Source organism: Streptomyces sp. NPDC005728 (assembly GCF_040630895.1).
Taxonomy (GTDB): Bacteria; Actinomycetota; Actinomycetes; order Streptomycetales; family Streptomycetaceae; genus Streptomyces.
Genome location: NZ_JBEXYL010000023.1, coordinates 1 through 112,223, shown reverse-complemented (window position 1 = coordinate 112,223; position 112,223 = coordinate 1). Strand labels below are relative to the sequence as shown.

Sequence of the window (112,223 nt, the reverse complement as noted above, 5' to 3'; positions counted from 1 at the left end):
GGGCTGGATCCTCGGCGAGATGCACAAGGACAAGCACCTCTCCGATGCCGACTACCAGAAGGCCGTCGCGAAGTACCCCACGCCCCAGGGCCGCAAGGCGACCAAGGGCATGACCGGCCAGATCAGCTACCTGGCCGACACGGCGAAGAAGTACGTCCTCGCCCACTCCGACATCACGGAGGCGGAGTTCGACAAGGGCGGCTACCAGATCTACACGACCTTCAAGAAGGACAAGGTCAACGCGCTGAGCGCGGCCGTGAAGAAGATCCAGAAGGAGCGGCTCAACCCGAAGCGCGACCTCGACAAGTACGTTCAGTTCGGTGCGGCGTCGGTGGTACCCAGGGACGGTGCGATCGTCGCCCTCTACGGCGGTGACGGCTATGAGAACGGCCACTTCACCAACAACGCCGACACCTCGGGTGTCCCCGTCGGTTCGACGTGGAAGCCGTTCGTGCTGGCCGCGGCCATGGAGTACGGCACGTACAAGTCCGACGGGGTCGGCGTCTCGCAGCTGAGCAAGTACAACGGCAACGACCATCTCAAGGTCATGAAGCCGGACGGGACGTACTACCTCAACAAGGACAACTCGACGTTCTTCCAGAACAACGAGAGCCCTCACAAGTGGGGGTACATCTCCCTGCGGAAGGCGATGGAGCAGTCCATCAACACACCCTTCGTGCAGCTGGGCGTCGATGTCGGCATGTCGAAGGTCCGGGATGTCGCGCGATCGGCCGGCATTCTCGACCAGAGCATGTCGCAGGACCTCAACCCGTCGTTCGCCATCGGTACCTCGACTCCCAGCGCGATCCGCATGGCCGACGCCTACGCGACCTTCGCGTCGTCCGGCAGGCAGGCGGATCCGTACTCGGTGACGGCTGTCAAGAAGGACGGCGAGGACCAGCCCGGCTTCAGCAAGCCCAAGGTCAAGCAGGCGATGGACGCGAATATCGCCAACAACATCACGGATGTCCTGGAGAACGTCGTCCAGAACGGTACGGCTACGAACGCCAAGGCCCTGGGCCGCACCGTGGCGGGCAAGACGGGTACCACCGACAAGAACAAGTCGGCCTGGTTCGTCGGCTACACCCAGCAGTTGTCGACCTCGGTGGCGATGTTCCGTGAGAACCCCAAGGACCACGAGCTGCTCTCCATGAACGGCACGGCGGGCAAGGACTCCATCCACGGTGGTGACATCCCGACGCTGGTGTGGACCGAGTACATGGGGGCCGCGCTGAAGAACGCGAACGACCTCGGCTTCCCGGACGCCGAGAAGATCGGTGAGATCCAGGACGAGGCGGGGGCGCCTTCCCCGACCCCGTCGGTCACCATCACGCCGAGCCAGACGCCCAGCAACTCGCCGAGCCCGACGCCGAGCGTGACGGAAACGTCCCCGTCTCCGACGCCGAGCGAGTCCTGCCAGTTCGGCTGGGGCAACAGCTGCAACGGCAACGGCGGGACCGGCACCGGTGGTACGGGCGGAGGGACGACACCCACGCCGACCGTCACTGATACCACCGGCACGGGCAACAGCAGAGGTAACGGAAACGGAGGCATCTTCGCAGGTCAGAATGGCTAGCCAGGCAGTCTGACCGGTTGGCGGGCATATCGTCCGCCAAGGGTGTTTCACGTGAAACGAGGGCCGCCGCACCCACGAGGTGCGGCGGCCCTCGGCGTGTTCCTAGGCAGGTACGGCAGGATGTGGCCCATGCCCAGTGCAGAGATGACGCCCGCGAGCATGCACGAGCCCGAGCCTGTGCGGCCCGCCGGTGCGGAACAGGTGCGGCCGACCAGGGAGGACGAGGTCGCCGCGGCCGGGAGTGAGCTGATCGGGGGCCCCATCGGGCGCCGTGCCCTGCTCGGGACGTCCTGGTGGACACCCGTGCGGGTCATCACGATCGTCGCGATCGGCATGTTCGCGCTCGGCCTCGTCCAGAAGGCGCCCTGCTACGACAGCGGCTGGTTCTTCGGCGCCAGCTCGCAGTACACGCACGCCTGCTATTCGGACATCCCGCACCTCTACCAGGGGCGCGGTTTCGCCGACGGGCTGGTGCCGTACTTCGACAAGCTCCCCGGCGACATGGACTACCTCGAATACCCGGTGCTGACCGGTGTGTTCATGGAGGTGGCCGCCTGGCTCACACCGGGCAGCGGCACCATCCAGCACCAGGAGCAGTGGTACTGGTTCGCCAACGCCGGGATGCTGATGGTCTGTGCGGCCGTCATCGCCGTCTGCGTGACCCGCACCCACCGCCGTCGCCCCTGGGACGGCCTGCTGGTCGCTCTGGCGCCCGCAGCCGCCCTCACGGCCACCATCAACTGGGACCTGCTCGCGGTGGCCCTGACGGCCGCGGCGATGCTGATGTGGTCGCGGGGCCGTGCCCTGGCCTTCGGAGTCCTCCTGGGGCTCGCCACGGCCGCGAAGCTCTATCCGGTCTTTCTGCTCGGCCCGCTGCTCGTCCTGTGCTGGCGGGCCGGCAAGTGGCGGGAGTTCTTCCAGGCCACGGCCGGAGCCGTCGTCGCCTGGCTCGTCGTGAACGTGCCGGTGATGATCTTCGCTTTCCAGGGCTGGTCGAAGTTCTACTCGTTCAGCCATGACCGGGGCGTCGACTTCGGCTCCTTCTGGCTGATCTGGGCACAGAACTCCAGCCACCCGCCCACCACTGACTTCGTGAACACCGCTGCCACCGGGCTGGTGGTGCTGTGCTTCCTCGGTATCTCGGCGCTGACGCTCACCGCCCCGCGCCGGCCGCGCTTCGCCCAGCTCGCCTTCCTGATGGTCGCGGCGTTCATCCTCACCAACAAGGTCTACTCCCCGCAGTACGTCCTGTGGCTGGTGCCGCTGGCGGTCCTCGCCCGGCCCAAGTGGCGGGACTTCCTGATCTGGCAGGCGTGCGAGGTGGCGTACTTCCTGGGCATCTGGCTGTACCTCGCCTACACGACCAGCGGGGACGCTCACAAGGGTCTACCGACGCAGGGCTACCACTGGGCGATCGCGGTGCACCTGTTGGGCACGCTGTACCTGTGCGCCGTCGTCGTACGCGACATCCTCATGCCTGAGCGGGACGTGGTGCGCCGGTCCGGGGACGACGACCCCTCGGGTGGAGTCCTCGACGGCACGGAGGACGTCTTCGTGCTGGGCGCGGCGGCCCATCCCCCACGGCACGCCGCCTACTTCGACGCGCCTCAGGTGGACTGGGGAAGGCCGGAACTACCGCCCCACGAGGACCGTTCGCTCTGAGCGAACACCCCCTCGGCGGCTCCTCGGCAGCCTCTCGTCGGGCATGAAAAAGGCCGTACACGAGCGGTTCGTGTACGGCCTTTTCGTTTCGGCAGCCCGGACTAGCGGTCCATGATCCGGTCGAACTGCGTGGTGGTGTGCCGCAGATGGGCCACCAACTCGTCACCGACTTTCGGCTCGGGCGCGTCGGAGGGCACGAACAGGATCGACACCTGCATGTGCGGCGGCTCGGCGAACCAGCGCTGCTTGCCGCCCCAGACGAACGGAGAAAGGTTCCGGTTGACCGTGGCGAGGCCGGCCCGTGCGACGCCCTTGGCGCGCGGCATGACGCCGTGCAGGGCCTTCGGGGCCTCCAGGCCCACGCCGTGCGAGGTACCGCCCGCCACGACCACCAGGAAGCCGTCAGAGGCCGTCTTCTGCTGCCGGTAGCCGAATCGGTCGCCCTTGGCCACACGTGTGACGTCCAGGACCGCGCCTCGGTACTCGGTGGCCTCGTGGTCCCCCAGCCAGAGCCGGGTGCCGATGCGGGCGCGGAACCGGGTCTGCGGGAACTGCTGCTGGAGCCGGATGAGTTCCTCGGCCTTGAGGTGGCTGACGAACAGGGTGTGCAGCGGCAGCCGGGCCGCGCGCAGCCGGTCCATCCAGCCGATGACCTCCTCGACGGCGTCCGAGCTGTCGGTGCGGTCCAGCGGCAGGTGGATGGCGAAGCCCTCCAGCCGGACGTTCTCTATGGCGGCGTGCAGCTGCGGCAGGTCCTGCTCGCTGATGCCGTGCCGCTTCATCGAGGACATCACCTCGATGACGACACGGGCGCCCACGAGGCCGTACACGCCGTCGACCGACGACACCGACCGGATCACCCGGTCCGGCAGCGGGACGGGTTCCTCGCCGCGCCGGTACGGCGTGAGCACCAGCAGGTCACCGCCGAAGAAGTCCTTGATGCGCGCGGCCTCGTACGTGGTGCCGACGGCGAGGATGTCCGAGCCCAGCCGGGTGGCCTCCTCCGCGAGGCGTTCGTGCCCGAACCCGTAGCCGTTGCCCTTGCAGACCGGGACGAGGCCCGGGAACTGCTCCTGCACGTGCTTGTGGTGCGCCCGCCAGCGCGCGGTGTCGACGTAGAGCGTGAGCGCCATGGCCGGACCTGGAACCTTTCTCGTGGCTGCGGTGTGTCAGAGGTGTGACTGCTGTGAAGGCTAGGGGATCAGGCGCCCGTGGCTCAGCGGCGCGACATGTAGATGTCGAGCGCCTTGTGGAGCAGCTTGTTCAGCGGGAAGTCCCACTCGCCCAGGTACTCGGCGGCCTGGCCACCGGTGCCGACCTTGAACTGGATCAGGCCGAAGAGGTGATCCGTCTCGTCCAGCGAGTCGGAGATGCCGCGCAGGTCGTAGACGGTGCCGCCGAGCGCGTAGGCGTCGCGCAGCATCCGCCACTGCATGGCGTTCGAGGGCCGGACCTCGCGGCCGATGTTGTCGGAGGCGCCGTAGGAGTACCAGACGTGGCCGCCGACGATCAGCATGGTCGCGGCGGACAGGTTCACACCGTTGTGGCGCGCGAAGTACAGCCGCATGCGGTTGGGGTCCTCGGTGTTGAGGGCCGTCCACATGCGCTGGAAGTACGACAGCGGGCGGGGCCGGAAGTGGTCGCGCACGGCCGTGATCTCGTACAGCCGCTGCCACTCGGCGAGGTCCTGGTAGCCGCCCTGGACGACCTCGACGCCGGCCTTCTCGGCCTTCTTGATGTTGCGTCGCCAGAGCTGGTTGAAGTTCTTGTGGACCTCTTCGAGGGAGCGGTTGGCCAGTGGCACCTGGAAGACGTAGCGGGGCTGCACGTCGCCGAAGCCGGCGCCGCCGTCCTCCCCCTGCTGCCAGCCCATGCGGCGCAGCTTGTCGGCCACCTCGAAGGCGCGCGGCTCGATGAAGTCGGCCTCCATGTCGCGCAGGCGCTTCACATCCGGGCTCTGGATACCCCTCTTGATGGTCTCCGCGTTCCAGCGGCGGATGATCACCGGCGGGCCCATCTTCACGGAGAAGGCGCCCTGCTGCTTGAGGTGGGCCAGCATCGGCTGGATCCAGTCGTCCAGGTTCGGCGCGAACCAGTTGATGACCGGACCCTCGGGAAGATAGGCGAGGTAGCGCTTGATCTTGGGCAGCTGGCGGTAGAGGACCAGGCCCGCACCGACCATCTCGCCGGTGCGCTCGTCGAACCAGCCGAGGCTCTCCGAGCGCCACTCCGCCTTCACATCTGCCCAGGCCGGGACCTGCATGTGGCTCGCCGACGGCAGGCTCTGGATGTACGCCAGATGCTGCTCGCGGCTGATGGTCCTCAGGGTCAGGCTCATGTCGGGGCGCTCCTCGGGCTGGTGTGTCCCCATGGGTACAGGGGCTCCGGCTCTCGCGCCGAAGCCTACTGCGCCTTGCGAGCGCCCCGACTGGGGCATACGGCACCTTCGCCCCGGCGTCGGGTCGCGGGGGCGCTTCAGGGGTGTCGGGGAGGGGGCGGGGCGACGGTCCCGGCGGTCAGCCGATGAGCCCGCCGAACAGCCCTCCGTGCGCCATACCGATCATGAAGCCGACTCCCGAGGCACCGAGACCCAGGATCAGGCCGGTCCGCTGCCGCGTGGTCTCCGAGACCCACTGCCCGTACATGCCGGTGAGGATCCCCAGCAGGCCGGCCCAGGACGTGAGCAGATGAAGACCGCCGAAGAAAGACGTGGCGAAGGCCAGCACACCGAGGACCAGCGTCGCCACCATCAGCGTGTCCTGGAGCGGATGGGACTTGCCGTCGGTGGCGAAGAAGGAACCGGCGGTGTTGGGTCGCAATGCCTGTGCCATGAGGCACCTCCTGCGGATCGCGGCGCACTGTAGCGCCATACACACCCGATGTGTACAGATTGAAGGGCCCCCGCCGCCGGATTTCAACCGGAAGCGCGTGTGCGGGTACTCTGTAACGTCTGCACCGGTGTCTGCCCAGGCCGCTGCGGGGAATCCCGGCGGGAACCCCCGATTGTCAGTGGCGGCCGATACCGTTGCGTACGCATCACAACCCTCCTGCCACGGAACGACCGTGGCCGTTGAGTCCAAAGGAGGTGGGTTCCACATGCGTCACTACGAGGTGATGGTCATCCTCGACCCCGATCTGGAGGAGCGCGCTGTCGCCCCCCTGATCGAGAACTTCCTCTCCGTCGTCCGTGAGGGCAACGGCAAGGTGGAGAAGGTCGACACCTGGGGCCGTCGTCGTCTCTCGTACGAGATCAAGAAGAAGCCCGAGGGCATCTACTCGGTCATCGACCTGCAGGCCGAGCCTGCGGTCGTGAAGGAGCTCGACCGCCAGATGAACCTGAACGAGTCGGTCCTCCGGACCAAGGTCCTCCGCCCCGAGACCCACTGAGCTTTCCCGCTCAGCTGATCTCGGGATTCGAGTAGCAGCAAGCAGCCAGCAGCAAACCCGCCGAGAGGTTCCCCCATGGCAGGCGAGACCGTCATCACGGTCGTCGGCAATCTTGTCGACGACCCCGAGCTGCGCTTCACCCCGTCCGGTGCGGCGGTCGCGAAGTTCCGCGTCGCGTCCACTCCCCGCACCTTCGACCGCCAGACGAACGAGTGGAAGGACGGCGAGAGCCTCTTCCTGACCTGCTCGGTCTGGCGTCAGGCGGCGGAGAACGTCGCGGAGTCGCTCCAGCGAGGCATGCGCGTCATCGTGCAGGGCCGGCTGAAGCAGCGGTCCTACGAGGACCGTGAGGGCGTCAAGCGCACGGTCTACGAACTGGACGTCGAGGAAGTCGGCGCCAGCCTGCGCAACGCCACGGCCAAGGTCACCAAGACCGCCGGTGGCGCTCGCGGTGGCCAGGGCGGTTACAACGGCGGCGGCCAGCAGCAGGGCGGCGGCTGGGGCGGAGGCTCCGGCGGCGGCCAGCAGCAGGGCGGCGCTCCTGCCGACGACCCCTGGGCGACCGGCGCTCCCGCCGGTGGCAACCAGGGTGGCGGCGGCTGGGGCGGAGGCTCTGGCGGCAGCGGCGGCTACTCGGACGAGCCCCCCTTCTAGGTCCTCGGACCGAGGGCGGGTCGTACCCAAACTTCTTGATCACACAGGAGAAACACCATGGCGAAGCCGCCTGTGCGCAAGCCGAAGAAGAAGGTCTGCGCATTCTGCAAGGACAAGGTCACGTACGTGGACTACAAGGACACGAACATGCTGCGGAAGTTCATTTCCGACCGCGGCAAGATCCGTGCCCGCCGCGTGACCGGCAACTGCACGCAGCACCAGCGTGACGTCGCCACGGCCGTCAAGAACAGCCGTGAGATGGCGCTGCTGCCCTACACGTCCACCGCGCGATAAGGGAAGGGTGACCGACTCATGAAGATCATCCTCACCCACGAGGTCTCCGGCCTCGGTGCCGCGGGCGACGTCGTCGACGTCAAGGACGGTTACGCTCGCAACTACCTCATCCCGCGGAAGTTCGCTATCCGCTGGACCAAGGGTGGCGAGAAGGACGTCGCGCAGATCCGCCGCGCCCGCAAGATCCACGAGATCCAGACCATCGAGCAGGCCAACCAGGTCAAGGCCCAGCTCGAGGGCGTGAAGGTCCGTCTGGCCGTCCGCTCCGGCGACGCCGGCCGTCTCTTCGGTTCCGTCACCCCGGCCGACATCGCTTCCGCGATCAAGGCTTCCGGTGGCCCCGAGGTCGACAAGCGTCGCATCGAGCTGTCCTCCCCGATCAAGACCCTGGGCGCCCACGAGACGTCCGTGCGTCTGCACCCCGAGGTTGCCGCCAAGGTCAACATCGAGGTCGTCGCGGCCTGATCGCCGCGTGATCGCTGTGCTCGCTTGAGCCGGTGAAAGGGGCCGCACCCTTGACGGGGTGCGGCCCCTTTCTCATGTCGTGGGCCGCTACGGCATGCTCGTGTTTCACGTGAAACGGTCAGCGCGTCGCACCCGTCACGATCCAGCGGCCCGACCGGGTGCGCAGCCAGAGGGTCAGCATCCTGACCGTCATCATGAGCGTCATGGCCACCCACAGTGCAGTGAGTCCACCGCCCAGCGCGGGGACGAGCAAGGCCACCGGGGCGAACACCGCCAAGGTCATCACCATGGCCCAGGCGAGGTACGGCCCGTCCCCGGCACCCATCAGGACACCGTCCAGGACGAAGACGATCCCGCAGACGGGCTGGGAAAGAGCCACGACCAGCAGTGCGGGGAGTGCAGCGCCCTTGACCACGGAGTCGCTGGTGAACAGCGGGAGGAACAGCGGCCGCGCAGCCACCACGAGTACGCCGAGTAGGACACCGGTCGCGATGCCCCACTGAACCATGCGGCGGCAGGCCTGGCGGGCACCCTGGACATCGTTCGCGCCGAGGTAGCGGCCGATGATGGCCTGTCCCGCAATCGCGATCGCGTCGAGGACGAAGGCCAGCAGGCTCCATAGAGACAGGACGATCTGGTGGGCGGCGATGTCGGCGTCACCGAGGCGTGCCGCAATGGCCGTGGCGATCATGAGTATCGACCGCAGCGAGAGCGTGCGGACCAGCAGGGGCACTCCGGCCTGTGCCGAGGCCCGGATACCGGCGGTGTCCGGACGCAGGGAGGCTCCATGCCGCCGGGCCCCGCGTACGACCACGGTCAGATAGACGGCTGCCATCCCGCACTGTGCGATGACCGTGCCCCAGGCGGAACCTGCGATGCCGAGTCCCGCGCCGTAGACGAGTGCCGCGTTGAGGCCGGCGTTGGCGATGAAGCCCCCGACGGCGACATACAACGGGGTCTTGGTGTCCTGGAGGCCACGCAGCACACCGGTGGCCGCGAGGACGATCAGCATGGCCGGGATACCGAGGGCAGAGATACGCAGGTACGTCGTGGCGTAGGGCGCCGCGGTGGCCGAGGCGCCGAAGACATCCACGATGCCCGGGGCCAGAGGGAGGACGAGGGCGATGACCGCCATCCCGAGCAGCAGCGCGAGCCAGATGCCGTCCATGCCCTGCCGGATGGCCGCCTGGAGATCACCGGCGCCGACGCGGCGGGCAACGGCGGCCGTAGTGGCGTAGGCGAGGAAGACGAAGACGCTCACGGCGGTGGTGAGGAGGGCCGAGGCTACGGCGAGGCCTGCGAGCTGAGTGGTCCCGAGGTGGCCGACGATCGCACTGTCCGCCATGACGAACAGAGGCTCCGCGACAAGCGCACCGAAGGCCGGGACGGCCAGCGCGATGATCTCTCGGTCGTGCCGTCGTCGGGTGGCCAGAGGGATCGCTGGAGCCTGTGTCATGAGCACTAATCTAATCGTCCACAGGTAAGAGATGCAATGGAGTTGTGACCCTTACCTCCTTTCTCGATCCGTGCATATGCGCGCACCGTTCGAGGCGATCTTGGTCCGACTGGGGAAGTTTTTCTTCTGCACAGCCGGTGGACGGTAAAGGTGCAGGTCAGGGTGTTGTGTCTGGCGAGATCGAGGGCTTGTTCACAGGGCTGTCCACCGGGCTGTGCACAGGTTTCGGCGGGTTCTCCACAGCATCGGGGCCGTCGTCCACATGGCCTGTGGATAACCAGATTGGCTGACGGTGCCGACAGGCCTACCGTTGTCCGGCGCCTGCTCCTTCCCTCGACCCGGGAAACGTCACAAAACCGACGTGCCAGAACCGGAGTTGGGCCTCTTATTTGTCAGTGCCGTGCCGTACAACAGAGGGCACGGCGAGGTCCGCCGTGCGGACGGGAGGAGGTGGCTCGGTGAGCATTTCCGAGCCCTTGGACGATCCGTGGGCCGATAGCGGGCCCAGCGATCGTCTGCCCGCCTCCCGTCGGCGAAGCGACGGCGGGCGGGGTCGTGACGAACAGCACGACCGGGGCCGGGAAAACGGCGGCTGGGACGGCGGGGGCTCCTCTTTCGAGCGGGTCCCGCCGCAGGATCTGGACGCCGAGCAGTCCGTCCTGGGCGGCATGCTGCTGTCCAAGGACGCCATCGCCGACGTGGTCGAGATCCTCAAGGGCCATGACTTCTACAAGCCCGCGCACGAGACGATCTACCAGGCGATCCTCGACATCTACGCCAAGGGCGAGCCGGCCGACCCCATCACCATCGCCGCGGAACTCACCAAGCGTGGCGAGATCAACAAGGTCGGCGGGGCGTCGTATCTGCACACCCTCGTCCAGACCGTGCCGACGGCGGCGAACGCCGAGTACTACGCGGAGATCGTCCACGAGCGAGCGGTCCTGCGCCGTCTGGTCGAGGCAGGCACCCGTATCACGCAGATGGGATACGCGGCCGAGGACGACGTGGACGAGATCGTCAACCGCGCCCAGGCCGAGATCTATGCGGTCACCGAGCAGCGCACCAGCGAGGACTACCTCCCGCTCGGCGACATCATGGAGGGCGCCCTCGACGAGATCGAGGCGATCGGCTCGCGCAGCGGCGAGATGACCGGCGTGCCCACCGGCTTCACGGATCTCGACTCCCTGACCAACGGTCTGCACCCGGGCCAGATGATCGTCATCGCGGCCCGCCCCGCGATGGGTAAGTCCACGCTCGCGCTGGACTTCGCGCGCGCGGCGTCGATCAAGCACAACCTGGCCAGCGTCATCTTCTCCCTCGAAATGGGGCGCAACGAGATCGCGATGCGTCTGCTGTCGGCCGAGGCGCGCGTGGCCCTGCACCACATGCGCTCGGGCACCATGACGGACGAGGACTGGACCCGCCTGGCGCGCCGGATGCCCGAGGTGTCCTCCGCACCGCTCTACATCGACGACTCGCCGAACCTGTCGATGATGGAGATCCGTGCGAAGTGCCGGCGGCTGAAGCAGCGCAACGACATCAAGCTCGTGATCATCGACTATCTGCAGCTGATGCAGTCCGGTGGCTCCAAGCGTTCCGAGAGCCGGCAGCAGGAGGTCTCGGACATGTCCCGAAACCTCAAGCTCCTGGCCAAGGAGCTTGAGGTACCGGTGATCGCGCTCTCGCAGCTCAACCGTGGTCCCGAGCAGCGCACGGACAAGAAGCCCATGGTGTCCGACCTGCGTGAGTCCGGGTCCATCGAGCAGGACGCCGACATGGTGATCCTGCTGCATCGCGAGGACGCCTATGAGAAGGAGTCGCCACGGGCGGGCGAGGCGGACATCATCGTGGGCAAGCACCGTAACGGCCCGACGGCGACGATCACGGTCGCTTTCCAGGGCCACTATTCCCGCTTTGTGGACATGGCCCAGACCTGACCCAGAGCTGACCCGGTCCGATCTCCGGCGAAATGAACTCGACGCATGGCGCCCCAGCGGATGGACTGGGCCCATGACGACATCTCAGGAAGAACTGCTCCCGGGGACTCGGCGTGCGCTGCTGCACCGGATCGCTGTCGCTCAGGCCGAAGGCCGGGCGCCCTCGCTGGTCGCCACGGTTGTGCGCGACGGGCGGGCCGTCTGGCACGGGGCGCGGTCCTCCGTGGACGGACACGGACCGGACGAGAACGTGCAGTACCGGATCGGGTCGATCACCAAGACGTTCACCGCCGTCCTGGTGCTGCGCCTGCGTGACGAGGGCGTGCTCGATCTCGGTGATCCCCTGGAGAAGTATCTGCCGGGCACCGGGGCCGGCGAGGCGACGATCGCCGAACTGCTCGCACACACCGCCGGGTTGGCGGCCGAGTCACCCGCTCCCTGGTGGGAACGGACGCCGGGCTCGCTGCGCCCCGAGCTGAGCGATGTCCTCGGCGAGCAGCCCCTTCTGCACCCCGTCGGCCGTCGCCACCATTACTCCAATCCCGGCTACACGCTGCTCGGCGCCTTGGTGGAGGAGCTTCGGGGCGCACCCTGGGAGGAGGTGCTGCGCAGCGAGGTGCTCGAACCGCTCGGCCTCCATCGCACCAGCGCCCAGCCAGAGGCGCCGCATGCGGGTGGCTGGGCGGTGCATCCCTGGGCCGACGCACTGCTGCCCGAACCGCTGGAGGATCTCGGCCGGATGGCCCCCGCCGGCCAGCTGTGGTCCACCACCGGGGACCTTGCGCGGTTCGCCGCCTTCCTGGCCGGGGGAGACGACCGGGTGCTGAGCGCGGAGTCGGTGCGGGAGATGCGGACACCCGCGGCGCCTGCCGAGGCCGCGGACGTGGCGGACGGGGCGACCTACGGCCTCGGCCTGCAGATCCAGCAGCGAGACGGCAGGCTCCTCGTCGGGCACTCCGGCTCGCTTCCGGGCTTTCTCGCGAACCTCACCATCAGCGTGGAAGACGATGTCGCGGCGGTGGTCCTGGCCAACTGCACCAGTGGCCCGTTGCTGGGAGCGGTGGGGGCCGATCTCGTCCGTATCGTCGCCGAGACGGAACCACGTATCCCCGAGCCGTGGCGTCCGCTGCGTGAAGTGGACCGCGGCGTGCTGGAGTTGGCCGGGCAGTGGTACTGGGGGACGCATGCCTTCGGCCTGCGGGTCACGGCGGACGGGCTCCTCACGCTGGGACCGCTGACGGGCGGTGGTCGCCGGGCCCGCTTCCGTTCGAACGGAGACGGAACATGGACGGGCCTGGAGGGTTACTACGCCGGAGAGCTGCTGCGGGCCGTTCGCCGCCCGGACGGGTCCGTGAGCCATCTCGACCTCGGGTCGTTCGTGTTCACGCGGCAACCGTACGAGGAGGGGGCCGAGGTGCCCGGTGGGGTGGATCCCAAGGGCTGGCGGGGGATCGCGGAATAGTCGACGCATCGCACGAAGGGCGGGTGTTTCACGTGAAACACCCGCCCCTCTCCGTTTCAGAGCTGGAGCTTGAAACCCACGTGCGAGGCGGTGAAGCCGAGCCGTTCGTAGAAGCGGTGGGCATCGGTGCGGCTGGTGTCGGAGGTCAGCTGCACCAACTGGCAGTCCTGGCGTCGGGATTCCTCGACAGCCCATTCGATGAGGTGTGTGCCCAGGCCGCTGCCACGCTCGTCGGCGTGGATACGGACGCCCTCGATGATCGAGCGGGTCGCCCCCTTGCGGGAGAGCCCGGGGATGAAGGTCAGCTGGAGGGTGCCGATGACACGGCCATCACGCACGGCCACGACGAGGTGCTGGTTCGGGTCCGCGTTCAGCCGCTCCAGGGCCGGCAGGTAAGGCGTCAGGTCGTCGGGTGACTCACGCTGGGCGCCCAGGGGGTCGTCGGCGAGCAGGGCAACGATCGCGGGCAGGTCGTCCGCGGTCGCACGGCGTATTTCGAGATCTCCCATGGCCGCACCCTATGCGGGCACATTCAGGGACTCCACGACCCGTACCAGCGGGGCCAGCTCGGGGTTCCTGGCCGCATCGTCCAGGGCCTCGCGCAGGGCGACGTCATTGGTGGGCCGTGCCTCCTCCAGCAGTCGCAGGCCCGCCTCGGTGACGTTGGTGTAGATGCCGCGACGGTCGGTGGGGCACAGGTAGCGCTCCAGCAGGCCGCGGTCCTCCAGGCGGGTCACCAGGCGCGTGGTGGCGCTCTGGCTGAGCACGACGGCATCGGCGACCTGCTTCATCTGTAGATGGCCGCCCTCGCCCTCGTGCTGCCGGCTGAGCACGTCGAGCAGGGAGTACTCGCGGACGCTCAGGTCGTGCTTGGCCTGCAGGGCGCGCTCGATGTGCGCCTCGATCCTTCCGTGCAGCAGAGAGAGGGCGCACCAGCCCTGGGCGAGGGCGGTGAGCGCGGGGTCCGTCGCTGTCATTGGCGTTTTCCTCCGTCCCGGAGCGGCTGAATCCAGAGTAGAGCACTCCTGCAATAGTCCCCGCTTGCAAGTAGCCCGCGTCTGCAACTATTGTGAACAAAGGTAAAGCGCTCCTGCAATCTTCTGGGAAGGTGTACCCCCACATGCCTCTCGCGCTTCTGGCCCTCGCGATCGGGGCCTTCGGAATCGGAACGACCGAGTTCGTGATCATGGGCCTGCTGCCCGAGGTCGCGGGCGACTTCGGGGTTTCCATCCCCACGGCGGGCCTGCTGGTGAGCGGCTACGCCCTCGGCGTGGTGATCGGCGCTCCGCTGATGACCGTGCTCGGCACCAAGGTCTCCCGCAAGCGGATGCTGATGATGCTGATGATCCTGTTCATCGTCGGAAACCTGATCTCCGCCGTGGCGCCCACCTTCGGGATCATGCTGATCGGACGGGTGGTCGCGTCCCTCGCCCACGGCGCCTTCTTCGGCATCGGCTCGGTCGTGGCGGCCGAATTGGTGGCCCCCGACAAGAAGGCCGGCGCCATCGCGATGATGTTCACCGGCCTGACCGTCGCCAATGTCGTCGGCGTCCCGCTGGGCACGCTCATCGGGCAGAGCGTCGGCTGGCGTGTCACCTTCGGCATCGTCGCTGCTCTCGGTGTCGTCGGCCTGGCCGGTGTCGCCAGGCTGGTGCCCGAGATGCCCAGGCCGGAGGGCGTGCATCTGCGCCATGAACTGGCTGCCTTCAAGAACACCCAGGTCCTGCTCGCCATGGCGATGACCGTGCTCGGCTTCGGTGGTGTCTTCGCGGCCATCACCTACATCGCGCCGATGATGACCCACGTCGCCGGCTTCGCCGACGGGTCGGTCACCTGGCTGCTGGTCCTGTTCGGCCTCGGCATGGTCGGGGGCAACCTCATCGGCGGCAGGTCCGCCGACCGCGCGTTGATGCCGATGCTGTACGTCTCCCTGGGCGCGCTGGCCGTCGTCCTCGCGCTGTTCACGATCACCGCGCACAACAAGATCGCGGCCGCCGTGACCATCGCCCTGATCGGTGCCCTCGGCTTCGCGACCGTCCCGCCGCTGCAGAAGCGCGTGCTCGACCAGGCTCACGGCGCCCCGACGCTCGCGTCGGCCGTGAACATCGGCGCCTTCAACCTCGGCAACGCCCTCTCCGCCTGGCTCGGCGGCATGGTGATCGCGGCCGGCTTCGGCTACACAGCCCCCAACTGGGTCGGCGCCGCCCTCGCCGCGGCCGCCCTGGTCCTCGCCGTCCTCTCCGCCGCCCTCGAGCGCCGCGACAGCGTACGGAGCGCCGTGGTGGCCTCCGGAACGCCCGCCGCGCAGCGGACCGCCGTCCACCACTGAGCCAGCCGTCCCCGACCGCCGCCAAGGCGTACGCCGCCCCCGGCCGGTGCGGCACACCCCACGCACTACTGCACCGCACTACTGCACCAAGGAGAACGCTCCATGAGAACCACCACCGTCGCCCCGCTCACCATCGAGGACGCCGAACTGCTCGTCGCCACGGCCCGTCACGCGGCCGAGGAGGCCGGGGTCACCGTCAGCGTCACCGTCCTGGATGCCGGCGGACACCTGCTCGCCTTCCGCCGGGACGACCGGGCCGTGCTGATTTCCGGCGAGACCAGCACCCGCAAGGCCTACACCGCGCTACAGCTGAACGCGGCCACGGCCGACCTCGTCGATGCCGTTCAGCCCGGCGGCCTCTTCCACACGCTGCCCACGGCTCTGGACCGGCCCCTGCTCTTCATCGCAGGCGGTCTCCCCGTCCATCGGGACGGCCGTCTGATCGGCGCGATCGGCGTCGGCGGCGGCGCACCGGACCAGGACCACGGCATTGCCACTGTGGCCGTGCAGGGGCTCGCCTGACCACACGCCCTGAGACGTGACAACGCCGGCCCCGCCTTGAGAGCGGTGGGCCGGCGTTGTGTCGCCCGACGGCTCAGCCAGCGGCCACCGTCAGCGGCGCGAACCGGCGCTTCCAGTCCCCCGGCAGATCCGTGATGCCGTGGGTCATGACGGCGTTGAAGGCCACGGATGCCAGCCCCCGTGCCTTGGCCCAGGCCAGCAGATCCTCGTGGCGTACGTCGATGTCGGTGCGCAGAGGCCGGTCCGTGTGGGCCGCGAGTGAGGCGATGAGGGCCTGAGCCGTTGCGGTGTCCCGGGCGATCAACGGGCCGACGACATGGGTGTCCATGTTGGGCCACGCGGCCGTGTAGCCGACGATCCGGCCGTCCTCCTCGGCCACGCGCAGTTGGTCGGCGAAGGCGGGCAGGCGGGTGATGAGGGGGGTGCGGTCGGCGCCGAACACCTCCTCGTCGAGACGGAGGATCGAGGGCAGGTCCTCCGCGGTGGCAGCACGGGTCGCCACCCCGAGTTCCGGCCCACCAGGGCTGAAGTGCCCTCTCAGCATCTCCGCCCGGCCCGTGACCTTGAAGCCCAACTCTTCGTAGAGAGGACGTCCGTAGGGCGTGGCGTGCAGGGTCAGCGGTGTGGTGCCCATGGCGGCTACGACATGCCGCATCAGCCGGCGTCCGACACCTCGGCGGGCGTGACGGCCGGCGACCAGGACCATGCCGATGGCGCCGAGGTCGGACCGCTCCCAGGCGCCGTACTCCGTCACGACGCACGCGGCGACAAGCCCGCCATCGGGGTCGTCGATGCCATACCCCTTCCCAGCCGTGAGGAGGAAGCCCCACTTGTGTTCCTCGCGTGGCCACCCCCGATCCTCGGACAAGTCGGCGCAGGCGGTGAGATCGCGGAGCGTGAGACGACGGATGGGCAGAGCAGCGAGGGAAGGAGTCGGCACGCAGGTCAGGCTGTCCGACCGGCACCCCCGGCGTCCACCTGTTTCGATGCAGACGCAGGCGCTTTTGGCCATGTCGTGGCCAATCCCACAGGTCGTGAACAGGAGGGGGTGTTTCACGTGAAACATCGAAAGCCCACTAGCCTCAGGCTATGGCGAGACTCCATCTCTTCGATCTCGATGGCACATTGCTGCACGGCACCACCGCTCCCGTGGAGATCTCCCGCCAATTGGGCAGGGAGGCTGAGACGGTGGCGTTGGACCGGGCGATCGCGGAGGGGAGGATAGGGCCACCGCAGTATGCGACCCAGGTGTACGACCTCTGGGCGGATTTGACCGAGGCGCATGTGAGCGCGGCTTTTGAGGCGGCTCCCTGGCTGGCCCGGATCCGTGAGGTATGGGCGGCGATCAGAGGTGCGGGCGACTACTGCGCGGTGGTGTCCCTCTCACCGTCCTTCTTCGTGGAACGCCTCCTCGGCTGGGGCGCACACGCGGCCCATGGCTCGCGTTTTCCCGCCGTGCCGTTCGCCGAGCCCGTGGATCCGGCCGGGGTGCTCAGCGCTGCGGCCAAGGTGACCATCGCTGACCGGCTCTGCGAGGAGTTCGGTGTGAGCCGGGCGGACTGTGTCGCTTACGGCGATTCACTGTCCGACAAGGAGCTCTTTGCTGCTGTACCGGTTTCCGTCGCTGTCAATGCGGACGGCCACCTGGCTGGACTGGCCACCTACTCCTACATCGGGCGGGATCTGTGGGATGCCTACGAATTGGTGACACCCGTCCGGTAGTTGAGGGAGTTCATGGTTCGCCCCTTGCCCGTCCCATGGGGAAGCAAGGGGGGACTTGTGTGCATGGCGACGGCCGGTAGGGTCGACTCCGGTTCACGTCCGGGATGGAGTCCACGCATCCCGTGCGGGCCGAGAGCAGGGCAGGCAGCCTAACGGGACGAAGAGATCGAAGACCCGCGTTTCCGGGTATACGGCCGTGGCATCCGGTCAGGATGGGATGCTGCGGAGAGTGTGCTACGGCTGGCCGCCCGCCGGGGGAAAGCAGGCACCTCCCGAGGAGGAGGTGTGCAGACCGACCGAAAGATGTTCGAGGCGAGGGCACCATGGACGCTCCGACCACCACGTCGGGGGAGAACGGCATAGCGGGCGGAGGCGGCTGGTTCATGCCGCGGAAGTTGCCTTCGACCCCGCCCGACGGTGATGAGGAGACGACCGAGGGGCGCAGGCCCGCGGTGGTACGCCCGGTGGGCCGGCCGAACCGGGAGGGCACCGCAGGCCCCGCGCCGGACGCCCCGGTCGCACGCCCCGCGTCCGACACTCCCGCCGTGGGCCCCGCTCCTGGCACTTCCGCCGCCCGCCCGGCGTGGGACGCTCCCAGCGCACGACCCACCCCTGGCGCTCCCGCAGCAGTCCCACCCGGCCCCCCGAGCCCGCCGAGGCCCGAGCCCGCCCCGGCTTTTGATCCTTGGCTTCCTGCCGCCGCGACCACCGAGCCACAGCGCGTGCCCGCCCAGCGCGCGGCCCCGCCCACTGCTCCGTCTCCCGGTCCGACCGTCGAAGAGGGATCCCCGGACGCGGTTGTCATCCGCCGCACGATGGCCGAGATCGCCCCCGTCGCCGACAAGGTGACCTCCTATTTCTATGCGCTCCTCTTCGTCCGCCACCCCGAGCTGCGCCCGCTGTTCCCGGCCGCGATGGACACCCAGCGGGACCGACTGCTGAAGGCCCTCCTGACCGCCGCCGAGCACGTCGACAACACGCCTGTCCTCGTCGACTATCTGCAGAACCTGGGCCGTGGACACCGGAAGTACGGCACACGCGCCGAGCACTACCCGGCCGTGGGTGAATGCCTTATCGGCGCGTTGAGCAAGTACGCTGCCGCCCTCTGGAATCCGGAGACCGAGGCGGCCTGGGTACGGGTCTACACGACGATCTCCCAGGTGATGATCGACGCCGCGGCGGTGGACGAACTACGTGCGCCCGCCTGGTGGCACGCCGAGGTCGTCGCGCACGACCTCAGGACCTCCGACGTCGCGGTCGTCACCGTCCGCCCGGACCAGCCCTATCCCTTTCTCGCCGGGCAGTACACGAGCGTGGAGACGCCCTGGTGGCCCCGGGTCTGGCGGCACTACTCGTTCGCCTCGGCGCCCCGCTCGGACGGTCTGCTGACGTTCCACGTGAAAGCCGTTCCGGCCGGCTGGGTCTCCAACGCGCTGGTGCACCGCGCCCGGCCCGGAGACGTCATACGTCTGGGCCCGCCGGGCGGCTCGATGACCGTCGACCACACCAGCGACAGCGGGCTGCTCTGCCTGGGTGGCGGCACCGGCATAGCGCCCATCAAGGCCCTGGTCGAGGACGTGGCCGAGCACGGCCGCCGTCGTCCGGTCGAGGTGTTCTACGGCGCCCGCACCGACCAGGACCTGTACGACATCGACACCATGCTCAGGCTCCAGCAGAGCCATCCGTGGCTCTCCGTCCGGGCCATCATCGACCAGCAGGCCCATCTCCAGCTTCCCGACGCCATACGGGAGTACGGGCCCTGGAACGAGTTCGACGCCTATCTCTCGGGCCCGCCCGGGATGATCCGCAACGGAGTCGACGCCCTGCGGGACATCGGCATCCCCTCGGACCGCATACGGCACGACTCGGTCGAGGAGCTGATCGTCGTCGGGAACTGACCGGCTCTCCGGCTATCCGAGGTCGGGGGCGTGCATGGCGCGGACGCCCTCGATGTTGCCGTCCAGGTAGTGCCGCAGCGACAGCGGAACGAGGTGGACGGAGGCGATCCCGACGCGGGTGAACGGGACCCGGACGATCTCGTACTCGCCTGCCGGCTCCTCCACTTCGGGGCCGTGGCGCAGCGACGGGTCCATGGACTCCAGTCGGCAGACGAAGAAGTGCTGTACCTTCACGCCGGTCGCCCCGCCGTCCTCGCCGATGTGCTCCACGGTGTCCACGAAGCAGGGCACGACGTCGGTGATCTTGGCGCCGAGTTCCTCGTACACCTCGCGGTGCAGGGCGTCGACGACGGTCGGGTCCGCGGGTTCGACCCCGCCACCGGGCGTGACCCAGTAGGGATCGACACCGGGCTTGGTGCGCTTGATCAGGATCAGGTCGTCACCGTCCAGAAGAACGGCACGGGCGGTGCGCTTGACCACGGGTCGGACGGTCATGGGAGAAATGTGGCCCGGCTGGTTCCACGTGAAACATCGCACAGTGCCACGGTCTGAATGCGGCGAGTGAACCCCTGGAATGAGGGGCTCAACACCAGTGCGCGGCCGCCTGCTGGAGCCACTCGTGCGCCCGCGCGATGTGCGGCATGGCGAGCGTTCCGGTGCGCACTGCCAGGAAGTACGTACGCAGCGGCGGCACCGCGGGGTCGTGCAGCGCGATGATCTCGCCGCGGTCGAGGGCCGGGACACAGAGGTAGCGGGGCAGCACCGCCAGTCCGGCGCCCGCGATCGCACAGGCGAGCACCGCGCGCAGATCGGGGACGATGACCGCGCCCGAGCCCGCAGGGCGCGAGTCGAATACGGCGGCCCAGTAGCGCGAGACGAAGGGCAGCGACTCGTGGACCTCGACGACAGGCAGGTTCTCCAGCGCGGGCGCCCCCTTGAGCCGCAGCGTTCCAGGGCCGATCCGCTCGGCCCAGCGCGGGGCGGCGACCAGCGTGTGCTCCTCGTCGCACAGGGGGGTAGCGGTCAGGAGGGCGCCGCGGGGCCTGGCTGTACTGATGGCCAGGTCGTGGTGTCCGGCGGCCAGCCCCTCCAGCGTCTCCTCCGCGGTGCCGAACGAGGCGCGCAGCGCGAAGCCCTGGCCGTCGTCGCCGGTCAGCTTCGTCAGGGCGGGAAGAGCGCGTTCGGCGGTGAACTCCGGCGGGCCGGCGAGGTGCAGCGTCCGTAACGAGGACTCGTCGTCCAGACCGCTTTCGGCTATCTCCACCAGGGCGTCGAGATGCGGCGCCGCCTTGTGGGCGAGTTCGTCGCCGATGGTCGTGGGCGTCACCCCGCGGGCCTGCCGTAGGAACAGGGGACGGCCCAGCTGGCGCTCGAGGGTGCGGATCTGGGAGGTGACGGCCGGCTGGGAGAGGCCCAGCAGCGCGGCGGCGCGGGTGAAGGAACCAGCCCGGTGCACGGTGACGAAGGTGCGCAGCAAGGCCAGATCCATGACACGCCCTTCCCTTCCGCTGCTCTCCTCCGGCCCCCGGGCAGGCACCAACTATAAATAAGTCGATAGGCCTCTGTCGCTACCGTGATTGGACACTGACAGAGAGTCAACTAGCCTTGGTCGCGCGGTTCTTCGTGGGAGGAACCGGGGGCGGTCCGAGCCACGAGGGGGGAGGCTCGGACCGCCGGCGGGGTGGGACGGAAGCGCCTGAACCGGTCACTGTGCCGACTCGTCCAGAGCCCGTAGTACATCCGCCACCAGGTCCGCGGGATCCTCGGCGCCGACGGACATGCGGATGAAGCCCTCCGGGACCGGGTCTCCGCCCCAGCGGGCGCGGCGTTCGGCCGTGGAGCGCACGCCGCCGAAGCTCGTCGCGTCCTCGACCAGGTGCAGTGCCGCAAGGAAACGCTCGGCACGCGCGCGCGTGGGCAGCGTGAAGGAGACCACGCAGCCGTAGCGTCGCATCTGCTGTGAGGCGATCTTGTGCGCCGGATCGTCGGGCAGCCCGGGATAGCGCAGCCCGGAGACGTCGGGCCGCTGTCGCAGTGCCTCGGCGAGCACGAGGGCCGTCGCGTTCTGCCGGTCGATGCGCAACTGGAGCGTGGCGAGGGAGCGGTGCGCGAGCCAGGCCTCCATGGGCCCCGAGATCGCGCCGACGATCTTGCGCCAGCGGCGTACGGCGGCCATCGCCTCGGCGTCACGACCGGTGACATAGCCCAGCAGGACATCACCGTGCCCGGTCAGCTGCTTGGTGCCGCTGGCCACGGAGAAGTCGGCGCCCAGCTCCAGCGGGCGCTGCCCGAGCGGGGTGGCGAGGGTGTTGTCGACGGCCACCAGCGCGCCGCGCGCGTGCGCCGCCTCCGCCAGCCGCCGGATGTCGCACACGTCGAGCCCCGGGTTCGACGGCGACTCGATCCACAGCAGCCGCGCGCCGTCGAGGACCTCCAGCTGGGCGTCACCGCCGGTGGGCGCCGTGCGCACCTCGATGCCGTACGCCTCCAACTGGGCGCGGACCAGCGGCAGCACCTGGTAGCCGTCGGAGGGCAGGACCACCGCGTCGCCCGCACGCAGCTGGGAGAACAGCACCGCGGAGATCGCTGCCATCCCGGAGGGGAACACCAGTGTCTCGACGTCGTCCTGCCCGGGCGCCTCCAGCTCGCCGATGGCGCGCTGCAGGAGGGTCCAGGTCGGGTTGTCGTCACGGCCGTAGGCGTACGGTCCCGACACATCGCCCGGAAGGTGGTAGTGCGCGGCGAACACCGGTCCGGGCAGGGTCGGTTCGTTCTTGACCGGCTCGGGCAGCCCGGCCCGTACCACGCGCGTGCCGTCGCCGATGCGGTCCGCGTCCTTTTCGGCGTCGCTCATGCGGCCCGTCCCTCCAGTTGTTCCCGTACGGCGGCGACCAGGCCGGTGTTCGCCGCCTCCACCATCTCAAGGCACTCCTCGAAGCCGTCCAGACCCCCGTAGTACGGGTCCGGTACGTCGAGGTCGTCGCCGGCCGCCGGGTCGTACGCGCGCAGCAGCCGCACCTTGCGGGCGGCCTCCTCTGTGGGCGCGAGGCGGCGCAGGGCCTTGAGGTGGCCGGTGTCGAGGGCGATCACCAGGTCGAGGCGGGCGAACCAGGAGGACTGGAACTGGCGAGCTATGTGCTCGGTGCCGTAGCCGTGCTCATCGAGGACCGAGACGGTGCGCGGGTCGGCGGCATCCCCCTCGTGCCAGCCGCCGGTACCGGCGCTGTCGACCTCCACCAGGCTCTGGAGACCGGCCTCCTCGATGCGCGTGCGGAAGACGGATTCGGCCATCGGGGAGCGGCAGATGTTGCCGGTGCACACGAAACAGACGCGGTAGGTCATGGCGGGCTCAGTCCTCGTCGGGCAGGACGAGGTGCAGCGCCCACGAGACGATGGAGATGATCAGACCGCCGAGTACCGCGGTCCAGAATCCCTCCACGTGGAAGCTCAGGTCGAGCTTGCCGCACACCCAGGAGGTCAACAGCAGCATCAGTGCGTTGACCACCAGGGTGATCAGTCCGAGGGTCAGGATGAACAACGGGAAGGTGAGCACCTTCATGATCGGCTTGACCAGGAAGTTCACCAAGCCGAAGATCAGCGCGACAACGATCAGCGTGCCGACCTTCTTGCCCGTGTTGTCACCTGTGAGGGTGATCTTGTCGAGAAGCCATACGGCGACGGCGAGAGCGCCCGCGTTGGCGATCGTCTTGACTACGAAATTCTTCATGTGTCTGATCGTGGCAGACCAGATCGACGGCGAGCAGTGGGGCGAGGGCGGACAACAGCGATGAAGGCTTTCCGGCTGGACGAACTGGAGGCGGAGCGCGCCGCCAACGAGGGGGCCTACCTGCAGTTCCTGCGTGAGCGGAACATGTCGGTCGGCCTGTACGCCCTCAACGCGGGCGAGCACGATCCACAGAAGCCGCACAGCCAGGACGAGGTGTACTTCGTCGTCAGCGGCCGCGCATCGATCACGGTCGGTCTGGAGACCACCCAGGTGGCGCGCGGCAGCGTGGTGTACGTGCCGGCCGGCGTCGCCCACAAGTTCCACCACATCACCGAGGATCTGCGGGTTCTGGTCGTCTTCTCTCCGCCCGAGGCCTGACCCCGGGTCTCGGGGTTCCCTAGGGGGCGGGTCAGGGGACGACAAGGGGTGCGAGGCCCCCACGGGACCCTCTGGCGGCCCTAGCATCGAGTGCAGACATCGAGAACTGCGTCCACGACAGCGCGCAGTACGCCGTGAACGCACCGGAACGCAAAGGACGAGCGCAATGCGAGAGATTTTCGCGGGGCTGCCGTGGTGGGTGAAGTGGGTCGCGGTGCCGGTCATCGCCCTGGTCGTGTTCGGCAGCCTGATAGCGACCGTGGTCGGCTTCGTGATCGGCCTGCTCTTCAAGGCGCTGGTCTTCGTCGCCCTGGTCGGCGGACTGATCTACATCGTGCGCAAGTTCATGTCGAACTCCTCGTCGCGCAGCGACTGGTGAGGGACGAGGGAGCCGGTCAGCGGTAACGGGAGGCGCCGGTTCCCTCGGGGGAGGGAAGTTTCCCCGGCAGGCCGTCCGCATACGGTGGCGGGCGGTTAGAGTCCGGAACCCCACGCGGGGCCGGGCCCCGCGGGCGGCGTACACCCCCACCCGTGTTCTCTCCGCACGGGCTGCCCCCACCTCGCGCTTCGGGAGTGACCCTTGGCCACGGTTGACACCGCACCGGCAGAACCCCACGCAGCCCCCGCCTCGGCGCGCTCCTGCACACCTCCCGTGCAGCGGCCACCCACCGCGTCCGTACCGGGACAACCACACGCTGGCCCCGTCCCCGGACCATCGCACGCCAATGACACCCCGGGGCAACCGCCTGCCGCGACCCTCATCGGATCCGTCCAGCGCGCTATCCGCCTGCTGGAGACCGTTGCCGCACACGAGTACGGCGCCCCCGCCAAGCAACTCGCCCGCGAGACCGGCCTAGCCCTGCCCACGACCTATCACCTGTTGCGCACCCTCGTGCACGAGGGCTATTTGCGCCGCGAGAAAGGGCTGTTCTTCCTCGGCGACGCGGCCGAGCGGCTGAGCAGCAGCGGAGCACAGCAGAAACGTCGCAGCGCGGTGGCCGACACCCTCGCGCACTGGCGCGATTCCATCGGTGTGCCGCTGTACTACGCGATGTACCGGGACGGTGAGATCGAGGTCATGTGCGTCTCCGACTCGCCCGAGGCCCCCGCGGTCGAGGAGTGGGCCGACTTCCGCGAGACGGGCCACGCGCACGCGATCGGGCAGTGCCTGCTCTCCCAGCTGGACGAGGACGCCCGTCGGGACCACCTGGCCCGCTATCCGGCGCAGTCCATCACGCCGTACACCGTGCGGGACAACCACGCCCTGCTGCGCCGGCTGGCCCGGATGCCACGGATGGAGCCGGTGGTGGAGCGTCAGGAGTACGCGCTCGGCACGGTCTGCGCCGCGATTCCGATCACGGTCGGCACCACGGCGGCCACGATGGCCATTTCGCTGCCCGCCCACCATGCCGACCGCCTGCTGCCCGCCGCTCGCCGTCTACAGGCCGAGATCGGGCGACATCTGGGCTCGCTGGCGCTCTCTATCAGTATCTGAAAACTCACTCCTTGTGATCTCCTGTGTACGTTCAGCAAGATTTGACCACGGTCGAGGGGATCAATCCCGGCCAGTCGATGTCATGTGACGGGGTAGGCGATGCGTGGATCGGTACAGGCAGAAGTCATGATGAGTTTTCTCGTGTCGGAGGAGCTCTCCTTCCGCATTCCGGTGGAATTGCGCTACGAGACCTGTGATCCCTATGCCGTGCGGCTGACCTTCCATTTGCCCGGCGATGCACCGGTGACCTGGGCCTTCGGCCGCGAACTGCTGATCGACGGGGTCGGGCGGCCGTGCGGGGAGGGGGACGTGCACATCGCACCCGCCGACGCCGAGGTGCTGGGCGAGGTGCTCATCCGCCTTCAGGTCGGCTGCGACCAGGCACTGTTCCGCTCCTCGGCGCCGCCGCTCGTGGCCTTCCTCGACCGCACGGACAAGCTTGTGCCGCTCGGCCAGGAGAGTGCGCTGGCCGACTTCGACGCCCACCTCGACGAGGCCCTGGACCGCATCCTGGCCGAGGAGCAGAGCGCCGGCTGAAGCGTTACGGCAACGGAGGCGCCGGGCGCTCCGCCGTGCCGTGTGAGACTGCGCAGGAACGCTTCTTCAATGGGTTTCCGGCCGGCAGGGCCCGCTCACCGCTTCCGGCGGCGGCCTCTGCCGCCGCGCGCCGGAGCGGGCTGGGCACCAGCAGGGGCCGCCGTGTCCGGTGCCGGCCGGTCGGCCGACACCACCAGCGCGGCGAGGGCGGTGGTCACCGGGACCGAGGCGACCAGGCCGATCGAGCCCACCAGCGTGCGCACGATCTCCTCGGCCACCAGCTCGCTGTTGGCGACCGTGCCCACGCTGCTCTGCGCGATCGAGAACAGCAGCAGCAGCGGCAGCGCGGCACCGGCGTAGGCGAGCACGAGGGTGTTGACCACGGAGGCGATGTGGTCACGGCCGATCCGGATGCCCGCCCGGTACAGCCCGCGCCAGCCCATCGCCGGATTGGCCTCGTGCAGCTCCCAGACCGCCGACGTCTGCGTCACCGTCACATCGTCCAGGACACCCAGCGAGCCGATGATGACGCCGGCCAGCAGCAGACCGCTCATGTCGATCGACGGATACAGGCCGTGGATCAGACCGGTGTTGTCGTCCGTGTTGCCGGTGAGCGCGGCCCAGTCGATGAACTCCGAGCCGAGGAAGCCGATCAGCAGCAGGGAGACCAGCGTGCCGAGCACCGCGACCGACGTACGGGCCGACAGCCCATGGCACATGTAGAGCGCGATGAGCATGATCGCGCTCGACCCGACGACGGCCACCAGCAGTGGATTCGACCCCTGCAGGATCGCGGGCAGGATGAAGAGCGTCAGCACCATGAAGCTCACGGCCAGTGCGACCAGCGCCATGACACCGCGCATCCGGCCCACCACCACGACGGCGAGCGCGAAGATCCCCGCGAGCAGCGCCATCGGGAACTTACGGTTCACATCGGTCACGGAGTACTGCAGGTCCTTCGGCGCCGAGGGCTCGTAGGCGACCACGACCTCCTCGCCCTGGCGCAACTGCCGTGACTGGTCGGGCTGCACGATCTCGGTGAACGTACGGCCCTTGTCGTTTCCGGTGTCGACGCGGATCGTCGCCTTCTTGCAGGTGCCGTTCGCCTCCTGCTGCGCGGAATTGCCCTCGGCGGTGGAGGTGTCGCCCGTCGGGGTGTCCCCCGAGGCGTTCACCGACTTGCAGCTCACCTCGATGACCTTGGTGACCGTGGCCTGCTGCGTCTGGCGGTCGAAGCCCACGCCGGTGCGCTCGTGCGACGGGGCCCCTCCGGGCCACAGCAGGACCAGGCCGACCACGACCGCAGCCGTGAACGGGATCAGGATCGCCGCGATGACCTTGCGCAGATGCTTCGAGACGGGCGCGGCGGGTCCATGGCTGTGGCTGTGACCGTGCGTGTGGCCATGTCCATCGCCCGGGCCGGGGCCATGCGGATGCCCGTGGCTGCCGCCGGTACCCGACGCGTGGAGGTGCCCGTGCCCCTGAGCCTGCCCGGGGCTGTGGCCGGTTCTCTGGCCGGGCTGCAGGGGCCCGTGGCCGTCGGCGGCACCGCTGCTGCCGTGGGGAGCCCGGCCGGGCCCTTCACCGCCTCCGTGGCCGTCATGGCCGTGTCCGCCGCCCTGTCCGGAGCCGCCTCCGCGCGGCGGCTCGGGGGGCGGGTACGGGTACTGCTCCGTCGTGGTCACCGCCAGATCATCGCAAGAACGGTAGGGGCCCTCTGTTCACCGCGCCCGAATTGACGCTAGCGTGGAGCCACCTTTGCACACGCGGGAGCTCGGAGCACCGGGCTGAGAGGGCGCTGACCTCCGTATTCGCGATGTTTCACGTGGAACGTGGTTTCACGGGAAACATCGACAGACGGAAACCGCTGCGTCGACCGCCGAACCTGTTACCGGGTAATGCCGGCGTAGGGAGTAGGTCTCATGACCAACAAGGACGCACGCACGCCTGCCTCCGTCCAGGACGAGAAGTCCCAGGAGGCCGGGAAGTCCATCGGCTGGCACAAGGCGTACGTCGAGGGCACCCGCCCCGACCTGCGCGTGCCTGTCCGTCAGGTGCACCTCACCAACGGGCAGTCGGTCACGCTGTACGACACATCGGGCCCGTACACCGATCCGCTCGTCGATACCGATGTCCGCAGGGGCCTGCCGCCGCTGCGGGAGACTTGGATCATCGCCCGCGGCGACACCGAGGAGTACGCGGGCCGTCCCGTCCGCCCCGAGGACGACGGGATCAAGCACACCTCGCCGCGCGGCGGGCTGCGCAATCTGGACGCGGTCTTCCCCGGGCGCCCGCGTCAGCCGCGCCGGGGCCGTGACGGCAAGGCGGTCACGCAGCTCGCGTACGCGCGCCAGGGCGAGATCACGCCCGAGATGGAGTACGTGGCCATTCGGGAGAACGTCTCTCCCGAGGTGGTCCGCGAGGAGATCGCCGCGGGCCGTGCGGTGCTGCCGGCCAACGTCAACCACCCGGAGATCGAGCCGATGATCATCGGCAAGCGGTTCCTGGTGAAGGTCAACGCCAACATCGGCAACTCCGCGGTCACCTCCTCCATCGAGGAGGAGGTCGAGAAGATGACGTGGGCGACCCGCTGGGGCGCCGACACGGTCATGGACCTCTCCACCGGCCGCAACATCCACACGACCCGCGAGTGGGTGCTGCGCAACTCCCCCGTCCCCATCGGCACGGTGCCGCTCTACCAGGCGCTGGAGAAGGTCGACGGCAGGGCCGAGGAACTGACCTGGGAGATCTACAAGGACACCGTCATCGAGCAGGCCGAGCAGGGCGTGGACTACATGACCGTCCACGCGGGCGTGCGCCTGCCGTACGTGCCGCTCACGGCCAACCGCAAGACCGGCATCGTCTCGCGCGGCGGCTCGATCATGGCCGCGTGGTGCCTGGCGCACCACAGGGAATCGTTCCTGTACGAGAACTTCGAGGAGCTCTGCGAGATTCTCGCCGCCTACGACGTCACGTACTCGCTCGGCGACGGCCTCAGGCCGGGCTCGATCGCGGACGCCAACGACGAGGCGCAGTTCGCGGAGTTGCGGACGCTCGGGGAACTCAACACGATCGCCAAGCGTTTCAACGTACAGACCATGATCGAGGGCCCGGGCCACGTCCCGATGCACAAGATCAAGGAGAACATCGACCTTCAGCAGGAGATCTGCGATGAAGCTCCGTTCTATACGCTCGGCCCGCTGACGACAGACGTCGCGCCGGCGTACGACCACATCACCTCCGGCATCGGTGCCGCGATGATCGCCTGGTGGGGCACGGCGATGCTCTGCTACGTCACGCCCAAGGAGCACTTGGGTCTGCCCAACCGTGACGACGTCAAGACCGGTGTCATCACCTACAAGATCGCCGCCCACGCAGCCGACCTCGCCAAGGGACACCCCGGTGCGCAGGAGTGGGACGACGCGCTGTCCGACGCCCGCTTCGAGTTCCGGTGGGAGGACCAGTTCAACCTCGCCCTGGACCCCGACACGGCACGGGAGTTCCACGACGAGACGCTGCCGGCCGAGCCCGCCAAGACGGCCCACTTCTGCTCCATGTGCGGGCCGAAGTTCTGCAGCATGAAGATCTCGCAGGACATCCGCCGTGAACACGGCGGCACCAAGACCGAGATCGAGGAGGGCATGGCCCAGAAGTCGAAGGAGTTCGCGGCCGCGGGAAACCGGGTGTACCTGCCGTTGGCGGACTGACGCATCTGGATGGGCGCTGCTCCTCGGGATGCGAAGCCCGGGGAGCAGCCCCACCACTGATCGGTGGACAGGGGGCGTCTCGTCGCTGCCGAGAGCAGCGCGGTGGTCCGGTTGCCGGATCCCACGGCCTGAGCCCTGGTGGTCGGGTCCGGCGGTGAGGACGGCGACGACCCTGCTGGTCATGTCCTCGGCCGTATTCAGCGGAGTCGAGGTGTAGGACAGGAGGAATCGGGTGGTCAGGCCGCGAGTGGCGAACATACGGCTGCGGAAGCCGTAGTTCTCGCCGGTCTTGCCCCAGAAGGTCACGCCGTTCCCGCTGTCGGGGCTGGAGCGAGAAGACCTCCGGGATGTCCCCCACTGCAACCCGGGTGGAGCCCCGAGGGGGCTCTGGTGCGCGGTAGGCGTCAGGTCCGCTGCCGTGAGGCTGGGGCCCTGGCGCGGGCGGGGCCGGGTGTCCGGCCGCGCCCCCGGTGGGGGCGGGGCCGGGCTATTCCGGCTGGTGTTCCGGGCCACCGAAGTCGGGGCTCGTGTAGTCCGGGCTGGTGAAGCTCGGACGGTCGGAGGCGGAGCCGTCGTCGGGGCTGCTGAAGCCGGGCCGGTCGTAGCCGAGGCGCGGCATGCGGCCGGTCGGGGCCGGCGGGGCTGTGCGGTGCAGGGCTGCCGTGCCGGGCTGGGCGAGTGCGTCCCGCAGGAACGGCAGGATGCCGCGCTCCAACAGGGCCTCTCGCCAGGCGTCTCTGGCCCTGGCGACCTCCGCGCTCGCCGCGTCGTGGGCTCCGGCTTCCGCCGAGGCGCTGTTGCGCAGCGCGGTGAGCAGCAGCCCGACCGCGGCGACGAGGATCGCTGCCGCGGCCACGGCGCCGAACACCCACCCCGCGGTGAGCATGGTCTGGGCGAAGGCCTGGCCGGGAGCCAGCATCTTCAGGATGTAGCCGACGAGCAGGAAGATCGCCGCGGCGGTCCCGGCGAGGACGGGTGCCAGCACCGCGATCACGGCGATGGCACCCGCTCCGGTCGTCTCGGCTGCTTCGCTGAGGGTGGTGGCGAGCCCCATCGCGTCCGGCCCCGCCTCGGCGGAACCGGAATCGCCGGCGGACGAGGGGGTGGACGGCGCCGGGTGGCGCAGTTCCTCGCGGACCTTCACGTAGTGCTGATACTCGGCCGTCGCGGCCGCCGTGATGATTGCGGTGGCGTTGAGCGCCATGGTGCGCAGCTGTTCGGGGTTGAGTCGCTGCCCGACAGCGGCCAGTTCCGGTCGGTGTGGTGCGGAGCGCAGCGCCTCATCGAGGACCCGCTCGAATTCCTGGCGGTCCTCGCTCAGCAGGTGCTGCGGAACGCTGTTCATGTGCATCCCCCGATGCTCCGTAGGGCTTGGGGCTCGCACGCCGGCGAGCCGTCGGGCAGAAACGGAGGGGAGCCTGCTACGGATAAGCCGATGGTAGAGCCGTGACGGCACACGGTGACAGGGGATTGCCGGAAATTGCGTGCGACCTGCGCCCATACGCCAGGGGTTCGCCTGCCCCCTGATTGCTCAGATATCCAGGGGAAGTTGCTGGACCAGCAGCTTTCCGGCCATGGTCACACCGCCGTCCATGGCGATGGCGAGTCCCTCGGCGTAGACGTGCGGTCCCTCGACGACGGGTCCGTTGTCCTCCTCGCCGTCCTCGGAGCCGACTTCGCCGAGCAGATAGGGGATGGGGCTGTGGCCGTGAACGATGCGGGTGCCGCCGTACGTATCGAGCAGGGAGCGCACGGCGTCGGCGCCGCCCTCGTCGCGGAAGGAGAAGCGCTTGGTGAACTTGCGGAACAGATCCCAGCATTCGTCCGCGTCATTGCGCGTGAGCGTCTCGCGGACGGTGTCGTTGACCGCCTCGATCGAGTCGCCGTAGTCGAGATAGGCGGTGGTGTCGGAGTGGACGAGCAGATACCCGTCGACCTCCTCGATGGCATCGAGGCGGGCCATCCATTGCAGGTGGTGGTCCTGGAGGCGGTCCATGTCGGTCTTCTGGCCGCCGTTGAGCAGCCAGGCCGCCTGGAAGGTGGCGGTGCCCGCGCCGGAGTTGACGGGGGTGTCGCCGAACCGCTTGGCGCCGAGCAGCAGCAGCTCGTGGTTGCCCATGAGGGCCTTGCAGTAGCCGCCGGCCGCGGCCGCCTCGGCGGACAACCGCATCACCAGGTCGATGACGCCGATGCCGTCCGGCCCGCGGTCGGTGAAGTCGCCGAGGAACCACAGCCGGGCGGTGCCCGCGCACCACTGCCCGGAAGCGTCGATCAGGCCCTGCTCCTGCAGGGCGGCCATCAGTTCGTCGTGGTAGCCGTGGACGTCGCCGACGACGTACAGCGGGCCGGGGCCGGTCGAGGGCTCCGGGGCGGGGGCGGCGAGTACCGGTTCGACGGGGACCTGGAGGGTGTCGCCACGGTTGACGACGGGCAGGTCGCGCTGGGTGGGCGTGTAGCCCTCGTCCATGGGCGGGAGGGTGTCACCGGGGTGGGTGTGGGCGTACGGACCGGTCTCGTGGACGTACGCGGGTACCCGGAAGTCGCGCAACGTCGCCGTCCGCTCCACTTCGGGTCCCTGACCGGCCCCCTGAGTCATCAGACCCCTCCACCATCGCGCCGCAGCTGCACCGCTTCGGACTGCCTGGTCGCAGCGGCCCGCGGTGTCGTGGGCCCATCATAGGAATGCGCGTCGCGCCGTGTGATGACCCAGGGGTGGTGAATCGGAGCAAGACTCCAGTTCATCGCGGCTTTCGCCCCGTTTGGGCAGGGGTTCGGCCGCAGTCCGCCCTGTGTCGATCCCACGGCTGCGGGTCGGCTGACCCGTTTGGGGACGCGTCGAGCCGTGCGCCTTGACGGAGCCGAGCCCTCGTCGGCGGGCCGGCCAACCGGAAGGTGCGGTCGGGCCGCCGTGCGGTGGGCGATCGGGCGGTGCCCGGCAGGCGGCCGTAGTACGACCCCTGGGTGCCCCGCCCCGCGCCGGCTCCGCTATCCCTCTTCCGGGGTCCGCGGCGGGCTGACGGTCGTGCGCGGGGGACGCCGCTGGGACGAGGTGCGCACGATCAGCTCGGTCGGTATCACCTGCTCGACGGGCTGGTCCGACTCGACCCCCTCGATGGCGTCGATGAGGAGCTGGACCACCGCGGTGCCGATCCGGCGCGGCTTCAGGGAGAGCGTGGTGATGGGCGGCTCGGTGTTGGCGTACACCGTGGACTCGCTGCAGCACACCAGCAGCAGGTCGTCCGGGACGCGCAGGCCGTAGCGGCGGGCGGCGGCGAGCAGGTCGGTGCCGTTGGGGTCGAACAGGCCGTAGACGGCGTCCGGGCGGTCGGGGCGGGCGAGCAGCCGGTCGGCGGCGACGGCGCCCGCGCACGGGTCGTGCGCCGGGTAGGCCTCGTAGACCGGGTCCTGGCCGACGCGCTCGCACCAGCGCAGGTAGGCCGTCGTCGACAGATGGGTGTACGTGTCCGTCGTCGTGCCCGTGAGCAGGCCGATCCGGCGGGCGCCCGCGTCGGCGAGGTGGTCGAGGATGCCGAGGACGGCGGCCTCGTGGTCGTTGTCGACCCAGGCGGTGACCGGGAGCGCGCCCGCAGGGCGGCCGTCGGAGACGACCGGCAGGCCCTGCCGCACGAGTTCGCTGACGACCGGGTCCTGGTCGGAGGGATCGATGACGACCGTGCCGTCCAGGGCCACGTTGGACCACACGTCGTGGCGGGAGGTCGCGGGCAGGATGACCAGGGCGTAGCCGCGGGCGAGCGCGGCCGAGGTGGCGGCCCGTGCCATCTCGGCGAAGTACGCGAACTCCGTGAAGGTGAAGGGTTCATCCCCGTACGTCGTCACGGTCAGGCCGATCAGCCCCGACTTGCCGGTACGGAGGGTGCGGGCGGCGGCCGAGGGGCGATACCCCAGCCGGTCGGCGACCTCGCGGACATGGCGCCGGGTGGCATCCGGGAGCCGACCCTTGCCGTTGAGGGCATCGGAGACGGTCGTGATGGAGACCCCGGCGGCGGCGGCAACGTCTCTGATGCCCGCTCGGCCCGGCCGACTGCCTCGACGTGAGGTTTCCGCGCGGCTCACCTGGTGCTTCCCTGCTGCTGTCATGGCGAGCCGATAGTAGGGCTCATGCGGTGGGGTAGTGCGGACGCATATGCACGCGTTGACAGGCACGTTTCTGCATGGTCATAACGGGTCAACTACTTTAGAAAACAAGTCAGTTGAGCGTTCCCATGGCAAGACGTGTCTTGTCGACGCGCATGGGCCTGCCAAGTGTCCGATGTTTCGAAGAGGTCTCAACTCACCTTCACGGGTGATGCGCGCCACGGCGCGAGCCACCGGCGCATAGATATATGTGCGGCGCGCCCCCCGATACGTACGCCTTCGTCTGTTGGTGCCCCTGATGCCTGTGTGACGGATGAGGTTCGCGTCTTGCTGTCCCGCATCTGTTCGCAGGGGCGCCGAATCCTCATAAGGTGAGCAGTATTGGAAGCCGGCGGCGTCGACGGTCCGCCGGTGGTCGCGAGGAGGAATGCGGTGAGCGAGACGAGCCCCAAGCTGCGCGCCGAGCTGGAGGGTATCCCCACCTACAAGCCGGGCAAGCCCGCAGCGGCCGGCGGGCCGGTCGCCTACAAGCTGTCCTCCAACGAGAACCCGTATCCGCCGCTGCCCGGTGTGATGGAGAGCGTGACGGCGGCTGCCTCCAACTTCAACCGCTACCCGGACATGGCCTGTACGGGGCTGATGAACGAGCTGTCGGAGCGCTTCGGTGTCCCGCTCTCCCACCTGGCCACCGGCACCGGCTCGGTGGGTGTCGCCCAGCAGCTGATCCAGGCCACCAGCGGGCCCGGCGACGAGGTGATCTACGCCTGGCGCTCCTTCGAGGCGTACCCGATCATCACGCAGATCAGCGGCGCCCGGTCGGTTCGGGTGCCGCTCACGCCGGGCGATGTGCACGACCTGGACGCGATGGCGGATGCGATCACCGACCGGACTCGTCTGATTTTCGTCTGCAACCCCAACAACCCGACCGGCACGGTGGTGCGGCGCGCCGAGCTGGAGCGATTCCTCGACCGGGTGCCCGGCGATGTGCTGGTGGTGCTGGATGAGGCCTACCGCGAGTTCATCCGCGACCCCGAGGTGCCCGACGGGGTCGAGCTGTACCGGAAGCGGCCCAATGTCTGTGTCCTGCGCACGTTTTCCAAGGCGTACGGCCTCGCCGGGCTGCGTGTCGGCTTTGCGATCGGACATGAGCCGGTGGCGGCGGCCCTGCGCAAGACGGCGGTGCCCTTCGGTGTCAGCCAGCTCGCGCAGGAGGCGGCGATTGCCTCGCTGCGTGCCGAGGACGAACTGCTGGGCCGGGTCGGCTCGCTGGTGTGTGAGCGCACGCGTGTGGTCGACACGCTGCGCGCCCAGGGGTGGACGGTGCCGGAGTCCCAGGCCAACTTCGTGTGGCTGCGGCTGGGTGAGCGCACGGCCGCGTTCGCGGCGGCGTGCGAGGAGCACGGTGTGGTGGTCCGGCCGTTCCCGGGCGAGGGTGTGCGGGTGACGATCGGGGAAACCGAGGCGAACGACATCTTCCTGAAGGTGACGGAAGCGTTCCACAAGGAGATCTGAGAGGTCTCCGCACGAGTGCCGAAGCGGATACGAAGGGGCCTCGCCTTGTGCGGGGCCCTACTCGTCGATCAGCTCCACGCGTACGGGGTCGCCATCCCGCACGGTCGCGAGGACAGCGGCGTCCCCGTCCAGGCGTCCGAGGACGTTGCACGGGCTCGCGAGGCGGCACTCGTTGCCGCGTGAGATCGGCGTCCGGCCGTAGGGGAGCGCGAGGGCGTCGCCGTCCGTCCAGAAGGCCACTGTGCCGCGCTCCACGACCTGTCGGGCATCCGTTTCACGTGAAACGGAGACGCCTGTGTCGAAGTAGACCTCCTCGCCCCAGGTGCGGGCGGTGGAGGTGAGCGGCAGGGCCTTGCCGAGGGCCAGGGTGGTCGGTGTGTCGTCGAGGGTCGCGGTGGCGTTGCCCGCGGGCCAGGAAATGCGTATCTGCATGGCGGGCAATTCAACAATATGTTGAAGTCGCTGCCAAGGCCCCGACTCGACGGCAGAGGGGGGACCCCCCTTCGATCGCCGAAAATCAGTGCGTCATAATGGCTTGTGAATGTGAACGCGTTCACAAGCGTGTCCCACTTGCTCCCGTGTTGTGCGTGACAAAAGGGGCAAACAGCCGCTACCGCGGCGAAGTAAGGAGCTGACGACGTGGATTTGGCTTTGGCGCCGGAGACGTTGGCGCGCTGGCAGTTCGGCATCACCACCGTCTACCACTTCCTGTTCGTCCCGCTGACGATCTCCCTGGCCGCCCTCACCGCCGGGCTTCAGACGGCCTGGGTGCGCACGGAGAAGGAGAAGTACCTTCGTGCGACAAAGTTCTGGGGCAAGCTCTTCCTGATCAACATCGCGATGGGTGTGGTCACCGGCATCGTGCAGGAGTTCCAGTTCGGTATGAACTGGTCGGACTACTCGCGCTTCGTCGGTGACATCTTCGGCGCCCCGCTCGCCTTCGAGGCCCTGATCGCGTTCTTCTTCGAGTCCACCTTCATCGGCCTGTGGATCTTCGGCTGGGACAAGCTGCCCAAGAAGATCCACCTGGCCTGCATCTGGATGGTCTCGATCGGCACGATCCTGTCGGCGTACTTCATCCTCGCGGCCAACTCCTGGATGCAGCACCCCGTCGGCTACAAGATCGACAAGGCGAAGGGGCGTGCCGAGCTGACCGACTTCTGGGCCGTGCTGACCCAGAACACCGCGCTCAGCCAGGCCTTCCACACCCTCTCCGCGGCCTTCCTGACGGGCGGCGCCTTCATGGTGGGCATCGCCGCCTTCCATCTGTCCCGCAAGAAGCACATCCGCGAGATGAAGACCTCGCTGCGGCTCGGCCTGATCACCGTGGCCATCGCCGGTCTGCTCACCGCGGTCAGTGGTGACGTGCTCGGTAAGGTCATGTTCAAGCAGCAGCCGATGAAGATGGCGGCTGCCGAGGCGCTGTGGGACGGCCAGAAGCCGGCGCCGTTCTCGATCTTCGCCTACGGCGACGTCGAGAAGGGCCACAACACCGTGGCCATAGAGATCCCGGGCCTGCTGTCGTTCCTGGCCGACGACAACTTCACCTCGTACGTGCCCGGAATCAACGACGTCAACAAGGCCGAGCAGCAGAAGTTCGGGCCCGGCGACTACCGGCCCAACATCCCGGTTGCCTTCTGGGGCTTCCGCTGGATGATCGGCTTCGGCATGGCCTCCTTCACCATCGGGCTCGCCGGACTGTGGCTGACCCGGAAGAAGTTCATGCTGCCGCAGCACCTGAGGGTCGGTGACGACGAGGTGCCGCACTTGGTGCTGTTCAAGAACAAGGCGCTCGGCGCGAAGCTGACCACCTGGTACTGGCGCATCGCGATCTGGACCCTGGCCTTCCCCCTGGTCGCCAACTCCTGGGGCTGGATCTTCACCGAGATGGGCCGTCAGCCGTGGGTCGTCTACGGCGTCCTGCAGACCCGGGACGCGGTCTCCCCCGGCGTCTCCCAGGGCGAGGTCCTCACCTCGATGATCGTCTTCACCACGCTGTACGCGATCCTCGCCGTCATCGAGGTCAAACTGCTCGCGAAGTACGTCAAGGCAGGCCCGCCCGAACTGACCGAGGCCGACCTCAACCCGCCCACGAAGATCGGCGGCGACACTCGTGACGCCGACAAGCCGATGGCCTTCTCGTACTAGGCCGAGGGAACAGTCATGGAACTTCACGACGTCTGGTTCGTCCTGATCGCCGTCCTGTGGACCGGCTACTTCTTCCTGGAGGGCTTCGACTTCGGGGTCGGCATCCTCACCAAGCTGCTCGCCCGGAACCGGCCCGAGCGCCGGGTGCTGATCAACACCATCGGGCCCGTCTGGGACGGCAACGAGGTGTGGCTGCTCACCGCGGGCGGTGCGACCTTCGCCGCCTTCCCGGAGTGGTACGCCACCCTCTTCTCCGGCTTCTACCTGCCCCTGCTGGTCATCCTGGTCTGCCTGATCGTCCGGGGCGTTGCCTTCGAGTACCGGGCGAAGCGGCCTGAGGAGAACTGGCAGCGCAACTGGGAGACGGCCATCTTCTGGACCTCGCTCATCCCGGCGTTCCTGTGGGGCGTGGCCTTCGGGAACATCGTGCGGGGTGTGAAGATCGACCAGCACTTCGAGTACGTCGGCACCCTCGGGGACCTGTTCAACTCGTACGCCCTGCTCGGCGGCCTGGTGACGCTGACCCTGTTCACTTTCCACGGAGCGGTGTTCACCGCGCTGAAGACCGTGGGGGACATCCGACTGCGGGCACGGAAGCTGGCGCTGTGGGTCGGTCTCGTCACGGCTGCCCTGGCTCTCGCCTTCCTGCTGTGGACGCAGGCCGACAGCGGGGACGGCAAGAGCCTGGTGGCCCTGATCGTGGCAGTCGCCGCGCTGGTGGCGGCTCTGGTGGCCAATCAGGTAGGGCGCGAGGGGTGGTCGTTCGCGCTGTCCGGCGTGACCATCGTGGCGTCCGTGGCGATGCTCTTCCTGTCGCTCTTCCCGAACGTCATGCCGTCCACGCTCGACGCGGACTGGAGCCTCACGGTCACCAACGCCTCGTCGAGCCCCTACACCCTGAAGATCATGACGTGGTGCGCCGCCATCGCCACGCCGCTCGTCCTGCTGTACCAGAGCTGGACCTACTGGGTGTTCCGCAAGCGCATCGGCACGCAGCACATCGCTCCTGACGCTGCCGCCGCACACTGAGTCCGGTGAGGGTGTGTTTCACGTGAAACACACCCTCTGGGCCGAAGGGCATGTTTCACGTGAAACCGATCGATCCACGTCTCCTGCGATACGCCCGCGCCACCCGCTTCTTCCTGATGGCGGTCGTCGGTCTGGGGGTCGCCGGCGCGGGGCTGGTCATCGCCCAGGCGATGCTCATCGCCGAGGTGGTGGTCGGAGCGTTCCAGCACGGGCAGTCCGTCGCTGAACTGCGCACTCCCCTGCTGCTGTTGGCGGCGGTGGCCGCGGGTCGATCGGTCGTCGCCTGGCTCACCGAACTCGCGGCACACCGTGCGAGCGCGGCCGTGAAGTCGGAGCTGCGGGGGCGGCTGCTGGAGCGTGCGGCTCAGCTCGGCCCCGGATGGCTCAGCGGGCAGCGGACCGGTTCGCTGGTCACCCTGGCCACACGTGGGGTCGATGCCCTGGACGACTATTTCTCGCGCTATCTGCCGCAGTTGGGGCTCGCGGTGGTCGTCCCGGTGGCCGTGCTGGCGCGGATCGTCACCGAGGACTGGGTGTCGGCGGCGATCATCGTCGGCACTCTGCCGCTCATCCCTCTCTTCATGATGCTGATCGGCTGGGCCACCCAGTCCCGGATGGACCGTCAGTGGCGGCTGCTGTCCCGGCTGTCCGGGCACTTCCTGGACGTGGTCGCCGGGTTGCCTACGCTGAAGGTGTTCGGCCGGGCCAAGGCGCAGGCCGAGTCCATCCGAAGGATCACCGGCGAGTACCGCCAGGCCACCCTGCGGACCCTGCGGATCGCCTTCCTCTCCTCGTTCGCCCTGGAGTTGCTGGCCACGCTGTCGGTCGCGCTGGTCGCCGTGACGATCGGCATGCGCCTGGTGCACGGCGACATGGACCTGTACATCGGCCTGGTGATCCTGGTGTTGGCGCCCGAGGCGTATCTGCCGCTGCGGCAGGTGGGGGCGCAGTACCACGCGGCGGCAGAGGGGCTCGCCGCGGCGGAGGAGATCTTCACCGTGCTCGAGACGCCGGTACCGGCGTCCGGGACCGTGGCGGTGCCCGAGGGTCCGCTGGCCTTCGACGGCGTGACGGTCCGCTACCCGGGGCGGTCGGCCGATGCCGTGACCGCCGCGTCCTTCACCGTCGAGCCCGGAGAGACCGTGGCCCTCGTCGGACCGAGCGGCGCGGGCAAGTCGACGCTGCTCAACGTGGTGCTGGGGTTCGTGCGGCCCACGGAGGGCCAGGTGCGGGTCGGGAGAACCGATCTCACAGACGTCGACCTCAAGGAGTGGCGGTCGCGGATCGCCTGGGTGCCGCAGCGGCCGCACCTGTACGCCGGGACCATCGCGGAGAATGTACGACTGGCCCGGCCCGACGCGGACGACACCTCCGTACGCCGGGCGCTGCGGGACGCGGGCGCCCTGGAGTTCGTGGACGCGCTGCCCGAGGGGGCCGGCACGATGCTCGGCGAGGACGGGGCCGGGCTGTCCGCCGGCCAGCGGCAGCGGCTCGCGCTGGCCAGGGCCTTCCTCGCGGACCGGCCCCTGCTGCTGCTGGACGAGCCCACGGCCGCTCTGGACGGGGCGACGGAGGCCGAGGTCGTGGCGGCGGTGCGGCGCCTCGCGACGGGCCGCACGGTGCTGCTGGTGGTACACCGGCCGGCACTGCTGGAGGTGGCGGACCGGGTGGTGCGGCTGGACCTCCCCGAGTCGCCCGTCGCCGGGTCGCCTGTCGCCACGGCCGCCGGAGACGACAGCCCGGCGACGCGCTCGCTCGAAGCGAGCGGCCCTGCCGGGGCCGAGCCGGACACCGCCGCCACGGCTCCTCGGCGGCGTGTCCTGGCCCGGGTGCGGGCCCTGGCCGGCCCACGGCGCGGCAGGCTTCTCCTCGCGCTGCTGCTCGGGAGCCTGGCGCTCGGCAGTGCCGTCGGGCTGATGGCCACGTCCGGCTGGCTCATCTCGCGGGCCTCGCAACAGCCGCCGGTGCTCTATCTGATGGTGGCCGTGACGGCCACGCGGGCGTTCGGGATCGGGCGGGCCGTCTTCCGCTACGCCGAGCGGCTGGTGTCGCACGACGCCGTGCTGCGGATGCTGGCCGACACCCGGGTCGCCGTCTACCGGCGGCTGGAGCGGCTGGCGCCCGCGGGGCTGCGGACGGCCCGCCGCGGCGATCTGCTCACCCGGCTGGTCGCCGATGTGGACGCGCTCCAGGACTACTGGCTGCGCTGGCTGCTGCCCGCCGGCGTCGCCGTTGCCGTCTCCAGCGGCTCGGTCGCCTTCACGGCCTGGCTGCTGCCCGAGGCAGGGGCCGCACTCGCGGTGGGGCTGCTCGCGGCCGGTGTCGGTGTTCCCCTGGTCACGGCGGCCGCGGCCCGGCGGGCCGAGCGACGGCTGGCGCCCGCGCGGGGAGTGCTCGCGACGCGGGTGGCCGACCTGCTCACCGGCACCGCCGAGCTGACTGTCGCCGGCGCGATGCCGGCCCGTACGGCCGCGGCTCGGCAGGCCGACGGCACGCTCACCCGGATCGTCTCGCGCGCCGCCACCGTCACCGCGCTCGGGGACGGGCTCACCGCGCTGATCTCCGGCCTGACCGTCACGGCCAGTGCGCTGCTCGGGGCCCAGGCGGTGGCCGCGGGCCGGCTCGGCGGGGTGGCGATGGCCGTGGTTGTCCTCACCCCGCTGGCCGCCTTCGAAGCCGTACTGGGACTGCCGCTCGCCGTGCGTTACCGGCAGCGGGTGCGCCGGAGCGCCGAGCGCGTGTACGAGGTGTTGGACGCGCCGGAGCCCGTACGGGAGCCGGAGCGGCCCCGGCCGGCGCCCTCCTCACCTTTCCCCGTCGTGGTCAGGGGCTTGGCCGCCCGGCACGCCGGGCAGCACGTGGACGCGCTCGCAGGGTTCGACCTCACGCTGGAGCAGGGCCGCCGGATCGCCGTCGTCGGTCCTTCCGGCTCCGGCAAGACGACCCTCGCCCAGGTGCTGCTGCGGTTCCTCGACCCCGGGGCGGGTTCGTACACGCTCGCCGGTGTCGACACGTACGCACTGGCCGGCGACGACGTACGACGGCTCGTCGGGCTGTGCGCCCAGGACGCGCACCTCTTCGACAGCACCGTGCGCGAGAACCTGCTGCTCGCCCGGAAGGACGCCACCGAGGACGATCTGCGCGACGCGCTGGCCCGGGCGCGGCTGCTGGACTGGGTGGACGGGCTGCCCGACGGCCTGGACACGCTCGTCGGTGAGCACGGGGCGCGGCTGTCCGGCGGGCAGCGCCAGCGCCTCGCGCTGGCTCGTGCGCTGCTCGCCGACTTCCCGGTCCTCGTCCTGGACGAGCCCGCCGAGCACTTGGACCTGCCGACGGCGGACGCGCTCACCACGGATCTGCTGGCCGCCACCGAGGGCCGTACGACCCTGCTGATCACCCATCGGCTGGCGGGGCTGGACGCGGTGGACGAGGTGGTCGTGCTCGATGCGGGCCGGGTGGTGCAGCGCGGGACGTACGCGGAACTGGCCGCCGTGGACGGGCCGCTGCGGGCCATGGCGCGGCGGGAGGCGGCGGCGGAGTCCCTGGTGGGGGCGGTGACAGGAGCGATGTGACAGGAGCGCGGCGGCGTGGGCACCGGGCCTTGCCTGAGCTTCTGCGACAAAAGGGACTAATTAGGCTCAGGGTATGTCCGCTGTGCCCCGTCCCGATCCCTCGTCTCCCGCCGAGCCGGCCCTACGGGTGCCGAAGTTGCTGGAGGCCATCGCGGCTCTGCGGGAGGCGCTGTCGAACGCCTTCCGGCACGCCGGGGCCTCCCGGATCGACGTCGTGGTCGACGCGACCGTGACCCTGCCCGACGGGCGGCCGGGCGTGCGGCTGACCGTGGCGAACGACGGAGTCGGCATCCCCGAGGGCGGCCGCCGCAGCGGCCTGAAGAACCTCGAGCGGCGTGCCGAGTCCCTCGGTGGCGACAGCGGGCACGGGCCGGGCATCGAAGAGAACGGCGGCGGGACGACCGTGGTGTGGGAGGCCCCTTGCCAGCAACCGCCCGCCAGGAGCCCCACGTTGCCGAGCGGGATCAGACGCGTTCGGCGATCATCCGCTCGATCACGACGGCCACGCCGTCCTCGTTGTTGGCGACCGTACGGCCCGAGGCGGCGGCGACGACGTCCGGGTGGGCGTTGCCCATCGCGTACGACTGACCGGCCCAGGTCAGCATCTCGACGTCGTTGGGCATGTCTCCGAAGGCGACGACCTCCTCGGGCGAGATGCCGCGCTCGGCACAGCACAGGGCGAGCGTGCTGGCCTTGGAGACGCCCGGGCCGCTGAGTTCCAGCAGGGCGCTGGGGCTGGAGCGGGTGACGGTGGCGCGCTCGCCGACCGAGAGGCGGGCGAGGGCGAGGAAGGCATCCGGGTCGAGGTCGGGGTGGTAGGCGAGGATCTTGAGCACGGGCTGGTCGGCGTCCGGGCCGTCGGCCGCGAGGAGGTCCTCGGCGGGCAGCAGGTTGTCCGGTATCTCCATGTGCAGCTTGGGGTAGCCCGGCTCCTGGTGGAAGCCGTACGTCTGCTCGACCGCGAACACCGTGCCGGGCGCCGCGCCGCGCAGCAGCCGTACGGCGTCCAGCGCGTTCTCCCGGGCCAGTTCGCGCACCTTCACGAAACGGTGGGCGCCGGGGCCGCCGTGCAGGTCGACCACGGCGGCGCCGTTGCCGCAGATCGCCAGGCCGTGGCCGTGGACGTGGTCGCTGACGACGTCCATCCAGCGGGCCGGGCGGCCGGTGACGAAGAAGACCTCGATGCCCGCAGACTCGGCGGCGGCCAGCGCGGCGACCGTCCTCGGAGAGACCGACTTGTCGTCGCGCAGCAGAGTGCCGTCGAGGTCGGTGGCGATCAGCCGCGGCGGCAAGGCCGCGGCCGGGGTCCCGGGCTGTCTGGTCGCTGAGGTCACCGCGCCATTCTCGCGCATATGCCAGCACGGTCGTGCGGGAGTCCGCACAGATGAGTCCACCGACACATCACAGACGGCCGACGGGCGACGTCCGGCGCCGGATCACGCCAGCTGGGCGGGCGCCTCCATGGCGATCTGCTCGAAGACCTTCTCGTCCGCGGCGAAGTCCGAGTCCTGGATGGGCCAGTGGATCACGATCTCGGTGAAGCCCAGCTCCTGGTGGCGGCCGGCGAAGTCCACGAAGGCGTCCAGCGACGCGAGCGGCCGGCTGCGGTCCGGGGTGAAGCCGGTGAGCAGGACCTTGTCCAGCGTGGACACGTCCCGGTCGGCCGCCGCGCACGCCTCGGACAGCTTCTCCAGCTGTCCCCGCAGTGCCTCGACCGACTGCTCAGGGGTGCCGTTCTCGTACAGCTTCGGGTCGCCGGTGGTCACCCACGCCTGTCCGTACCGCGCGGCGAGCTTCAGGCCGCGCGGGCCGGTGGCCGCCACCGCGAAGGGCAGCCGGGGCCGCTGCACGCAGCCGGGAATGTTGCGCGCCTCGTCTGCCGAGTAGAACCGGCCCTCGTACGTCACCGCGTCCTCGGTGAGCAGCCGGTCGAGCAGCGGTACGAACTCGGCGAACCGGTCGGCGCGCTCGCGCGGCGTCCACGGCTCCTGGCCGAGGGCGGTCGCGTCGAAGCCGGTGCCGCCCGCGCCGATGCCCAGGGTGACGCGGCCGCCGGAGATGTCGTCCAGGGAGACCAGTTCCTTGGCGAGGGTCACCGGGTGCCGGAAGTTGGGGGAGGTGACCAGCGTGCCGAGGCGGAGCCGGTCGGTGGCGGCCGCGGCGGCGGTCAGCGTCGGTACGGCACCGAACCAGGGGCCGTCGCGGAAGCTGCGCCAGGACAGGTGGTCGTAGGTGTACGCGGTGTGGAAGCCGAGCTGCTCGGCCCGCACCCAGGCCGATCGGCCGCCCTCGCTCCAGCGGCGGTACGGCAGGATCACGGTGCTCAGACGCAGACTCATGCGTCCGAGAGTACGGGGACCCACCGACACGGGCCGAAATCGGTCGCTGTACGTGCCTGCCGAGCCACGGACTGAGCAGGGAGGCCAGGGATGCGGTGGCCGGCCCCGGTATCAGTGCGGGCCGGGAAACCGCAGGTAGCGGGGCGGTACCGCCCGGGTGAGCCACACTCCGTTCGCGCTGACGTGGAAGACGTGGCCGTCGCGGTGCATGGCGCCGGCGTCCACGGCGAGCACGACGGGGCGGCCCCGGCGCGCGCCGACCCGGGTCGCGGTCTCGCGGTCGGCCGACAGATGGACGTCGTGCCTGCTCATGGGCCGGAGGCCGGCGGCGCGGATCGCGTCCAGACTGCTGGCCACGGTGCCGTGGTAGAGGTACGGCGGCGGGGTCGCCGGGGGCAGGCCGAGGTCCACCTCGATGCTGTGGCCCTGGCTGGCGCGGATTCTCGTGCCCTCGATCGCGAAGCGCTGCTTGTCGTTGGCGGCCACCACGTGGTCGAGTTCCTCGCGGGTGAACCGGAATCCGTGTGCGGCGGCCGCGGCGATCAGGGTGTCGATCTCGACCCAGCCGGCCGCGTCGAGGGTGAGGCCGATCCGTTCGGGCTGGTGGCGGAGGTGTTTCGAGAGGTACTTCGACACCTTCACGGTGCGTCTTTCATCCATCCCTCCAGCGTGCGGGAGAGACGCGGATCACGCAGGTTATTTTTCGCTTCCGGGTTTGGTCCACAGCCAAGTGGTGTTATCCACAGGGGAATTGAAGAATCTGTGGACAACTGGAGTGCGGTTCACGGTGATTCGCCAAGATCGATGTGGGGACGCCTCGGTGGGACGAGGTCGTCCAAGGATCGTGCTCTGACCTCCCGTTCGGCCGCCAGTGCGATGAATGTGGATGTCTGTCCGTCGCCAACAAGGCGTTCCACGGCACTGACCGTCTCTGCCGGCAGGTCGATGGACCGTGTCCTGCTGTGCGACTCGGGGGGCTTCTCCGTGCCGAGGCGTGTGCGCAGGTGCTGGACCGCGAACACGCGCATCGCGCGGGCCAGTTCGGCATCCACGGTCTGCTGGGCCAGAGGGCGGAGGCGGCGTACCAGTGAGGCCGCTTCCGCCGCGTGGGCGTCGGTGCGCCGGATGGGATCGTCGAGGTAGCGGGCGAAGACGTACTGGGTCGTGAACTCCAGGAAACGGGCGGCTATGTGCTCCACCTGGCCCCTCAACTCCCGCAGATGGCCCGAGATCGCGGACAGCGGTACTCCTGCCGCGTGCAACTCGGCGGCCACGAACAGCTCTTGGGGACTCGGTACGAGGAAGGTGTCGGGGTCGCCGTCGACCGGTTCCAGTACGCCGAGTTCGACCGCCTCGGCCACGGCGTCCTCGTCGGGGGCGCCACCGAAGCGGGCGTCCAGTTCGGTGCGGGTGATGCGGGCCGGTTCCTCATCGGTCCAGGGCCCCTCCACCTCGGTGACCAGGCCGAGGACGCCGCCCAGGCCGCGGCCGGTGTCCCAGGCGTCCAGGAGTTCCTTGATCGAGGCGAGGGTGTAGCCGCGGTCGAGGAGCTGGCTGATCTGGTGGAGGCGGGTGAGGTGGACGTCGGAGTAGAGGTTGGCGCGGCCCAGGCGCTCCGGGCGGGGGAGGAGGCCTTTGTCCTGGTAGGCGCGGATGGTTCTTACGGTGGTGCGGGTCTGGTGGGCCAGGTCTTCGATGCGGTAGGTCTTCTGGGGCGGGAGGTCGGTCATGTGGGAGTTCCTTGGCCGGTGACCGGAGTCGGGGCTGGGCGGGGTGGGCTTCGCTTACCCGCGCTCGTGGCCCCGCGGGCGGGAAAGCCTGCTCACAGCTTCGGCTCCACCCGCGCGATCCTCCTCAGCACCCCCGGCATGAACCGTGACAGGAGGTGGGCGCCCCGTGCCTCCGGCGTCACCGGTACCACCGCCCTGTTGTGGGTCACCGCGTCCAGGACCGCCTTGGCGACGTTCTCCGGTGGGTAGTTGCGCAGGCCGTACAGGCGGGCCGAGTGTTTCTGGCGGCGGCGTTCCTCGGCCTCGTCGACACCCGTGAAGCGGGCCGTGGAGGTGATGTTGGTGTTGACGAAACCGGGGCAGATCGCCGTGACCCCGATGTCCTGCGAGGCCAGTTCGGCGCGCAGGCACTCGGAGAGCATCAGCACCGCGGCCTTGGAGGTGCTGTAGGCGGGCAGCGCCCGGGAGGGCTGATAGGCGGCCGCCGACGCGATGTTGACGATGTGACCGCCCTGGCCACGCTCGGCCATGCGCGCCCCGAAGAGGCGGCAGCCATGGATCACGCCCCAGAGGTTGACGTCCAGGACCTTGCGCCAGTCGTCGGTCGTGGTGGAGAAGAAGGAGCCCGACAGGCCGATCCCCGCGTTGTTGACCAGCACGTCCAGCACGCCGTACGCGCGGTGCACCTTCTCGGCGAGCTTCTCCATGGCCTGTTCGTCGGAGACGTCCGCCGTCTCCGCCCAGGCCTCGGGTGCGCCGATCAGCCGGGACAGCTCGGCGGTGCGGGCGGCGGCCTCGGCGTCGCGGTCGACGGCCACCACGCGGGCGCCGGCCTCAGCGAACGCGAACGCCGTGGCCCGGCCGATGCCACTGCCCGCACCGGTGACCAGCACCAACTGCCCGCCGAACCGGTCGGCGTGGCGGCCGGTCGCTTTGGGCTCCGGCCGCCCGCCCTCGACGCTCGTCACGAACTCCTCCACCCAGGTGGCCACTTGATCGGGGCGCGTGCGCGGGATCCAGTGCTTGGCCGGGAGAGTGCGGCGGGTCAGCTGCGGCACCCACTGCTCCAGGTCGTCGTACAGGCGCTCCGACAGGAACGCGTCCTCCAGAGGCGTGATGAGCTGCACGGGCGCGTGCGCGTAGGCGTCGGGGCGTGGCCTGCGCAGCCGGGCGCGGACGTTGTCCCGGTACAGCCAGGCGCCGTGTGCGGCGTCGGAGGGCAGGGACGCGGTCGGGTAGTCGCCGGCGGGGACCTTCTCGGTCCGCTGGAGGATCTTCGGCCAGCGCTTGCCGAGCGGGCCGCGCCAGGCCAGTTCCGGCAGGGCGGGGGTGTGCAGCAGGTAGACGTACCAGGACTTGGCGCCCTGGCCGAGGAGCTGGCCCACCCGGCGGGGCGTGGGGCGCTTCACGCGCGCGTTGATCCAGTGCCCGAAGTGGTCCAGGGACGGCCCGGACATCGATGTGAAGGAGGCGATGCGGCCCTCCGTGCGGCCCACCGTGACGAACTCCCAGGACTGCACCGAGCCCCAGTCGTGGCCGACCACGTGTACCGGGCGGTCCGGGCTCACCGCGTCCGCGACCGCCAGGAAGTCGTCCGTGAGCTTGGCCAGGGTGAAGCCGCCGCGCAGCGGCTGCGGTGCCGTGGAGCGGCCGTGGCCCCGGACGTCGTACAGGACGACGTGGAAGCGGTCGGCGAGGCGGACGGCGACCTCCGACCAGACCTCCTTGCTGTCCGGGTAGCCGTGCACCAGCACCACGGTCGGCTGCTCCGGGTCGCCCAGCTCGGCCACGCACAGCTCGACCCCGCCGGTCCGCACCCGGCGCTCACGCGCACCCCTCAGCATCGAAGGTGTCGTCACTTCGCCTCCGCCCAGCGCCGCACGTGCGGCAGATCGTCGTCCAGCCAGAACGCGCTCTGCTCGGGGTCCCGGGAGTCGGTGACGACCAGGATCTCCTCGAACTTCGCGCCCGTACCCCGGAAGCCGAGGTGGGGTTCGACCGCCCACAGGCCCGGCTGCGGCGGGTGGTCGGAGAAGCGGTACGGCGACCACAGGGGCGACCAGCCCTCGCGGTGGCCGTGCAGGGCGTCGGCGGCCAGACCCTTCAAGGACTGGGTGCCGAACCCGAACAGGTGGGGCGACCAGCGGCGCTGCTTCACCCGGTCCACCTTGTGGGCGATCACGCCGAACGGATACGCCCGGTGCCGGTTGGCGTAACCCTGGCGGACCATGAGGCGGTCCACGTCCTCGTAGATCTCGCGCAGCGGCCGTCGCTCGCGCACCTCGCGCAGCAGCAGCTCCCGGTGCGCCTCCAGGTCGGCCATCAGCCGGTCCTGCACCGGGTTGACGCCGAGGGAGCCCGCATAGCCGATGTCGGCCGTGTATCCCTCGTACACGGGGGCCATATCCAGGATGAACGGCATCCCGGGCTCCAGTGCGCGGTCGGTCGGGAAGAACTGCAGCGGTATGCGGAAGTTCACGAACGCGGTGCGGTCACCGAACCAGGCGAAGGGCAGGTGGAACCAGTCCCGCACCCCCCGCTCGCGCAGCCACTCGCGCTGCATCCGGGCCGCCTCGCGCTCGGTCACCCCCGGTTCGAGGCGTGCCGCGATTGCCTCCGCGCACTCGTAGGCGAGGCGCTGCACCCGCTTGAACCCCTGCAACTCCACGGAGAGTTCGCTGCTCACTGCCGTCGTCATGCCGCCCCGTCCCGTCGACTGCGGTACGCGTCCGTAACTTGACACTGGTGAATGTGACAGTTGTTAGAGGCGACGTCAATAGGAGGGATCAAGGCCTGGGGACGACGCTGCGTGAGCGACTGTGGATAACTCTCAGGCAGGGGATCCCTTAGGGCCCCGTACTACTCGAGACTGACGCGAAGACGGCTCTGAGGTCTGACGCCCCGCGTGGTCTGCGTCACTACCGTCTATGGCGTGACTGTGATCGCGACCGAAAGCCTGAGCAAGCGGTTCCCCCGGGTGACCGCGCTCGACCGGCTGTCCGTGGACATCGGAGCCGGTGTGACCGGACTCGTCGGAGCCAACGGCGCCGGCAAGTCCACCCTCATCAAGATTCTGCTGGGCCTGTCCCCCGCCACGGAGGGCCGCGCCGAGGTGCTCGGCCTCGACGTCGCCACCAAGGGCGCCGCCATCCGCGAGCGCGTGGGCTACATGCCGGAGCACGACTGCCTGCCTCCCGACGTCTCGGCCACCGAGTTCGTCGTCCACATGGCACGCATGTCCGGCCTGCCGCCCACCGCCGCGCGCGAGCGCACCGCGGACACCCTGCGCCATGTCGGCCTGTACGAGGAGCGCTACCGCCCCATCGGCGGCTACTCCACCGGCATGAAGCAGCGCGTGAAGCTCGCCCAGGCGCTGGTGCACGACCCGCAGCTGGTCTTCCTGGACGAGCCGACCAACGGCCTCGACCCGGTCGGGCGCGACGAGATGCTCGGCCTGATCCGCCGTATCCACACCGACTTCGGCATCTCGGTCCTGGTCACCTCCCACCTGCTGGGCGAACTGGAGCGCACCTGCGACCACGTCGTCGTGGTCGACGGCGGCAAGCTGCTGCGCTCCAGCTCCACCACCGACTTCACCCAGACCACGACCACCCTCGCGATCGAGGTCACCGACAGCGACGAACACCCCGACGGCACCCGCGCGGTGCGCGAGGCGCTCCACGCGCGCGGGGTGGACACCCACGACAGCAGCGGCCTCCCGGGTGCCGGGCACATCCTGCTGCTCACCGCGCAGGGCGAGGAGACGTACGACCTGGTGCGTGACCTCGTCGCCGACCTGGGCCTCGGCCTGGTGCGCATGGAGCAGCGCCGGCACCACATCTCGGAGGTCTTCACGAGCGAGGAAGAGCAGCGGAAGGAGGCTGTCGGCCATGGCAGTTGAGCATCCCGTAGCCGCACCGTCGGGTGACCAGACCCGCATCCACAACATCGGCTACCGCACCTACGACGGCCCCCGCCTCGGCCGTTCCTACGCCACCCGGTCCCTCTACTCGCAGTCCCTGCGCGGCGCCTACGGCCTCGGCCGCTCGGTCAAGTCCAAGGTGCTGCCGATGCTGCTGTTCGTGGTGATGTGCGTGCCGGCTGCCATCATGGTCGCCGTCGCGGTCGCCACGAAGGCGAAGGACCTGCCGGTCGACTACACGCGCTACGCGATCATCATGCAGGCCGTCATCAGCCTGTACGTCGCCTCGCAGGCTCCCCAGTCCGTCTCACGCGACCTGCGCTTCAAGACCGTGCCGCTGTACTTCTCGCGGCCGATCGAGACCGCCGACTACGTCCGCGCCAAGTACGCGGCGCTGGCCTCCGCGATGTTCATCCTCACCGCGGCCCCGCTGCTCGTGCTCTACATCGGCGCGCTGCTGGCCAAGCTCGACTTCACCCACCAGACCAAGGGATTCGCACAGGGACTCGTCTCCGTGGCACTGCTCTCGTTGCTCTTCGCCGGTATCGGCCTGGTCATCGCCGCGGTGACCCCGCGGCGCGGTTTCGGCATCGCGGCCGTCATCGCCGTCATGACGATCTCCTACGGCGCGGTCTCCACGCTCCAGGCCATCGCCGAGACGCAGAACAACACCAACGCCATCCCCTGGATCGGCCTCTTCTCGCCCGTCACGCTCATCGACGGAGTCCAGTCCGCGTTCCTCGGCGCGACGTCGGCGTACCCCGGCGCGATCGGTCCCACGAACGGGGAGGGCGTGATCTACGTGCTCGCCGTCCTGGGCCTGATCGCCGCCAGCTACGGCCTCCTCGTGCGCCGCTACCGGAAGGTGGGCCTGTGACCACGCCCAGCCCGTCGCCCGCCACCACCCTTCCAAGGAATGGGCTGCGCCCATGAGCACTCTCACCATCGACCACGTCTCCCGCTGGTTCGGCAACGTGGTCGCCGTCAACGACATCACCATGACAGTCGGCCCCGGTGTCACGGGCCTGCTCGGCCCCAACGGCGCCGGAAAGTCCACCCTCATCAACATGATGGGCGGCTTCCTGGCCCCCTCCACCGGCACCGTCACCCTCGACGGACAGCAGGTGTGGCGCAACGAGCAGATCTACAAGCACATCGGCATCGTCCCCGAGCGGGAAGCGATGTACGACTTCCTCACCGGGCGTGAGTTCGTCGTCGCCAACGCCGAGTTGCACGGCCTGGGCGCGAAGGCCGCCCAGAGGGCGCTCGCCACGGTCGAGATGGAGTACGCGCAGGACCGCAAGATCTCCACGTACTCCAAGGGCATGCGCCAGCGCGTGAAGATGGCGAGCGCCCTGGTGCACGAGCCGTCGCTGCTCCTGCTCGACGAGCCCTTCAACGGCATGGACCCGCGCCAGCGCATGCAGCTCATGGAACTGCTGCGGCGCATGGGCGACGAGGGCCGCACGGTGCTGTTCTCGTCCCACATCCTCGAAGAGGTCGAGCAGCTCGCCCGGCACATCGAGGTCGTCGTCGCCGGGCGGCACGCGGCCAGCGGTGACTTCCGCAAGATCCGCCGCCTGATGACCGACCGCCCGCACCGCTATCTGGTGCGCTCCAGCGACGACCGCGCCCTCGCGGCCGCACTGATCGCCGACCCGTCGACGTCCGGCATCGAGGTCGACGTCACCGAGGGAGCGCTGCGCATCCAGGCCGTCGACTTCGGCCGCTTCACCGCCCTGCTGCCCAAGGTCGCCCGCGACCACGGCATCCGGCTTCTCACGGTCTCGCCGTCCGACGAGTCCCTCGAGTCCGTGTTCTCGTACCTGGTCGCGGCGTAGGAGGCCCATGATGTACGACCCCACAGTCGCCCGGCTCACCTACCGGGCCCTGCTCGGCCGCCGCCGGGCTCTCATCCTGGGCGCCCTGCCCGTTCTGCTGATCGCGATCTCCGTCGTGGTCCGCGGCCTCGCGGGCGCCGACGACCAGACGGCCTCCGACCTGCTGGGCGGGCTCGCGCTCGCCACGATGGTGCCGATCATCGGCGTCATCGCGGGCACGGGCGCGATCGGGCCGGAGATCGACGACGGCTCGGTGGTGTACCTGCTGTCCAAGCCGGTGAAGCGGCCGACGATCATCTTCACCAAGCTGATCGTGGCGATCGCCGTGACGATGGTGTTCTCGGCCCTGCCGACGCTCATCGCGGGCTTCATCCTCAACGGCAACGGGCAGCAGATCGCCGTCGCCTACACGGTGGCAGCCCTGGTCGCGTCGATCGCCTACGCGGCGATGTTCCTGCTGCTCGGCACGGTGTCCCGGCACGCGGTGGTGTTCGGTCTCGTCTACGCCCTCGTCTGGGAGGCCCTGTTCGGCTCCCTGGTGTCCGGCGCACGCACCCTGAGCGTCCAGCAGTGGTCGCTCGCCGTCGCTCACAAGATGGCCGGCGGGGACCTGGTGACCTCGGACGTCGGACTGCCCACGGCGACGGTGCTGCTGGTCGCGGTCACCGTGCTCGCCACCTGGTACGCCGGCCAGAAGCTGCGGGCGCTGAAGCTCGCCGGCGAGGAGTGACAGGTCCCGATCCTGACGGGGCCTTCACCTCGGTCCGGGCACACTGGGCACAGCTGATGTACGGCTAGGAGGCCGCAGATGGCAGAGGAGATCCCGCAGCACGGCGCCCCCGGGCGGTCCGACGGTGACGTCTGGGGCGAGCTGGTCCTGGACGAGGACTTCGTACGGGCCGCCGAGACCTCCGAACCGTCCGCGCGGGCCCGGATGCTCGCCGCCCGCTGGCGCACCGAGCAACCGGAGCCGCAGCCCTGGCGGTCCGACGAGCCGCCGGCGGGCTGGTTCTTCGGCAAGGGGCGCAGGCGCAGATGGCGGCGCCGGTAGGCGCGGCCCCCGGTTAATTCAGTGGCATCCAACTCGGCGGTGGGGCACAGTGGTTGTGCCCCATCCGCCGGGAGTGTCCCGGTGTCACGAACTGGGAGAGGAGTTGGGCGATGTCCATGCACGGCAGTACGTCCAGCTCCCGACAGGGCAGCCTGAGGCGGGCTCCGGAGTGATCGCTACCCCTCCGTAGAGCTCATGGGAGCTGCCCGGGGCGGCCGCTTCGAGCACGCGATGTGTCTCTCGCGTGGGCCGCCCACCCGGAGGATTGGCCGAGGGGTAAGGCACCGGCTTGCTAAGCCGTGGTCGGGTCTGAAAAGCCCGCGCACGTTCGATCCGTGCATCCTCCGCAAGAATTGTCACGGGGAGTCACCGGGACGGGGCCGCTGCCCGTTCGTCGGCGATCCGGTCCAGCTCGCGCATCGCCTCTGCATGAGCGCTCATCCGCCTGCTCACGGCTCCGGTGGTGAACAGCGCGACGCCCGTGACCGACACCGGGATCGACAGACCGAGCACGGCGAGCGCCTCTGGCCAGTCCCGTTCGTTCGCGCAGTGATCGCCCCTGTAGAGCCCTTCGTTGGCTGTGCCGCGGTTCGTAAGCAGCCGTGACTCGCACTGGTCGGGGTATCGATCGCCGGGCTCCCGGTCGACCTCGTACGGAGTGAGCAGCAGTACGGCACACCAGGTCCACAGCAGGCCCGCGACCGCCAGCAGGCCGATGCCCCAGGCGCGTATCCGGGTGGCGCGGTCGCGGAAGTCGAGGTCGTACTCGCGTGATCGCATGGCCGCCGAATGTAGCAGCGCGCCCCGGGCCGCCCGGCCTCAGCCCAGCAACCGCTCCAGCACCACGGCGATGCCGTCCTCCTCATGGGAGGCCGTCACCTCGTTCGCCACCGCCCGTAGCTCCTCGTGCGCGTTGGCCATGGCCACCCCGTGGGAGGCCCAGGCGAACATCGGGATGTCGTTGGGCATGTCGCCGAAGGCGATCGTGTCGGCGGCCTTCAGGCCCAGGCGACGGGCGGCCAGGGACAGGCCCGTGGCCTTGGACAGGCCGAGGGGCAGCAGCTCCACGATGCCCTGCCCCGCCATGGCGACCGTGACGAACCCGCCGGCCGCCCGGCGGGCCGCCTCCGCCAGCTCGTCGTCGCTCAGCGTCGGATGCTGTATGTAGATCTTGTTCAGCGGAGCGGTCCAGAGGTCGGACACGTCCGTGAAGGGCGTGGCGGGGAGCGTGCCCCGGACCGCGTAGCCCGGCCCCACCAGCACCTCGCCGTCCAGGCCGTCCCGGCTCGCCGCCAGGTACAGCGGGCCCACCTCGGCCTCGATCTTCGCCAGGGCTATGCCCGCCAGCTGCCGGTCCAGGGTCACGGACGTCAGCAGGCGGTGCGCCCCGGCGTCGTACACCTGGGCGCCCTGGCCGCAGACGGCGAGGCCGTCGTAGCCGAGGTCGTCGAGGATGTGCCGGGTCCAGGGGACCGCGCGGCCGGTGACGACGATGTGGGCCGCGCCCGCCGCGGTGGCCGCGGCGAGCGCCGCACGGGTGCGCTGTGAGACCGACTCGTCGGAGCGCAGGAGCGTTCCGTCGAGGTCGGTGGCGATGAGTCGGAAGGGGAAACCGGCGCTCACTTGGCGACCGGCTCCAGGACCTCCCGGCCGCCCAGGTACGGGCGCAGCACCTCGGGGACCCGGACGGAGCCGTCGGCCTGCTGGTGGTTCTCCAGGATCGCCACGATGGTGCGCGGTACGGCGCACAGGGTGCCGTTGAGCGTGGCCAGCGGACGGACCTGCTTGCCCTCGCGGACCCGGATCGACAGGCGGCGGGACTGGAACTCGGTGCAGTCCGAGGTCGAGGTCAGCTCGCGGTACTTGCCCTGGGTCGGGATCCATGCCTCGCAGTCGTACTTACGCGAGGCCGAGGCGCCGAGGTCGGCGGAGGCGACGTCGATGACGCGGAACGGCAGCTCCAGCGAGGTCAGCCACTGCTTCTCCCACTCCAGCAGGCGCTTGTGCTCCTCCTGCGAGTCCTCGGGAGTGACGTACGTGAACATCTCGACCTTGTCGAACTGGTGCACGCGGAAGATGCCCCGGGTGTCCTTGCCGTGCGAGCCGGCCTCGCGGCGGAAGCACGGGGAGAAGCCCGCGTAGCGCAGCGGCAGCCGGTCGGCGTCGATGATCTCGTCCATGTGGTACGCCGCCAGCGGGACCTCGGAGGTGCCGACCAGGTACAGGTCGTCCTTGTCGAGGTGGTAGACGTCCTGGGCCGCCTGGCCGAGGAAGCCGGTGCCGGCCATGGACTGCGGGCGCACCAGCGCCGGGGTCAGCATCGGCGTGAAGCCGGCCGCGGTGGCCTGCGCGATCGCCGCGTTCACCAGGGCCAGCTCCAGCAGGGCGCCGACGCCGGTGAGGAAGTAGAAGCGGGAGCCGGAGACCTTGGCGCCGCGCTCGACGTCGATCGCGCCGAGGAGCTGTCCCAGCTCCAGGTGGTCCCTGGGCTCGAAGCCCTCGGCACCGAAGTCGCGGATGGTGCCGTGCGTCTCCAGCGTGACGAAGTCCTCCTCGCCGCCGACGGGCACGTCGGGGTGGACGAGGTTGCCGAGCTGCTGCAGCAGCTGCTGGGTCTCGGCGTCGGCCGCGTCGCGCTCGGCGTCGGCGGCCCTGACGTCGGCCTTCAGCTGCTCCGCGCGCTTGAGCAGTTCGGCCTTCTCGTCGGCGGAGGCCTTGGGGATCAGCTTGCCGAGCTGCTTCTGTTCGGCACGCAGCTCGTCGAAGCGGACGCCGGAGGACCTGCGCCGCTCGTCGGCAGACAGGAGGGAGTCGACGAGCGCGACGTCCTCTCCACGGGCGCGCTGGGACGCGCGCACACGGTCGGGGTCCTCACGGAGCAGGCGAAGGTCAATCACGAGGCCAAGGCTACCGGTGTCGGCTCGCAGGCCACGACTCACTATTACGTCTCGCGGCTTACGTGCCGTTATGGGGCTATTGCGCAGAGTGTCGGTACGTGTCAATAAAAGCCGTCTCATTCCCTGGAACGAGGCAGTCGGCGGATCACCGGTTGACTGGATTTCCTTGTGGAGAGCGGTACTTGGCGGCCCCGTTGTCCACAGGAATCCACACGCCGGGAAGAGTTATCCACAGGCTGTGCGGAAAGTCTGTGGACTTCGGAATTGATCACTCCGGAAGTTCGGGCCGGAGTGAGGAATTCCCGGTTCAAGCAGGGGTGACACCCACTTTCGAGTGGAAAGGGGTCGCTCCAAAAGATGAACCAAAGGAAACGAGTGGACGAAGGGTGACCTGCCGGGCGGTGGCCGCATCTGGGGCGTCCAGGGCGATTTGTCGACCAGGTGGCACTTCCTTGTCGACTTGTCCCCAGGTCGAGAAGCGGACCTGTGGATAACTTCTGTGGATAACGAAGATATGCAGGTACGACTGGCTAGAAGCGGCCGTCCTGGCAGCGCGCCACCCAGTCCGAGGCGGCCACGAACTCCCCGTCCGAGGTGCCCGGCAGCGTGGAACGGGCTTCGCCCGGCTGGATGTCCGCGCGCGGATAGGAGCCGAGGAAACGCACCTGCAGACAGATCCGCTTCAGCCCCATCAGTGCCTCGGCCACCCGCCGGTCGGAGATATGGCCCTCGGCGTCGATGCAGAAGCAGTAGTTGCCGATGCCGGCGCCGGTCGGCCGGGACTGCAGCAGCATGAGGTTGATGCCCCGGGTGGCGAACTCGCCGAGCAGGTCGCGCAGGGCGCCGGGGTGGTCGTCGCGCTGCCACAGCACCACCGAGGTCTTGTCGGCACCGGTCGGTGCGGCGGGCCGGGCCGGGCGGCCGACCAGCACGAACCGGGTCTGCGCGTTCTCCGCGTCGTGGATCCCGGTCTCCAGGGCCTCAAGACCGTACCGGGCGGCGGCGAACTCGCCCGCGAAGGCGGCGTCGTACTGACCCTCCTGGACCAGTCGTGCGGCGTCCGCGTTCGAGGCGGCCGACTCCCAGTGGACGTCCGGGAGGTTCTTCCTGAGCCAGTTGCGGACCTGCGGCTGGGCGGCCGGATGCGCGGAGACCGTCTTGATGTCGGACAGTTTCGTGCCCGGCCGGACCAGCAGCGCGAAGGTGATCGACAGCAGCACCTCGCGGTAGATCATCAGCGGCTCGCCCGCGACCAGCTCGTCCAGGGTGGTGGTGATGCCGCCCTCGACGGAGTTCTCGATGGGCACGAACGCGGCCTCGGCCTCGCCGGCCCGCACCGCGTCCAGTGCGGACTGCACCGACACGTAGGGGATCAGCTCCCGGGTGGCCGCCTCCGGAAGCGTGCGCAGGGCGACTTCGGTGAAGGTGCCTTCGGGACCGAGATACGCATAGCTCGCTGGCATGTCCTCACCCTAATGGCCGCAGGCGAAGGCGGCGCCCGTGGCTCACGGACACCACTCGACCGGGTGGTTTAGATCCCGGATTCACCCCTCCAGCAGCGGCTGTCCCACGTATTCTCCCGCCGCCGCGCCCCCGGGCACCGCGAACAGACCGCTCGCTTCGTGCCGGATGTACTGCGACAGCGCGTCCCCGCGGTCGAGTTTGCGCTGCACCGGTACGAAGCCGCGCAGTGGGTCCGCCTGCCAGCAGACGAACAGCAGTCCGGCGTCCGGCGTCCCGTCCGTGTCGATGCCGTCGTGGTAGGAGAACGGGCGCCGCAGCATGGCCGCACCGCCGTTCCGGTCGGGCCGGGTGATCCGGGCGTGCGCGTTCACCGGGACGACGTACCCGCCCTTGGCGTCGGTCTTCTCCAGGTCCATCGGGGTCGTCTCGCTGCCTCCGGACAGCGGGGCCCCGTCGGCCTTCCGGCGCCCGACGACCGCCTCCTGGGCTGTGCGCGACAGCTTCTCCCAGTCGTCCAGGAGCATGCGGATACGGCGTACGACGGCGTAGGAGCCGTTCGCCATCCACGCCGGATCCCCCGAGGCGGGCACGAAGATCCGCTGGTCGAAGTCGGCCTCGGCCGGCTTCGGGTTGCGGGTGCCGTCGAGCTGGCCCATGAGGTTGCGGGCCGTCATGGGGTGGGCGGTGGCGCCCGGCGTGCGATTGAAGCCGTTCATCTGCCAGCGGACGCGGGCCGCGCTGCCGGCGTCCTTCTGGATCGCGCGCAGCGCGTGGAAGGCCACCAGGGCGTCGTCGGCGCCGATCTGCACCCACAGGTCGCCGTCGCTGCGTGCCTTGTCGAGCTGGTCGGAGGAGAAGTCGGGCAACGGGTCGAGGACGCCCGGCCGCTGCTTCTCCAGACCGGTCCGGCCGAAGAAGCTGTGGCCGAAGCCGAAGGTGATCGTCAGCGTGGACGGGCCCGCGTCCCGGGCCACGTCGGTGTCGTCGTGGGGAGCCGCCTCACCCGCCATCAGCCGCTCGGCCGTCGCCGACCAGCGGCGCAGCAGGGCCGCCGCCTCCTTCCGGCCCGCACCTGCCGTCAGGTCGAAGGCGACGAGATGGCCGCGGGCCTGCAGTCCCTCGGTGATGCCGGGCTGATGTTTCCCGTGAAACATCGCCCGGTCGGACCCCACCGAGGTCAGCGGAGTGGCCGGGGCGGGCGCGGCCGCGTACCCCACGGCTCCGCCGGCCCCGCCGAGCACGAGCCCGGTGGCCCCGGCGGTGCCGAGCAGGGCGCGGCGGGAGATGCCCGGGCCGCCCGCGGTATCGGGTTCGCGTACCGCGGGGTCGGGCGTACGGATCTCGGGAAGGGACTGGTCGGGCATGGTGGGGTTCAGCCGATCTGCGCGTTCTTGGAGACGGTCACCTGGTCGATGTCGGAGGTCCGCACGGTCACGGCGATCTTCCAGTCGCCGGCCATGGGGATCTGCACTCCGTTCGCCGACCAGTGACCGGTGGTGAGGTGGTCGGGGGTCACCGGAAGCGGCCCGATCTTCTTCGCCGTGAGGGTGAAGGCGACCTTCACCTCGGGGACGTCGAAGGCGCGTCCGTTGGGCCGCTGCACGTAGACGTGCATCTCGTTGCCGCCCACGCGCGCAGGGTCGAGGTCGACCCGCACGAGGCCCTTGCCGTCGGTGCCGCCGGTGTCGAAGGGCATGTCCAGGGTCAGCGTGCCGGAGGAACTCGAGGAGGAGGGCGACGAGGACGACGTGGCCGCCTTGGCGTCCTGCTCGGTGCGGCCCGGCTCGGTCTGGGTCAGCCAGGTGGTGACGGCGAGCAGTACGACCGCGACGCCCGCCTCGGCGAACACCGAGCGGCGCAGGCCGAAGCGGTTCGGGTCGGCGTCCCGCAGCCGCTTCTCCCGGGCGGCGTCCGCCGCGGCCCGCTGCCGGGCGAGCTGGGCGGTGCGCTTGCCGTCACCGGAGGCGGCACCCTTGCCGGCGGACTTCGACGCGGAGGCGTGCTCCTTCTCCGGCTGCCTCGCCTTCTCGGACTGCTTCGCCTTCGTGGTGCCCGAGACCGTGTCCGTGGTGTCGAGGAGTCGTCCCGTCCACCGCCGCGAGATCCATGCGACGCCCACCAGCAGCGTCACCAGCCCGATCTTGACCAGCAGCAGCTGCCCGTACCGGGTCTCGGTGAACGCCGACCAGGAGCCGAGCTGCCGCCAGGACTGGTAGGTGCCGGTGGCGACCAGGGTGGTGACGGAGCCCAGGGCGAGGCGGGAGAAGCGCCGGACGGCGGCGGCCTCGATCGGGGTCTCGGCGGGTGCCCGGAACAGGGCGACGAGCAGGGTGGTGAGGCCGCCCAGCCAGGCGGCGACGGCGAGCAGATGGAGGACGTCGACGGGCATGGCGATGCCCGGCTGCAGCCCGGTGGAGGCGTGCTCGGCCATGGCCCAGCTCGCCGCGAGCCCGGCGGCCACGACCACCCCGCCGATGGCGAGCCCGAAGGTCAGGTCGCGCTTCTCCTCGCCCTCCTCGCGCCGGTTGTAGGCGCCGAAGAGGACGGCGATGAACAGCGCGGCGGCGGCGAGCAGCAGCAGCCGGGAGACCAGCGAGGCACCGGTCTTGGTCTGGAGCACCTGGCCGAGCAGATCCAGGTCGAAGACGTCGCCGAGCTTGCCCGAGGTGGTGTAGGAGCCGCGCAGGAGCAGCAGCCAGAGGGTGGCCGCGGTGAGCGCGAGCCAGCCGCCGACCACGAACCGCTGCACGGCTCGTACGCCCGCGCCGCGCTGCCAGCAAGCCAGCACGAAGGCGGCTCCGCCGGCCAGCACGATGAAGCCGGCGTAGGAGAAGTACCGTCCGAACCCGTAGAGCCAGCCGATGACTCCGCCGCCGGCCGCGGTCCCGACGCCGGAGACGACGGTCTGCGAGGGCGCCCCGATGGAGAAGGTGTAGGCGCCGGAGACGGGATGGCTGTCCGCCGAGACGACCTGGTAGGCGACCGTGTAGGTGCCCTTGGCCAGGCCGCTCTTGAGCTTGACGGCGTACGTCGTCCCGCTCAAGTTGGCCGGAGCGCCCACCTCGACCTTCTTGCCCCTGGGGTCGAGGACCTGCAGCGAGTCGTCGCTCATCGCCACCTTCTCGGAGAAGGTGAGCGACACCTGGGTGGGTGCCTTGTCGACCACCACCCCCTGTGCGGGATCGCTGCCGGTCAGCGCGGCATGCGCGGAGGCTGGTCCGGCGCCCGCGAGCAGAGCGCCGGTGACGGCGAGGAGCAGCAGCACCAGGGTCCGCAGGCGGGGGGTGATGGTCCGCGTCAAGGTGGTCCCTCCCTCAGTGGCCGGTCGACGGGTTGTACGTGGCGGACTTCACCGGCATCTCGACGGTGAGGGGCCCGGACTTGGCAAAGGTGAGCTTCAGGGTGACCTTCTGGCCCTGCGCAGGCTTGTGCTTCAGCTTCTCGAACATCAGATGGTTGCCACCGCTCTTGAACACGAGTTGACCATGTGCCGGGACGGCGAAGCCGGTCTTCTCCTCCATGGCCCCGCCGACGGTGCTGTGCATGGTGACCTCGCCGGCGACGTTGCTGGTGACCGAGGTCAGCTCGTCCTTCGTGCTGCCCTTGTTGGTGATCGTCAGGAACCCGGCGGCCATGTCGGCGGAGACCGGCTGGGGCATGTAGGACGCGCTCACGGACAGTTCGGCCGTCGAGGAATCGGAGCCGGAACCGGAGTCCGAGCCGGCGCCGCAGCTCGTGAGGGCCAGGGCGCCGGCGAGTGCGGCCGCGGGCAGGAGCGCACGCCTCACGGCTTCGCTCCCTCGACGAGCTTGGGCAGGTCCTTGGTGTAGTCGTCGACCGTGGCGTCCTCGCCGTAGAGGACGTAACCCCCGTCGGTCTTCGGCGAGAAGGCGATGACCTGGGTGCCGTGCACCGAGACGAGCTTGCCGTTCTTGTCCTTCGACGTCGGCTCGATGGAGATGCCGACGGAGCGGGCACCGGCCTGGACGGTGGAGAAGTCGCCGGTCAGGCCGATGAACTGCGAGTCGATGCCCTTGAGCCACTTGGCCAGCTCGGCAGGGGTGTCGCGGTCGGGGTCGGTGGTGACGAAGACGACCCTGAGGTCGTTCTGCTCGGCCTTGGGCAGCGCCTTCTTGGCGACGGCGATGTTGCTCATCGTCGTCGGGCAGATGTCCGGGCAGTGCGTGTAGCCGAAGTAGAGCAGGGTCGGGTGGCCCTTGGTCTCGGCGCGCAGGTCGTACTTCTTGCCGTGCGTGTCGGTGAGGACGAGGTCGGGCTTCTCGAACGGCTGGTCGAGGATGGTCGCGGCCTTGCCCGAGTCGGTCTCCTCGGAGACCACGGCGACGGGCGAACTGCCGTCGTCGCCGCTGCCACAGGCGGAGAGGGTCAGGGTGGCGGCGGCGAGCAGCGCGGCCGCGGCGAACGTCTTCTTGCGCATAGAAAAATGTCCCAGATGTGAGAACTCCGGCGCGCACCGGGGTCGTACGACGGCGTCCCCCGACCCCGGCGCGCGTGCGGAACGGTGGGTCAGGCGGTGCGGCGGCGGCCCGCGAGGACGCCGTAGCCCACACCCGCGACGCCGATGACGATGCCGACCACGCCGAGCACGCGCGCGGTGGTGTCGCTGCCGCCCTTCGAGCTGTCGGCGTCGGCCGTCTTCTCGCTCTTGCCGTCGTTCTTCTCGGAGGCGTCCTCGGCGGCGGTGCCGCCGTGGTGGTCACCGGTGGCGGCGGACAGCTCCAGCACCGGGGCCGGATTCTCCGGCTCCTCCTGGCCCTCCTGCTGCACCTCGATCCAGCGCACGACCTCCTTGTTGGAGTACGTCTGGATCGCCTTGAAGGAGAGCTGGTCGGCGTCCTCGGGCAGGGCGCCGAGGGAGAGGGGGAACTTCTGGAAGTAGCCGGGCTCGATGCCCTTGCCGTCGGCGGTCCAGGTGACCTTGGTGACGGCCTCGTCGATCTTCTCGCCGTGCATCGTCAGCGGCTTGTCCAGCTTGGACTTGGTGACCTCCACACTCCAGCCGGGGATCGGCTGGGGCATGACCGAGGCCAGCGGGTGGTCGGCCGGGAGGTTCACCTCGAGCTTGGTGGTCGAGGCGTCGTCGCGCTCATTGGGGACCTTGAAGTCGACGACCGCGTAGCCGCCCTTGGCCGCGGTGCCCTCGGGCTGCACGCTGACGTGCGCGAAGGCGGGGGCGGACAGGGCGAGGACGGCGGTACCCGCGGCAGCAACGGCGGCGGCGATACGGGAAGTCTTCATGGCAGGGAGCACTCCACTTCGAGTGAGTTCCGGTGGTTATCAGGAGTACGCGTGCGTGGCCGTACCACCCGTGGTGGCCTCGGCCGATGGGCGCACGCGCGCGTGCCGCACGACGGCGGCCCCTCCCGTCCGGCTCTCCGTTTCCGGTTCCGCTGGAGTGGTGGTCGCGTCGTGTCAGGCGGCGAGGAGGAACGCGGCGGCGGGCGGGCCGCGCCGGATCACCGTGTGCTGGAGTGCGGTGGTGTGCGGGGCGGGCACCTCGTCCCGGGCGGTACGACGGACACGCGGGCCGGCCTCGGCCGCGGGCAGCAGCCCCGCACACAGGGCGTGCGCCAGCGCGAGCGCCGCGCGCAGAGATCGTACGAGCGCCCCCTCCGCGACCCCGTGCGCCGACAGCTCGATCAGCCGCAGCAGGGCCAGATCGCCGCGGCGCAGCAGCCAGCCGACGGCCACGGCCGCGAGGACGTGGCCGAGCAGCATCGGCAGGGAGGGCAGCAGCGGCGCCGAGGAGCCGGTGCCGCCTGCCATGTGGTCCATGGCCGGCATGGTGCCCGCGGCCCGGCCCGAGGAGTCGATGAGGCGCGCGTCGAGCAGGAGCCGGTAGGCGTGCCCGGGGGTGAGCGCCGAGGCGCTGGACCCGCACAGGAGCCGCGCGGCCCGCTCGACGAGCGCGCCCTGGCTCAGCGCCCCGTCCGTCGGGCCCATCGGCATCGCGGCCGAGGCCCCGTGCTGACCCAGCCCGAACAGCGTGTGCAGCACGGCCTGGCCGAGCGCGAGGAGGGCGGCGATGCCCGGCAGCGAGCGTTGCCGTCCGGCGAGCGGTGCCACCAGCAGCAGGGAGCCCAGGAATCCCGCGCCGAGCGTCCACAGGGGCACGCGCGCGCAGGAGGCCAGTGTGTGCCCGGCCGCGGACAGCACGACGCAGACCGCGGCGAACACCGCGGCCCGCAGGATCCGGAGCCCGGCTCCGGGGCGCGCCGTGCGCGGGTGGGGGGCAGACATGGCCGCCTCATCATCGCACTGGCCTCACCCGGGCCCTGCGTCAGGTCGCGGGATCCCGTCACGGCAGGGAGACCGTGCTCCCGGCAGGAGGGCCGCCGCGATGACCGGAAGATCATCCTCCGCGCCGAAGTCATGCCCTCATACACCGATTCCTCCCGGGGCACATCGACCGTATGGGCGGAGTCACGTCAACGGTGTGCTTACGGGCACGTACGGGCGGCAATAGGTAACGGTATGTCGAGCCGCGGCCAGGAGGCTGGAGCATGAGCATCTGGTGGTCACTCCATCTGCGCCGCGAGGCCGCGAGCGTGCCGCTCGCCCGGCGGCTGCTGATCGGCACGATGGAAACCGCGGGCGTCGACCCGGACGTCTCCTACGACCTGTCCGTCGCCCTCAGCGAGGCCTGCGCGAACGCGGTCGAGCACGGCGGGGACGCCGAGCGCGGCGGCTGCTCGGAGGCCTACCGGGTGACCGCCTACCTCGACGGCGAGAAGTGCCGGATCGAGGTGGCCGATTCCGGACCGGGGTTCACCCGCACCCAGGACGTCAGGCCCGCCCGCACCGACGCCGAGAACGGCCGCGGGCTGTGTCTGATCCGGGAACTCGCCGATCACGTGCATATCGGCGCCAAGCCGGGCCGGGGCGGGACGGTGGTGAGCTTCGACAAGATCCTCAAGTGGAAGAAAGATCCTTCCCTGCTTACGGCATGACGACCTCCCACGCGAGCCCGCGTCGTTAGGGTGCGCGCATGCAGAGCATTCGTATGGAACTGGAAAAAGAGGAAATAGCGGTCGGGGTGATGCTGCGTCCTCTCTCCGCGGCCGACGCCTTCGCGCTCGCCTCCGCCTATGCGGAGAACCGCACACACCTGGAACCGTGGGAGCCGGTCAGACCGGAGTCCTTCTTCACCGCGGAGGGCCAGGCGGAGCGTATCGACGGGCTGCTGCGGCAGTTCGCCGAAAACACCGTGGTGCCCTGGGTGTTCGAGGCTCGGGACGGCCGGATCGTCGGGGCGATCACCCTGTCCGGAATTTCCCGCGGCCCTTTCTGCAGTTCCTCTCTCGGGTACTGGGTGGCCGCCGACCAGCAGAACAAGGGGCTGGCCAGCGGCGCAGTGGAGCGGGTCTGCCGTATCGCCCGGGACACGATCGGACTGCACCGGATCGAGGCGTCCACGCTGACCGACAACACCGGTTCGCAGCGGGTGCTGGCGAAATGCGGGTTCGAGGCGATCGGTCTCGCCCCCGACTACCTGCACATCAACGGAAGATGGCGGGACTGCCGGCTCTTCCAGCGTGTGCTGCACGACCACGCCCCTGCTCTGTAAGGGCGCATTTTCGGCCTTCTTCTCGGACTCCTCGTCCTTCACAGCTCTGTGCCAGGGCATGCCCATCGGGCTGACAACCGGTGCCCCTAGCTTCCTCGGCCATGACGGGAAACCACAGAGACACATCGATCACCCGGCGCCGGGCCCTCGCCGTGACCGGCGGCACGGTGGCGGCCGGCGGTCTGGCGGTCGCCGGCTTCCAGTCGGCATTCGCCGACACGGCCGAGACGGCTGACACGGCCGTCTCGGACGCCGAGGCGAGCGCGACAGCCTCGGCGACCTCGACCGGCAGCACCTGCACGCAGTTGATGCCGAGTGTCACGGAGGGGCCGTACTACCTCGATGGTGCCTTGGTGCGCAAGGACATCACCGAGGGCAAGAGCGGGGTTCCGCTGACGCTTCGGCTCACGGTCGTGGACGCCACCGACGGCTGCACCCCGGTCCCCGGCGCGGCCGTGGAGATCTGGCACTGCGACGCCTGGGGCTACTACTCCGGCTACACCACGGCCAACCCCGGCGGCTCGGCACCGGCCGAGAGCGAGGAGGGTGACAGTGCGAACGACAACACGTTCCTGCGCGCCTACCAGATCGCCAACGCCAACGGGGTCGTGAAGTTCGAAACGATCTTCCCGGGCTGGTACACCCCGCGCACCTGCCACATCCACGTGAAGGTGCACACCGGCGGCGAGAAGGCGGACGGCACCTATGAGGGCGGCAAGGTCAACTTCACCGGCCAGCTGTTCTTCGACGACGCCGCCGCCGAGGCGATCTTCGCGCTGAAGCCGTACTCCCAGCACACCGGCAGTTACACCAAGCTGGCCGACGACATGGTCTACGACGGCGGGGGCGCCGCCGGCGGCCTGCTCACCCTCAAGCCCGTGCACAAGAACGATCCGTCCAGGGGTTACAAGGGCTTCCTGACGCTCGGTGTCGACCCCGACGCGGAGAACACCGGGGCGGGCAGCGGCGGCGGGGGCACCCCGCCGAGCGGCGCACCCACGGGCGCCCCACCGACCGACACCGCCTCCCCCTCGGCGTCCTCCTGAGGGAGGGCGATGAACAGCCGCGAGGACGAGGCGCTGGCGAGCGCGGCGGTGGCCGCGCTCACCGGCCGGCTGGCGCTGACCCCCCAACCGGGGCTGCCGGACCCGCGCGACCTGAACGCCCGGGCCACCGGCCGCGACCACCGCGCCCTGCGCTGGTCCGCCAAGGCGCTGGGGCCCGGCCTCGCGGCCATGGCCGCCGCCGCCCGCCGCACCGGCGCACCCACACCGGCACTGCGGTCGGAACTCGGTGCGATCGGCCGCTGCAGCGAACACACCCTGACCCTGACGGGCGGCGGCCACCGGGGCGCGCTGTGGGTCCTGGGCCTGCTGGTTGCGGCGACGGCACTGGACGCCGGCACGCCCGAACCGGGTGAATCGGATGCATCGGACGGGACCGCCCGGGAGTCCGGTCGGGCCGCCCGGGATCGCCGTCCGCGGGCTCAGGGCATCACCGTGCTCGTCCGGCAGATCGCCGCTCACCCCGACCGTGGTGCGCCGGCCCGGCCCAGCAGGGGTTCCGCCATCTCCGTCAAGTACGGGGCCGCGGGCGCCCGGGGTGAGGCACGGGCCGGGTTCCCGCATGTGCGGCGGGCGTTGGACGCGCTGGCCAGAGCCCGGGCGGCCGGTGCCGACGAGACGCGGGCCCGGCTGGACGGCCTGCTCACCGTGATGTCCACCCTGCAGGACACCGAACTGCTGCACACCGCGGGCCCGATCGGCCTGCGGCACGTGCAGGCGGGCGCCCGGGCCGTCCTGGAGGCGGGGGGTACGGCGACGGAGGCCGGTGCCGAGGCCCTGGCCGCGCTCGACGCCGACCTCCACGCGCGCGCGTGGAGCCCCCGGGGCAGCGCGGGTCTGCTCGCGGGGGCGCTGTTCCTTGACACCTTGCCGGTCAGCCTGCCGGCACCGGCTCGGTGACCGTCCGCCGCGCACGGCCGGCGGTCCGGCGGGCCACCGGCCCCATCGCGCAGGCCGCCAGCGGCATCAGCGCACCGAGCAGCAGCCAGCCCGGCGTGCCCCAGCCCATCAGCAGCGAGGTCACCACCAGCGGGCCCAGGGTACGGGCCACCGTCACACCCGTGCCGAAGAAGCCCTGGTACTCGCCCATCCGGTCGGCCGGGGCCAGGTCGAAGGACAACTGCCACGAGCCCGCCGACTGCTGCATCTCCGCGACGACCTGGAGCACCGCCCCGGCCACCAGGATCAGGGCCGCGGGACCTGCGGACCGGCCCGCCGACAGTGCGAACACCGCACAGGACGCGAGCATCACGACCCCGGACCGGCGCAGCACCCGCACCGCCGTCGCGAGCCCGGTGACGGCACGGGCCGCCCGCACCTGGAACAGCGTGACCACCGCGGTGTTGAGGACGAACAACACCGACGCCAGCCAGGCCGGCGCTCCCGTCCGCTCGGTGATCCACAGCGGCAGGGCGAGGCTCAGCAGCGGCAGACGCAGCAGCAGGACGGCGTTGAGCAGCGCGAGGAGTGCGTACGGCCGGTCGCGCAGGACCGCGAACCGCTGCTCACGGCGCCCGCCCGCCACCACCGGTGCCACCGCCGGCAGCCGCAGCAGGATCAGTGCGCACACCAGGAAGCACACCGCGTCCAGCCCGAGCACCGCCCGGTACGCCCCCGCCGTACCGGCGTTCAGCGCGAGGCCGCCGAGCGCCGCACCGACCGCCAGCCCCCCGTTCGACGTCGACTGGAGCCGTGCCAGCAGTCCCGTCCGCTCCCCGGCCGGCACCAGGCCCGCCAGCAGTGCCTGCCGGGCCGCCGCCAGACCCGACTGTGCCGAGGCGTAGACACAGGCGGCGAGGACGAACGGCACGAACCCCCGCACCAGGAGAAACGCCCCGACCGCAGCCGAGGTTCCCAGTGCCAGCAGCACAGCCGTGCCGCGCGCCCCGCGCCGGTCCGCGAGCCTCCCGAGCGGCACCCCGACCAGCGAGCCGACCGCCCAGGCGAGCGTCAGCCCGAGCCCCACGCGCGCGGGGGCAAGGCCGACGACCCGGGTGAAATACAGCGCGGACGTGACGTAGAAGGCGCCGTCCCCCACGGAGTTGGCGAGTTGAGCGAGGGCCGGAAAGCGTTGCGGACGGTTCGTCATAACCATGACGGTAGGCGCCCATTGGATCTATGAGCAGGCCCAATCCATCGCTTCTTCAGTGGCCCGCTTCAGCCGTCTGCTCCGGTCACCCTCGGGCATCTGCGCCGGTCACCCTCAGGCGTCGAGAACCTTTGCCAGCACCTCCAGCGCCTCCGGATACGCCCGCTCCCGGGGCGTGCCGTAGCCGACGACCAGGCCCTGCGGCCGTCCCTCGCCGGGTGTGTGCCAATGGCTGCCCAGATGCCCGACGGCGAGCCCCTCCGCCTCGGCGCGGTCCAGGACCTCGGCCTCGTCGGGCACGTCGATCAGCGCGTGCAGCCCGGCCGCGATACCCCGCACGCCCCGCCGCGCCCCCAGCCGGTCCAGCAGCTGGTCCCGGCGGCGCCGGTAGCGCAGCCGGCACGCGCGCACGTGCCGGTCGTAGGCATGGCTGTCGATCAGCTCGGCGAGCGCCAGCTGTCCGATGGTCTCGGTGTGGTGGTCGCTGTGCAGCTTGGCGTCGGCGACCGCGTCGATCAGCTGCGGAGGCAGCACCATCCAGCCGAGCCGCAGTGCGGGGCCGAGGGTCTTTGAGGCGGTGCCCAGGTAGACGACCTGGCCCGGGGCCATGCCCTGCAGCGCGCCCACCGGCTGGCGGTCGTAGCGGAACTCGCCGTCGTAGTCGTCCTCGACGATGAGCCCGCCACGCGCGCGTGCCCAGTCGGTGAGCGCGCGGCGCCGCTCGGGGTGCAGGGTCACGCCGGTCGGGTACTGGTGGGCCGGGGTGACCACCACGGCGGCCGCCTCGCTCAGCTCCCCGGGCCGGACCCCCTGCTCGTCCACTCGCACCGGCAGCACGGTCCCGCCGTTGCGCCGCACCACCTCGCGGTGGAAGGGCAGCCCCGGGTCCTCCATGGCGACCGAGGCGCCCTCCAGCACGCGCGTGAGGAGCGCGAGCCCCTGGACGTACCCGGAGGTGATCACGATCCGCTCCGGCGGCGCGAGCACCCCGCGCGCCCGCCCCAGGTAGCCCGACAGCGCGGTGCGCAGTTCGATCCGCCCGCGCGGGTCGCCGTAGTCGTACGCCAGGGAGGGCGCCGTCGCTATGGCGCGGCGCAGCGCCCTCAGCCAGGCCGCGGCCGGGAACGCGCCCACGTCGGGGCTGCCCGGCCGGAGGTCGAAACGCGGCGCACGCGCGTGTGTCGCCGTTCCCGGCTCCTCCTCCCGCACGGCCGGGAGTTCGGCGACCCGGGTGCCGGACCCCTGCCGGGCGGTCAGATAGCCCTCGGCGACGAGCTGGTCGTACGCCGACTTCGCGGTACCGCGCGAGATGCCGAGCTCCGTCGCGAGCCGCCGGGTGGCCGGCAGCCGGGTGCCGGGTGCGAGCCGTCCGTCGCGCACGGCGTCCCTGAGCGCCCGCTCCAGCCCGACGCGGCGGCCGTCCGCCGCGTCGGGTTCGAGATGCAGGTCGACGCCGATTCCGGACCAGAAGTCGTTCACGATTCCCCCACGTGAGACCCGCGCCCCCAAGGGGCGCGGGGCGGTGTTCGACATGCGGCTCCGCCGCGTGGGCGCGACCCCAGCCACGGACCACGGGCACACGAAATGGCCGGGTACCCACCGGTACCCGGCCATTCAGTGTGACGTCAGCCCTTCAAAGATGCCATCCATTCCTCAACCTCGTCCGACCGCCGGGGCAGCGCAGCGCTCAGGTTCCGGTTGCCGTCCTCGGTGACGAGGATGTCGTCCTCGATGCGGACGCCGATGCCCCGGTACTCCTCGGGGACCGTCAGGTCGTCGGCCTGGAAGTACAGGCCGGGCTCGACGGTGAGGACCATGCCCGGCTCCAGCGTGCCGTCGACGTACGTCTCGGTCCGCGCGGACGCGCAGTCGTGGACGTCCATGCCGAGCATGTGGCCGGTGCCGTGCAGGGTCCAGCGGCGCTGCAGGCCCAGCTCCAGGACGCGCTCGACCGGGCCCTCGACCAGGCCCCACCCGACGAGCCTCTCGGCGAGCACGCGCTGGGCGGCGTCGTGGAAGTCGCGGTACTTGGCGCCGGGCTTCACGGCCGCGATACCGGCCTCCTGGGCCTCGTATACGGCGTCGTAGACCTTCTTCTGGATCTCGCTGTACGTGCCGTTGACGGGCAGCGTGCGCGTGACGTCGGCGGTGTACAGGGTGTGCGTCTCCACGCCCGCGTCCAGCAGGAGCAGGTCGCCGGAGCGGACCGGGCCGTCGTTGCGCACCCAGTGCAGCGTGCAGGCGTGCGGGCCGGCCGCGCAGATGGAGCCGTAGCCGACGTCGTTGCCCTCCACGCGCGCGCGGAGGAAGAACGTGCCCTCGATGTAGCGCTCGCTCGTCGCCTCGGCCTTGTCGAGGACCTTGACGACGTCCTCGAAGCCGCGCGCCGTCGAGTCGCAGGCCTTCTGCAGCTCGCCGATCTCGAAGGCGTCCTTGACCAGCCGCATCTCGGAGAGGAAGACCCGCAGCTCCTCGTCGCGCTCGCCGGTGACCTTGTCGGTGAGGGCGGCCTCGATGCCGGCGTCGTAGCCGCGCACGACGCGCACCGGGCCGGTGGCCTCGCGCAGCTTGTCGGCCAGCTCGCGCACGTCGGCGGCCGGGATGCCGTACAGCGCCTCGGACTCGGTGAGGGAGTGGCGGCGGCCGACCCACAGCTCGCCCTGGCCGGAGAGCCAGAACTCGCCGTTCTCGCGGTCGGAGCGGGGCAGGAGGCAGATCGTCTCCTTGTGGCCCTCCGCCGTCGGCTCCATGACGAGTACGCCGTCCTCGTCCTGGTTGCCGGTGAGGTACGCGTACTCGACCGAGGCGCGGAAGGAGTACTCGGTGTCGTTCGAGCGGGTCTTCAGGTTGCCCGCGGGGATGACGAGACGCTCGCCCGGGAAGCGCGCGGAGAGAGCGGCGCGGCGGCGGGCGGTCTCGGCGGCCTGCGGGATCGGCTCCAGGTCGCGCAGCTCGGTGTCGGCCCAGCCGGACTTCATGTTCTCGGCCAGCTCGTCGGAGACGCCCGGGTACAGGCCGTTCTTCCGCTGCTTGATGGGCTCCTCGGACTCGGCTTCCGGGTCGGCCGCGGTAGCGGCGGCATCGGAAAGAGCCGGGTTGAGCTCGTCGGACACGTGATCCTCCTCCGTACGGCATGTGATCTCCCCCGGGCCCGCGACGCTCACGCTTGTGGCCGAGCGGGGGGACCTCCATCATCGTACGGTCGTGCGGAAAGCGGCCCAGGGCCGGAAGACCTGTTATGCCCGCCCATGTCAGGCGGTGTGAGAGCGCTCTCAGTCGAAGCGGGCCGCGAGCAGGACCACGTCCTCCTCGCCGTCCGCCGTGTCCATGCCGTCCGGCAGTACGGTGCGCAGCACGTGGTCGGCGATGGCCCCGGGGTCGCGGCGCAGGGTGCGGGGGATGCTCGCGGCGGCCGTGTGCAGCCGGGCGAAGGCACGGTCCATGGGGTCGCCGGTACGGTGCAGCAGCCCGTCGGTGTAGAGCAGGACGGTTTCCCCGGCCTCGGCCTGGATCTCCACGCTCGGCGCCTCCCAGCAGGCGAGCATGCCGAGCGGCGCTGAGACGGAGGTCTCGGCGAACTCGGTGCGCCGCTCACCGATCAGCAGGGGCGGGCTGTGCCCGGCACCGGCCAGGGTGATCTTGCGCAGGGCCGGTTCGCAATAGGCGAACAGGGCGGTGGCCGAGCGGGCGGGCTCGGTCAGGCGCAGCAGCAGCTCCAGGTCGGACAGGACGGCGACCGGGTCCTCGCCCTCCATCACGGCGTAAGCCCTGAGGGAGGCGCGCAGCCGGCCCATGGCGGCCACCGCGCTGGGCCCGGAGCCGGTGACCGAGCCGACGGAGAGGCCGAGGGCGGCGTCGGGCAGCGGCAGCGCGTCGTACCAGTCGCCGCCGCCGCGCGGGCCGGTGCGGTGCCGTGCGGCGAGCTGGACGCCGGCCACCCGCGGCAGCCGGGAGGGGAGCAGTTCCTCGGTGATCGTCGCCACGCACGCGCGCGTGCGCTCGACTTCCACGAGCCGTGCGAGGTGTTCGGCGGCGTGGCGGACGTACAGGCCGACGAGGTGGCGGCGGCGCTCGTCCGGTTCGGCGGGCTCGTCGTACAGCCACACGGCCGCGCCGAGGCGGCCCGCGGACGGGGTGGCCAGGGGAAGGGCGTAGCTGGCGGCGTAGCCGAGGCGGGCGGCCACCTCGCGGTGGCGGGGGTCGAGGCCGTCCTCGGCGAGCAGGTCGGCGTGCACGATCTCGGTGCCCGCACCGGCGCCCGTGCCGGCGTCGAGGAGGGTGCCGTAGGGCAGCGAGCCGCGCGGCACGGTCTCGATGTGGCCGAGGTCGGCGTGGCCGAGGCCGAGGCCGATGGTCGTACGGGGCGCGAGCCCGTCGTCCGGTTCCAGGACGACCAGGCCGCGGCGGGCGCCGACGAGGGCGGATCCGGCGCGCAGCAGTTCCTGGAGGGCGGGTTCGAGGGCGTTCGTGCGGGACAGGCGCTCGGTGAGTTCGTGGAGGGTCGTCAGGTCCGAGACCCAGCAGGCCAGCCGGTCCTGGAGCAGGGTGCCGGGAGCGGGGCCGGTGGGGGCGTTCGTGACGGGGTGTGTGCTGTCCGGGGAGGGGCCGGCGCCCGGGGTGGGGGGTGTGGGCGCGACAGTGTGTGCGGGCGTGGGGACCGTTGAATCGATTCCAGCCACTTTCGGAGGGTGCGGGGCGTTCATGGCGTCCGGCCTTCAGACCGGTGCGTATTGCTCAAAAGCATCGCAAACCCCCATGTCATTCTGCGCCGCTAGCAGTGTCTCCACATGTACACGCACTCGTGAGGGGATGTCCAGCATTGTCCTGCAGGGATTCCTGGTGTCCATGGGCCGGGTGTGGGTTTCTTCCGAAACCCTTGCCTTACCGCCAAGTTGGCTTAAAACTGCCTCAGGTATCGGTTCATTGCGGTCGACTGGGCTTGCTCCACAGAGCGTCACAGCGGTCGTGATGGGTACGTACTCGGAGAAGGCCAGGGGTGGCTGGGGGCCACCCGGAACCTGGCGACGGACCCGGGCGTCATAGCCACCGACGGCCGAGCCCCATCCTCCCGTGGCGGAGGCGGAGAGAAACACGCGCGACGGCAAAACGCCAGACTTCGCCACCCCCATGCCGCACCCGTGCTTTTGATAGACGCACTATGGACGCGGCCAATGCTCGACCCTTTGGGGTTCCCCTTGTCGTACGCAGGGGTGTGATGCGCCAACAGGTACGCACAGTGAAGTGATCGACACATGGTGTGATGTGGTCCACGGTGTTGCCAGCGGTGCAACGGAAAGGAACGAGCGCTCATGCGCGAGATCCTCGGAAGGCGACGCAGGCTCCTGTCCAGGCGGAAAGGCGGGAGGCCTGAGCTGATCAGCGCGGCCCTGACCTTCGCGACGGAATGGCAGTGGCCCGTACTCCCGGGCGTGGCCCCGGACCCGCAGGGGCGGGCCCGGTGCGCCTGCCCCGACCCGGAGTGCACGGTGCCCGGTGCGCACCCCTTCGACCCCGGCCTGCTCGCCGCCACCACCGACGCGCGCATGGTGCGCTGGTGGTGGGCCAACCGGCCGGCCGCGCCGATCATCCTCGCCACCGGCGGCATCGCGCCCTGCGCGGTCAGCCTGCCGGCGCTCGCGGCGTCCCGCGCCCTCGACCTGCTCGACCGGCGGGGCATGCGGCTCGGCCCGGTGGTCGCCGCGCCGACCCGCTGGGCGTTCCTCGTCAAGCCGTACTCCATGGAGCAGCTCGGCGAACTGCTCTACGCCAAGGACTTCGTCCCCGGTTCCCTGCGCTTCCACGGCGAGGGCGGATACATCGCCCTGCCGCCCTCCGAGACCGGCCAGGGCGACGTCCGCTGGGAGCGCGCCCCGCTCCCCGGCTCGGCCTCGCCCTGGGTGCCCGATGTGGAGGCCGTGGTGGACGCGGTCGTCGATGCCCTCACTCGTACGGGTGTGAGCGCACCCGAGTTGTAGGAGTGTCCGGCGCGGGCGGGCCCGATGCCCGCCCGCGGTCGTTATCTTCCGCTACATGCTGCGCTTTTCTGCGGGTCCCGGTACTCGGTCGCCGCACCGCGGCGGGTCGGACCCCCGAAGGCTTCGTCTGCTCGCCCTCGTGGGCGTCGCGGTGGCCGCGGTCGTGCTGCCGCTGGCCGTGGCGTCCGCGGGGCAGGTGGGCGACTCCGCGGAACCTCCGGGAGCGGGCGGCCGGTCCGCCGCACACGCACCGTCGTCCTCGTCCTCCCCGACGCCGTCCTCGTCGTCTTCGTCCACGTCGTCCTCCTCGGACGGCGACGCGAAGATGCCCCCCGTCGTGCCCACCCGTTCCCCGCTGCTGCTCGGCCTGGGCCTGGCCACCGCCGCGCGCTGCGGACCCGAACTCTCCTCCCCCGAGGGTGTCGAGGCGCAGACCTGTGTGCTGACGCAGGGCGACGACACCTGGGCGCGCACCTACTACCGCAACGCCACCGGCGAGGCCGTGGACTCCGTGCTGAGCCTGATGGGGCCGGGCGGCCGGACTGTGCAGATGCACTGCCCCACGGACGCCGGCGACGAACCCGCCACCTGTGAGACACCCCGTGAACGCACCCGGGGTTCGCTGGACGGCTACTCGGCCGTCACCGAGTTCGCCGCACGCGGGACGGAGGGGCGGCTGCTGTTGCGCTCCAGCAGCAACTCCGAGGAGTCAAAGGGGAGTTGACGCTCCGCGAGACGCTGTACACCGGACGCGGACATGGAAAGACCCGGTTGCTGGCGACGGGGGATGCACCAGCAACCGGGCTACTGGAACGGTAACAAGAGATCGGCGGTTAGCAAATTCGATCTCGGCTATTCGGACACCGATTTTCCTGTCACGACGGGGAGTTGTGACAGGAGTCACCTGATTCGGATGGTGTCCCTCACGGCTGACCGACCGGTCAGCCGTGAGCCCTTGCTCCGGAGTGCCTCAGCTGAGCGTGACCTGCCGGTTGGTCAGTCCGCCGCGCGCGCGGCGCTCGTCGGCGGTGAGCGGCTCGGTGGCGGCGAGGGCGGTGGCGAGCCGCTCGGCGAACTCGGCGGCCGGCTTCTCCACATCCTCGGCCGTGACGCCGCTCGGCAGGTCCCAGACCGGCACCGTGAGGCCGTGAGCACGGAAGGAACCCACCAGCCGGGTGCCCTCGCCGAGGTTGGAGCGGCCTGCCGCGTGCAGCCGGGCAAGAGCGTCCAGAAGCTGCTCCTCCGGATGCGGCATGACCCAGCGCAGGTGGTTCTTCTCCGGGGTCTCGCACCAGTACGCGGCATCCACGCCGGACAGCTTCACGGTCGGGATGGCGGCGGCGTTGGCCCGCTCCAGGGAGGCGGCCACGTCCGGAGTGGCGTTCTCCGCGTCCGGCACCCAGAACTCGAAGCCGCTGTGCACAACTGGCTCGAACGCGCCTTCCGGGTCGAGCAGGTCCTGAAGCCGCGGACCCTCGACGGGGGCGCGGCGGCCCTCCACCGGGGTGCCGGGCGCGGCCTCCAGCGCGCGCTGGAGGGTGTCGGCGAGGTCGCGGCTGATGTCGCCGGAGGGCGTGTCGTTCTGCAGGCCGAGCAGGACCGAGCCGTCGTCGCGCCGCAGCGCGGGCCAGGCCATCGGCAGCACCGTGGCCAGCGTGACCGACGGGACGCCCTCGGGCAGGCCGGCCTTCAGGGGCAGCTCGACCGTGGCGGCCGGCACCAGTTCGCGCAGCGCCACCCAGTCGCACTCGCCCGGCAGCCCCTCGAACGGGCGGTGCACCAGCTCGGTCGCGGCGTGCGCGGCGGCCCGGCCGTGACACGCCTTGTAGCGCCGGCCGCTGCCGCAGGGGCAGGGCTCGCGTGCGCCGACAACCGGGATCTCTCCGTCTGTGATCTGCGGCTTGGCCTTCGTCTGGGGTCGCTTCTTGGCCATCGTGGGGTCTCCCGGTTACGACTCGTCTCGTACGGTCGGGAGCCTAGCCGTTCGCGCCATGACCGACGGGAACCTGTGGACAAGGGACACATGGACGACGCCGACCGGGTGACCCTGTGGACAACTCCCGTGCTGCCCGCGCTCAGTCCAGGTCTTCGAACGCGTCCGCGAAGTCCAGTTCGGCCAGGGCCGGAACCGTGGAGGTGGTGACGCGCGTAGCGAAACCGCCGCGACGACACCCGGCATCCGGATCATGAACGTCTTCGTTGACCAGGACCCAGACCGTCACCTCGCCCTGGATGTCGTCCCGGACACCCCAGTCGTCGGCGAGGGCCGTGATGATGTTCAGCCCCCGGCCTCCGTGTGCCGTGACCGACGGGGTGGCCGGAGCCGGGCGGGTCGGGCCGCCGCCGTCCGTCACCTCCACGACGAGCCGCCCGCGCGGGTCCACCTGCCAGGCGGCGCGCACATCGCCGTCCCCGGCCAGGGCATCGCCCAGGGGGCGCCCGTGTTTGCAGGCGTTGCTCAATAGTTCGGAAAGGATCAGTACGGCATCGTCGATGACCGATTCCGATACGCCACCGCTGCGCAGCTGCGCACGCATGCGGTGCCTCGCCTTCCCCACGCCCGCAGGGCCATGGGGTACGGCCATGCTCGACGACGTGGGCACCTCCTGTGCCACCACCAACGCCACCCCCGAGACCTCCTTTGCCCCACGCCACGGTGTGGATGCCCCATTGGCCTGTACCGGAAACCGGCCAGTCCCCTTCCGGTGACGCATTCGCAACGACCGCATACGGAGCGAATGCGCCGGAGCACTTCCTGTCACGGACATGTCGTCGTGTGGCTGGATTTCATTGGTGTGGCCGAGAACGGAGGATGGCCGAGCCGAGCGGCCGGGTCAAGAGGTGCGGACCGGTCCTTACGTGGATCTTGTGCTCCGCTTTCCCGCACTCAGCGGCCCAGTTGGTGCAGCACCGCGCGCGGGCGGTTGGTGATGATGGCGTCGATGCCCAGGTCGACGCAGAGGTCCACGTCCTCGGGCTCGTTCACGGTCCAGACGTGGACCTGGTGGCCGGCTCGTTTCAGCCGCTCCACATAGGCCGGGTGGTTGCGCACGATGCGGATCGAGGGGCCCGCGATCTCCACGCCCGCCGGCAGCCGCCCGTCGCGCAGCCGGGGCGAGAGGAACTGGACCAGGTAGACCGTCGGCAGCGTCGGTGCCGCGGCACGCACGCGGTGCAGCGAGCGCGCCGAGAAGCTCATGATCCGTACCGGCGACTCGGCGGCCGAGGGCGGCGCGTCCAGCCCGAACCGCTTCAGCAGGTGCAGCAGCCGCTCCTCCACCTGCCCGGCCCAGCGCGTGGGGTGCTTGGTCTCGATGGCCAGCTCCACCCGCCGCCCGGCGTCCGAGACCAGCTCCAGCAGCCGCTCCAGGGTGAGTACGGAGGTGTCCGCCGAGTCCTCCGGCCGGTGCTCCCAGTCGGGCTCCTCGTCGCGCCCGCGCCAGGCCTCGCGCGTCTTCCATGAGCCGAAGTCCAGCGCGGCGAGATCGGCCAGCTCCAGGGCGGAGACGGCTCCGCGCCCGTTGGAGGTGCGGTTCACCCGCCGGTCGTGGACGCAGACCAGGTGGCCGTCGGCGGTCAGCCGTACGTCGCACTCCAGGGCGTCCGCCCCGTCCTCGATCGCCTTCTTGTACGCGGCCAGGGTGTGCTCGGGCGCGTCCTCGGATGCCCCCCGGTGGGCGACGACCTGGATGGGGTGCTGTGGTGCGTGGGTCACCGCGTCATGGTGCCACCGACACGGGGACGGAGGGCGGCGCGGGTCCGTCCGTGCGGCGAACGGGGGCATCCAGCCTGCCCGTTTATGTGCCTTTTGCAAGAAAGGTCATATATAAAGAGTGATCCTGGACCCACAGCCACCGCTTATGGTGCTCTGACGGCCCGTGGGAAAAGCTGACTGCATACATCAGGAACGCGGAACCATGCCAGCTGCATCGCGCCGGGCCCACGCTTCACGGGCGACCAACATGCACGCCGCGACAGGCGCGAACGAACATGACCGAGTGTGACCGAGTGCGACCGAGAACAACTGCCGTGGATCGAGGAGAAGAGCTGTGAGCACCGAGAACGAGGGCAACGCGGTACCCCCGGCCCCGTCCGCACCTCCCGTGCCGGTGGCCTCTCCCACTGCCTCCCCGGAGGGCTCCGCCCCGGACGGGGGCGCGCCGACGACTCCGCTCCCGCCGGTTCCCCAGAGTGCCCCGGGCGCCTCGGAACAGGGCCCCGCCGGCCCGCCCGAGAGCGCGCACGCCTCCGGTCCCGCCCCTGAGGCCCACCAGCCGTACGGCGGCCAGACCTCCGGGGCCCACCAGCCCTACGGCGGCCCCACCGCCCCCGAGGCCCACCAGCCCTACGGCGGCCCGGCCCCCGACGGCTCCTGGCCGCCCCCGCCCCCGGCCACGCCCTCCTACGGCGAGGGCGGCGCCGGTGGCGTCGGCTGGGGCGCGTCGTACCAGCAGCCCGCCCCCAAGCCCCGCAGCGGGCGCGGCGGGCTGGTCGCGGCGGTCCTGGTGGCCGCGCTGGTCGCGGGCGGCCTGGGCGGCGGCCTCGGCTACACCCTGGCGAAGGACAACGACAGCAGCGGTTCCACCACCGTCTCCGCCTCCGACGGCAGCGCCTCGCAGGTCAGGCGCGCCCCCGGCACGATCGCCAATGTGGCCGCCCAGGCGCTTCCCAGCACGGTCACCATCGAGGCGGAGAGCACCAACGGCGAGGGCGGCACGGGCACCGGGTTCGTCTTCGACAAGCAGGGCCACATCGTCACCAACAACCACGTGGTCGCCGAGGCCGTCGACGGCGGCAAGCTGACCGCGACCTTCCCGAACGGCAAGAAGTACGACGCGGAGATCGTCGGCCACGCCCAGGGGTACGACGTCGCCGTCATCAAGCTCAAGAACGCCCCGTCCGACCTCAAGCCCCTCGCCCTCGGCGACTCCGACAAGGTGGCCGTCGGCGACGAGACCATCGCCATCGGCGCCCCCTTCGGCCTGTCCAATACGGTCACCACGGGCATCATCAGCGCCAAGAACCGCCCGGTGGCCTCCAGCGACGGCAGCTCCTCGAGCAAGGCGTCGTACATGAGCGCCCTGCAGACCGACGCGTCGATCAACCCCGGCAACTCGGGCGGCCCGCTGCTGAACGCCTCCGGCGCGGTCATCGGCATCAACTCGGCGATCCAGTCGACCGGCAGCGGCGGGTTCGGCTCCGGCCAGTCCGGTTCGATCGGCCTCGGCTTCGCGATCCCGATCAACCAGGCCAAGTACGTCGCCCAGCAGCTGATCAAGACCGGCAAGCCGGTGTACGCCAGGATCGGCGCGTCCGTCTCCCTGGAGGAGTCCACGGGCGGCGCGAAGATCACCGACCAGGGCGCGGCCGGCGCCGCCGCGATCGAGTCCGGCGGCCCGGCCGACAAGGCAGGCCTCAAGCCCGGGGACGTCATCACCAAGCTCGACGACAACGTGATCGACAGCGGCCCGACCCTGATCGGCGAGATCTGGACCCACAAGCCCGGCGACAAGGTCAAGATCACCTACACGCGGGACGGCCAGGAGCACACGGTGGACCTCGCCCTCGCCTCCAGGACGGGCGACAGCTGATCAGCACGCGCGCGTAACGGGGGTGCCTCTCGCCGAGAGGCACCCCCTTGTACTGCGGCCGCTCACAGTGCTGGGAAAGTCCCCGCGGGGGCACAAGATCGGCCGACGGCGGCCCCCGCACGGACCACGACCCGCCCCGCTCCCGGTGCGCTGTACCCGCCTGGCCTCCGGCGGGCGGAGGCGAGGTGGGTTGCCCGAGCGGCCTAAGGGAACGGTCTTGAAAGACGTGCCTTCCAGCAGCACGCCCATGCTCGTCACGTGAATGAGTAGAAGGACCCCCCGCGCTGCTCCATAGAGGGGCTTGCGCAGGGGGAAAGGACTCCTCAGACCAAGTCAAGCGGGACTCGACCTGCCCTCGGAACGTCCGGCCAGAGCTTCCCGTCTCACGCGAGGGCGGGAGTCACGTTGGCGTGCGCCTGAGCAGGCGTGTACTTCTCGCTGCCGTCGTAGACAGCCTGGTATCCAGTGCTGACCGCCTTGAACCAGAACAGGGGGTCTCCCAGGTACGACCCGGAGTTCACCGTCGCGGTGCCGTTGGAATCGGTGATGCCGGTGCCGACCACCGTCTCGCCGACCTTGAAGGTGATCTTCTCGCCTACGACCGGCTTGCCGTTCTTGTCCATGAGCGTTGCCCTTCCGGTGCCGCTCGCCAGGCCGGTGACGGTGCCCTTCGTGTCCGACGCAGTCAGCTGGACGGCCTCCTTCTGGCCGTTCTGACTGCCCTTGTGCTTGTCGTCCTGGTCAGACTTGTCCTCCTTCTTCTTCTTCAGGTCTTCGTTTTCCTTCTTCAGCTGGTCGTTCTCCGCCCTCAGCCGGGAAATCTCGGCCATCATGCTGTCGTCGAACGTGGTCGTCATGGGATGCCCTCCTCGGATCTCGTGCATCGCGCCTTGCGATGACGTCACCAGAGTTGGCATGAAGAGATGTATCCGGCATATTCGATTGCCCCAATTGGGTTATGTGGGACCGTGCCGAAGAGGGCACGCCTTGAGTGCTCGGCGCGGTGTGGCATCTTGCCTCGATCGATTGGGATGGTGTTGAGGGACCGTTGAAGCCGCCGTTGCCGCGGGACCACCGGCGCTTCCCTCTCGAATAGGGGCCCTCCCGGGAAACGCGTCGTTCCCATGTGGCATCGGGTGGCGAGGTGCTGCAGGTCCTCCGGAGATCGACGCCGCAACCTGGGCTCCACCCGAGCCGCGGAACGACCAACCCACTGGTGTTCCCACGTTCACCTGTTCGGGTCCTTCCGATGGCGGCTCGATGCGGGCGGCAAAACCATAGAGGCGACAGCGATGTCAGAGGCATTTGCCAGCGGCGCACCAATTATCGGTGGCCACGCGGAACACGGAGGATCGCCCATGCCCATTACCCCCGTACGCCCTGTACCGCCCACGGACTCCCCGCAGGTGATCGTTCACTCAGCCAGCGGCCTGTTCATCACGCCGATCGGTCACACGCACGATCCCGGGGAGGTCCGGCTGTGGCGGGGGGGAGTGAGGACCAACAACAAGCAGGACATGTGGGAGTTCATGCCTGCCGACGATCAAGGGCTGTGGCGGATCAAGAACGGTCAGGACGACCTGTACCTGACGATCAGGGACAAGCACCCGAAGGCGGTCGTTTATCAGGACCGCTGGAACGAGAGCAACAAGGGACAGCTCTGGCGGATGGTCCAGGCGGATCCCGCGCAGGCCGATGTGGTCATCGCCTCGGCGCTGGACGAGCGGCTCGTGATCGCGCCGGTCGAGAGCTGCCAGTGGGCCGAGGCCACCCTGGAGGTTGACCAGGTCGGACCCTACTCGGACCAGTTCTGGCGCTGGCGCAGCCCGCGCGGATAACGTCGGCCGGCCACCCCGGCCGGAGGCTACCGCTTCACCGGCTCCGTTCGGTCCGCAGCGTGGACCGAGGACAGCGAGAAGGCGCCATCCTCTCCCCCAGCAGGGCGAGGATGGCGCCTTTGGCGCGAGAGCCACGCGGTCTATTCGTCGCCACCAGCCTTCAAGGCCCCCTTGCGGTTGCTGCGCAGTCCTGCACGGTGGCTGCCGGACGGTAGTGGTTGCTCTGGTTGCTGTACTTCCGTGCTGTACGGGGCACGGTAGCTACCCCGCCTTCGTTCCTTTATGTCGCGATTGGCGATATCTTGTCGGGTAAGTGGTCTGTTCGTCTTCCGGCGAAGGTCACGCGGCGGTGGGGCTCGCCGTACCCGAACCGCGGCATTCGGTGCCGCCAACAGTCCCTACTCGTGAAGTGATCTGTTGCCCCGTTCGTGGGCCCGCGCGAGTAGGAGGGTTACGGCATGAGAGGGAAGCGCACCGTAGCCCGTGCCGTCTGTCAATTCCGTGGGCGAGCGCAGGGGTGTGTGTCCGGCGCAAACGCTGCGGAGCGCGGCTGTCGGGCCGCGTGCGTGACAGCCAGGAGGACACCATGATGCCGACGGGGAAGGCCCTGCAACTGACGATCTTCATCGAGGAATGCGACACCTGGCATCACAGGCCGCTGTCCGCCGAGATCGTGCATCGCGCCCATGAGGCGGGGCTGGCCGGGGCGACCGTCCTCCGCGGTGTCGAGGGATTCGGGGCTTCCTCAGTGATGCACGGTTTCCGGCTGCTGTCGATCAAGCAGAATCTACCGCTGGCCATCATGATCATCGACGACGAGGAACGAATCCGCCGTTTCCTGCCGACACTGCGGGAACTGATCGACGAAGGACTCGTGATCGTCGAGGACGTCGACGTCGTGCATTGTGCAGTACCGCGGCAGGCGCAGGGTGGAGTAAGAGCCTGAAGGCGGTGTCGGCAGTGCCGACTATCCGAATACTGCCTGGGAGAGGGCCAGGCCGAGGAAAACGGCCCCGAGTCCGGCGACGACCGAGGCCACCACGTTGGCCGCCGCGAGAAAGCGTGCTCCGGCCTCGGCCAGACTCAGCGTCTCGTAGGAGAACGTGGAATACGTGGTCAGGGCTCCGCACAAGCCTGTGCCCAAATAGAGCTGCACGTCTTGCGGCGCAGCCCCGGCCATGGCTGCGCCGGTCAGTGCGCCCAGGATCACCGACCCGGTGACGTTCGCGGCGAAGGTGCCCCATGGAAAGGTGGTGTCGTGGCGGGCCTGGACCGTCCGGTCGATGAGGTACCGCAAGGGGGCGCCGATGACGCCGCCCAGTGCGACGAGCAGGAACCTCATGTGCTCGCGGCTTCCCGACCCTTGTAGTGGACCACTTCGACCTCTTGTACGGTGACCAGGCCCTCGATGCCCAGCTCCTCCAGCTGTGGCATGAAGGAGCGGATCCGTTCCTCCTCGTCGACGATGACGACCGTCGTCGGCAGGTCGTCGGCCATGGACAGCAGCCGTGTCGTATGCACGACCGAAGTCGCTCCAAAACCCTCCACGCCGCGGAACACCGTCGCCCCGGCCAGCCCGGCTTCGTGCGCGCGGTGCACAATCTCCGTGAACAGGGGTTTGTGATGCCATGTGTCGGTGTCGTCGACAAAGATCGTCATGCGCAGCGCGCGTCCGCTGAGTCTCATCTCGATCCCCTCATCACCAGGACGACACGGCGGGCGCTGACCACGCCGATCTTCACGGCGGTCATCGCGAAGACCACGGTCGCCGCCAGGTAGGCCAAGGCGATGCCGGCCCTGTCCTCACGCACCAGGCGCTCGATGTCGGCGCAGTAGGTGGAGAAGGTCGTGAAGCCACCAAGGACCCCCGTGGCAAAGAACGGGCGCAGCAACGGATGAGCTGTCCACCCCTCGGTGATCGCCACCAGGAACACGCCGATGATCAAGCACCCGACAGCGTTCACGCCCAGCGTCGTCCACGGGAAATCCGCCTTGCCCGTCGGCCACATCATCGCCGCCGCATAGCGGGCACAGGCTCCTATCGCTCCGCCCGCGGCGACAACTGTGAGCACCTGCAATTGCCTGTGCCGAGCGTCCCGGCGCTGCCTCGCCTTTTCCGCGGCGGAGATTTCCACCGTTGCGGTCGCCGCAGAATGCTGGGCTCGTTGATCACTCACGCCGTCTTCCCCCACACGCCGCTGCACGTGGACCTTGTGGGGCTACTCCTGCCCGTAACCAGCACTGACAGCGGTCGGTCAGGCACTGCACACCGGCCATCCGGCCGCTTATCGGACAAATCCCACCTTAAGCCTTGGGTCGGGTGGTGCAGCAGGACGGCGATCGCGCCGACCGTGAAAACGGGAACGGCGCCCCCTCCATCCCGGTGTCGGCCGATCCCCGCCGGAGGCTCTGTTCCGACGGAGCGGGTGCACGGTGATCGGCTCATGGCCATCGGCCCAACCACTGTGACGTGCGAAGGCGCAGCCGGGCGGAGCGGGCCGGAGGCAGGAGCGGCGCCCGAGTGGAGCCGTGAGCGCGCCGGCGCAGCGGGGCATGAACCTGTGGAGCAAGTTGTAACTCTCAGCCTGGCTGGGACCAGAACGTCAGGCAGCAGCTGGGATCTGACAGCCTGGCTGGGCCCGAAGTCCTGCGTACGCTGCGAGTCGGTGCCACCGTTCAGCGCTGATGGCAACGACGACACACAGAGAACGTTGGTCACGACCGTCAGCGATCAGCCGGGAGGAAGGCGGAGCGCCCGCCCAACCACCTGCCCGATCCCAAGGATCAGAAGGTGCAGCCCCGCTCTGCGCTCCTACGCAAGAGAGCCACGGGTGACCATGGGAGCGGGAGCCAGCGGTGACCGTGTCCCTTGAGGATGCCAGCACGGCACTGGGCTTCCGCGTGTCGGCGTGCGTCTCGGACCAGATGCTTGATCCATGCAGTGGCCCTGGGGCGGAACAGAGCCAGTGGACCCTGTGTGGACCACGCCCCCCGCGGAGCGCTCGCTCCCGGTACGCTGTACCCGCTCCGCACCTGGTGGACGGGGCAGCAGGTGGGTTGCCCGAGCGGCCTAAGGGAACGGTCTTGAAAACCGTCGTGGCGCGAGTCACCGTGGGTTCAAATCCCACACCCACCGCAGTGGTTGACGGCCCCTGACCAGCTTTTATGGTCGGGGGCCGTTGCCGTCCCCGCTGCCCACTCGGCACCGTCCTTCCCCGTGGATTCCCGCTCGATCGGGCACGGAAGGGGCACGCGCGGGGCACGGCATCCGAAGATCCAATGGGCCGCGGACCGGCGCTCGCTATCGGTTGATCGGGATCTCGTAGACGATCTCGCAGTGAGCGGCGGGCACCACGATGTCCGCCGTCTCCACGGGCGGTCCCTGGTCGCTGTAGTACGTCCGCCGGATGTGCGTGACGAGCGCGGCCTTCTGGATGCCGAGCAGTGATGCCTCCTCGGCGGTCGCCTGCCGCGGCTCGGGCTGCTCCACGGCGTGGCTGACGGTGATTCCCATCGCGGCCATACGGTTCACGACGCCCGCCCCCGCATGCGGCCCTCCTTCGGGGAGGACGACGAGAGTGCCGGCGGTGAGGTCGTACGGCTCCCAACTCGTCGACAGCTGTACCGGCCTGCCGTCGGCCAGGAACTCGTACGTCGTCCGGACGCAGAGGTCGCCCTCGGCGATGCCGAGCCGGGCTGCGATGTCCGCCGGTGCCGGCACCTTGGCGTCGGTCCGGGGCTCCAACGAGTGGATCACCTCACCCTGGTCTGTGTTGCCTCCATGTCGTAAGTCGGGCACGCCCATCACACCATCGAAAGACGCGCTGTAAGAGCCCTGTGCCTCGTGGTGGCATGCGCGTGAGGCTCTGATCACGTCATCCGATGGGAACGGTGCCCGGCGTCTAGGGTCTCCTTCCGTGTGTCGAACGCGATCTGCGAACCGCGGACTGCCGGCGTCGACACGTACGAGGACGTGGACGGTCCGTTGGGGGTACGCGGTGGAGCACAGGACGCTGGGGCAGCGGTACGAGCTGGTGGAGCAGCTTGGACACGGTGGGATGGGCACGGTGTACCGGGCCGTCGACCACCGCCTGCGCCGTACTGTCGCGGTCAAGACGCTCTCCGCCGAGCTGGTGCGGCAGCCGCAGTTCCTCGCCCGGTTCCAGCGCGAGGCACACGCGGCCGCCGCGCTCAACCACCCCGGCGTGGCAACCGTGTACGACGTGGGCGAGGACGCGGTGGACGGCTTCGCCGTGCCGTACCTGGTCATGGAGTACGTCGAGGGTCGGACCCTCGCCCAGGCGCTGGGGGACGGACCGCTGTCGACCGAGCAGGCGGTGGACGCGGCGGGGCAGGTGCTTGAGGCCCTGCGGCACAGTCATGGCCACGGCATAGTGCACCGGGACATCAAGCCGGCGAACGTCATGCTCACCCAGGCCGGGACGGCCAAGGTCCTCGACTTCGGCATCGCGAAGGCGCTCAGCGAGATGGCGACCCGACTGACCGGGACGGGCGTGGCAGTCGGTACGCCCGCCTATCTGGCGCCGGAGCAGATCGAAGGCCGCGACACGGACCACCGGACGGACCTGTACGCGGTGGGCTGCCTGCTGTACGAGTTGCTGACCGGCCGCCCTCCGTACACCGGGGAGTCGCCGTTCTCAGTGATGCACCAGCACTTGGTACAGGAGCCTGTGCCGCCGTCGCGGCTGCGCCCGGGACTGCCGCCAGGTGTGGACGCGGTCGTGCTGCGGGCGCTGCACAAGTGCCGGGAGGACCGGTTCGCTGACGCGGCGGAGATGAAGGCGGAACTGGATCGGGCCGCGCAGATACCCACGGCGCCCACGATGCCGACCCCGACCGCTATGGATCCCCGTGCTCAGGCGGTCCAGCCCGAGCCGTCAGAGGCTCCGCGACACGACCGTGCTGCGACGGGATCCGAGTGGATCAGGTCCATGGGGCGGGTGGTGTTCCAGCCGACACCGGAGGGGATGGTCGCGCTCCTCGGCAGCATCCTCGCGGTGGTGGTGTCGCGGTCCGAGATGATCGACACTGAGCACTTCCCTCTGGTCGCGCTGTTCAGTGGCCTCGCGGGGTGTGCACTGCTGCTGTGGTCGGCGCGCCTGGCATGTGCCGTGGCCTGGGCTCCGGTGGCGGAGGCCGTGGCGGTGTGGTCGGAGTTCTCCCGCGCCAGCCTGGGCTGGGAGGTGCGGTACGTCGTCATCGCCCTGCTGCTGGGGCTCGTAGCCGGGTTGTGCCTGACCGCCGGCTACCGAGACGAGCGCTCGGGCGGGTTCGCGCTGGTGGCGTTCTGGTTCACGGGGCTGACGTCGGTGTGGTATTTCCTCGACGACCTGCGCAAGCTCGGCGTGTTCTACGTCCTGCTGCTCGGGGTCTGCCTCGCCCTCGGCGTCCAGACTCTGAAGACCCGTCTCGCCGATTCCCGCAGCCCCGCCATCTCGGCCCCGGAGCCGGCCGCCCGCTGATTCGGTCCTGGCTCGCAGGCCCCGTCCTTTGGGTCATGCCGGGGAGTGCCCGGCTTCCGGAGAGCGCCAGATCTACATCAACCTATGGGTGAACCTTCGTTGGAGTGTGTTGCCTCCAATACACAAGTCGGGTGAGGCGCTCAAGGAGAATCGGGAAGCGCTCTGACCTGCCTCTTCGCTGAGCTGCCACTGTTCATTCTTCCGGTCCACTCGCGCCGTATAGATCATCCATACGTGGGAGCTAGCTGGGACAGGCACAAAATGACCTCGTCAGCCAGTTGCGATACCGCTTCAGGCCCCTCCAGCTGCACCTTATGCACCGAGCCTCCGGCCGCCCCAACTGCTGCGTCGACCTCTGCAGCTACGGCGCCGATGTCGCCCGCCTCCTCGACATGGGAGCGCGTGATCATGTCGCCAAGCTTGTCGCCATCGTGATTGACGGCATGGGCGTCAGCCAGGACTGCTTATACACCTGTCGACGGTGATCGATCTGGAGTTCTCGTACCTGCCGTCGCTCCTCGGCTCGCAGTAGTCGCGCCTGTTGCTGTTCAGTGGACAGGAGCTGTAGCCGTTGCTGCTCCGCGAGGGCTGCGTCCTTGCGCCGTTCTGACCGGAACGTAACTGCTGCGGTTAGTCCGCCGCCTGCAAGAGTCCCTTGCACCCGGCCGGTCGCCGGTCGTGACGACCAGGTGGCGGAAGCGGCGGACTCCTGGCTCAGCGGGCACGATCACGTGCGAGGGGCACGCAGCGGGCATGACGACGATGACGACGGCTCCGCCGGGGTGCTCGTACCCGTCTGACCTGCGGGGGAGCGGTGAGCCCGCCTAAACGGGTGAGAGATCTTGAAAACCGTCGTGGCGCGAGTCACCGTGGGTTCAAATCCCACACCCACCGCCAGGCGAAACGGCTCCTGACCAGGTGAAATCGGTCAGGAGCCGTCGTGTTGGGCACTGCCCGCGAGTGGCCGCGGTCTCGTGGGCACTCAGGATCCGCTACGGCTGTCGGCTCCGGCCTGGGCGATGGCTTCGGCTTCGCTCTCGGCCAGTGCGAGCGCAACACCGAAGGCCTGGGCGATGTGGCCCGCGGCCGACATGACGCGCGCCGTTCCCACGACGGGGGCGATGGCGACGAGAAGGTCCTGCAACTGCTCGACCGTGAATTCGGCCTTGATCGCCGGGGGGATGTGGGCCAGGTAGGAGATCGCCGGTGCGTCCATGGCCACGAGTGCGGCAATGCGAGAGAGGATGAGCGTCCGGTCGTCCATGTGGCAGTGCTCGATGGAGTCGATGGTCATGGCGGCGATCGTGTCGAGCACGGGAGTCTCAGATGCAGTAGCCATGGTGGGCCCGCCTTCTGGTGCTGTAGGGAGTTGAACCGCCACCCGCTCAACGCGGTAATCCCCCCTGCATGCCCGGCGGTTGTCACTCAAGCGTAGACACCCTCAGGTGGCGGCGCGCGTCGAGCCGGACAGCCGGACCGGGAGTGCGGATCGTGCACTGACTGCGGTCATGCGTCCTGCTGCCTTTCCTCGGTGGCCACTCGTCCGAGCAGGACCTCGGGAGCTTGGCTGCAAGTTCACCCGGACCGTGTGAGGCCGTCGGCCCCTGCCTGGCGCAATGTGGGCAGAGCATGCCATCCGGGTGAAGGCCCGGGAGGTAGAAGAAGGGAACACGCAGATGTACCTCGCGTACGACTACCCCCTGCTCAGCGCCTTCTGGACCATGCTGTGGTTCTTCCTGTGGGTCATGTGGTTCTTCCTGCTCTTCAAGATCGTTTTCGACATCTTCCGTGACGACTCGCTGGGCGGCTGGGGCAAGGCCGGCTGGCTGGCGTTCGTGGTCCTGCTGCCGTTCCTCGGCGTCTTCGTGTACCTGGTCGCCCGCGGCAAGGACATGGGCCGCCGCGAGGTGAAGCAGGCGATCGACCAGCGCAACGCGTTCGACTCCTACGTCAGGGAGACGGCAGGCAGCGCCCGGACCAGCAGCGCCGACGAACTCGCCAAGCTCTCCGAGATGCGTACCCGCGGTGACATCACACAGGAAGAGTTCGAGAGAGCGAAGGCACTGGTACTGACAGACAGCCCATCGAGGTAGAGACATGACCACGACACACACCACACACGCTCGGAAGCAGCAGTGGGCCGGCGGGTTGATGCTCTTCGGCGCCGTCATGCTGATGATCGCCGGAGTGATCGACATCTTCCGCGGCATCATGGGAATCGCCCAGGACGACGTGTTCGTCGTGAGAGGCGGCTATGTCTTCCAGTTCGACCTGACCGGCTGGGGCTGGGTCACCCTCGTCCTGGGAGCCGTCGCCGTGGTGGTGAGCCTGGGGCTGTTCCAGACAGCGAAGTGGGCACGGCTGTCCGGCATCGTCATCGCCGGGCTGATCATCATCGCCAACTTCCTGTCTCTGCCGTACTCCCCTGTGTGGTCCACCCTGATGATCGCGTTCTCGGGAGTCGTCATCTGGGCCCTGTGCGTGGTGCAGCCCCCGGGTGCCAGTCCGCGCCAGAGCACATAGCGCGTGAGCTGAGGGGTCTGCAACCAGTGGCGCAAGGCGTACTTTGACCCGGCCGTGTCGGCGGCAGGACACGGTCTTGGAAACCATCGGTGCACGTCACATGATCCGTGCGCGGTGACGGCACTGTCCCGAGTCCGTGACACAGGCTCCTCCGGTGGTGCGGTGCGCGCTGGGAGGGCGTTACGGTCCGGATCCGGGTGCGGCCGGTCGGGCCGCCCGTGAACAGGGGGGACGTCCCAGATGCAGGCCAATCGCCTCAGACCCGTCGTCGTATCGCTTGCAGCCGTCGCGCTGGCCGCCGTGCTCACCGGGTGCCAGGGGGACGACTCCGCCGCGGGGGCCGAGGGCGCGCCGAGCGCCGGCGCCACGGCCGCTTCGGCGCCGGGCACGGCGGGCGGCAAGGACGGGGGCAAGGGCAAGAGCAAGGGTACGGACGGGGGCAAGGGCACGGGTGCGGCCACCGCGGCCGCGACGCCCGCTTCCAAGGCCACCGGACCTGCCGAGACCACGGCACCGGCAGCCGACTGCGTCAGCGAGGCGCCGGACCCGGACCACGTCGACCCCGACGAGTTCGCCCTCTACCGCGTCGAGGAACTCGACGGCAGCACCGGCAAGGTGAACCTCGTGATCCAGCACGGTGCCTGGGGATGCCCCGGCAAGGACAGCGACGGCAAGCCGTTCGTCGTCACCGGCGAGGACAGTCGCTGGGCCCTGGACCAGGCCGCGTACGTCACCGCCACCAATCCCGTCACGGACAGCAGTACGAACCAGCGCATCGGCGTGCAGGAGCTGATCGACTGGACCAAGGCGCACCCCGACTCCGGCCTGGTGTTCAAGTACGAGACCGGCGCCGACGGTTCCATCGACCGGCTGGAGCAGGTCTACACGCCGTAGTCACCCCACCTGGTCTCCCGGTGGTCAGGTCTCACGGGCGATGCCCCGTCATCCGGGCCGCCGACGCGATCGTGGCGCGGGCCTCGTGCTCGGACAGGCCGGTGTTGAGGGCCGCTTCGATCAGGGGGAGGAGCAGGGCGGGTCCGATGCCGTTCTCGTAGGCGCGGCAGGCCGCCCAGAACAGGCGGGTGTTGCGCTGGCCCTCGTGTGCGGTCATCACGAACTGGACCAGGCCGCGGCCGTGGTCGCCGACGGGTGGTGGCGCCGGGTGCGCGGTGCGGGGCGGGGGCAGCAGCAGCCGTAGCAGGGCCGGCGGGCAGGCGGCGGGGGCCAGCCCGGCCGTGCCGGGCGCGGTGGCGTACACGCCGTGGTCGGTGCGGGAGCCGGGGCCCACGAGGTAGCCGCCGGCGCCGCGGATGTCGATGCCGGGGGCCAGCCGGCCGGCCGAGTTGGGGACGACGACGTCCGGCGGGCCGGTCAGCCACAGGTGGCGGCCGCCGCTCGGGGTGAGGACGACGACCGTCTCGGGGATCGTGAACAGGTGGCGCAGGGCCAGTTCGCGCAGGGCGGCGGAGGAGTCGGTGCCGGACTTGGTGTCCAGGTCGACGCCGATCAGGTGGTACGGGGGCAGTCCGCAGGCGATGCCGTAGCCGGTGGCCCAGGGCGCGGCGGCGAACAGCTCGCGGATGCGGACCGGGTCGGTCGAGGCGTCGTACACGCCGTGGCCGAAGCGGCCGCACTCGCCGTGGCAGGGCGTGGGGTCGGGGTCGTCGCGGTGCGGGGAGCGCAGGGCCGGGAGTTTCGTCCGGGACAGCGGGATGACGGCCAGCCTGCGTTCGGCGGCTGACAGGGCGTGTGCGAGGGCCAGCGTCGTGGCCTGCCGGTCGGTGGTGGCCATGGATCCATGTTCGTACGTACGTTCGAAAAAAGAAAGAGGGGGCCGCGGTGGCGCGCCGGGGGCGGGGAGATTGGCCGGAAAAGCGCTGGAACGATTCACCCCTTGTGGCGCTTGGGGGGTGAAGTCCTGTGTCGTGCCCTGTTGTGGCATGAGATCCCCAAAGGTGGCGATAGGGGTTTATCGACTTGTCATCACGCTTGCGTGCGAATCACGGCTTCCGGGGTGGTTCGCCGGGGATTCGGTGGGCAACTCTGGTTGCGCGACGTCGTTCACGACAACCAAGGCGGTCGGCCAACTGCCTTGGTATAAGCCCTAGTTCACGTACTTCCGGCCTGAGGGCCGCAGTGCTTGGTTCTGGAGGAACAACATGGCAAGCATCCGTACCGCCCGCGTTCTCGCCGCCGTATCCGCTCTTCCGCTCGCAGCCGCCCTCTTCACCGGTGTCGCTGCCGCGGACAACGGCGCCTTCGCGGACAACGGATCGAACGCCGGCGTGGCGAGCGTCATCGGCAGCGGTGTCGGCCACGACAACTACGGAAACTCATCCACCACCCAGCAGAACGCCGTCGGCTCCGGCGCCTCGAACCAGAGCAACACCGCGCAGGTCAACGGCTCCGCGTTCACGGCCATCCAGCAGGGCAACGAGAACGTGGCCGTCCACTTCACCCCCCTGTGGTGAGCCGGGGCCGAGGTCCCTCGCGCTGAGGGCCCTCGTGGGGTGTGCTTTCGGGGTGTAACGCGTCTGCGCGGCGGTACTTCGGTGCCGCCGCGCAGGCGTTTGTGCGGTGTGCGGTCGGGGGCGGGTCCTGCGCGAGGTTGTGGGTCCGGGGTGGCCGACCTTGACACCGAGCAGCATCTGACGGACAGTCAGAAACCGTCCTGTCAGGCAAGCGAGGCCGGGAGGGCCCGCCGTGTACCTCGCCCCCACGGAGCGGCAGCAGCGCCTGCGCGCCGAACTCCGCTCCTACTTCCGGACCGTCCTGCCCGAGACCGGCGAACCGGCCGACGGGCGCGCCCTGTTGCGCCGCATCGGCGCGGACGGCTGGCTGGGACTCGGCTGGCCGGTCGAGTACGGCGGCCAGGGACGGGGCGCGGACGAGCAGTTCGTCTTCTTCGACGAGGCGTACCGGGCCGGTGCCCCCGTCTCCATGGTCACGCTCAACACGGTCGGACCCACGCTGATGAAGTACGGCAGCGAGCACCAGAAGACCTACTTCCTGCCCCGGATCCTCGCCGGCGAGCTGGTCTTCGCGATCGGCTACACCGAGCCCGCCGCCGGCACCGACCTCGCCTCGCTGCGGACCCGGGCCGTACGCGAGGGCGACGGCTGGCGGATCGACGGGCAGAAGATCTTCACCTCGGGCGCCCAGCACGCCGACTGGATCTGGCTCGCCTGCCGCACCGACCCGGACGCGCCCCCGCACCGGGGCATCTCCCTCGTCCTCGTCCCCACCGACGCCCCCGGCTTCTCCTGGACGCCGATAGAGACCGTGGGCGGGCAGACGACGACGGCCACGTACTACGACGGAGTCCGCGTCCCCGCGCAGAACCTGGTCGGTGCCGAGAACGCAGGCTGGTCGCTGATCACCAGCCAGCTCAACCACGAGCGGGTCGCCCTCGCCGCCATCGGCATGCAGGCCGAGGAGTTCCACGCCGCCGTCCTCGCCGTCGCCCGCACCCCCGATCCGGTGAACGGGCGGCGCCGGATGGACGAACCCTGGGTGCGCGAGCGGCTGGCCGAAGCACATGCCCGGCTGGCGGCGACGCGCCTGCTCAACTGGCGTTTGGTGGGGGACGTGGGGGCGGGCCGGCTGGCGCCCGGCGACGCGAGCGGCGTGAAAGTCGCGGGCACCGAGTCGGCGGTCGCGGTGTACCGGATGTGCCAGCAGGTGCTCGGGACGGACGGGCTGGAGGGGCTGGTCCGCTCGGGGTCGCCGGGGGCGTTCGAGGACGGCGAGCTGGAGCGGCTGAACAGGGCGGCGCAGATCAACACGTTCGGGGGCGGGGTGAGCGAAGTGCAGCGGGAGATCGTCGCGACGATGCGGCTCGGGATGACGAGGGGACGGAGGTGACCGCGATGGGCACCGGGCCCGATGAGCTGCGGGGACGGAGCGAGGAGGGCGAGCCGGGGGCGCGGCTCAAGGGGGCTGAGCCGGGGGAGCGGCTCAGGGAGGGCGATGGGCCGGGGGCGCGGCCGAGCGAGGACGAGCCTGGCGCGCGGCTCAAGGCGGCTGAGGCGGAGACGCGGCTCAGGGAGGGCGATGGGCTGGGGGCGCGGCTCAAGGAGTACGAGGGGCGGCCGGCCGCAGTCGGCGGGACGGGCAAGGACCCGGTGAACGTGCCGATGATCCGGCACTGGTGCGAGGCGATGGGTGACACCAGCCCGGCGTACGTCGGCCCCGGCGCCGTCGCCCCGCCCACCATGCTCCAGGTGTGGACGATGGGCGGCCTCTCCGGCCACGAGGGCCGCACGGACGCCTACGACGAACTGCTCGGCCTGCTGGACGAGTCGGGCTGTACGTCCGTGGTGGCCACCGACTGCGAGCAGGAGTACCTACGGCCCCTGCGCCCGGGCGACGAGGTCACCTTCGACGCGGTGATCGAGTCGGTCTCCGACCGCAAGACGACGAAGCTGGGCACGGGGTACTTCGTCACGACCCGCATGGACGTACGGGTCGACGGCGAACTCGCGGGCACCCACTGCTTCCGCATCCTCAAGTACGCCCCGGCCCGCCGCAGACCCCCGGCCGAGCGTCCCCGGCGTCCCCGCCCGGTGGTCAACCGGGACAACGCCGGCTTCTGGGAGGGCGTGGCCGAGCACCGGCTCCTGATCCAGCGCTGCACGGGCTGCGGCACCCTGCGCCACCCCTGGCTGCCCGGCTGCAACGCCTGCGGCTGCCTGGACTGGGACACGACGCAGGCGAGCGGCGAGGGCACGGTCTACTCGTACGTGGTGATGCACCACCCGCCCTTCCCGGCCTTCGATCCCCCCTACGCGGTCGGCCTGGTCGAACTCACCGAGGGCGTGCGGATGGTGAGCAACGTGGTGGGGGTGCCGTACGACAAGGTGCGCATCGGGCTGCCGGTCCGCGTGGAGTTCCGTGCCTACGAGGACGGGGAGGGCGCACAGGTCCTGCCGGTGTTCCGGGTCGTCGAGGGCGAGGGCTGACATGGACTTCACGCCCACCGAGGCGCAGGCGGAGGCGCGCGACCTGGCCGCGCGGATCTTCGGTGACCTCGCCACCCACGAGCGGCTGAAGGCCGCCGGCACCGGCAGCGACCCCGAACTGTGGAAGGCCCTGTGCACGGCCGGCCTGGTCGGTGCCGTGTCGGAGCTGGGCCTCCTCGGACTCGTGCTGCTGCTGGAGGAACAGGGGCGTACGACGGCCCAGGTGCCCTATGCGGCGACCTGCGTGTACGGCCTCCTGGCGGTCGGCTCCCACGGCACCCGGGAGCAGCGGGAGCGGCTGTTGCCGGGCATCGAGGACGGCTCGGTGGTGGTCGGCGGAGCGTTTCCGGCACAGGGGGGTGTACGCGTGTCCGGGCAGGGCGAGCTGACCGGTTCCGTCCCCGTCGTGCCCTGGCTCCGGGACGCCACCCATGCCCTGGTCGCCGACACCGGCCGGCGGCTGTGGCTGGCCCCGCTCGGCGAGGGCACGGTCAGCTCCCCGGTGGAGCTGACCGCCCCCTGGTCCGCGGCCCGTCTCACGCTCGACCGCGCACCGGCGGAACTCCTCGGCGGTTCGGGCGAGGCTGCCTACGCCGACGTCCTCGCCACCGCCCGCACCGCCTTCGCCGGGCTCCAGGCCGGGGTCTGCGCCGGATCGCTGGCACGGGCGGTGGCGCACACGAACACCAGGGAGCAGTTCGGGCGTCCGCTGGCCACCCGCCAGGCCGTCCAACTCCGCGCCGCCGACGCCCACATGGACACCGAGGCGATACGGGTGACGGCGTACGAGGCCGCCTGGCGGCGGGACGCGGGGCTGCCGTACGCCACGCATGCGCTGACCGCCGCCTGGTGGGCCTCCGAGGCGGGGCAGCGGGTCGTCCACACCGGCCAGCATCTGCACGGCGGGGCCGGCGCCGACCTCGACCATCCGGTGCACCGGCACTTCCTGTGGGGGCGGCAGCTGGACGCCTACCTGGGATGCGGGGCCGAAATGCTCCAGGAACTGGGGGAGTTGATCACCCATGGGGAGTGAGAAGCGCACCGAGAGGCCGGTGGTGGGTGCCGAGCTGCTGCCGCTGGAGATCCCGGTCACGCGCACGCTGATCGTGGCCGGGGCGATCGCCTCCCGGGACTACCAGGACGTGCACCACGACGCGGAGCTGGCCCGCCAGAAGGGCTCACCCGATGTCTTCATGAACATCCTGACGACGAACGGGCTGGTGGGCAGGTACATCACGGATCACTTCGGCCCGGCGGCGGTGCTCCGCAAGGTGGCCATCCGGCTGGGGGCGCCCAACTATCCGGGGGACACGATGGTGCTGACCGGCAGGATCGAGGAGGTCGACGGCGACACGGTGACGGTGCGCGTGCTCGGGGACAACGCCATAGGCCGGCATGTGACCGGCACGGTGACCGTCGGAGTCCCGGCACCGCTCCAGGACCAGGAGGCCGCGTCATGAGCGTGCGCACCCGGGACTCCCTCGGCGGCCGGGCGGCGATCGTCGGCATCGGGGCCACCGAGTTCTCCAAGGACTCCGGGCGCAGTGAGCTGCGGCTGGCGGTGGAGGCGGTGGGGGCGGCGCTGGACGACGCCGGGCTCGTACCGGCCGACGTGGACGGTCTGGTGACGTTCACGATGGACACCAGCCCGGAGATCACGGTCGCCCAGGCCTGCGGGATGGGCGAGCTGTCCTTCTTCTCCCGCGTCCACTACGGCGGCGGGGCGGCCTGCGCGACCGTCCAGCAGGCGGCGCTCGCGGTGGCGACGGGCGTGGCGGAGGTGGTGGTCTGCTACCGCGCCTTCAACGAGCGGTCGGGCCGCAGGTTCGGCGCGGGCGTCCAGCACCGGGAGCCGTCGGCGGAGGGCGTGGCGCTCGGCTGGGCGCTGCCGTTCGGACTGCTCACCCCGGCCTCCTGGGTGGCGATGGCGGCCCAGCGGTATCTGCACACCTACGGGCTGACCCCGGAGGCGTTCGGGCACGTGGCCGTGGCGGACCGGAAGTGGGCGGCGACGAACCCGGCGGCCTACTTCCACGGCCGCCCCCTCACCCTCGCCGACCACGCCGCCTCCCGCTGGATCGTGGAGCCGCTCCGGCTGCTGGACTGCTGCCAGGAGACCGACGGCGGACAGGCCCTGGTGGTGACGTCCCTGGAGCGGTCCCGGGACCTGCCGCAGCCGCCCGCCGTGATCGTGGCGGCCGCCCAGGGTGCCGGCCGGGCGCAGGAGCAGATGACCAGCTTCTACCGGGACGACCTGACGGGCCTGCCGGAGACGGGCGTGGTGGCCCGCCAGCTGTGGCGGACGTCGGGACTGGGCCCGGCGGACATCGACGTGGGGATCCTGTACGACCACTTCACGCCGTTCGTGCTGATGCAGCTGGAGGAGTTCGGATTCTGCGGGAAGGGGGAGGCGGCGGACTTCGTGGCCGGGGAGCGGATGCCGCTGAACACCCACGGGGGCCAGCTCGGCGAGGCGTACCTGCACGGGATGAACGGGGTGGCGGAAGCGGTGCGCCAGCTGCGGGGCACGGCCGTGAACCAGATACCGGGGGCGGCCCGGACCCTGGTGACGGCGGGCACGGGGGTGCCGACGTCGGGGCTGGTCCTGGCGGCCGACGGGTGAGTCCTCAGGGGAGAACCCGCAGATGCGGTCACTCCGTAGTCCACCTTCAGGAGGTGGAGGCAACCCCACCCCTACAACCTGAGGGGGACCCGGCTTCGGGACCTGGGGCCGATCCGCCGGTGCACGGTCCGCTCCTAGCGTGGAGCCATGACCACACCCGTCTGCACCAGCGCCTCGGCCGCCGCCGCACCAGCGCGGCAGACCCACTCGTACCCGTCGCACTCGTACCCGTCGTTCGCGTCGTACGTGAGGGCCCGCCAGCCGGTGCTGCTGCGCACCGCGCGCTCACTGACCGCGAACCCGAGCGACGCCGAGGACCTTCTGCAGACCGCGCTCACCAAGACCTATGTGGCCTGGGAGCGGATCGAGGACCACCGGGCGCTCGACGGCTACGTGCGCCGGGCCCTGCTGAACACGCGGACCTCGCAGTGGCGCAAGCGCAGGGTGGACGAGTTCTCCTGCGACGAACTGCCCGAGCCGGACCCGGTGCCCGGCGCGGAGGACCCGGCCGAGCGGCAGGCGCTGCACGACGCCATGTGGCGGGCGATCACCAAACTTCCCGCGCGGCAGCGGGCGATGGTCGTCCTGCGGTACTACGAGGACCTCAGCGAGGCCCAGACGGCCGAGGTGCTCGGCGTGTCGGTGGGCACGGTGAAGTCGGCGGTGTCGCGTGCGCTGGGGAAGCTGCGCGAGGACCCGGAGCTCGACCTGGTGAGATAGTCCCGCGACACCCGCGAGTTTCCCTTCCCCTAGTGACATACCGCGCGGTATGTGCGCAGAATCAGCGCAACCTTTACTGCCGCGTAGGCAATGTCGCTTCCGGGAGGACGCCGTGCTGAGCACCATGCAGGACGTACCACTGACCGTCACCCGCATCCTTGTGCACGGTGTGCTGGTGCACGGACGGTCCCAGATCATCACCTGGACCGGGGAGGACGAGCCGCAGCGACGCAGCTTCGCCGAGGCGGGGATCCGCGCCGTCCAGCTGGCGAACGCCCTGCGCGACGACCTCGGTGTGCGGGGCGACGATCGGGTCGCGACGCTGATGTGGAACAACGCCGAGCACGTCGAGGCGTACTTCGCGGTCCCCTCCATGGGCGCGGTGCTGCACACGCTCAACCTCCGCCTGCCCGCCGAGCAGCTGGCCTGGATCGTCAACCACGCCGCCGACCGGGTGATCATCGTCAACGGTTCGCTGATCCCCCTGCTCGCCCCGCTGCTGCCCCAGCTGACCACGGTCGAGCACATCGTCGTCTCCGGACCCGGTGACCGCTCCCTGCTCGCCGGTGCCACCGCGCAGGTGCACGAGTACGAGGAGCTGATCGCGGACAAGCCGAAGACGTTCGACTGGCCGGAGATCGACGAACGCCAGGCCGCCTCGATGTGCTACACCTCCGGCACGACCGGCGACCCCAAGGGCGTGGTGTACAGCCACCGTTCGGTCTACCTGCACTCCATGCAGGTCAACATGACCCAGTCGATGGGCCTGACCGACCAGGACACCTCGCTGGTCGTGGTGCCCCAGTTCCACGTCAACGCCTGGGGCCTGCCGCACGCCACCTTCATGACCGGCGTCAACATGCTGATGCCCGACCGCTTCCTGCAGCCCGCACCGCTCGCCGAGATGATCGAGCGGGAGAAGCCGACGCACGCGGCCGCCGTCCCCACGATCTGGCAGGGCCTGCTCGCCGAACTCACCGCCCGCCCCCGGGACGTCTCCTCCCTCACCCAGGTCACCATCGGCGGCTCGGCCTGCCCGCCCTCCCTGATGGCGGCCTTCGACCGGCTCGGCATGCGGGTGTGTCACGCCTGGGGCATGACGGAGACCTCCCCGCTCGGCACGGTGTCCCGCCCGCCGGCCCACGCGGTGGGCACCGACGAGGAGTTCGCCTACCGCCTCACCCAGGGCCGCTTCCCGGCCGGCGTCGAGGCCCGCCTCACCGGCCCCGGCGGCGAGCGCCTGGCCTGGGACGGCGAGTCGGCGGGCGAGCTGGAGGTGCGCGGCCCGTGGATCGCGGGCGCCTACTACAACGGCCCCGACGCCGAACCGCTGCGCCCCGCCGACAAGTTCAGCGAGGACGGCTGGCTGAAGACCGGCGACGTCGGCACCATCTCCCCCGACGGCTTCCTCACGCTCACCGACCGCGCCAAGGACGTCATCAAGTCCGGCGGCGAGTGGATCTCCTCGGTCGAGCTGGAGAACGCGCTGATGTCCCACCCGGATGTCGCCGAGGCCGCCGTGGTCGCCGTACCCGACGACAAGTGGGGCGAGCGCCCGCTGGCCACGGTCGTCCTCAGGGACGGCGCGAGCACCGACTTCGAGACCCTGCGCACCTTCCTCGCCGAGGAGGGAAAGATCGCCAGGTGGCAGCTCCCCGAGCGCTGGACGGTCGTCGAGTCGGTGCCGAAGACGAGCGTGGGCAAGTTCGACAAGAAGGTGCTGCGCAGGCGGTACGCGGACGGGGACCTGGACGTCACCAGCCTCTGAGCACGGCCTCTGACCACGGTTTCTGATTTCCGAGGGGTGGGTGCCCGTACGCCGGCACCGGAGGAGCACGGCGGCCTCAGCGCCGTACGGCCCTGGTCACCCACCCCAGCACCGGCCACACCTCCGCCGTCGCGCCGACCCCGCGCCAGCGCCGGTCGTCGGTTCTAGTTGGTGCCGATCCGCGCCAGCAGGTCGACGATCCGCGACTGCACCTCGGTGCTGGTGGACCGCTCCGCGAGGAACAGCACCGTCTCGCCCGAGGCCAGCCGCGGCAGGTCGGCCTGGTCGACGGCGGCGGTGTAGACGACGAGCGGGGTGCGGTTGAGCTGCCCGTTCGCGCGCAGCCAGTCGATGATCCCGGTGAACCCGGCCTGCCTCCGGTGCACCTGCATCAGGTCCATCACCACGAGGTTCGGCCGCAGCTGGCCCGCCAGCGTCACCGCGTCGCTGTCACTCGCGGCCCGCGCCACCTGCATCCCGCGCCGCTCCAGCGTCGCGGTCAGCGCCAGCGCGATCTCCGCGTGCTCCTCGATGAGCAGCACCCGCGGCGGATGCTGCTCGCTGTCGCGCGGCGCCAGCGCCTTGAGGAGTACGGCGGGATCGGCGCCGTACGCCGCCTCCCGCGTCGCCTGCCCGAGCCCGGCCGTGACCAGCACCGGCACCTCGGCCGCGACCGCCGCCTGGCGCAGCGACTGCAGCGCGGTACGGGTGATCGGCCCGGTCAGCGGGTCCACGAACAGTGCGGCGGGGAAGGCCGCGATCTGCGCGTCGACCTCCTCGCGGGAGTGCACGATGACGGGCCGGTAGCCGCGGTCGCTCAGCGCCTGCTGGGTCGTGACGTCCGGCGCGGGCCACACCAGCAGCCGGCGCGGGTTGTCCAGCGGCTCCGGGGGAAGCTCGTCGTCCAGCGGCTGCGGACGCGGCGTGTCCGCGACCTCGACGGCCCCGCCGGGACCGTCCAGCGGTTCGGGTCCTTCGGCCGCGTTCGCGTCCGGGGCGCCTATGGCGTACGACCGTCCGGCGCCCTCGGTGGCCGGGGCGAGCCGGGACTGTCCCGCGAGCGAGGGCTGCGCGGGCAGCTGTTCGGCAGGCGGATGCGCCAGGGCCGGCTGCTCCGGCTGCGGCTCCGGGCGCGCGGCCGGGGTGCCCAGCTTGCGCCGGCGGCCGGAACCGCCCGGCCCGTGCGGCGGCGGGGTCGCCGTCGGCTGCTGCACCTGCGCGGCCTGCCGCGAGAACGGCACGCCCTGCCCGAGTGTGCGCACGCTGATCGACCGGCCCTGCGTGGAGTTCGGGTCGGCCGCGGGCCCCGAGGCCTCGGCGGGCAGGGGCTGAGCCGCCCGCGGCTGCTGAACACCGGTGTGCTCCGGGGGGAGCGGGGTGCCGGGGGCCGGGGTGGCCTGGGATGCGGGGACGCCCGCGCCGGAGGTGTCGTCGGCGCCGGGCCACTGCTGCGGGACGCCGTCGGCCGGGGTCGCCGCAGTCTGGGCCAAGGCCATCTGGCCGGTGGCCGCCTCCGCGGGGAGCGGCTGGGCGGGCTGCGGCACGGCCGGGGCGGCCTGGGCGGCCGGAGCGGGCACGGCGGGCGGCTGCTGCGCCTGCGGAGCTTGCGCGGGTACGGGCTGCCCGGGCGCCACCTGCGCCGGAACCGGCCGGCCCGGCGGCACAGGCACGCCCTGACCGGCGGTGCCCTGCGCGGGCACGGCGGCGTTGGGCACGACAGCAGGCTGACCACCGGGGGCGGCCTGGGCGGCCACACCGGCCGGAGCGACGACGACCGGCCGGCCCGCAGGCCCCGTCGGTACGGCAGCCGTCCCCTGCGCCGGAATCCCGTGCGCCGGCGTCGGCTGACCCGCGGCGACCTGGGGAGTCTGCGCGGGTACGGGCTGCCCGGGTGCGCCCGGCACCGCAGCCGCCTGGACCGGCGGAAGCGCCGGGACGGCCTGGGCAGGCACACCGGGAGCAACGGGAGCAGCGGCCACCTGGGCCACCTCCCCGGCCTCCCCCGGCTGGGCCACGGCCCGCCGGCGGCGACCGGTCGGTGCGCTGGTGGGGTGCGGCTGGGGCGGGGTGTGGTCCTCGGCCTGGTCGAGCGGTACGGCGTCGTGCCGGCCGTCGTCGCCCGGAACGACCTCAACCGACCCGGACACCTGACCGGGCACCCGCATCTGCCCGGGGATCTGCGGACCCGGAGCCAGGGCCACGCCCGCACCCGCCGCCTCGTCGGCGGAGCCGGGCGAGCGGTCGGCCTCGGCCGGGGGCAGGGCGAAGACCGTACGGGCCCCCGCCTCCTGCGCCGCGGCCCGCTCAGCGGCGGCGGCCAGCGCACGCCGGCGCCGCCCGGTCGGCTGCTCGTCCTCGGCCGGAACGGGCTGGGCCGGCTCCGTCCCGCCCGCGGGCAGTGCGGGCGGCAGGGCGGCCTGCGGTGCGCCGGAGTCACGCCGGGCACGGCGGCCCGTCGGTGCGGGCACGCCCTGCGGCGGCACGGCGGCGCCGAGCCCGTTGCCCACGGCGGCGGTCCCCGCGGCATGCTCGGCCGCGGTCATCACGGCACCCTCGGCCACGCCGTCCTCGGTACCGGTGTCCGCGGGCTGTCCACGCCGCCGCCCGCTCGCGCCGGACGCGGCCTCCGCGCCCTCGTCCTCCTCCGGCGCCGCCGCCTCGATGGCAGCCGCGCCACGCCTGCGGCGCCGCCCCGTCGGCGCGGGCGCCTCCGCCTCGCCGTCACCGGACTCACCGGGGACATCGCTTTCCAGGAAGGCGTCGGTGGAGGCCCGCCGGGCCCGCCGCCGCCCACCGCCGGAGCCCTGCTCGGCGGGCCCGCCGCCCTCGGCAGCGGCGTCCTCGGCGTCCGGGACCCGGGCGGCGACCGCCCCGGCCCCACCGCCGAGCGGCACTTCGAGGACGTACGCGCTGCCGCTCATGCCCGGCACCTCGTGCGTCTGCAGTACTCCGCCGTGGGCCCGCACGATCCCGCGGACCATCGGCTCGTGCACCGGGTCTCCCCCGGGGTACGGCCCGCGCACCTCGATCCGCGCGACCTCACCGCGCTGCGCGGCCGCGACGACGACGGTGTTGTCCAGGTAACCGCCCGCGGACACGGGCGTGTTACCGGTGGCGTCGACGCCTGCCACGTCCGCGACGAGATGCGCGAGCGCGGTGGCGAGCCGCTGCGGGTCGACCTCGGCCTCGATGGGCGGCGCGTGCACGGCGAACTGCACGCGGCCCGGGCCGATCAGTTCGACGGCCCCGTCCACACCGGCGGCGACGACGGCGTCGAGCATCACCTTCGTACGGGTGATGTCCTCCGTGCCCGCGTCCAGCCGCTGGTAGCCGAGGACGTTGTCGATGAGGGTGGTGATGCGCGAGTAGCCGGCCGAGAGGTGGTGCAGCACCTGGTTGGCCTCGGGCCACAACTGCCCGGCGTCGTCCGCGGCCAGGGCGGACAGGTCGCGCCGCAGCTCGTCCAGCGGTCCGCGCAGGGACTGCCCGAGCAGCGTCAGCAGCTGCTCGTGCCGCCCGGAGAGGGCCTCGTACCGGTCCTTCTCCCGCTCGGCGAGCGCGGCGTAGCGCTCCTCGCCGGCCGCCAGCTCCTCCTGGTGCGTCTCGCGCAGCCCGTCGACCTCGGTGACGTGCTGCTGGCGCAGCGCGGTCAGGTCGGAGGCGTGTTCCTCGGAGATCCGCTCCCGCTCCTCGGCGTGCGCCTCCTCCAGCGCGGCCTTCTCCTCGGCGAGGGTGTCGTACGGCCGCCGGTCGGCGAAGGTCATGACGGCGCCGACGAGCTGGTCGCCGTCGCGCACAGGCGCGGTGGTCAGATCGACCGCCACCTGCTTCTCGCCCTTGGACCACAGCACCTGCCCGCGCACCCGGTGCTTGCGCCCGGAGCGCAGGGTGTCGGCGAGCGGCGACTCCTCGTACGGGAACGGGGAGCCGTCGGCGCGGGAATGCAGCACGAGGGTGTGCAGCTCCTTGCCGCCCAGCTCACCGGCCCGGTAACCCAGTATCTGGGCGGCGGCCGGATTGACGAGCACGATCCGCCCGTCGGTGTCGGTGCCCACGACACCCTCGGACGCGGCCCGCAGGATCATCTCGGTCTGCCGCTGCGAGCGGGCCAGCTCGGCCTCGGTGTCCACGGTCCCGGACAGGTCCCGGACGACGATCATGAGCAGCTCGTCGCCGGTGTAGCCGTAACCGTCGTACGCCTGCTGACCGTTCTCCAGGTTCGCGCTCGTGACCTCGACCGGGAACTCGGATCCGTCGGTCCGGCGCGCGACCATCCGCGTGGGCTTGGTCCGCCCCTGCGGGTCCATGTGATCGGGGCGCCGCATGGAGCCCGGGATGAGCCTGGAGTCGAACTGCGGCAGCAGATCGAGCAGCCCGCGCCCGACGAGCGCGGTGCCCGGCGCCTCGAAGGCCTCCAGGGCGATGGTGTTGGCGTTGACGACGGTTCCGTTGGCGTTGACCAGGACCAACGCGTCGGGCAGCGCGTCGAGTATGGCTGCGAGGCGAGCAGCGCCTCGGGATGGCCTGCTGCTCACGAGACGCCTTCCTCCCTGTTACCGCTTTCCGACCGCTCGAGCCATCCTGCCAACCGGCCCGCAGCGTGTCACGCGAGGGAGTCTAAGGGCTCGGGTTGCGCTCGCGACGCCGGATGAGAGGGAGGTCGCACGAGGAAGTGACGGCGAACGTGTGACCGTATCCCCGGCCGGCGCCTCGCATCCGGCCCCGCAACCGGCCCCGCTCCCGGCCTCGCATCCGGCCCCGCTCCCGGTTCCGGCTCCGCGAGACCTTCGCGGGACCTTTACGACACCGGTGATTCCGCCGAGGACCACACGAGAAGCGCTTACGAAGGCGCCCCGACCCTCGGCAGGAGGGGCACCATCCGGTCCCACCGGCCGATCCCGCATCCGTTGCTGCGGTCGTACGAGGCGTCGACCGGGCGTCCGGCCCAGATGCCGGTGACATGGGCGGTGGCCGGGCCGCCGTACTCCATGGTGCAGAAGGTGCCGGTGGCCACCGGGGCGAAGGTGTCCCGCCCCCAGCGGGTGTTCGAGTCGAGCACCCGGCACGCCTCCGCCACGTCCGGATGGCGCCCGGCCCCGGGATGACAGGACACCTCGTACGTCCCGTCCCGCCCCTCGCCGGCGTGCTGCACGACCACGGTGAGGTGATCACCCGCCCGGTCCTCGGGCCGCACGGGCGGGGGCACGGCGGGCGCCGCCGCGGCGGGTACGGCGGCGAGGGCGACCAGGGACGAGACCGAGACGGCGGCGGCGAGGGACGACACCAGGACGCCCCGCAGGGGGACCGGCATGAAAGAGACCATGCCCTGCCCAACGCTCGCGCCCCCCGGACGTTGCGCCGGGCCTCCCGCCTGCCGCCCCGCCGGGCGAAGCCCTTTGCCCTGCGGCCCTCGCGCCTAGTACCGTAGGAGCCGATTGGTGACACCCCGCTCGGCTGTGTCATCATCTGCACGCACCAGTCGCGCGCTCGCGTGAGTGGTTGTGCTGGAGGCGTCGCCTAGTCCGGTCTATGGCGCCGCACTGCTAATGCGGTTTGGGACGCAAATCCCATCGAGGGTTCAAATCCCTCCGCCTCCGCACCTGATCCCGAAGCCCCGGTCCCCAGGACCGGGGCTTCGGTGTTCTCCGGATACCCCCAAACTCCCGCCAGATCCACGTTTCCGCAGGTCGCAAGGGGTATGCGAATCGGATTTCACATGACGGCGGCAGTCATGTAATGTTCTTCCTGTCGCCGCGAGCGGGCCGGAAGGGCCGGGAGCGGAGGACAAAAACAAAAGAACAAGCACTCGTAGCTTAACGGATAGAGCATCTGACTACGGATCAGAAGGTTGCAGGTTCGAATCCTGCCGAGTGCACACAGGTCAAAGGCCCCTTGGGATCATCCCAAGGGGCCTTTGACATCAACGGGTGACATCAACGTGGTCGGAAACGGCGCTCAGTCCTCGGTGTTCGGTTCCGCCTCGCTCTCCGATTTCTCCTCGGGGTTGTCGAGGTTGAGTGCGTCGTCCATGCGCTCCGCGGCTGCCCTCAGGGTCGTGTCCATCACGTGCGCGTAGGTGTCGAGCGTCATCGTGATCGTGCTGTGGCCCAGCATCTCCATGATCGTGCGGGCGTCGACACCTTGGGCGAGCAGGAGCGAGGCGCAAGTGTGCCGGAGGTCGTGCACGCGCACGCGGTGCACGTGGGCGTCCCTGCACAGGACGGTCAGCATGCGGTTCAGGCCCCGGGGGTCCGTGACGCGGCCGGTCGCCGTGGTGAAGATCAGCCCGTCCGGCTGTCCCGGGGTGGGCTGCCACTTCTTGCCCGCGACCTTGTGCTCCCGCTCCTGTTGGTCGCGGTGCTGTGTGAGTGCCCGCACGCAGTGCTTCGGCAGGGGGACCGTGCGGATCGACCGCATGGTCTTGGGGGTGCCGAAGATCAGCTCTCGCCGGATGCGCTGCACGTTCCGGCGGACACGGAGCTGACCGTTCGCGAGGTCGACGTCCGACCATGTGAGCGCGAGAGCCTCACCTCGGCGCAGGCCGGTCGACACAAGCAGCAGCCACAGGGCGTAGAGGCGGTGTGACCGGGCTGTCTTCAGCAGCAGGCGGGCTTCGGCGGGGTTCAGCGGGCGCACCTCCTTGGGTGTGACGGTGGGTGTCTCGACGATCCGCGCAACGTTCCGAGCGATCAGCTCCTCTCGGATCGCCTGCTGCAGGGCGGACCGGAGCACGGCGTGGATGTACTGAACGGTGCGGGCCGACGGGCGGCGCTCACAGCACCGCCCTACGGCGCAGCACGAGCGCTTGCCTTCCGGACGCTCCTTGTCCGCACCCCGGAGGCAGCACAGGCAAGAGTTCTTGAACTCTGAGAGGAAGCGGCGCACGTCCGCCGGCGTCAAACGGTTGAGCTTCTTGTTACCGAGTGCGGGACGGATGTACAGGCGGGTCAGTCCCTCGTAGCTGTTCAGCGTGGAGGGCTTGAGCCGCTCCGGGGCGATGGCGCCGAGCCAGTAGGTCAGGTAGTCGCCGAACGCCATCGTTGACGACGCGGCCGGGATGCCCTGTCGGGTCTTTTCCTGCAGCTCCGTGAGCTTGTCGGCGACTTCCTCACGGGTCTTGCCGTAGACGAACTGACGTGTACGGGTCCCGTCGGGGCGGTAGACGTACGCGGCGGCCTGATAGCGACCGTCCTTCCGCTTGGTGATGGTTCCCTCACCGTTTGCGCGGCGCCTTGCCATTACGCGGCCTCCCTCAGTCGGTCCTGCATGAAGTTGTGGAGCGCATCGGCGGGGATCCGGCGGGATCGGCCGATGGTGAAGCTCTGGAGCTGGTTCGAGCGGATGAGGTCGTAGACCTTGAAGCGGCTCAGACGCAGCGCGGTCATGACCTCGGGGACCGTGAGCGCCTCGTGGCTCGGGGGCAGGGCAGTGCTCATGCCGTGACTCCTCTAGGGGCGGCCCTCCGGGGCCCTTCTGGAAAGTCCGCTACTTCCGCTACCTCCGCTACCTCGCAGGTCAGGGGGTCTATCGGAGGTAGCGCAGGGGGTAGCGGTAGCGGATAGAGCTGGTCAGGTAGCGGATGGGTAGCGGCAAGCACGAACGCTTGCCGCTACCTCGTTGTTGCTGGTCAGGCCAGGTTTTCGGTGCCGGGTAGCGGAGGTAGCGGACTTTCCGGGGGTGGGGGGCAGTAGCGCTGCCATGCGTCGTGGAGATCGGTGGCGTAGTAGCCCTTGAGGACCCCGCCGCCGGTCTTGATGTTGCGGGAGGTGATGGGGTCGCCGTCGGTGGCGGCGTACTCGCTGAGCATCTTGGATAGGCGGCGGGAGTCGAGGGGTCTGCCGCCCATGTCGGCCCACGGGGCGTCGTCGAGGGCGTTGAGCCGGTCGAGGATGGCGACGGTGGGCAGGCGGTCGATGCCGTTCAGGACGTGGTCGCGCAGGTCGGTCAGGAGTCGGACGCCGATGCTGCCTTTGTCGTTGGCGCGGGCGGCGTTGACGAAGGTGAGGCAGGCTTGCCGGGCGCGGTCGGGCCAGTGTCCGCCAGCCGCGTCGGCGATGGCGATTAGGGGTTCCCACACGTCGGCGGGCCGGTCGGTCACCCCGTCGGGCATCTCCGGGAACACGTCGGTGACCTGCTCCTGAACGGTTTCGGCCCACTTGGCGAGCCGGTCACGGAGCTGGTGGCCCTGCCGTACGTGGATGCGGGTGCGGAAGGACTCGACCTTCTCGTTGCGGGCACGGCGGCGCATCCGGACGACGACGGACCGGGTCATGATCGTGTCGGGGAGGTGTCCGAGTCCTGCGACGGCCACCGCACAGAACGAGGGGAACTCCTGCACCTGCTGGTTGGCGCCGTCCCCGACGCATCGGAACATGGGGCGTCCGCGTGCGTGTCCGGCGTTGAGGAACCCCCGGAGCTGTTCGTTCTCACCGGCCTTGGGCCCGAAGACGGTGTCGATCTCGTCGAACAGGATCGTGGGCCGGCCGCCGTTGATGCCGGACACGGACCGGAACAGGGCGGCGGCGGACGCGTCCACAGCGGCCATGGAGTTGGGCACGAGCGTTTCCACGACCTCCAGGGCCCGGGACTTGCCTGACCCCGGCTCGGGGGACAGGAACGCCAGGCGCGGGGTGGAATCGAAGCAGTCGAGCAGATGCGCGTGAGCGTCCCAGAGGGTGACGGCCACGTATCCGGCCTCGTGGGGGAAGACGTTGAAGCGGCGGTGAAAAGCTTCCACTTCGTTGAGCAGTGCGGCGCCGTCGATGTGGTCGCTCATGCGGCGGCCCTTCCTTCCTCGTGCGGTGCGGGGGTGCCGGTGCAGGTGGAGCGGTGCATGTCCCAGACGGCGACGAGCCGGGCGACCTGCCGGGGGCCGGTGGCGGTGTCGGTGAGTCCGCAGCCGCAGGCGTACGCGGCGTTGGGGGTGTCGCCGTGCCGAAGGGACCAGCGGGCGCCGTCGTAGTGATCGCGGTAGACCGGCGGGGCGTAGATGCGGATGCCGGGCTGTTGTGGGGTCGGGTCGTCCGCGCTGCGGCGGGACTGGCCGGTCCGCCGCTGGTTAGGACGAAGGGCAGTGACGACGCCCTGGCGGGCGGCGCCTTTCGGCTCGTCCACGGCCGCCGTGTCCACAGGCTGTGGAGCGGCGTGCGACCTGTTCGGGGTGTTGGTGGGGCAATCCAGGGCGGGGGGAGTCGGCGCCGTCATGCCGCCTCCCGTGGCGTGACATGGGCGATGACCCAGTCCATGGCGCTGCGGATGGTGGTGCGGCACTCGGCCGGCGGCAGTCCCGTAGCCTCCCCCGCCCCCTGGATTGCCTGCTCCGCCACGTGCCGGGGGATGTCGCCCCACGCGACGAGCCGGGCCACCTTGCAGGCGCTCTTGTGCAGGGTGTTGTTGCGGCCGTTGGGCCCGCCCTCGGATGCTGCTGCGATGACGGCGCACTCGCGTTCCAGGGCGGTCCTGGCGGCGCGGGTGCCGTCGTGGACCCGGACGGGTACCGGAGTGGACCTGTCCGGCTCCACGAGCAACGTAGCGAGCCATGAGGGCAGTTCGGCCACGGGGGCGTCATGGGTGACCTCGTAGGTGCCGTCGGGGGTGGTGCTGGCGGGGGCGACGACGTAGCCGCCCCATGCGCGGGTGTCGATGTGCGGGCCGAGCCGGTTCGCGCTGCACTTCAGCCGCACTCCGGCCGGGGCGGTGAAGTACAGGTGTTCCCCGCCGCGCGCGGTCCGCACCCGGTAGGTGGCCGGGACGGTCTGCCCGGTGCGCTCGCAGAGCGCCGCAAAGGAAGTTGCGCCGTCAGGCGCTCCTTTCGGCTCTTCGGGCTTGCACACGTCCAGGTCGACCACGAGCAGCCCGGCCGGGCCGGTGGCGATCCCGACGTTGTACCGGCGTGTCGCCCATGTGGCGTGAATGAGTGCGGTGTCGGTGGTGGCGCGCTGCTCGGGCTTGCGGTGCCCTTCCGCGCACCGCCCGGTACCGGGGCAGGCGCGTTCGGCGTGCCCTGCAGGCCGCTTGGTGCCGGGGTGGAGCGGGATGACCGGCCAGCCGCGCTCTGCCGCAGTCAGCGCGGAGGCGAGTAACGGGAGGCAGGTGAGATCGACGGTCTCAATGCCGGGAGGATGGGGCATGCTGGAGGTCTCCAGTTCTCTTTGGTGGTGCTGGATTGGCGGCGGCCCCGGTTCTTGGCGGAGTGGGGGCCGCCGTTGTCGCGTCAGCGGTTGAGTTCGTTGCGGGTGCGGGCGATCAGCCCGTACGCGGGTGCGGTGATCGTGTTGGTCTCCTGCCGGACGGGGCCGGTGTAGTGGTGATGGGTCTCGGTGTGGGTGGCCTTGATGGAGCGCACCGCGGATCCGATGGCGGTGGCGAGGGCGGCCACGGCGGCGATCGGGAGGGTGACGAACAGGACGCCGGTGAGGGTGACGGCGGCGAATCCCTGGCAGGCGAGCCAGATCCCGCAGCCGATACCGACGCAGGTGGCGCCGACGCCGATGCCGGCGACCGCGGTGCCGGCGGCCCATGCGGGGACGATCCGCCGGTCCGGCTGCGGGACGGGTGGGGTGCTGCCGTAGGCGGGCAGCGGGGTCCGGTCGCGGTAGGCGGTCGGCATCTGCGGCACGGGCTGCCGGTAGGCGTCTTCGATGATCCGGCGCGCCTCAGCGGTGGCTTCGGCGTCGGTCAGGCGCGGGTTGGAGTGGACCGGGCCGGGGGTGCTCTCGGAAGGGGGTTCGGGGTGCACAACGGGGTCCTTTCAACGCCGCGGCCCGCGCCCCGAGTGCGGGGTGCGGGCCGTGCTGTCGCTTGTCGCGTTGCTTGTCGTCTGGCTTGTCGTGCGGCTTGTCGCTTGTCTTGTCTTGTCGCTTGTCGCCTCCCAGGTCAGAAGCCGTTTTCGGGCCTCACAGCCCCACTGGGCGGCTTGCGTTCGGGCCGGGGCGACAAGCGACAAGCGATCAGCTCTCCGGGGGCTGCTCGGGGGCGTGCTTGCAGTGGACGTAGCGGGCTTTGGTGCCTTCTCCGATCCGGACGACGGTGCCGTCCTTGACCCAGTCCTGGAGCCATCCGGAGATCGTCTGCCGAGTGGTCCCGTGCTCGTCTGCGAGCGCGCGGGCGATGGCGGATGCGCCGGTGCCTGCCGGGCCGGCGGCGAGCAGTACCGCGATCGCGGCCCACTGGGCGGGGCTGTCCTGCTCGCCGCGCAGCGCGGACAGGTTCAACCCGCCCGTCGCCGGCGGAGCAGGCGTGGTGGGGGTGTGCGGGTCGGGGGTGGTGGCGAACATGCCGTCGATCTCCTCACGGAACCGGCGCGCCAGGTCGTCCTCCTCCGACACGGCAGTCGGCTGGTCGGTGCGCAGCGCGGACAGGTTCAGCCCTCCACCCGCCGACGCCTGTGCCGAGGACGCCGGGGCCGGGCCGGTGCTGGCCGTGTCGTCGCGCATCCACGCGATGCGGTCGGCGTCCCAGCGGCGGACGTAGGCGGGTCCGGCTGCCTTGACGGAGGTGTCGTCCAGGGTGGGGTGTCGGTCGGAGGTGGCGGCGGTGATCTCCCGGATCTGGTTCGGGAGGATCCGCCACGTCTTGAACAGCGCGGCCGGGGATTCGGGGGTGCCCATGAACCCGGCGCCCTTGTAGGGGGCTTGGTCGACGCGCAGGCCGCGGGTGCCGGGGAACATCTTGTCCAGGTTCATGCCCTCGGTCTCACCGCCGGTCAGGGCCACCCGGACCTTTCCCTCGCGGCGGATCATCAGGTTGCCCAGGACGCTGCTGGTGGCTCCGAGGGCGGTCAGGACGGTGCGGATGCCCATGGCGCGGGCGATCCGGATCACTTCCAGGATCTTCTCCGCGAGCTTGCGCATGGCCCGGTCGGGGCTGGCCAGGATCTCCGCACCTTCATCGATGACCAGCATGATCTGCGGGATTTTCGGGCTGATGGGGAGGAGGTCGGTGTTGTGGCGGGCGAGGAGGTCCTGGTAGCGCATCTTGCGCTGCTTGGCCACGCGGACGGCGGTGTCCAGCATGGTCAGGGCCTCGTCGTAGGTTCCGGCGAGCCAGTCAACACCCGGCCGCACAGGCTTGCCGTCGGATCCTTCGATCTCGCCGTTGAGGGCGGGCAGGACCCAGGGCAGGCCGGCGGATCCGGCGTTGAGGTCGATGACCCAGGTCAGCATGTCCTCGGCGCGGGCGAACCCGGCCAGGATCCCGTGAACCATGTTGGTCTTGCCCGACCCGGTTGGACCGACGACGAGGGCGCACTGCTCACGCAGGTAGGCCCGGATCTCTTCGGCGTTGGTCCGGTAGCCCCATGGGATCCCGGTGAGTACGGACAGCGGCCCGTAGTCGGTCGGGTAGGTGCGTTCCTGCTCAAGGACATCGACAGTGGTCACGTCGATGATGACCCGGCCCTGATCGATACCCGGGGAGGCGGTGGCGGTGCAGCCGTGCGGCAGACGGGCATCCGCGGACAGCCGTGTCGATCCTTCGGCGATCTTCTGCCAGGTTGCTCCGCCGGGCGGGAGTTCGGCGTCGATGGAGAACCCGGTCCCGGTGGGCCACTGCTCGACGGCCAGCACGCGCACGGTGATCCCGCACACCCGTTGGATCCGGTCCACCCACTCCGCCGCAATCGCCCGGCGTTCCGCGGACAGTTCACGGGCCACCTGCCGCTCCGCCGCGGCCAGAGCCTCCTCCTCACGGGCCTCCTCATACAGGGCCGATGCGCGGGCGGAGGCTCCGATGCCGATGCCGAGGGTGGCCAGGGATCCGAGGGCGGTCCAGGTCAGGGGGCCGGTGGTCATGGCCCACGTGGTCCAGCCCGCTCCGAGCAACCAGGTCGTGGCGCGGGTGGCGAGGGTGCGGCCGGCGGCGCGGGCGCGTAGTCCGGTGATGGTGTGGCCGAGGGCGCCTGCGGTGCCGGCGGCGAGGGTCCAGCCGGGGGGCATGCCGGTTGCGGCGCCGGTGGTGGCGAGGGCGAAGGCTCCGGTGGTGGCGGACAGGGCGCCGGTCACGGGTCCGTGACCGGCAGCCCAGTCCAACACCGGGCCACTACCGGTCTTCTTCTTGGCGGTGGCGGCACTCATGATCAGACGTTCCAGCCCTTCTCGGCCTCGGTGCCGTTGCGGGGGTCTTCGTGGCGGGCGATGTCCTGCTCGTGCTTCTCGCGGAAGATCGGGCCCATCTCCTCGGCCACCGCGACCGC

The 112,223-nt window shown here is 70.2% G+C and carries 103 protein-coding genes, 4 tRNA genes, 1 pseudogene and 1 riboswitch (1 of these 109 running past the window's edge); of the genes and pseudogenes, 52 read left to right on the top strand and 56 right to left on the bottom strand.

Annotation, left to right across the window (positions count from 1 at the left end):
- Both ABZ471_RS18125 and ABZ471_RS18120 read left to right on the top strand, forming a co-directional pair.
- On the top strand, nt 1-1,576 hold the 3' portion of the coding sequence (locus ABZ471_RS18125; protein ID WP_359067614.1) for a transglycosylase domain-containing protein. The gene continues 686 nt to the left of window position 1, outside the view; 1,576 of the gene's 2,262 nt are visible here — the last part of the coding sequence; the start codon falls outside the window, past its left edge; its stop codon occupies nt 1,574-1,576.
- A 129-nt stretch (nt 1,577-1,705) separates the two neighbouring features.
- Complete coding sequence (locus tag ABZ471_RS18120) at nt 1,706-3,238, top strand: glycosyltransferase 87 family protein (RefSeq protein WP_359067596.1); 1,533 nt, start codon at nt 1,706-1,708, stop codon at nt 3,236-3,238.
- Between the two features lie 101 nt (nt 3,239-3,339).
- On the opposite strand, the gene ABZ471_RS18115 is transcribed toward ABZ471_RS18120, so the two are convergent.
- The 3 genes from ABZ471_RS18115 to ABZ471_RS18105 all read right to left on the bottom strand — a co-directional run bounded on the left by ABZ471_RS18115 (nt 3,340) and on the right by ABZ471_RS18105 (nt 6,069).
- On the bottom strand, nt 3,340-4,371 hold the full coding sequence (locus ABZ471_RS18115; RefSeq protein ID WP_359067594.1) for an alanine racemase: 1,032 nt from the start codon (nt 4,369-4,371) through the stop codon (nt 3,340-3,342).
- A gap of 83 nt (nt 4,372-4,454) precedes the next feature.
- Nucleotides 4,455-5,576, bottom strand: coding sequence for a peptidoglycan bridge formation glycyltransferase FemA/FemB family protein (locus tag ABZ471_RS18110; RefSeq protein WP_359067592.1), 1,122 nt, complete (start codon nt 5,574-5,576; stop codon nt 4,455-4,457).
- A gap of 178 nt (nt 5,577-5,754) precedes the next feature.
- Entirely contained in the window at nt 5,755-6,069 is a 315-nt protein-coding gene (locus ABZ471_RS18105; RefSeq protein ID WP_359067589.1) for a hypothetical protein, read from the bottom strand.
- A 265-nt stretch (nt 6,070-6,334) separates the two neighbouring features.
- On the opposite strand from ABZ471_RS18105, the gene rpsF reads away from it, so the two are divergent.
- From rpsF to rplI, 4 genes are all read left to right on the top strand, one after another.
- Nucleotides 6,335-6,625 carry a 30S ribosomal protein S6 gene (gene rpsF, locus ABZ471_RS18100; RefSeq protein ID WP_005482942.1) on the top strand — a complete coding sequence of 97 codons (291 nt, stop codon included), beginning with the start codon at nt 6,335-6,337 and terminating at the stop codon, nt 6,623-6,625.
- 75 nt (nt 6,626-6,700) lie between these two features.
- Nucleotides 6,701-7,279, top strand: coding sequence for a single-stranded DNA-binding protein (locus ABZ471_RS18095; RefSeq protein ID WP_359067587.1), 579 nt, complete (start codon nt 6,701-6,703; stop codon nt 7,277-7,279).
- A gap of 57 nt (nt 7,280-7,336) precedes the next feature.
- On the top strand, nt 7,337-7,573 hold the full coding sequence (rpsR, locus tag ABZ471_RS18090) for a 30S ribosomal protein S18 (protein WP_003949403.1): 237 nt from the start codon (nt 7,337-7,339) through the stop codon (nt 7,571-7,573).
- Nucleotides 7,574-7,591: 18 nt separating this feature from the next.
- Nucleotides 7,592-8,038: a 50S ribosomal protein L9 gene (rplI, locus tag ABZ471_RS18085; RefSeq protein WP_359067585.1), complete on the top strand. Its 447-nt coding sequence runs from the start codon at nt 7,592-7,594 to the stop codon at nt 8,036-8,038.
- A 118-nt stretch (nt 8,039-8,156) separates the two neighbouring features.
- On the opposite strand, the gene ABZ471_RS18080 is transcribed toward rplI, so the two are convergent.
- A complete protein-coding gene (locus tag ABZ471_RS18080; protein ID WP_359067583.1) occupies nt 8,157-9,494 on the bottom strand; it encodes an MATE family efflux transporter in 1,338 nt (445 codons plus the stop codon).
- A 458-nt stretch (nt 9,495-9,952) separates the two neighbouring features.
- Between ABZ471_RS18080 and dnaB the strand changes: the two genes are divergently transcribed.
- Together dnaB and ABZ471_RS18070 are read left to right on the top strand one after the other, a co-directional pair.
- Nucleotides 9,953-11,431, top strand: coding sequence for a replicative DNA helicase (dnaB, locus tag ABZ471_RS18075; protein WP_359067581.1), 1,479 nt, complete (start codon nt 9,953-9,955; stop codon nt 11,429-11,431).
- A gap of 73 nt (nt 11,432-11,504) precedes the next feature.
- On the top strand, nt 11,505-12,893 hold the full coding sequence (locus ABZ471_RS18070; RefSeq protein ID WP_359067578.1) for a serine hydrolase domain-containing protein: 1,389 nt from the start codon (nt 11,505-11,507) through the stop codon (nt 12,891-12,893).
- A 56-nt stretch (nt 12,894-12,949) separates the two neighbouring features.
- Here ABZ471_RS18070 and ABZ471_RS18065 read toward each other — a convergent pair whose 3' ends face one another.
- Both ABZ471_RS18065 and ABZ471_RS18060 read right to left on the bottom strand, forming a co-directional pair.
- Nucleotides 12,950-13,402, bottom strand: coding sequence for a GNAT family N-acetyltransferase (locus ABZ471_RS18065; RefSeq protein ID WP_359067576.1), 453 nt, complete (start codon nt 13,400-13,402; stop codon nt 12,950-12,952).
- Between the two features lie 9 nt (nt 13,403-13,411).
- Nucleotides 13,412-13,870 (bottom strand): MarR family transcriptional regulator, encoded by a 459-nt coding sequence (locus ABZ471_RS18060; RefSeq protein ID WP_359067574.1) that lies wholly within the window; start codon nt 13,868-13,870, stop codon nt 13,412-13,414.
- 143 nt (nt 13,871-14,013) lie between these two features.
- Here ABZ471_RS18060 and ABZ471_RS18055 point away from each other — a divergent pair, with 143 nt between their 5' ends.
- A complete protein-coding gene (locus tag ABZ471_RS18055) occupies nt 14,014-15,222 on the top strand; it encodes an MFS transporter (protein ID WP_359067572.1) in 1,209 nt (402 codons plus the stop codon).
- 102 nt (nt 15,223-15,324) lie between these two features.
- Nucleotides 15,325-15,744 carry a heme-binding protein gene (locus tag ABZ471_RS18050; RefSeq protein WP_359067570.1) on the top strand — a complete coding sequence of 140 codons (420 nt, stop codon included), beginning with the start codon at nt 15,325-15,327 and terminating at the stop codon, nt 15,742-15,744.
- A gap of 73 nt (nt 15,745-15,817) precedes the next feature.
- On the opposite strand, the gene ABZ471_RS18045 is transcribed toward ABZ471_RS18050, so the two are convergent.
- Nucleotides 15,818-16,684, bottom strand: coding sequence for a GNAT family N-acetyltransferase (locus ABZ471_RS18045; RefSeq protein WP_359067568.1), 867 nt, complete (start codon nt 16,682-16,684; stop codon nt 15,818-15,820).
- 149 nt (nt 16,685-16,833) lie between these two features.
- Here ABZ471_RS18045 and ABZ471_RS18040 point away from each other — a divergent pair, with 149 nt between their 5' ends.
- Both ABZ471_RS18040 and ABZ471_RS18035 read left to right on the top strand, forming a co-directional pair.
- Nucleotides 16,834-17,466 (top strand): HAD-IB family phosphatase, encoded by a 633-nt coding sequence (locus ABZ471_RS18040; protein ID WP_359067565.1) that lies wholly within the window; start codon nt 16,834-16,836, stop codon nt 17,464-17,466.
- 323 nt (nt 17,467-17,789) lie between these two features.
- Nucleotides 17,790-19,364: a globin domain-containing protein gene (locus ABZ471_RS18035; protein WP_359067563.1), complete on the top strand. Its 1,575-nt coding sequence runs from the start codon at nt 17,790-17,792 to the stop codon at nt 19,362-19,364.
- A gap of 12 nt (nt 19,365-19,376) precedes the next feature.
- Here the strand turns inward: ABZ471_RS18035 and ABZ471_RS18030 are convergent, their stop codons facing one another.
- The 5 genes from ABZ471_RS18030 to ABZ471_RS18010 all read right to left on the bottom strand — a co-directional run bounded on the left by ABZ471_RS18030 (nt 19,377) and on the right by ABZ471_RS18010 (nt 23,091).
- Nucleotides 19,377-19,859, bottom strand: a complete 483-nt coding sequence (locus tag ABZ471_RS18030) for an NUDIX hydrolase (protein ID WP_359067561.1) — start codon at nt 19,857-19,859, stop codon at nt 19,377-19,379.
- An 88-nt stretch (nt 19,860-19,947) separates the two neighbouring features.
- Nucleotides 19,948-20,853 (bottom strand): LysR family transcriptional regulator, encoded by a 906-nt coding sequence (locus tag ABZ471_RS18025; protein WP_359067559.1) that lies wholly within the window; start codon nt 20,851-20,853, stop codon nt 19,948-19,950.
- Between the two features lie 216 nt (nt 20,854-21,069).
- Complete coding sequence (locus ABZ471_RS18020; protein WP_359067557.1) at nt 21,070-22,218, bottom strand: cystathionine gamma-lyase; 1,149 nt, start codon at nt 22,216-22,218, stop codon at nt 21,070-21,072.
- Nucleotides 22,215-22,706: a low molecular weight protein-tyrosine-phosphatase gene (locus tag ABZ471_RS18015; RefSeq protein WP_359067555.1), complete on the bottom strand. Its 492-nt coding sequence runs from the start codon at nt 22,704-22,706 to the stop codon at nt 22,215-22,217. The genes ABZ471_RS18020 and ABZ471_RS18015 overlap by 4 nt, the downstream gene beginning before the upstream one ends.
- A 7-nt stretch (nt 22,707-22,713) precedes the next feature.
- Nucleotides 22,714-23,091, bottom strand: a complete 378-nt coding sequence (locus ABZ471_RS18010; RefSeq protein WP_359067553.1) for a phage holin family protein — start codon at nt 23,089-23,091, stop codon at nt 22,714-22,716.
- A gap of 60 nt (nt 23,092-23,151) precedes the next feature.
- Between ABZ471_RS18010 and ABZ471_RS18005 the strand changes: the two genes are divergently transcribed.
- From ABZ471_RS18005 to ABZ471_RS17990, 4 genes are all read left to right on the top strand, one after another.
- Nucleotides 23,152-23,469, top strand: coding sequence for a cupin domain-containing protein (locus ABZ471_RS18005; protein ID WP_359067551.1), 318 nt, complete (start codon nt 23,152-23,154; stop codon nt 23,467-23,469).
- Between the two features lie 166 nt (nt 23,470-23,635).
- Nucleotides 23,636-23,848 (top strand): DUF5326 family protein, encoded by a 213-nt coding sequence (locus ABZ471_RS18000; protein ID WP_094218693.1) that lies wholly within the window; start codon nt 23,636-23,638, stop codon nt 23,846-23,848.
- Nucleotides 23,849-24,049: 201 nt separating this feature from the next.
- Nucleotides 24,050-24,964, top strand: coding sequence for an IclR family transcriptional regulator C-terminal domain-containing protein (locus ABZ471_RS17995; RefSeq protein ID WP_359067548.1), 915 nt, complete (start codon nt 24,050-24,052; stop codon nt 24,962-24,964).
- 99 nt (nt 24,965-25,063) lie between these two features.
- Complete coding sequence (locus ABZ471_RS17990; protein WP_359067546.1) at nt 25,064-25,501, top strand: SsgA family sporulation/cell division regulator; 438 nt, start codon at nt 25,064-25,066, stop codon at nt 25,499-25,501.
- A 95-nt stretch (nt 25,502-25,596) separates the two neighbouring features.
- On the opposite strand, the gene ABZ471_RS17985 is transcribed toward ABZ471_RS17990, so the two are convergent.
- Nucleotides 25,597-27,186 carry a YibE/F family protein gene (locus tag ABZ471_RS17985; protein WP_359067544.1) on the bottom strand — a complete coding sequence of 530 codons (1,590 nt, stop codon included), beginning with the start codon at nt 27,184-27,186 and terminating at the stop codon, nt 25,597-25,599.
- A gap of 71 nt (nt 27,187-27,257) precedes the next feature.
- A riboswitch (TPP riboswitch) is annotated at nt 27,258-27,431 on the top strand.
- Between ABZ471_RS17985 and thiC the strand changes: the two genes are divergently transcribed.
- Nucleotides 27,424-29,208, top strand: a complete 1,785-nt coding sequence (gene thiC, locus ABZ471_RS17980) for a phosphomethylpyrimidine synthase ThiC (protein WP_359067542.1) — start codon at nt 27,424-27,426, stop codon at nt 29,206-29,208. Its footprint overlaps the riboswitch before it by 8 nt.
- A gap of 487 nt (nt 29,209-29,695) precedes the next feature.
- Here thiC and ABZ471_RS17975 read toward each other — a convergent pair whose 3' ends face one another.
- From ABZ471_RS17975 to ABZ471_RS17965, 3 genes are all read right to left on the bottom strand, one after another.
- Complete coding sequence (locus ABZ471_RS17975) at nt 29,696-30,559, bottom strand: hypothetical protein (RefSeq protein WP_359067540.1); 864 nt, start codon at nt 30,557-30,559, stop codon at nt 29,696-29,698.
- A 180-nt stretch (nt 30,560-30,739) separates the two neighbouring features.
- Nucleotides 30,740-31,804 carry a metallophosphoesterase gene (locus ABZ471_RS17970; RefSeq protein ID WP_359067538.1) on the bottom strand — a complete coding sequence of 355 codons (1,065 nt, stop codon included), beginning with the start codon at nt 31,802-31,804 and terminating at the stop codon, nt 30,740-30,742.
- A 389-nt stretch (nt 31,805-32,193) separates the two neighbouring features.
- Nucleotides 32,194-33,306 carry a LacI family DNA-binding transcriptional regulator gene (locus ABZ471_RS17965; RefSeq protein ID WP_359067536.1) on the bottom strand — a complete coding sequence of 371 codons (1,113 nt, stop codon included), beginning with the start codon at nt 33,304-33,306 and terminating at the stop codon, nt 32,194-32,196.
- Between the two features lie 429 nt (nt 33,307-33,735).
- On the opposite strand from ABZ471_RS17965, the gene hisC reads away from it, so the two are divergent.
- Complete coding sequence (gene hisC, locus ABZ471_RS17960) at nt 33,736-34,815, top strand: histidinol-phosphate transaminase (protein ID WP_359067534.1); 1,080 nt, start codon at nt 33,736-33,738, stop codon at nt 34,813-34,815.
- A 57-nt stretch (nt 34,816-34,872) separates the two neighbouring features.
- Here hisC and ABZ471_RS17955 read toward each other — a convergent pair whose 3' ends face one another.
- Nucleotides 34,873-35,247, bottom strand: coding sequence for a cyclophilin-like fold protein (locus ABZ471_RS17955; protein WP_359067532.1), 375 nt, complete (start codon nt 35,245-35,247; stop codon nt 34,873-34,875).
- A 207-nt stretch (nt 35,248-35,454) separates the two neighbouring features.
- Between ABZ471_RS17955 and ABZ471_RS17950 the strand changes: the two genes are divergently transcribed.
- The 4 genes and pseudogenes from ABZ471_RS17950 to ABZ471_RS17935 all read left to right on the top strand — a co-directional run.
- Nucleotides 35,455-36,963 carry a cytochrome ubiquinol oxidase subunit I gene (locus tag ABZ471_RS17950; protein WP_359067530.1) on the top strand — a complete coding sequence of 503 codons (1,509 nt, stop codon included), beginning with the start codon at nt 35,455-35,457 and terminating at the stop codon, nt 36,961-36,963.
- 15 nt (nt 36,964-36,978) lie between these two features.
- Nucleotides 36,979-37,992 carry a cytochrome d ubiquinol oxidase subunit II gene (gene cydB / locus ABZ471_RS17945; RefSeq protein WP_359067528.1) on the top strand — a complete coding sequence of 338 codons (1,014 nt, stop codon included), beginning with the start codon at nt 36,979-36,981 and terminating at the stop codon, nt 37,990-37,992.
- Nucleotides 37,993-38,051: 59 nt separating this feature from the next.
- The gene (gene cydD, locus ABZ471_RS17940) at nt 38,052-41,564 is read left to right on the top strand and encodes a thiol reductant ABC exporter subunit CydD (protein WP_359067526.1); all 3,513 of its coding nucleotides are present in this window, start codon (nt 38,052-38,054) and stop codon (nt 41,562-41,564) included.
- Nucleotides 41,565-41,712: 148 nt separating this feature from the next.
- A pseudogene (locus tag ABZ471_RS17935) lies at nt 41,713-41,985 on the top strand (ATP-binding protein); the annotation flags it as partial.
- Nucleotides 41,986-42,028: 43 nt separating this feature from the next.
- Here ABZ471_RS17935 and ABZ471_RS17930 read toward each other — a convergent pair.
- The 6 genes from ABZ471_RS17930 to ABZ471_RS17905 all read right to left on the bottom strand — a co-directional run bounded on the left by ABZ471_RS17930 (nt 42,029) and on the right by ABZ471_RS17905 (nt 48,331).
- A complete protein-coding gene (locus ABZ471_RS17930) occupies nt 42,029-42,916 on the bottom strand; it encodes an HAD hydrolase family protein (protein WP_359067524.1) in 888 nt (295 codons plus the stop codon).
- A gap of 84 nt (nt 42,917-43,000) precedes the next feature.
- Complete coding sequence (locus tag ABZ471_RS17925) at nt 43,001-43,903, bottom strand: LLM class flavin-dependent oxidoreductase (protein ID WP_359067522.1); 903 nt, start codon at nt 43,901-43,903, stop codon at nt 43,001-43,003.
- 111 nt (nt 43,904-44,014) lie between these two features.
- The gene (locus ABZ471_RS17920) at nt 44,015-44,563 is read right to left on the bottom strand and encodes an RNA 2'-phosphotransferase (protein ID WP_359067520.1); all 549 of its coding nucleotides are present in this window, start codon (nt 44,561-44,563) and stop codon (nt 44,015-44,017) included.
- Nucleotides 44,564-44,685: 122 nt separating this feature from the next.
- Nucleotides 44,686-45,633 (bottom strand): MerR family transcriptional regulator, encoded by a 948-nt coding sequence (locus ABZ471_RS17915; protein ID WP_359067518.1) that lies wholly within the window; start codon nt 45,631-45,633, stop codon nt 44,686-44,688.
- A 92-nt stretch (nt 45,634-45,725) separates the two neighbouring features.
- Nucleotides 45,726-47,477, bottom strand: coding sequence for an SDR family oxidoreductase (locus ABZ471_RS17910; protein ID WP_359067612.1), 1,752 nt, complete (start codon nt 47,475-47,477; stop codon nt 45,726-45,728).
- A gap of 11 nt (nt 47,478-47,488) precedes the next feature.
- Nucleotides 47,489-48,331 carry a M24 family metallopeptidase gene (locus ABZ471_RS17905; RefSeq protein ID WP_359067516.1) on the bottom strand — a complete coding sequence of 281 codons (843 nt, stop codon included), beginning with the start codon at nt 48,329-48,331 and terminating at the stop codon, nt 47,489-47,491.
- Nucleotides 48,332-48,571: 240 nt separating this feature from the next.
- Between ABZ471_RS17905 and ABZ471_RS17900 the strand changes: the two genes are divergently transcribed.
- The 6 genes from ABZ471_RS17900 to ABZ471_RS17875 all read left to right on the top strand — a co-directional run bounded on the left by ABZ471_RS17900 (nt 48,572) and on the right by ABZ471_RS17875 (nt 52,794).
- Nucleotides 48,572-49,534 (top strand): ABC transporter ATP-binding protein, encoded by a 963-nt coding sequence (locus ABZ471_RS17900; protein WP_359067610.1) that lies wholly within the window; start codon nt 48,572-48,574, stop codon nt 49,532-49,534.
- On the top strand, nt 49,524-50,432 hold the full coding sequence (locus tag ABZ471_RS17895; protein ID WP_359067514.1) for an ABC transporter permease: 909 nt from the start codon (nt 49,524-49,526) through the stop codon (nt 50,430-50,432). Before ABZ471_RS17900 ends, ABZ471_RS17895 begins: the two co-directional genes overlap by 11 nt.
- 52 nt (nt 50,433-50,484) lie before the next feature.
- On the top strand, nt 50,485-51,396 hold the full coding sequence (locus tag ABZ471_RS17890) for an ABC transporter ATP-binding protein (protein ID WP_359067512.1): 912 nt from the start codon (nt 50,485-50,487) through the stop codon (nt 51,394-51,396).
- A 10-nt stretch (nt 51,397-51,406) separates the two neighbouring features.
- Nucleotides 51,407-52,126 carry an ABC transporter permease gene (locus ABZ471_RS17885; protein ID WP_359067608.1) on the top strand — a complete coding sequence of 240 codons (720 nt, stop codon included), beginning with the start codon at nt 51,407-51,409 and terminating at the stop codon, nt 52,124-52,126.
- A 78-nt stretch (nt 52,127-52,204) separates the two neighbouring features.
- Nucleotides 52,205-52,447: a hypothetical protein gene (locus ABZ471_RS17880; protein ID WP_359067510.1), complete on the top strand. Its 243-nt coding sequence runs from the start codon at nt 52,205-52,207 to the stop codon at nt 52,445-52,447.
- Nucleotides 52,448-52,706: 259 nt separating this feature from the next.
- Nucleotides 52,707-52,794: transfer RNA gene (locus ABZ471_RS17875), tRNA-Ser, on the top strand.
- A 19-nt stretch (nt 52,795-52,813) separates the two neighbouring features.
- On the opposite strand, the gene ABZ471_RS17870 is transcribed toward ABZ471_RS17875, so the two are convergent.
- The 10 genes from ABZ471_RS17870 to ABZ471_RS17825 all read right to left on the bottom strand — a co-directional run bounded on the left by ABZ471_RS17870 (nt 52,814) and on the right by ABZ471_RS17825 (nt 63,069).
- Nucleotides 52,814-53,227 carry a hypothetical protein gene (locus ABZ471_RS17870; RefSeq protein ID WP_359067508.1) on the bottom strand — a complete coding sequence of 138 codons (414 nt, stop codon included), beginning with the start codon at nt 53,225-53,227 and terminating at the stop codon, nt 52,814-52,816.
- A gap of 39 nt (nt 53,228-53,266) precedes the next feature.
- Nucleotides 53,267-54,070 (bottom strand): HAD family hydrolase, encoded by an 804-nt coding sequence (locus ABZ471_RS17865; protein WP_359067506.1) that lies wholly within the window; start codon nt 54,068-54,070, stop codon nt 53,267-53,269.
- A complete protein-coding gene (gene serS, locus ABZ471_RS17860) occupies nt 54,067-55,344 on the bottom strand; it encodes a serine--tRNA ligase (protein ID WP_359067504.1) in 1,278 nt (425 codons plus the stop codon). The genes ABZ471_RS17865 and serS overlap by 4 nt, the downstream gene beginning before the upstream one ends.
- Before the next feature lie 530 nt (nt 55,345-55,874).
- Nucleotides 55,875-56,807, bottom strand: a complete 933-nt coding sequence (gene pheA / locus ABZ471_RS17855) for a prephenate dehydratase (RefSeq protein WP_359067502.1) — start codon at nt 56,805-56,807, stop codon at nt 55,875-55,877.
- 81 nt (nt 56,808-56,888) lie between these two features.
- Nucleotides 56,889-58,172 carry an iron uptake transporter deferrochelatase/peroxidase subunit gene (efeB, locus tag ABZ471_RS17850; protein ID WP_359067500.1) on the bottom strand — a complete coding sequence of 428 codons (1,284 nt, stop codon included), beginning with the start codon at nt 58,170-58,172 and terminating at the stop codon, nt 56,889-56,891.
- An 8-nt stretch (nt 58,173-58,180) separates the two neighbouring features.
- A complete protein-coding gene (locus tag ABZ471_RS17845) occupies nt 58,181-60,109 on the bottom strand; it encodes a copper resistance protein CopC (RefSeq protein WP_359067498.1) in 1,929 nt (642 codons plus the stop codon).
- Between the two features lie 13 nt (nt 60,110-60,122).
- On the bottom strand, nt 60,123-60,596 hold the full coding sequence (locus ABZ471_RS17840; protein WP_359067496.1) for a copper chaperone PCu(A)C: 474 nt from the start codon (nt 60,594-60,596) through the stop codon (nt 60,123-60,125).
- Nucleotides 60,593-61,246, bottom strand: coding sequence for an SCO family protein (locus tag ABZ471_RS17835; protein ID WP_359067494.1), 654 nt, complete (start codon nt 61,244-61,246; stop codon nt 60,593-60,595). The genes ABZ471_RS17840 and ABZ471_RS17835 overlap by 4 nt, the downstream gene beginning before the upstream one ends.
- Before the next feature lie 89 nt (nt 61,247-61,335).
- A complete protein-coding gene (locus tag ABZ471_RS17830; protein WP_359067492.1) occupies nt 61,336-62,067 on the bottom strand; it encodes a YcnI family protein in 732 nt (243 codons plus the stop codon).
- A gap of 174 nt (nt 62,068-62,241) precedes the next feature.
- On the bottom strand, nt 62,242-63,069 hold the full coding sequence (locus ABZ471_RS17825; protein ID WP_359067490.1) for a hypothetical protein: 828 nt from the start codon (nt 63,067-63,069) through the stop codon (nt 62,242-62,244).
- 263 nt (nt 63,070-63,332) lie between these two features.
- Between ABZ471_RS17825 and ABZ471_RS17820 the strand changes: the two genes are divergently transcribed.
- From ABZ471_RS17820 to ABZ471_RS17805, 4 genes are all read left to right on the top strand, one after another.
- Nucleotides 63,333-63,779, top strand: coding sequence for an ATP-binding protein (locus ABZ471_RS17820; protein WP_359067488.1), 447 nt, complete (start codon nt 63,333-63,335; stop codon nt 63,777-63,779).
- A gap of 53 nt (nt 63,780-63,832) precedes the next feature.
- The gene (locus tag ABZ471_RS17815; RefSeq protein WP_359067606.1) at nt 63,833-64,396 is read left to right on the top strand and encodes a GNAT family protein; all 564 of its coding nucleotides are present in this window, start codon (nt 63,833-63,835) and stop codon (nt 64,394-64,396) included.
- Nucleotides 64,397-64,497: 101 nt separating this feature from the next.
- Nucleotides 64,498-65,442: an intradiol ring-cleavage dioxygenase gene (locus ABZ471_RS17810; RefSeq protein ID WP_359067486.1), complete on the top strand. Its 945-nt coding sequence runs from the start codon at nt 64,498-64,500 to the stop codon at nt 65,440-65,442.
- A 9-nt stretch (nt 65,443-65,451) separates the two neighbouring features.
- The gene (locus ABZ471_RS17805; protein WP_359067484.1) at nt 65,452-66,360 is read left to right on the top strand and encodes a triphosphoribosyl-dephospho-CoA synthase; all 909 of its coding nucleotides are present in this window, start codon (nt 65,452-65,454) and stop codon (nt 66,358-66,360) included.
- Here the strand turns inward: ABZ471_RS17805 and ABZ471_RS17800 are convergent.
- From ABZ471_RS17800 to ABZ471_RS17785, 4 genes are all read right to left on the bottom strand, one after another.
- A complete protein-coding gene (locus ABZ471_RS17800) occupies nt 66,335-67,549 on the bottom strand; it encodes an MFS transporter (protein WP_359067482.1) in 1,215 nt (404 codons plus the stop codon). The two genes, ABZ471_RS17805 and ABZ471_RS17800, sit on opposite strands and share 26 nt — an antisense overlap.
- Nucleotides 67,550-67,663: 114 nt before the next feature.
- On the bottom strand, nt 67,664-69,028 hold the full coding sequence (locus tag ABZ471_RS17795) for a PLP-dependent aminotransferase family protein (RefSeq protein WP_359067480.1): 1,365 nt from the start codon (nt 69,026-69,028) through the stop codon (nt 67,664-67,666).
- A gap of 146 nt (nt 69,029-69,174) precedes the next feature.
- Nucleotides 69,175-70,662, bottom strand: coding sequence for an aminopeptidase P family protein (locus ABZ471_RS17790; RefSeq protein ID WP_359067478.1), 1,488 nt, complete (start codon nt 70,660-70,662; stop codon nt 69,175-69,177).
- Nucleotides 70,663-70,821: 159 nt separating this feature from the next.
- Nucleotides 70,822-72,252, bottom strand: a complete 1,431-nt coding sequence (locus ABZ471_RS17785) for a PP2C family protein-serine/threonine phosphatase (protein ID WP_359067476.1) — start codon at nt 72,250-72,252, stop codon at nt 70,822-70,824.
- Between the two features lie 606 nt (nt 72,253-72,858).
- Between ABZ471_RS17785 and ABZ471_RS17780 the strand changes: the two genes are divergently transcribed.
- Nucleotides 72,859-73,524, top strand: a complete 666-nt coding sequence (locus ABZ471_RS17780; RefSeq protein ID WP_359067474.1) for a bifunctional DNA primase/polymerase — start codon at nt 72,859-72,861, stop codon at nt 73,522-73,524.
- A gap of 139 nt (nt 73,525-73,663) precedes the next feature.
- Nucleotides 73,664-74,248: a hypothetical protein gene (locus ABZ471_RS17775; protein WP_359067472.1), complete on the top strand. Its 585-nt coding sequence runs from the start codon at nt 73,664-73,666 to the stop codon at nt 74,246-74,248.
- A 246-nt stretch (nt 74,249-74,494) separates the two neighbouring features.
- Here ABZ471_RS17775 and ABZ471_RS17770 read toward each other — a convergent pair whose 3' ends face one another.
- The 3 genes from ABZ471_RS17770 to ABZ471_RS17760 form a co-directional block, all read right to left on the bottom strand.
- Nucleotides 74,495-75,457, bottom strand: coding sequence for a DUF5926 family protein (locus ABZ471_RS17770; protein ID WP_359067470.1), 963 nt, complete (start codon nt 75,455-75,457; stop codon nt 74,495-74,497).
- Between the two features lie 142 nt (nt 75,458-75,599).
- Nucleotides 75,600-76,238 carry an ATP-binding protein gene (locus tag ABZ471_RS17765; RefSeq protein ID WP_359067604.1) on the bottom strand — a complete coding sequence of 213 codons (639 nt, stop codon included), beginning with the start codon at nt 76,236-76,238 and terminating at the stop codon, nt 75,600-75,602.
- A gap of 173 nt (nt 76,239-76,411) precedes the next feature.
- Nucleotides 76,412-77,239: a glycerophosphodiester phosphodiesterase gene (locus ABZ471_RS17760; RefSeq protein WP_359067468.1), complete on the bottom strand. Its 828-nt coding sequence runs from the start codon at nt 77,237-77,239 to the stop codon at nt 76,412-76,414.
- Nucleotides 77,240-77,573: 334 nt separating this feature from the next.
- On the opposite strand from ABZ471_RS17760, the gene ABZ471_RS17755 reads away from it, so the two are divergent.
- Nucleotides 77,574-79,115 (top strand): trypsin-like peptidase domain-containing protein, encoded by a 1,542-nt coding sequence (locus tag ABZ471_RS17755; RefSeq protein ID WP_359067466.1) that lies wholly within the window; start codon nt 77,574-77,576, stop codon nt 79,113-79,115.
- A gap of 383 nt (nt 79,116-79,498) precedes the next feature.
- On the opposite strand, the gene ABZ471_RS17750 is transcribed toward ABZ471_RS17755, so the two are convergent.
- Entirely contained in the window at nt 79,499-79,972 is a 474-nt protein-coding gene (locus ABZ471_RS17750) for an Ig-like domain-containing protein (protein ID WP_359067464.1), read from the bottom strand.
- Between the two features lie 501 nt (nt 79,973-80,473).
- Here ABZ471_RS17750 and ABZ471_RS17745 point away from each other — a divergent pair.
- Nucleotides 80,474-80,953 (top strand): RICIN domain-containing protein, encoded by a 480-nt coding sequence (locus tag ABZ471_RS17745; protein ID WP_359067462.1) that lies wholly within the window; start codon nt 80,474-80,476, stop codon nt 80,951-80,953.
- 586 nt (nt 80,954-81,539) lie between these two features.
- Nucleotides 81,540-81,899, top strand: a complete 360-nt coding sequence (locus ABZ471_RS17740; protein ID WP_359067460.1) for a DUF190 domain-containing protein — start codon at nt 81,540-81,542, stop codon at nt 81,897-81,899.
- 21 nt (nt 81,900-81,920) lie between these two features.
- On the opposite strand, the gene crcB (ABZ471_RS17735) is transcribed toward ABZ471_RS17740, so the two are convergent.
- The 3 genes from crcB (ABZ471_RS17735) to crcB (ABZ471_RS17725) are packed head-to-tail and all read right to left on the bottom strand — an operon-like array spanning nt 81,921 to nt 83,082.
- Nucleotides 81,921-82,295 carry a fluoride efflux transporter CrcB gene (gene crcB / locus ABZ471_RS17735; RefSeq protein ID WP_359067458.1) on the bottom strand — a complete coding sequence of 125 codons (375 nt, stop codon included), beginning with the start codon at nt 82,293-82,295 and terminating at the stop codon, nt 81,921-81,923.
- A complete protein-coding gene (locus ABZ471_RS17730; RefSeq protein ID WP_359067456.1) occupies nt 82,292-82,639 on the bottom strand; it encodes a DUF190 domain-containing protein in 348 nt (115 codons plus the stop codon). The genes crcB (ABZ471_RS17735) and ABZ471_RS17730 overlap by 4 nt, the downstream gene beginning before the upstream one ends.
- Nucleotides 82,636-83,082: a fluoride efflux transporter CrcB gene (crcB, locus tag ABZ471_RS17725; protein ID WP_359067602.1), complete on the bottom strand. Its 447-nt coding sequence runs from the start codon at nt 83,080-83,082 to the stop codon at nt 82,636-82,638. The genes ABZ471_RS17730 and crcB (ABZ471_RS17725) overlap by 4 nt, the downstream gene beginning before the upstream one ends.
- 922 nt (nt 83,083-84,004) lie before the next feature.
- Between crcB (ABZ471_RS17725) and ABZ471_RS17720 the strand changes: the two genes are divergently transcribed.
- A tRNA-Ser gene (locus ABZ471_RS17720) sits at nt 84,005-84,089 on the top strand.
- A 165-nt stretch (nt 84,090-84,254) separates the two neighbouring features.
- Here the strand turns inward: ABZ471_RS17720 and ABZ471_RS17715 are convergent.
- On the bottom strand, nt 84,255-84,758 hold the full coding sequence (locus ABZ471_RS17715; RefSeq protein WP_359067454.1) for a UTRA domain-containing protein: 504 nt from the start codon (nt 84,756-84,758) through the stop codon (nt 84,255-84,257).
- Between the two features lie 193 nt (nt 84,759-84,951).
- Between ABZ471_RS17715 and ABZ471_RS17710 the strand changes: the two genes are divergently transcribed.
- Nucleotides 84,952-86,436 carry a protein kinase gene (locus ABZ471_RS17710; protein ID WP_359067451.1) on the top strand — a complete coding sequence of 495 codons (1,485 nt, stop codon included), beginning with the start codon at nt 84,952-84,954 and terminating at the stop codon, nt 86,434-86,436.
- A gap of 982 nt (nt 86,437-87,418) precedes the next feature.
- Here ABZ471_RS17710 and ABZ471_RS17705 read toward each other — a convergent pair.
- The gene (locus tag ABZ471_RS17705; protein WP_359067449.1) at nt 87,419-87,775 is read right to left on the bottom strand and encodes a carboxymuconolactone decarboxylase; all 357 of its coding nucleotides are present in this window, start codon (nt 87,773-87,775) and stop codon (nt 87,419-87,421) included.
- A gap of 337 nt (nt 87,776-88,112) precedes the next feature.
- On the opposite strand from ABZ471_RS17705, the gene ABZ471_RS17700 reads away from it, so the two are divergent.
- From ABZ471_RS17700 to ABZ471_RS17690, 3 genes are all read left to right on the top strand, one after another.
- Nucleotides 88,113-88,529, top strand: coding sequence for an SHOCT domain-containing protein (locus tag ABZ471_RS17700; protein WP_359067447.1), 417 nt, complete (start codon nt 88,113-88,115; stop codon nt 88,527-88,529).
- Nucleotides 88,530-88,533: 4 nt separating this feature from the next.
- Nucleotides 88,534-88,959 carry a hypothetical protein gene (locus ABZ471_RS17695; protein WP_359067445.1) on the top strand — a complete coding sequence of 142 codons (426 nt, stop codon included), beginning with the start codon at nt 88,534-88,536 and terminating at the stop codon, nt 88,957-88,959.
- A 240-nt stretch (nt 88,960-89,199) separates the two neighbouring features.
- The gene (locus ABZ471_RS17690; RefSeq protein ID WP_359067443.1) at nt 89,200-89,853 is read left to right on the top strand and encodes a hypothetical protein; all 654 of its coding nucleotides are present in this window, start codon (nt 89,200-89,202) and stop codon (nt 89,851-89,853) included.
- A 31-nt stretch (nt 89,854-89,884) separates the two neighbouring features.
- Here the strand turns inward: ABZ471_RS17690 and ABZ471_RS17685 are convergent, their stop codons facing one another.
- Nucleotides 89,885-90,751, bottom strand: coding sequence for a bifunctional DNA primase/polymerase (locus tag ABZ471_RS17685; RefSeq protein WP_359067441.1), 867 nt, complete (start codon nt 90,749-90,751; stop codon nt 89,885-89,887).
- Nucleotides 90,752-91,118: 367 nt separating this feature from the next.
- Here ABZ471_RS17685 and ABZ471_RS17680 point away from each other — a divergent pair, with 367 nt between their 5' ends.
- The 8 genes from ABZ471_RS17680 (at nt 91,119) to ABZ471_RS17645 (ending at nt 99,031) form a co-directional block, all read left to right on the top strand.
- Nucleotides 91,119-91,430 (top strand): hypothetical protein, encoded by a 312-nt coding sequence (locus tag ABZ471_RS17680; RefSeq protein WP_359067439.1) that lies wholly within the window; start codon nt 91,119-91,121, stop codon nt 91,428-91,430.
- Between the two features lie 232 nt (nt 91,431-91,662).
- Complete coding sequence (locus ABZ471_RS17675) at nt 91,663-92,823, top strand: acyl-CoA dehydrogenase family protein (RefSeq protein ID WP_359067437.1); 1,161 nt, start codon at nt 91,663-91,665, stop codon at nt 92,821-92,823.
- Nucleotides 92,824-92,828: 5 nt separating this feature from the next.
- Nucleotides 92,829-93,920 (top strand): OB-fold domain-containing protein, encoded by a 1,092-nt coding sequence (locus tag ABZ471_RS17670; RefSeq protein WP_359067435.1) that lies wholly within the window; start codon nt 92,829-92,831, stop codon nt 93,918-93,920.
- A gap of 1 nt (nt 93,921) precedes the next feature.
- Complete coding sequence (locus ABZ471_RS17665) at nt 93,922-94,953, top strand: acyl-CoA dehydrogenase family protein (RefSeq protein ID WP_359067433.1); 1,032 nt, start codon at nt 93,922-93,924, stop codon at nt 94,951-94,953.
- Nucleotides 94,943-95,380: a MaoC family dehydratase gene (locus ABZ471_RS17660; protein WP_359067431.1), complete on the top strand. Its 438-nt coding sequence runs from the start codon at nt 94,943-94,945 to the stop codon at nt 95,378-95,380. Before ABZ471_RS17665 ends, ABZ471_RS17660 begins: the two co-directional genes overlap by 11 nt.
- Entirely contained in the window at nt 95,377-96,543 is a 1,167-nt protein-coding gene (locus ABZ471_RS17655; protein WP_359067429.1) for a lipid-transfer protein, read from the top strand. The genes ABZ471_RS17660 and ABZ471_RS17655 overlap by 4 nt, the downstream gene beginning before the upstream one ends.
- Before the next feature lie 147 nt (nt 96,544-96,690).
- The gene (locus ABZ471_RS17650) at nt 96,691-97,263 is read left to right on the top strand and encodes a SigE family RNA polymerase sigma factor (RefSeq protein WP_359067427.1); all 573 of its coding nucleotides are present in this window, start codon (nt 96,691-96,693) and stop codon (nt 97,261-97,263) included.
- 112 nt (nt 97,264-97,375) lie between these two features.
- Nucleotides 97,376-99,031, top strand: a complete 1,656-nt coding sequence (locus tag ABZ471_RS17645) for a long-chain fatty acid--CoA ligase (RefSeq protein WP_359067425.1) — start codon at nt 97,376-97,378, stop codon at nt 99,029-99,031.
- A 164-nt stretch (nt 99,032-99,195) separates the two neighbouring features.
- On the opposite strand, the gene ABZ471_RS17640 is transcribed toward ABZ471_RS17645, so the two are convergent.
- The gene (locus ABZ471_RS17640; protein WP_359067423.1) at nt 99,196-103,566 is read right to left on the bottom strand and encodes a PAS domain-containing protein; all 4,371 of its coding nucleotides are present in this window, start codon (nt 103,564-103,566) and stop codon (nt 99,196-99,198) included.
- A gap of 305 nt (nt 103,567-103,871) precedes the next feature.
- A complete protein-coding gene (locus tag ABZ471_RS17635; RefSeq protein ID WP_359067421.1) occupies nt 103,872-104,342 on the bottom strand; it encodes an SSI family serine proteinase inhibitor in 471 nt (156 codons plus the stop codon).
- A 195-nt stretch (nt 104,343-104,537) separates the two neighbouring features.
- Here ABZ471_RS17635 and ABZ471_RS17630 point away from each other — a divergent pair.
- Together ABZ471_RS17630 and ABZ471_RS17625 are read left to right on the top strand one after the other, a co-directional pair.
- Nucleotides 104,538-104,628: transfer RNA gene (locus tag ABZ471_RS17630), tRNA-Ser, on the top strand.
- Between the two features lie 205 nt (nt 104,629-104,833).
- Nucleotides 104,834-104,906 (top strand) — tRNA-Arg (locus ABZ471_RS17625).
- An 80-nt stretch (nt 104,907-104,986) separates the two neighbouring features.
- Here ABZ471_RS17625 and ABZ471_RS17620 read toward each other — a convergent pair.
- The 7 genes from ABZ471_RS17620 to ABZ471_RS17590 all read right to left on the bottom strand — a co-directional run bounded on the left by ABZ471_RS17620 (nt 104,987) and on the right by ABZ471_RS17590 (nt 112,104).
- Nucleotides 104,987-106,270 (bottom strand): tyrosine-type recombinase/integrase, encoded by a 1,284-nt coding sequence (locus tag ABZ471_RS17620; protein ID WP_359067419.1) that lies wholly within the window; start codon nt 106,268-106,270, stop codon nt 104,987-104,989.
- Complete coding sequence (locus tag ABZ471_RS17615) at nt 106,270-106,467, bottom strand: helix-turn-helix domain-containing protein (RefSeq protein ID WP_359067416.1); 198 nt, start codon at nt 106,465-106,467, stop codon at nt 106,270-106,272. Before ABZ471_RS17615 ends, ABZ471_RS17620 begins: the two co-directional genes overlap by 1 nt.
- A 191-nt stretch (nt 106,468-106,658) precedes the next feature.
- Nucleotides 106,659-107,807: a DUF3631 domain-containing protein gene (locus ABZ471_RS17610; protein ID WP_359067414.1), complete on the bottom strand. Its 1,149-nt coding sequence runs from the start codon at nt 107,805-107,807 to the stop codon at nt 106,659-106,661.
- A complete protein-coding gene (locus ABZ471_RS17605) occupies nt 107,804-108,145 on the bottom strand; it encodes a hypothetical protein (RefSeq protein WP_359067412.1) in 342 nt (113 codons plus the stop codon). The genes ABZ471_RS17610 and ABZ471_RS17605 overlap by 4 nt, the downstream gene beginning before the upstream one ends.
- Nucleotides 108,146-108,231: 86 nt before the next feature.
- On the bottom strand, nt 108,232-109,161 hold the full coding sequence (locus ABZ471_RS17600; protein ID WP_359067410.1) for a bifunctional DNA primase/polymerase: 930 nt from the start codon (nt 109,159-109,161) through the stop codon (nt 108,232-108,234).
- Between the two features lie 83 nt (nt 109,162-109,244).
- Nucleotides 109,245-109,769: a hypothetical protein gene (locus tag ABZ471_RS17595; protein WP_359067408.1), complete on the bottom strand. Its 525-nt coding sequence runs from the start codon at nt 109,767-109,769 to the stop codon at nt 109,245-109,247.
- A gap of 211 nt (nt 109,770-109,980) precedes the next feature.
- Nucleotides 109,981-112,104, bottom strand: a complete 2,124-nt coding sequence (locus ABZ471_RS17590; protein ID WP_359067406.1) for a hypothetical protein — start codon at nt 112,102-112,104, stop codon at nt 109,981-109,983.
- Between the last annotated feature and the right edge of the window lie 119 nt (nt 112,105-112,223).

Bases quoted from the DNA above. Each gene is read 5' to 3' on its own strand.
- ABZ471_RS17930 (WP_359067524.1), bottom strand. From the start codon at position 42,916: ATGCGCGAGAATGGCGCGGTGACCTCAGCGACCAGACAGCCCGGGACC.
- ABZ471_RS17805 (WP_359067484.1), top strand. From the start codon at position 65,452: ATGAACAGCCGCGAGGACGAGGCGCTGGCGAGCGCGGCGGTGGCCGCG.
- pheA (WP_359067502.1), bottom strand. From the start codon at position 56,807: ATGCCAGCGAGCTATGCGTATCTCGGTCCCGAAGGCACCTTCACCGAA.
- cydB (WP_359067528.1), top strand. From the start codon at position 36,979: ATGGAACTTCACGACGTCTGGTTCGTCCTGATCGCCGTCCTGTGGACC.
- ABZ471_RS17870 (WP_359067508.1), bottom strand. From the start codon at position 53,227: ATGCGATCACGCGAGTACGACCTCGACTTCCGCGACCGCGCCACCCGG.
- ABZ471_RS17620 (WP_359067419.1), bottom strand. From the start codon at position 106,270: ATGGCAAGGCGCCGCGCAAACGGTGAGGGAACCATCACCAAGCGGAAG.
- ABZ471_RS17885 (WP_359067608.1), top strand. From the start codon at position 51,407: ATGTACGACCCCACAGTCGCCCGGCTCACCTACCGGGCCCTGCTCGGC.
- ABZ471_RS18115 (WP_359067594.1), bottom strand. From the start codon at position 4,371: ATGGCGCTCACGCTCTACGTCGACACCGCGCGCTGGCGGGCGCACCAC.
- ABZ471_RS17770 (WP_359067470.1), bottom strand. From the start codon at position 75,457: ATGGCCAAGAAGCGACCCCAGACGAAGGCCAAGCCGCAGATCACAGAC.
- ABZ471_RS17800 (WP_359067482.1), bottom strand. From the start codon at position 67,549: ATGACGAACCGTCCGCAACGCTTTCCGGCCCTCGCTCAACTCGCCAAC.
- ABZ471_RS18060 (WP_359067574.1), bottom strand. From the start codon at position 13,870: ATGACAGCGACGGACCCCGCGCTCACCGCCCTCGCCCAGGGCTGGTGC.
- ABZ471_RS17970 (WP_359067538.1), bottom strand. From the start codon at position 31,804: ATGACTCAGGGGGCCGGTCAGGGACCCGAAGTGGAGCGGACGGCGACG.
- ABZ471_RS18010 (WP_359067553.1), bottom strand. From the start codon at position 23,091: ATGAAGAATTTCGTAGTCAAGACGATCGCCAACGCGGGCGCTCTCGCC.
- ABZ471_RS17915 (WP_359067518.1), bottom strand. From the start codon at position 45,633: ATGACCGACCTCCCGCCCCAGAAGACCTACCGCATCGAAGACCTGGCC.
- ABZ471_RS17990 (WP_359067546.1), top strand. From the start codon at position 25,064: ATGCGTGGATCGGTACAGGCAGAAGTCATGATGAGTTTTCTCGTGTCG.
- thiC (WP_359067542.1), top strand. From the start codon at position 27,424: ATGACCAACAAGGACGCACGCACGCCTGCCTCCGTCCAGGACGAGAAG.
- ABZ471_RS17975 (WP_359067540.1), bottom strand. From the start codon at position 30,559: ATGCACATGAACAGCGTTCCGCAGCACCTGCTGAGCGAGGACCGCCAG.
- ABZ471_RS17695 (WP_359067445.1), top strand. From the start codon at position 88,534: ATGACCACGACACACACCACACACGCTCGGAAGCAGCAGTGGGCCGGC.
- ABZ471_RS17890 (WP_359067512.1), top strand. From the start codon at position 50,485: ATGAGCACTCTCACCATCGACCACGTCTCCCGCTGGTTCGGCAACGTG.
- rplI (WP_359067585.1), top strand. From the start codon at position 7,592: ATGAAGATCATCCTCACCCACGAGGTCTCCGGCCTCGGTGCCGCGGGC.
- rpsF (WP_005482942.1), top strand. From the start codon at position 6,335: ATGCGTCACTACGAGGTGATGGTCATCCTCGACCCCGATCTGGAGGAG.
- ABZ471_RS18105 (WP_359067589.1), bottom strand. From the start codon at position 6,069: ATGGCACAGGCATTGCGACCCAACACCGCCGGTTCCTTCTTCGCCACC.
- ABZ471_RS17740 (WP_359067460.1), top strand. From the start codon at position 81,540: ATGATGCCGACGGGGAAGGCCCTGCAACTGACGATCTTCATCGAGGAA.
- ABZ471_RS18050 (WP_359067570.1), top strand. From the start codon at position 15,325: ATGAGAACCACCACCGTCGCCCCGCTCACCATCGAGGACGCCGAACTG.
- ABZ471_RS17750 (WP_359067464.1), bottom strand. From the start codon at position 79,972: ATGACGACCACGTTCGACGACAGCATGATGGCCGAGATTTCCCGGCTG.
- ABZ471_RS18020 (WP_359067557.1), bottom strand. From the start codon at position 22,218: ATGAGCGACGCCGAAAAGGACGCGGACCGCATCGGCGACGGCACGCGC.
- ABZ471_RS17780 (WP_359067474.1), top strand. From the start codon at position 72,859: ATGCGCGAGATCCTCGGAAGGCGACGCAGGCTCCTGTCCAGGCGGAAA.
- ABZ471_RS18070 (WP_359067578.1), top strand. From the start codon at position 11,505: ATGACGACATCTCAGGAAGAACTGCTCCCGGGGACTCGGCGTGCGCTG.
- ABZ471_RS17835 (WP_359067494.1), bottom strand. From the start codon at position 61,246: ATGCGCAAGAAGACGTTCGCCGCGGCCGCGCTGCTCGCCGCCGCCACC.
- ABZ471_RS17820 (WP_359067488.1), top strand. From the start codon at position 63,333: ATGAGCATCTGGTGGTCACTCCATCTGCGCCGCGAGGCCGCGAGCGTG.
- ABZ471_RS17880 (WP_359067510.1), top strand. From the start codon at position 52,205: ATGGCAGAGGAGATCCCGCAGCACGGCGCCCCCGGGCGGTCCGACGGT.
- ABZ471_RS17655 (WP_359067429.1), top strand. From the start codon at position 95,377: ATGAGCGTGCGCACCCGGGACTCCCTCGGCGGCCGGGCGGCGATCGTC.
- ABZ471_RS18120 (WP_359067596.1), top strand. From the start codon at position 1,706: ATGCCCAGTGCAGAGATGACGCCCGCGAGCATGCACGAGCCCGAGCCT.
- ABZ471_RS17905 (WP_359067516.1), bottom strand. From the start codon at position 48,331: ATGACGACGGCAGTGAGCAGCGAACTCTCCGTGGAGTTGCAGGGGTTC.
- ABZ471_RS18030 (WP_359067561.1), bottom strand. From the start codon at position 19,859: ATGACCGTCCGACCCGTGGTCAAGCGCACCGCCCGTGCCGTTCTTCTG.
- ABZ471_RS17635 (WP_359067421.1), bottom strand. From the start codon at position 104,342: ATGCCGGTCCCCCTGCGGGGCGTCCTGGTGTCGTCCCTCGCCGCCGCC.
- efeB (WP_359067500.1), bottom strand. From the start codon at position 58,172: ATGCCCGACCAGTCCCTTCCCGAGATCCGTACGCCCGACCCCGCGGTA.
- ABZ471_RS18035 (WP_359067563.1), top strand. From the start codon at position 17,790: ATGGACGCTCCGACCACCACGTCGGGGGAGAACGGCATAGCGGGCGGA.
- ABZ471_RS17815 (WP_359067606.1), top strand. From the start codon at position 63,833: ATGGAACTGGAAAAAGAGGAAATAGCGGTCGGGGTGATGCTGCGTCCT.
- ABZ471_RS17955 (WP_359067532.1), bottom strand. From the start codon at position 35,247: ATGCAGATACGCATTTCCTGGCCCGCGGGCAACGCCACCGCGACCCTC.
- ABZ471_RS17650 (WP_359067427.1), top strand. From the start codon at position 96,691: ATGACCACACCCGTCTGCACCAGCGCCTCGGCCGCCGCCGCACCAGCG.
- ABZ471_RS18080 (WP_359067583.1), bottom strand. From the start codon at position 9,494: ATGACACAGGCTCCAGCGATCCCTCTGGCCACCCGACGACGGCACGAC.
- ABZ471_RS17765 (WP_359067604.1), bottom strand. From the start codon at position 76,238: ATGCGTCACCGGAAGGGGACTGGCCGGTTTCCGGTACAGGCCAATGGG.
- ABZ471_RS18110 (WP_359067592.1), bottom strand. From the start codon at position 5,576: ATGAGCCTGACCCTGAGGACCATCAGCCGCGAGCAGCATCTGGCGTAC.
- ABZ471_RS17660 (WP_359067431.1), top strand. From the start codon at position 94,943: ATGGGGAGTGAGAAGCGCACCGAGAGGCCGGTGGTGGGTGCCGAGCTG.
- ABZ471_RS18015 (WP_359067555.1), bottom strand. From the start codon at position 22,706: ATGACCTACCGCGTCTGTTTCGTGTGCACCGGCAACATCTGCCGCTCC.
- ABZ471_RS17730 (WP_359067456.1), bottom strand. From the start codon at position 82,639: ATGAGACTCAGCGGACGCGCGCTGCGCATGACGATCTTTGTCGACGAC.
- ABZ471_RS17830 (WP_359067492.1), bottom strand. From the start codon at position 62,067: ATGAAGACTTCCCGTATCGCCGCCGCCGTTGCTGCCGCGGGTACCGCC.
- ABZ471_RS17785 (WP_359067476.1), bottom strand. From the start codon at position 72,252: ATGAACGCCCCGCACCCTCCGAAAGTGGCTGGAATCGATTCAACGGTC.
- ABZ471_RS17680 (WP_359067439.1), top strand. From the start codon at position 91,119: ATGGCAAGCATCCGTACCGCCCGCGTTCTCGCCGCCGTATCCGCTCTT.
- ABZ471_RS18095 (WP_359067587.1), top strand. From the start codon at position 6,701: ATGGCAGGCGAGACCGTCATCACGGTCGTCGGCAATCTTGTCGACGAC.
- ABZ471_RS17705 (WP_359067449.1), bottom strand. From the start codon at position 87,775: ATGGCTACTGCATCTGAGACTCCCGTGCTCGACACGATCGCCGCCATG.
- ABZ471_RS17665 (WP_359067433.1), top strand. From the start codon at position 93,922: ATGGACTTCACGCCCACCGAGGCGCAGGCGGAGGCGCGCGACCTGGCC.
- rpsR (WP_003949403.1), top strand. From the start codon at position 7,337: ATGGCGAAGCCGCCTGTGCGCAAGCCGAAGAAGAAGGTCTGCGCATTC.
- ABZ471_RS17810 (WP_359067486.1), top strand. From the start codon at position 64,498: ATGACGGGAAACCACAGAGACACATCGATCACCCGGCGCCGGGCCCTC.
- ABZ471_RS17925 (WP_359067522.1), bottom strand. From the start codon at position 43,903: ATGAGTCTGCGTCTGAGCACCGTGATCCTGCCGTACCGCCGCTGGAGC.
- ABZ471_RS18005 (WP_359067551.1), top strand. From the start codon at position 23,152: ATGAAGGCTTTCCGGCTGGACGAACTGGAGGCGGAGCGCGCCGCCAAC.
- crcB (WP_359067458.1), bottom strand. From the start codon at position 82,295: ATGAGGTTCCTGCTCGTCGCACTGGGCGGCGTCATCGGCGCCCCCTTG.
- ABZ471_RS17690 (WP_359067443.1), top strand. From the start codon at position 89,200: ATGCAGGCCAATCGCCTCAGACCCGTCGTCGTATCGCTTGCAGCCGTC.
- ABZ471_RS17745 (WP_359067462.1), top strand. From the start codon at position 80,474: ATGCCCATTACCCCCGTACGCCCTGTACCGCCCACGGACTCCCCGCAG.
- ABZ471_RS17910 (WP_359067612.1), bottom strand. From the start codon at position 47,477: ATGCTGAGGGGTGCGCGTGAGCGCCGGGTGCGGACCGGCGGGGTCGAG.
- ABZ471_RS17685 (WP_359067441.1), bottom strand. From the start codon at position 90,751: ATGGCCACCACCGACCGGCAGGCCACGACGCTGGCCCTCGCACACGCC.
- ABZ471_RS18025 (WP_359067559.1), bottom strand. From the start codon at position 20,853: ATGGATCTGGCCTTGCTGCGCACCTTCGTCACCGTGCACCGGGCTGGT.
- ABZ471_RS17615 (WP_359067416.1), bottom strand. From the start codon at position 106,467: ATGAGCACTGCCCTGCCCCCGAGCCACGAGGCGCTCACGGTCCCCGAG.
- ABZ471_RS17590 (WP_359067406.1), bottom strand. From the start codon at position 112,104: ATGAGTGCCGCCACCGCCAAGAAGAAGACCGGTAGTGGCCCGGTGTTG.
- ABZ471_RS17715 (WP_359067454.1), bottom strand. From the start codon at position 84,758: ATGGGCGTGCCCGACTTACGACATGGAGGCAACACAGACCAGGGTGAG.
- ABZ471_RS17825 (WP_359067490.1), bottom strand. From the start codon at position 63,069: ATGTCTGCCCCCCACCCGCGCACGGCGCGCCCCGGAGCCGGGCTCCGG.
- ABZ471_RS18000 (WP_094218693.1), top strand. From the start codon at position 23,636: ATGCGAGAGATTTTCGCGGGGCTGCCGTGGTGGGTGAAGTGGGTCGCG.
- ABZ471_RS18040 (WP_359067565.1), top strand. From the start codon at position 16,834: ATGGCGAGACTCCATCTCTTCGATCTCGATGGCACATTGCTGCACGGC.
- ABZ471_RS17600 (WP_359067410.1), bottom strand. From the start codon at position 109,161: ATGCCCCATCCTCCCGGCATTGAGACCGTCGATCTCACCTGCCTCCCG.
- ABZ471_RS17670 (WP_359067435.1), top strand. From the start codon at position 92,829: ATGGGCACCGGGCCCGATGAGCTGCGGGGACGGAGCGAGGAGGGCGAG.
- ABZ471_RS17965 (WP_359067536.1), bottom strand. From the start codon at position 33,306: ATGACAGCAGCAGGGAAGCACCAGGTGAGCCGCGCGGAAACCTCACGT.
- ABZ471_RS17610 (WP_359067414.1), bottom strand. From the start codon at position 107,807: ATGAGCGACCACATCGACGGCGCCGCACTGCTCAACGAAGTGGAAGCT.
- ABZ471_RS18065 (WP_359067576.1), bottom strand. From the start codon at position 13,402: ATGGGAGATCTCGAAATACGCCGTGCGACCGCGGACGACCTGCCCGCG.
- ABZ471_RS17895 (WP_359067514.1), top strand. From the start codon at position 49,524: ATGGCAGTTGAGCATCCCGTAGCCGCACCGTCGGGTGACCAGACCCGC.
- ABZ471_RS17920 (WP_359067520.1), bottom strand. From the start codon at position 44,563: ATGGATGAAAGACGCACCGTGAAGGTGTCGAAGTACCTCTCGAAACAC.
- ABZ471_RS18055 (WP_359067572.1), top strand. From the start codon at position 14,014: ATGCCTCTCGCGCTTCTGGCCCTCGCGATCGGGGCCTTCGGAATCGGA.
- ABZ471_RS17700 (WP_359067447.1), top strand. From the start codon at position 88,113: ATGTACCTCGCGTACGACTACCCCCTGCTCAGCGCCTTCTGGACCATG.